This is a genomic window from Microbulbifer sp. TB1203, assembly GCF_030997045.1.
In the GTDB taxonomy this organism is placed as follows: domain Bacteria; phylum Pseudomonadota; class Gammaproteobacteria; order Pseudomonadales; family Cellvibrionaceae; genus Microbulbifer.
Genome location: NZ_CP116899.1, coordinates 2,057,501 through 2,172,843, shown reverse-complemented (window position 1 = coordinate 2,172,843; position 115,343 = coordinate 2,057,501). Strand labels below are relative to the sequence as shown.

Genomic DNA, 115,343 nt, shown 5'->3' with positions numbered 1-115,343 from the left:
CCTTCCTGCCGGGATCTGTAGTCCCAAAGCTTGACAAGTGCCTGAAAGATAATCACGATAATAAAATATTCGTTAGTTGTCATTCATGTGGTATAAAATATTCCTAAGGAAGGATACACTGTCATGTCAAAGCATTCCTCAGATAAGTCAACGTTTCTCACTTGCCGTCAGCTTTTGTTACGCGCCCTTGCTCTTATGGTTACAGGTGCCGTCACGGTGCTATCGGTATTGATACCGCCAGCAGCTTCAGCTCAAACCACCGTCAATATGGAACGACTAGTTGTAGCCGCCATGGTCGATCCGCCAAAGTCCGGCACCGGAATCACACCCGGAGCCGGAGCGCACGTTGAGAGTGTGGAACGGGCCTTGAGCGCTAAGGGGCTGCTGAGCTCGCGCTATGTTGACGGGCACTTCGGATCGTCAACGATCTCGGCCTACGCCCAATGGCAAAGAAATCTGGGTTATTCAGGCCTCGATGCAAACGGATTGCCCGGGCCAACCTCCTTGAGGCAGCTCGGCAGCGGCCGTTATACAGTAACCCACGTGATCAATACTGGATCCCGTTGGGAAACCTACGGCGGCAAGCGCGTCAATACCCGCACCAAGCGGATGCTGGCTGCGGCCGATGCCAAGATTTCCTGGAGTTTGGTTCTCACCCAAGGTTCCTATACCTCGTCAAATCCCGGTTCCGCCGGCACACACGATGGAGGCGGAGTCGTTGACATCAGTGTGAGTGGATTGTCTACCACCCAGCGCTGGCAGACAGTCAAGGCTCTGCGCGACGTCGGATTCGCAGCCTGGCTACGCACACCATCCCAGGGCTTCGCCTACCATATTCACGCGGTTGCGGTAGCAGACACAGACATGTCCAGGACTGCGCAAGCGCAGGTACATGACTACTACTTCGGCAAGAATGGACTGCGCAGTCACGCTGGTGATAACACGCCGTCGAGATATCGGAGCAGCTTCACTTGGTGGGAGCAGTCCCGACGTTAAGTCGATCGCACTAGTCGGCCATGCGGTAAATTAGGTAACAAAAAGACACAGCCACAGGCTCCAGGGCAAGACGAAAAAGCGCAGGACCAGCCGCGTTAATCCAAGTTTTTTCAACGCGGCCCTGGGCCTCTGGCGAAGTGATCGGTTACAGAATTTACTGCATAGCCCACCACGCATCTTGTGGCAAGTACGCCAACGAATACGTCAAACCCTCCCAACCTGTGTTCAAGAGGAAATGTGTATGCGATTGCGTTCATGGAAAACGACATTGACCATTGGAGCCATCCTGGCACTGGCTACCAGCGCGGCAGTGGGCTCAGGTGAGTCCGACGAGGAGGTGCTGCCCTTCGATCTGCCGTCGGCCGAGGTGCTGCAGGCATCGGACCGGAAAGTCTTCGCCCACTACTTCACGCAGTTCCGCATCTCGATCGACAATCGGCCGGCGGAATCCGACTACTACACCCGCAACTACCTGAACCCGGAAGGCGAGGGCGGCATCCACGCGGCCTACGGCGGGTTTCTCCGGGATCGACCATTGCCGCGCGAGCCGCTGTCGGGCAACTGGGAGCTGACCGATAAAGTCACCGAGGTGACGCGCGCCCATCGGGCCGGACTCGACGGCTTCACCCTGGACATGCTGAGCATCGACCGGTCCAGTTACCACTGGCGGGCGATGAACGATCTGCTCACCGCCGCGCCCATGGTGGACGACGGGTTCGGCATCATGCTCATGCCCGACATGAACGCGGGGACGATCCGGCGCACCGACGCCGCCGGACTGGCCGCTGCCGTCGCCGAGTTGGCCGAATACGACGCGGTATACCGGTTGGACGATGGCAGGTTGGTGGTGGCCCCGTTCAAGGCCTCCAACCGCAGTCCGCAGTGGTGGTCGGAGTTCATGTCCATCATGGCCGACGAGCATGGTGAGGAGGTCGCGTTCGTGCCGATGTTCCTCAATCTCCACGACGTCAAGCACAACGGCCTGACCAACTTCGACGCCTACAAGTCCATCAGTTACGGCATGTCGGAGGGCAGCCACGGCGCGCCCGCGGGCCAGGCGAGTATTCCGTCCGAGATCGCCAGGGCGCACGATGCCGGTCTGGTTTTCATGCCGACCCTGGCTCCTCAGGACACGCGGCCCAACCAAGGCAATTTCTACGAGGCCAACAACACCGAAAACTTCCGCGCAGGCTGGGAGGCGGCCATCTCCGGCGGCGCCGACTGGGTGCAGTTGATGACCTGGAACGACTATTCGGAGAATCACCAAGTCTCCCCGTCGGTGGCCAACGACGGCGTCTGGCTGGATCTGGCCTCCTATTACCTCACCTGGTTCAAGACCGGACAGCCGCCCGAAATCCAGCGCGACACTATCTACCTGACCCACCGCAAGCAGTTCGCCCACGCGCTGCCGACGTCGGGACCGCAGACGAAATTCCAGACGGTCCGCCGCAATGGCGGCACGCCGCGCGACACCGTGGAGGTGCTGACCTTCCTGACCGACGGCGCGGCCGTGGATGTGTCGATCGGCGGCAGCCCGTACGGCTACCCCGCACCGGCCGGTGTGCACGCCGAACTTTTCGAACTCGATTACGGGTTCCACAGCGCGGTGGTGACGCGCGACGGCACCGAAACCGTGGCGGTGTCCTCGCCGTGGGAAGTCACTGACGACTTCGTCTCCCAGGACCTGTTGTACTGGGCCACCAAAAATAGCGACGCAAGTGGAGGCAACCCCTATACACCCGAAGAAGCTTGTGGCAGTGGTTACTCGGTAATCAACTCGCAGGCGCTTACCGGTGGGCGCATTTATCTTCTGCACAAATCGAGCAACGGCTACAAATGTGTGGTGACGATGAAAGCGTCGAATGTGGGAACACCATCGGCTATGTCGGCTTCCCTGCAAGTGCAAGGAGAGACCAAGGCAACCGATCCCGGCAGTTTCAGTTACTACGCTGGACCGGTCGAGAAGCACGCGGACGGTACCTGCGTCAAATGGGGCGGGTCAATCGGTGGTAGTTCCTGGGAGAGCCCCTACCAGTATTGTGAATGAGTTAGCAGTGTCGCCGGGCCGGGCGCGATTTTGGTTGCGATTGGACCAGCTACTTCTGTGTAGAGGGGTTTCGTGAAACCGACAGCGGATCAGTTTTCCCGTTATTTCAACAATTGAGCAGTCTTACTAATAAGAAACAAAGTAGCCGGACATGATTACGGTTTAAACGCAGATTTGTGGCCTGAAAAATGGAATTTCGCATGTCTCGATACTTATTGTCCCATTAGTATAAACCAGATAAAAAGAGCGAAATCATGGATAGAATGATAAAGAGCATTAACCGAGTGGCGGCATTGCTGTTCTGTCTGTTGGGGCTGTATTGTCCCTTCAGCCTGGCAGCGCCCGCTGACACACCCGACTACTACCTGTGTAACAACCGGGTCGGAGGTGAGTGGAACTTTGGCCGCGTGCCCGCCGCCTGTGACGTCGATCCCTGGGGCGATCCCGCCTATGTGATCGACCAGTTCGTTCCCGTAATTTTCGACGACAATGTCACCCGCTCCACGGAAAGGCAGCGCTATATGCTGGAAGTCCACGCAATGCTGCGGGACTCGGTGGAATACTACCTGCTGGCCCGCAAGCCCTCCGCCAGCGGGGCCGAGGTTGCCGCCTGGCAGCGGGCCAATTTTGCCAAGGCCCACCAGGAGACCTTCTGGACCCACTACCGCGAGGCTACCGACGACAATATAAAAATGGTCCGGGGCGATTCCGGCCACGGCCACGGTATGGTGCAGATCGATGACCGCTGGCATTTTCCCAAGCTGGAAGAGGGCAAGGGGTGGCATATTTTCGAGAATATCATCTATGGTATGGAGCTGTTCTACGATGCCTGGGAAGACGCTGCCAACGCATCCTGCGTAAGTAGCCCCAGCAACTGGCGGAATCGCGCGCGCAGCGCCTACTCGGTGTATAACGGCGGCGCCAGCAAGATCTGCCGCTGGACCAATCCCAACGATCCCTGGGCGCGGAACGATATCGGCTATGCCGACAAATACGATAGCCGGACCTGGTTGAACTATATCGGCAACAGGGACCACGAAACGACACTGGATATTCCCTGTTTTATGGAGGGAAATGCCGACTGTGCCGCGGTGGAGCCCGTGGACGCCGACGATCCGGCCAACTGGCCCGGGCGGCAAATCAACCTGGCCTCCGGCGAGGCCTGCCGTTTTGAAAATAATGCGTTCGAGTGCGTTGCCGAAGCGGTGGATATGCTGTGCCTGGATATTCAGTACGGTGCATCCACTGGCGGTGCCCTGTCACCGTCGGCCAGTGTGACCGACGCCTACGGTAAAACGGTGCATGAAAAGCACGCCTGTTTCGCCGGTGCTGTGACCGGGCTGTCTATGGTTGGGCAATCCATAACTTCGGAAATCGAGATTAACGTGCGTGCCACCCCGGGCGGCAGTGCCCTGGGTTTTACCTCCCAACCGGGCAAGGTCTACCAGGTGCTGGATTATGTGGTCGACGATATCGACGCACAGCATCGCTATTACCTGATCAGCGAAAATGGACAGCTCGGATATATCTACGCCGGCGAGGCCGGTGACCACGCAAGCTGGACCACCAGAGCCAGTCACAGTGGACTGGGTGAGGTTTTCATTCCCCTGGCCGGCGACCAGATACAGGTCGTCCCGTCCTCCGGCATCAACCTGCGCGATGTACCGGCGGGCAACTTGATCGGCTTGGTGCCCACAGATGAAATACTGTCTGTAATTTCCGTTGTTATTCAGGGAACCGATAACGACGTCTATTACGAGGTCAGCTACGGCGGCAAAACCGGATATATCTACGGTGGCAAGGTACTGAATGGCATGACGCTGCAGGATTGGATCGTTCCGTATGACGAAGTCGAAAGCAATCCATATACACCTGAAGAAGCTTGCGGCAGTGGTTACTCTGTAATCAACTCGCACGCGCTCACCGGTGGGCGCATCTACCTGCTGTACAAATCGAGCACTGGTTACAACTGCGTGGTGACGATGAAGGCGTCGAATGTGGGAACACCATCGGCTGTGTCGGCCTCCCTGCAAGTGGAAGGAGGGACCAAGGCAACCGATTCCGGCAACTTCAGTTACTTTGCCGGACCAGTCAAAAAACGCGCTCCCGGTTCCTGTGTCAAATGGGGCGGGTCAATCGGTAGTCGCTCCTGGGTGAGCTCCTACCAGCATTGCGACTGAGTTAGAAATGCCGCTGGTCCGGACGCGATTTTGCTTGCGACTGGACCAGCTACTTCCATAAGGAATAAACAATGAAATACTTGCTCAGCGTGATTGCGGTGGCGCTGGTAAAAGCTCTGCAGAGCAGCCGGCTGAGCGCTTGCCGAATTCCCAAAGGATAAAAACCATGAAGCATAAAAAGATCAACAGGAGATCCATTCTGATGGCCTGCGCCGGCGTGCTGGCGGGTCTGGTAGGCGCGACCATGGCCCAGGCGGCGAATGCCGGCCCAGCGCACAGCGAGAAGCTGCTGTTCGACGGTGGCGGTGGCGAGCGCCTGAACGGCATCACCTACCACTCGTTCCGCATCCCATCCCTGGTGCGTACCAAGGAGAACACACTGATCGCCTTCGTCGAAGGCCGGGCGTCCAACAACCGGGACTGGGGCAATATCAACGTGCTCTTCAAACGCTCTACCGACAACGGCGCCACCTGGTCCGCGCTGGACGAGGTGGTCGGTGCCGGCCCGGGCACCTGGGGCAACCCCACGGCCGTCGCCGATCGGCAGACGGGCACCATCTGGGTTTTCATGTCCTGGAATCCGGCCGGCTACAGCCTGGGCGGCAAGGACGGCACGACCAAGATCACCGCATGGAGCCACCGCAAGGTGTACGTCTCCCGCAGCACCGACGACGGCCGGACATGGAGCAAGCCAGCGGACATGACGGCGGCCCTCAAGCCGAGGACACGCAGCAACGGTGCCACCTGGGCATGGGACGCGATGGGACCGGGCGTGGGCATCCAGATGTCCAATGGTCGGCTGGTCATCCCGGCGAGCCACCGCAACATCTACAGCGACGACAACGGCGCCACCTGGAAGGTGCAGCGCATCATCGATGCCTCGACCGGCGGTTACCAGGAGGTCACCGGTGAGGGCAGCGTGGTTGAGCTGATGGACGGCAGGCTGATGCGCAATGATCGCGCGGGCGGCTCGGTGTGGGAGAGGGGCAAGCGCCGCTGGGTTGCGCGCGGCACCATCGAAGGCGGCTTCGACACCTATGCGCCCGACTCGACGCTGCTGGATCCGCGCTCGCAAGGGTCGATCCTGCGTTACAACCGCGACTCGCCGGCCCGGATCATATTCCTGAACTCGGCCAGCACGGTGACCCGCACCAAGATGCGAGTGCGGATCAGCTACGACGGGGGAAAGACCTGGCCGATCTCACGCCCGCTGAGCGACGCGCCGCTACCCTCCTGGCGGGGCCTGGGAGACGGCAACTGGGCCGAGGGTGGCTATTCCAGTATGGCCAAGACAGCCGACTTCGCCGTCGGTGCCCTGATCGAGGTCAACGAGAACACCCACAGCAGTGCTACCTCGCACCGCTCGATCGCATTCCGCAAGTTCAACCTGCCATGGATCCTGAACGGCGGGACCGAGGGAGGCAGCCCAAACCCCTATACACCCGAAGAAGCTTGCGGTAGTGGTTACTCGGCAGTCGACTCGCACGCTCTCACTGGTGGCCGCATCTACCTTCTGTACAACTCGAGCAACGGCTACAACTGCGTTGTGACGATGAAGGCGTCAAATGTGGGAACACCATCGGCTGTGTCGGCCTCCCTGCAAGTGGAAGGAGGGACCAAGGCAACCGATTCCGGCAACTTCAGTTACTACGCTGGACCAGTCAAGAAATACGCGCCCAGTACCTGTGTCAAATGGGGCGGGTCAATCGGTAGTAGTTCCTGGGAGAGCCTCTACCAGCATTGTGACTGAGTTAGAATTGGTAAAAGGCAAAGGGAATTGCCTTTCAAAACGGGATTGAGCATGCACAAAGTTTACAGCCTGATAATTGCTCTGGTGATTAGCGTACCGGCTCTGGGAGAGACCACTGCCGAGCAGCAGTGGCACTCCATCAAAGAACAACTGGCACAGCTGGAAAACTGCGAAGAGACCCAAAGTTGTCCGCAAGATCCTACCAATCCTCGCAACAGCTTTTACCTGCTGGGAGAACAAATCAACGGAGAGCTGGACAAACTGGCGGAATGGCAGCAGCAGTTCGGCGTCAGTGACGAAAGCCGCGCGCTGTTGCATCACTACCTGCTTTACCCCAACGAGTTTGTACAGACGAAGGCGGTGCAGATACTGGCGGAAATGAGTGCCGATGACGCCACAGCCGAACAACTGTTGACTGTACTGCCCGGCGTCAAAGACAAACAACTGCTGATTCCACTGCTGGTTCAACTGCAGCGTTACCCGCACCTGCGACAGGAGATTGACGGCGCTTTTGCTGAAGTTCTGCAGCGGGGCAGTTTTAATGCCGCCAAAGTGCTGGCGCAACACATTCAACCGTTCCTGACGGCGGAAAACCTGCCCTTTTACCAACAACTGCTCGAGCAGTTACCCGCGAACAGTGCCAAGGCCCGCGCCCTGGAAAAAGCCATTGATCGCCAGATGGCAAGGAATAAACCATGAAATACCTGCTCAGTGCGGTTGTGTTGGCGCTGGTCGGTGCACTTCTTTTGACCGCGGAATTCGGACAACAGCAGGCCCCGGCTCCAGCGACGGCGAAGGAAAAACCGGGTGAAGCCGATCGGCCCGCCTCTCTGTCGGGCGAGCCAACGCCACAACAGTTGGCCCGGGATCAACCCAAAGTGCAGAGCCAAAGCCTCGATGACCAGTCCGGGCAGGAAAGAAGCCTCCTGCACAGACAGATAGTGGAACTGGCCAACTGCCACCAGACCTATAGCTGCCCGCAGGATCTCAGCGATCCGCGGGCGTCCGATATTCTGCAGGGAAAAATGCTGGCCGAGAAGTTGCGGGCCTATGCCGATTTTCACCGCGAGAATGACTACTTTGACGAAGAAAGCGCCGAAATGGCCCGTGCCTTTCTCGATCATCCGGATGGCTTCGTGCAGGAGGCAGCCATTGATCTGATGAGCATGCAAGCCCCCAATAGAGACAATGCCCTGGTGCTGATAGAAGCCCTGAAGAGCAGCTACGACGCCAGGATCGTGAACCAGGCTATGAAAGAGCTGCAGCGCTACCCGGACTTGCAGCCCCAGGTTGATCAGTTGTTGTCGCAATCCCTGCAAACCGGCAGCCTGTTCGTTGCCCAGGAAATGGCCCTGAATATCCTGCCTCACTTGAGCCCGCAGAATCTTCAAGCGTTTGAGGAGGTGGCCGAAAAGCTGCCCCAGAATTCCCTGCGAGTCAAGGCTTTGAAATCCAATCTTCGCGAGTTCCGGTTGCGCCAATCCGGCGGGTGAGCGGTTGCCTTCCTGAGTGGCACTGAATTAAGCCGAACCCTTCTTGTAGCCTGCTGTGATCGCCATGGCAGAAGGCTGCTCTTGCATTTGTAATGGGCACATCCATGTGCCCAGCCGTTGGCCAGCTTCGCAGCATCAAATTACTCCAGGCAATTCCCGTCATCTACGGCGGTCAGAATTATCAATGAAATCGAGAATATCTCTCGGGTGGTCTACGATGTTTCCAGGCCGCCGGCCAGGCTCCCGGCCTACCTGCCCGAAAAGTAGCCGGGTCTCACCGAAGACGGCAGCCTGATGCTTTGAATTACAGGGATAAGTGCTGCGTTGGCGGATGCCGGCACGCGGCATCGGCTGATGGGGCAGCGCACCAGGATAATTTGAAAAGGATATCGTTATGTACCTGCACCGCCCGGTTGCTTTTATCTGCTTCGCGCTGACACTGGCCGCTTGTAGTGAAATGGCCCGCCTGCCGGTCTCCGCAGGAACCGGTCCGAACCCCGTATTGCCACCGCCCAGGGAATCTTTGATCCCGACGGTGAATATCGCGCCGGCCAAGGGCTGGCCCGGAGGGGCCAAACCATACTCGGCCACCGGTACCGCGGTGGTGGCGTTCGCCTGGGGACTCGATCACCCTCGCTGGCTTTATGTGCTACCCAACGGCGATGTACTGGTCGCAGAAACCAACAGACCTCCCAAGAAAGGGGGAGGGCTGAGGGCGTGGATTGCCGGCCTGATGATGAAAAAGGCCGGTTCGGGCGGCAAGAGCGCCAATCGCATTACCCTGCTGCGTGATACCGACGGCGATGGCGTGGCGGATCGGCGTTCGGTGTTCCTCGGGGGATTGCATTCACCCTTCGGCATGGCGCTGGTCGGCAACGATTTCTACGTGGCCAATACCGATGCTCTGCTGCGCTTTCCTTACGAGGTGGGCCAAACCCGAATCACCGCACCGGGGGAAGTGATCGTCGGGTTGCCCGCCGGGCCCATCAATCAGCACTGGACCAAAAGCCTGATCGCCAGCCCCGACGGTAGCAGGCTCTATGTGGGAGTGGGATCGGACAGCAACGTAGGCGAGTATGGCCTGGAAAAGGAGCAGGGGCGCGCTGCCATCTGGGAGATCGACCCCCGAACCGGCGGTTATCGCATCTTTGCCTCGGGGCTGCGCAATCCGGTCGGCCTGGCCTGGCAACCCGACAGTGGTGAACTCTGGGTGGCGGTCAACGAGCGCGATGCTCTAGGTAGCGACTTGGTGCCGGATTACATGACCTCCGTGCGGGACGGCGGCTTCTACGGCTGGCCATTCAGTTACTTCGGTCAACATCTGGATAAGCGGGTCGAGCCACAACGCCCTGACTTGGTTGCCAGTGCCATTGTCCCCGATTACGCCCTGGGACCGCATACCGCTTCGCTGGGCCTGGCCGCAGCCGAAGGCAATTCACTGCCCGGACTTTTCCGCAACGGCATGTTCGTCGGCCAGCATGGCTCCTGGAATCGCAAACCCCGCAGCGGCTACAAGGTGATATTCGTGCCCTTTGAAGACGGCATGCCTGCCGGTGAGCCGGTGGATGTGCTGAGCGGGTTTATCAGCGCGGATGGCGAGGCATTCGGCAGGCCGGTGGGAGTGGCGATTGACCAGCGGGGCGGATTGCTGGTGGCGGACGATGTGGGCAATGTCATCTGGCGGGTGAGTCGCGCACGCTGATAGCGTCGGAGTATGCCCTGGAGTAGTCCGCATCGGTCGCGCTGGCATCAACGCCCCTGGTGTGCGGAGAGATCAGCCAGGTCAAGAGGGTTAACCAGTAAGGGTAAGAACATCCTTGAAGCTTTCCTGCTTCCTTACCGAACTTTGGAGATCAATGCCATGGGAAATAATCAAGGTGCACACGGGAGTTACACGAAGTTTTTTGCGATGATCGGGACTGCGATGGTCGCGATGTTTGTCTTGATGTATTTGAATTCCTACCAGATTTTCGACCATGCGTGGTTCAGTGAAACGCGGCTGTTTATGACGTTTATTATGGGTGCCGCAATGATCGCGATAATGCTGGTGTTCATGCAGGGTATGTATAAGAGCAGTAAGGTTAACATGACGATTTTTTTTGGTGCCGGCCTGCTGTTCCTGTCCGCTGTGTGGCTGGTGCGTAGCCAGACAACGGTTAGCGGAGTGGACTATATGGAAGGCATGATTCCACATCACTCGATCGCTATCCTGACCAGTGAACGCGCGCGGATTGAGGACCCTCGAGTCCGGGAACTTGCAGATAAGATCATCAAGGCACAGCGCAGGGAAATTAAGGAGATGGAGTGGCTGATCGCCGATATCAGGGCCAATGGAGTGGCTGTCAGCCAGGCAGAGGCGGACGCGAGACCGGTTCCGGAGTTCTCCGGCACGCCCGAATAGTGGGTGGAAAAATAGCATCAACATTGCAACTTGGCGCCACCTGGGATGGCCCAATCCAGATCGATGCTCGGGATATCAATCTTACAGTCTATAAGTGGGATATGAAGGAGAAAAACATGGATGAAGCCAATCGCATAAAATTCTTACGCATCGCTCTTATAGTCGTAGGGCTTGTTTTTATTTTCGGTATATGGCCTCTCACTATCCTATGGCCTTCCGGTTGGTCTTGGCATACAGGAGGCCGATCGGAGTACCTCCAAATGATTCTCGGGATCTATGCGACGCTTGGCGTATTCCTGATTATTGCTTCGCGTAATCCAATGGCACACTTAAGCCTTATTTGGTTCACTGTCTGGTCGAGTATCGTGCATGGAGGGATCATGGCCGTGCAGGCTCTCGTTGATCCACAGCATATTGGACACCTGTTGGGTGATGTTCCAGCGTTGATAGTGGTAGCTGTGGTGTTGGCAGTTCTTACTCCACGCCAAGGTTCAAAAACTACATAAAGAGGCGTTAAAGATGTCCAATTTTTAGCCTGATAATAGCTTGCCGAAGAGCCGCGACACGGGCATCACCGTCCGCCTGGCGGGTGATTTGTTGGTCGTCGTTTTTGGGCAACTTCTCCGCATCGTTGTTTTGATATCAATCTGCGCCAACGTTCATTTGCAACTGAATAGTGGACCTTTAATAGGAAAATTATCTAACTAAGTGAGAAATATTGGACGATCTTCCTAAACAGGCTGCGCCTGATCAATAAGGAGAAATATGTGACAGGTGCCCACTATATATATGATAAATATGTTGTAATAAATCCGTGGGTGTCCTTCTCCGTGCCCCGGCACTGCATGCTGTATCCGGCATCCACTTCTTAGTTCAAGCAAGTTGGGCAATTATAGAAATAACTTTAGCCCCAGCTCTGCCTTGTGTTTACAGCTCAGCGGAGATGATTAGAGATGAAGAAACTATTAGCGTTCACTTTTGTTATATGCCTATTAGGAGGCACGAGAGGATATGCTGCCTTCGAGCACCCTGGAATCCTGCACACTCAAGCTGATTTCGATCGGATGAGTCAGATGGTTAACGCGGGCACACAACCGTATCTGGACGGTTATAACCAACTGGCCAACAGCTCGCTTTCATCATCCGATTGGACCCCGCGTGCTACGGATACGATCATTCGCGGCGGCACTGGCGATAATGTAGCCTTGTTGTACATCGATGTCGCCCGCGCATACCAGAATGCCTTGCTGTGGAAAATCACAGGCAACACAGCTAACGGCGACACGGCCCGTGACATCCTTAACGCCTGGTCGTCCATGCTTACGACGGTCACCGGTAACGCCGACCGCTATTTGGCTGCCGGAATTTTCGGATACCAACTGGCTAACACAGCTGAGATTATGCGGGACTATCCCGGTTTCGATGTGGCTCAGATGCAAGATATGCTGTTGAATGTATTTTACAAGCCGCTTAACGAGCGTTTCCTTATTGCTAATGAATTCGGCGATGATCACAACGACGCACATATCCAGAATTACAGGGCGAACTGGGATCTGTGCAATATGGCGGCGACGGTCGCGATCGGAATTTTTTCGGACCGCCAGGATCTCTATGATATCGGAATCGAGTACTTTAAACACGGTGCTGGAAACGGTTCCATCTATAACGCAATTCCATTCTTGCACACGGGTGGTCTTGCACAGTGGGAGGAGTCCGGGCGCGACCAGGCGCACACAAAGATGGGCATCGGATTAATGGCCTCAATAGCGGAGATGGCCTGGAATCAAGGCGACGACTTGTACGGATGGGCAAACAATCGTTTCCTGCGCGCCGCCGAGTACGTTGCCAAATATAACAATGGTGAGGATGTACCCTATACCACCTACCAAACCGCCGTTCGGACGGAATCGGAGATTTCCAGCAAGCAGCGCAGTGAAATGCGTCCGGTTTGGGAAATGATTTACAACCATTACGCAAACCGCAGGGGACTGTCGGTTCCCAATATTGCCGCACGTGCGCAGCTGGTGAGACCGGAGGGCGGTCCGACCTCACACGGCGACCATGCTTCGACGTTCGACCAACCCGGATTTGGAACGCTTCTCTATACCCGGCCTGCGGGCAGTGGCGGAACGGCCGCTCTTCCCGGCGGAAATATTCCGGGCGGCACTTATCGTTTCATTGTGAGCCATTCCGGCAAGGCTATGAATGCAGACGGAACATCAGATGGTGCAAGTATTACGCAGTGGTCCTATGATGGGGGAGCCAATCAGCAGTGGATCCTGACTCATCTTGATGGTGGTCAATACAGCGTGAAAAATGTAAAGAGCGGACGTGCCTTGGATGTGGCAAAAATGTCCAAAGATCATGGCGCTAAATTTCAATTGTGGGGCTATCATGGCGGGGACAACCAGAAATTTGCTTTTATTCCCGTAGGCGACGGCTATCACCGTATCACTCCAGTGCATAGCAACAAGCCGGCCGACGTGGAAGCCATCTCCGCTGCAGATGGAGCCCTTATACACCAGTGGGGTTATTTGCTTGGCGGTAACCAGAAATGGAGGCTAGAGCCGATATCGGTAGACGCCCGCTTGCAATCGTATAACTTTCCGGATCGCTTTATTCGACACAGTGGTTATCGTGCGAAAATTGATCCCAATGTATCTCCAGTAGAAGACTCCGAGTTCAGGATGGTTAGCGGACTGGCTGATTCGAGGGGCGTTTCTTTCGAGTCCGAGAATTACCCCGGGCGCTTCCTGCGGGTTCGCTCCAATGGAGAAATTTGGCTGGATTCGAACGATGATACGGTAACTTTCGCAGGTGACGCCACCTTCCGCCGGGTGGCGGGGTTGGCGGATGCCCAGAAATCATCCTATCAAATGTGGACGGATGCAGAAAGATATCTACGTCACCGTAGTTATAATTTGTATGCGGAAAGCGGGTCGAGTTCGTTATTCAAAGCCGATGCGACTTTTACCGAAGTCGCACCTTAACCTTCGTGCCGCGAGGTATGTCGGGTGTTAATGAAGAGGGCGACAGCCTCCTTCTTTCCAAGGCGCTTTAGGTACCTCGCAAAAGCTACTGCACGTTCCTGGCACGTTCGACGCTGACCGGACCCTTTCGTCCGGGATCGGAAAGACGAGCAACCTCAGGTGAGGCGCACGGAAGTGCCTCACATACTCATGTACTACTTGTAAATTTCGCCGCCTTCTCTCTCCGGTTGGCGCCACCAGGCACCCGCTCGCTGTGTTTTCCATAGGTTGGATGTTTCCTGGTTTTAATTGGAATCTTGCTTGGTTGTCCCAGCTGAAGTATGAGACGGGAGATACTGGCTTTGAGGCTACAATACAAATTCCAGTTTTGAAACAACGGAAAGGAAACAAGCGTGACTGGTGGAAAACCATGGCGCGAATCAGGTTTGTGTTCCTGGCGGATAGTCGGCTGCCATGTCGCTAATAATCGAAGGAGGGACGGAAAATCATGGATAGTAATAATCTTACCCGAAAACAACAGGCGATGGTCGAGATGTGGGAGCGGCATACGGCCGCCGAGTTTGAGCAGAAAAATATCGACGCCACCATGGCGACGATGACGTCGAATCCCTTCGTCAATAATGTCCCTGTAATGACGGGCGGTGTCGGCTCAAGTGAGGTGCGCCACTTCTACAGCACTTATTTTATCCCGGATAATCCACCGGATACCGAGTCCGTGCCGGTCGCTCGCACAGTCGGAGACGACCGGATCGTGGACGAACTGATTCACAAGTTTACCCACACTATCGAGATGCCGTGGATTCTCCCCGGCGTCCAGCCCACGGGTAAACGCGTCGAAATTGCCATCATCGTCGTTGTGCAGTTCGAGGATGGAAAGATCGCGGGTGAGCGTATCTACTGGGACCAGGCTTCCGTACTTGAGCAGGTCGGTTTGATCGATGTGGAGCAACTGCCCGTGAGGGGGATCGAGACCTCCCGCAAAGTTCTCGATCCTTCATGTGAGCCATCCAACAGCCTCATCAAGCGGGCAATCGAGTAAAGAAGATACACTGGCCTTCCGATAAAAAAGCCCGGAGGAAAGTTTTCTCCGGGCTTTCGTTTTATGCCGTTGGCAAACTACTTATAAGTCACGGGGCTGTGCACCGATAATCTGTACCTGGTAGTCCAGTCCCCTGATTTCCGGATCATTACCTTCGCTTTCAAACGCATTATAGGTATACAAGGTGTCCGGTGTATTGGCAACCACCAGGGTGGCTTCCTCGTTGCCGTTGACGAACACCGAGCCGTTTCCGGACGGTAGTTCTTCGTAACGCACGTTGCCGGACGTCGAGCGAATTGCAACCGTCGCCGTGAAATTGCTCTCCGGCAGGCCATTGCCAAGATTGGTGATCTCGAAACTGACGTTGCCGTCGCCAGTGACTGTCAGTGGGATAAGATTGCTGCCGCCGTACATCGGTTGCCGCGACCCGATGACCCTGTAGAACGAGTTTCCGCTGGAAGTCAGGTTGCGGTAGGCCCGCTGCCGGAAGACGCTGTTGTTGATGACGTTCATCAGGCGCTGCTGTGCCAGCGGATGGCCGATATCCAGATAGGCCATGCGGGCCCAGTAAGAGGCCACCACCTGCTGCCAAGGTGTCGACGTCATGCGTGCGATCGTATGCAGCGGCGTTTCGTTGCCCTGGTGGGAGCGGTACATGGTGCTCACGGCGCTCTGACCGAAACCCGTGTAGCCGTCCGGATTGTTGTTGAGGTAAGTCAGGAACGGCCAGGCTTCGTAAAGATTATCCGCGTGAACGAGCGTCAGGTACGAGCGGCCGATCACGGCATCCAGATTGATGATCGTGCTCGTCGCCGGTCGGTCGTAGCGCTGGGCGACCGGGCCGTACTGCGGCGCAAATGCCACGAAGTCGTCCGTATGCCAATTGGCGGTGGTTTCCCACCAGGCGCCGGTATTGCCCTTGTCCACCCAGTTGTACTCGGACAGCGTGATGGAGTGGCCAAACTCATGGACATAAACGTTGGGGCTGCCTATCGAGTTGGTGTGTACGACAAGATAGGGTAGCCCTGCGTTGAAGTCATAACCCATGGCGCCGGCAGCGTTCAGGTCCACCGTCGAATAGACATTCATCTTGAACGGACCGCCCGGACGGCCATTTACCGGCCGGCCGGGTGAGCGGAAACCGCGTTCCACCATCCAGTAGTCGTAGGCGGCTTCCAGGAAGTCCAGTACCTGTGTCACCTGTGCCTGGCTGTTGTGTCCCACTATGCCCCCGGCGTCGCGGCCGTCGGTCCCGTAGTAGACGCGGAAATGCTCCGAGTCCTGGAACAATGCATTGTCGGTGGTGATGTCGCGATACACGTACTCCGTGGTGACCGGGGTGTAGGCACTGCCGGAGGAGCTGGAAGAGCTGCTGCTCGACGACGAGCTACTGGAAGAAGAGCTTGTTCCCGCCGGCGTACCGGACACCCGCCATTCAAGAATGCCCGTCGACTGGCTGGTGTTGAGCATCGAGACCCGCAGGCGGTTGGTGGTGACGTTGTCGATAAAAATCGTATTGAATGCATCTTCGGCCAGCGGCACGTCGCCAATGGTCACCCAGGAACTGCCGTTCCAGTATTCCATGTAGGCGGTGGTGGGCACGAGCACGCCGCCGTTATCATCGAACCAGTACACCTGCGATGAAGTCAACGTGTAGTTCTGGGACCAGTCATATTGGACCCACTGAGTGGAATTGGGATTGTCCCAATTGCCGTAGGCGCCGCTGGATTTGTCGTTGGAGTTCGTCGGGTTGCTGTTGTCGTTGACCGCGCTCAACGTCTCCCAGGAAGAGACATAAGAGGTGCTGGCCGTGGCCAGGGGCGCGATATTGGTACCGCCCGAAGTGGAACCTGAGCTGCTGTTCGAGCTTGAACTGCTCGACGAACTGCTGCTGGATGATGAACTGCTCGAACTGCTCGAACTGCTCGAACTGCTCGAACTGCTCGAACTGCTTGAACTGCCGTTGCCGGAACAGCTCGGTGTCTCAAAGCTGCCGTCGTGGGTACCCTGAACCCCGAAGGTGCTGCTCTGGCCCGGCGACAGGTTGCCGTTCCAGTCGCAGCAGTTGGTGAACGACGGCGAGGCGGTGTCGCCGCCGGTCGCCGTCACGTTCCAGCTGCTGGTCACGTTGGCCGGTTCGCTGAAACCGGCCTGAACCGTCCAGCCGCTGATGGAATCGGGGCCGTCGTTGGTTACGGTAATATCCAGTTGGTAACCGGTGTCCCAGACGTTTGTCGAAGACACCGTACAACTGTACGAACCGAATGCCTGGCTGGCCAGCAACAGGCCGGACAGCGCAATTGTCAACATCGCTCTTAACATAAAACCTCTCCCTAGTTATTTATTATTAAATTATTAACCCGACAACCAAACAGGTCGCCAGGTTAATGCGGCACAAAGTGCCGCCGCCGACCGGAGGCCGGCGCGAGCCCTCAGTATTTCAGGGGCAATAACCAAACAGGTCAAGGATGATCTTTTTGGCTGCCGGGTTCATAGCTCGTAGCTCCCGCAGAACCCAAACTCAGTCGATGCGTCAGCATCCAATGTCGCATTCCAGGAAACGCCCGATGCCGTAAGAACCGTACCCGCCTGCGACCATTCAGCACTCCAAACCGACGTTACGGTTGCACCAATATCGAGCTCCACTGTCCAGGTCAGAGCCGTGCTGTTCGGATTGGTAACCGTCACAGTGGCGCAATAGCCGGTATCCCAGGAGTTGTCGGTGCGGATAGAGGTTTGGGCATCTCCAGTGGTACCACCGCTGGAAGAGGAGCTACTGCTGGAAGAACCACCGCTGGAAGAGGAGCTACTGCTGGAAGAACTACTGCTCGAAGAACTACTGCTCGAGGAACTACTGCTCGAGGAACTACTGCTCGAGGAACTACTGCTCGAGGAACCGCTGCTGGAGGAACTGCCACTGCTTCCGCCAGACACTTCAGAAAACTGAGTGCCGGTATCAATTTCCGTGTTCAGCACCAGCGAGATACCGCCGACTTCCACTGTCTGCCCCCAAAAGTCGGTGATCCGAAAGTCGTAGGGGCCGACACCAAAGCCACTGGTGGCAACGAAGTAGTTATAGGGCTCCCGGGGGAGGAGGGTATAAGTATCGCTGGAACCGGTGATGCGATACTCCAATGCGGATATCGGGTAAAGATGATCTCTGACCTGGACTGCGGTCCACCACTGGCTGGAACCCTCTTTGAAATAGAGTTTCATATTGCCCGCTACCGGGTTGGCAATATAGTTCCAGCTGATCGGGATCCGGCCTTTTGTTATGTCATCAATTTGGGCAAACGCATCCTGATCCAGGTCGACATCGCCTTCTGCACATTCCGGGCATTGATCATCGATGCGAACTGTTACACTGAGGCCCGTATCGATACTGGTCACTACGATAACTCCGCCGCAGGCGGCTGAACCGGCGTAATCGGTCGCGTTCATGGCTGCGGTCAGGATGTTATCCGGCACTGTCTCGAAACTGCAGTTGCCACCACCACCATATCCGTAAAAAGTGCCCTCTCCAGTGTGTGTTGAGCTGTCGGCCTGAACGGAAGTACCAAGTGCCAGAAGGCACAGAGCCAGGAATGGCTTAACTTCCTTCATAATCCTCATGGGGATATCCCTTTTAAATGTAATATGTATGACGAGAGAAACTTGCGGCCAGTCTATAGTGGATGGTCGTCTTGAATAGTTTGAAATCTCATTTTTGCCAAATGCTTCACACGAAGAGGCAGGCCTTATGACATTTCAAGCGCCAGGGTTAGCGGCAGGAAAAAACTAATGGCAGTCATCACTTGGAAATTAAGCAGATTGCTGGAGTCCATGAAATTATCTGCACTGTCTGCCGGCGATTTGCGGTAGGGTTGCTTAACCGACATAGCCTGCTTTGGATTTCAGAATGCTTTCAAAAATCATAAGTGGAGGTCAAACCGGCGCCGATAGAGCGGCACTGGATGCCGGCCTTGAGGCGGGGTTCCCGATTGGTGGAGCCTGCCCGGCCGGAAGGATGGCCGAAGACGGACCGATAAGTGATTCCTATCCTCTGGTCGAGATCAGTGGCGGTTATCGGCAGCGTACCAGGAAGAATGTTGAGGACTCTGACGGTACCGCCATCTTTTATAAGTCGTATTTAAAAGGCGGCACCGAGTTGACAGCGATTTTTTGTGTCAGATTGGGTAAGCCATATAAATTGATTGATATCGAACTCGTCAATCCGGAAACTGCAGCAGCGCTTCTGGCGCGCTTTGTGAAAGAGTTCGATATAGAGGTCCTGAATACTGCCGGACCGAGACAAAGTGGCTGCCCTGAAATGTATGAGTATGTGAAGCAGGCGATTGGCCTGGTTATAAAGCAATCAACATACTAATAAAGCGGAAGGGAGAGATACCCCTCTCCCGGGGCCGTATGAGGCAGGGATGCTGACCACAAAATGTCGTTCACGAATTTCACTACGGGCAGTAGCCATTCCTTCGGTGGGGAGTATGTCGAGTTGGTGCAAAATGAAAAGTTGCGCTACACCGACAAGTTCGACGATCCGAATCTTCCCGGTGAGATGCAGGTGACGATCACCTTTAAGGAGGTGTCCTGTGGGACTGAGCTGAATATCACTCAGGAAGGGGTTCCCGATGTTATTCCGCCTGAGGCTTGCTATCTCGGCTGGCAGGAGTCGCTCACCCTGTTGGCGAAGCTGGTGGAGGCCGAAATTCCCGATGAGTTGTAAGGGGGAGACGGTCCTCCAGAAAATCTCCGTACTTGGAAATTTTGTAGGATGGGCAAAGCGCAGCGTGCCCATCAAGGCAGTGGAAGATGGGCAGGCTGTGCTTTGCCTATCCTACAACTTCTGGGTTTTCAACCTCGATCAAAAGAGAGCGGCTCGTGGTCCGCGACAGATTGGCTTCGTAGCGCATTCTGATCGCGGCCATGGGCGGATGGCCGCCCCGCCGCTCCTACAATGAGGAAATCTGTCTTCATTAGAAGCTGTAGTTCACGCCCGTATTGATCGTGGTTCCCAGGCCCATGGTGTGGTAGGCGCCACCGCTATAAGTGAATGCCTGGGCGCGGGCGGAGAAGTATTTCTCATTGAGGAGGTTTTCCACACCGGCGAAGAAGTTCCAGTTGTCCCGGCGGTAATTGGCGCTGAGATTGACCACGTCGTAGGCGCTGACCGGGGCGAAGGAGCCTCCCCAATTGCCGTCTTCATCGGGCTCGAAGCGCTTCCTTTCCCCAACGCGATAATAGGTCAGGGCCAGGTTGGCGTTGTCCACCGGGCGCCAGTCCAAATGTGCGACGAACTTGGGTGGGGAGATGATCCGCGCATCCAGGTATTCGTCGGTCTTCTCGTTCTTGCCTTCCACCCAGCTGTAGTTGGCGCCGACGTTTAGGCTCTCGGAAATGCGATACTTGAGCGCGAGTTCGTAGCCCCACATCTTATGGGGGGCGCGGACCGGTTCGTACACCCCCGTCTCCGGGTTGTAGAAGCTGGAAGTGCCCAGTTCCGAGGTGCTCTTGTAGGCGGCGATGCTGACATCGAAGTTATCGAAATGGCTGTCCAGGCCGACTTCGTAATTGTCGATGATGGAAGCTTCGGTCTGGATCAGGGCGATATCGTTGACAGTGGCGGAGCGCAGCAGGCCCCCGAGATCGGAGATGTCCGCGCCCTGGGAGTAGTTGGCGAAGGGGCTGAAGTGGTCGTTGATGTGATAGCGCAATGCCAGGTTGTAGGTGGTGGCTTCGTAGCTGAGGGTGTCTCCCCTCACATCCATGGGCACGGAGCAGGTATCCGCGTTCGCGCACAATTTCAGGGTGCGGTAATCGTCCACCACCAGGTCGATGTTTTCGCGGCGCACGCCGGCCTTGAAGATCCAGTCGTTGTCCAGAATCCACTTGGTTTGCAGGTAGCCGGCCAGACTGTCCATGTCCATTTCCGGAACCCAGATGCGGCCATCGAGCAGCGGCTGGGAGGTGACGTCGTTCAGGGCGTCCAGGCCGTAGGTCAGGGTGCCATCCACCCGTTCCCAGCCCAGCTGGGTGTTGAAATTGAAACGCAGGCCTTTTTTCTCGGATTTGATCATCGACTGGCCGCCGTCGTAACCCTCTTCCGGATTGGACAGGGCAGTGGAGAAAAAGAATACGTTCTCGATCTTCTGTCCGTAGGCGTCGATGGTCATCTGGGTGTTGTCGGTCAGGTGGTCGTCCACATATTTGATCGTCAGGTTGTGGTTGCCCCTGGGGCCCTGGGCATCGCCCTGTTTGGTGTCGCCGTCGGAGAGGGGCAGGGCGTAGGTCTTGGTGCCCTCGTTGACCGAACCCAGCACATCCACCAGGTCGGCGTTCTGCCGGCCTTCGTAATAGTTGTAGGTGAGCTGCAGGGATTTCTCATCGTCCAGCCGGTAGCCCAGCTTGGTGAAGTAGTTCTCGGTCACGCTCTCGGACAGACCGTAGATGGTCCCCATGATGTCCCCTTCCGCGTCCCGCTCCACTCCCCGTTCATCGCGAGAGGCGCTGACCACGAAGCTGAATTTGTCGCGGGTACCGCTCACCGAGCCCTGGGTGCGCAGGCCTGCGCTGTCCTCGAACTTGACCGCGCTGAAGCGGCTGGAGACCGAGGTCTGGGCGGCGAATTCGCTGTCCGCGGCGCTTTTGGTGATGTAGTTGATGATGCCGCCGGCGGCGCCGTTGCCGTAGATGGAGGTGGCCCCCTTGATCACTTCGATACGCTCGATAACGTCCGGGTCCAGGGTGCGGATTCCCAGGGCGCCGTTGCGCAGCGGAGTGGACTGGGGCACGCCGTCGATCATCACCAGCGGCATGCGGCCGCGCAGGGTGGTGCCGAAATTACTGGTGCTGCCGTTGGCGGGGCCCAGGCCCGGGACATGGATGGCCAGCAGGTTCTGCAACTCGGAGCTGACCTGGAGCTGTTGTTGGATGGTGTCCCGGTCGATGACGGTGACCGAGACCGGCACCTCGTCGATGCTTTCCACAAAGCGGCTGCCGGTGACGATGACCTGCTCGATATCCCGGTTGGTTTCGTCTGCGTAAGATGTGGTGGTGCAGGTGGCCGCCGTCAGGGCGAGGGCCAGTAAGCGCATTTCCATCGATATTTTCCGATTGATTGTGATTAGGAAGTCGTTGAGCTCTATGGAGGGGCCCTCCAATACGGGAGTTAATGATAACGATTTGCGTTAACTTTTGTAAGTGTTGTGTTTGCCGATTGCTTTGCGCCAGCGGGGGGAGTGGGGGCTGGGAGGATTTTCGTAGGATGGGTAAAGCGAAGCGTCATCTTCCGCGGCCTCGATGGGCACGCTTCGCTTTGCCCATCCTACAAAAGAAATGCTTAACAGGCCGCCGGCACGATTGTCCCGGCGGCCGGTTTCATCACATCAGTCCTGACAGCGGATTTGCGCGGATTCCGCCCCGCCCGGCACATACTTGATATTCGCCACCGCCAGGGACAGCGGCCCCTCGCTGCTGAACGCCAGGCCGTGGGAGACGCGCGAGAAGTCCGCGCCGCTCTCGGCGAAGCACTGCAGGTCGATGGTCAGGTGGGACCAGTCCCCGGCGGGCAGCGACTGCAGCGGTTTCAGCAGCGACAGTTCGCCGGCGCAGCCATCCGCGCAGGCGATCTGCGCGTACACCGGTTTTTCGGGTTGCCGGTCCACGCGGATATCAAGGGCCAGTGCGGCATTTTCGTCCAGGTAACGACTCAGGTCCTGGGGCTTCCGTGCGCTGAGCTGCACGCTGCCGCGGCGCAAGCCTTTCCAGTCGATCCGGCGCGCGTCCTCCTGGGATTCCATATCGATGGAGGCCACGGTGATGTTGCCGTCCCCGCTGCTGGCGCGGTTGCCGGCCACTGGCACCGGTTCGCCGCCGTCGGCGATAAACAGTCCCCAGGGCTCCCGCGGGCGGGATACCATCAGCCAGGCGTCTTCCAGGGCCCCCAGGGCGTAGGTGTCACCCTTCTCCGGGAGGTCGCCGGCAATCTGGACCTTGTCGTCGTAGTCGAGGCCGTAGCCGTAGGCGAACAGCGGTTCGTAGGATTTGTCGCCGCGGTTGAGGCTGGTCTGGTGCACCAGCTTTGGCCAACTGAAGGTGAGCTGGCCGGTGAAGTCGTGCTGCACCTCGCCTTCGGCGTCGGTGAGAATCACGTCGGCAACGCCGGCACCCTCGGAGCCCGGCAGCCAGGCGGCGACAAAGGCATCGGACGCGTTCATCTCCTTGTTGACCCACAGGGGCCGCCCGGAGAGGAAGATGCTCACCACGGGAATACCCTGCCGCTTGAGCTTCTTCAGCAGCTCCAGGTCCTCTTTGTTACCCAACTGGTACTCGATGCTGGCCAGGTCACCGTGCCACTCGGCGTAGGGCTCCTCGCCGTAGACCACCACCGCCACATCGGGCTTTTTGCCGTTGGCGAAGGTGTCCGCGGAGAAGTCGCCGTTTTCGCTCAGCGCCGCCTCGCCACCGGCCGTTTCCACCGCGGCGCGGATGCCCTGGTAGATGGAGGTGGCTCCGGGGAAGTCCTCGGTGGTGGTGCCGGTGCCCTGCCAGGTGATGGTCCAGCCGCCGCTCTGTTTGGCGATACTGTCCGCGCCGTCGCCGGCCACCAGGATGTTCCGGCGCGGATCCAGGGGCAGCAGTTGGTCGTTGTTCTTCAGCAGCACCAGGGATTTGCGCACGGCCTCCCGGGCCAGGGCGCGGTGCTCGGGATTGCCGAGGATATCGGCGCGGCCCGCCAGCGGACGGTCGCGCTCAAACAGTCCGGCGCGCAGCTTGACCCGCAGGATGCGCGATACCGCGTCGTCGATCCGCGCCGGGGAAATGTCCCCGCTCTTCGCCTGCTCCAGGGTGTTCACGTAGAGCGCCTTCCAGTCCGAGGGCACCATAAACATATCCAGGCCGGCGTTGATCGCCGCGGCACAGCTCTCCACGGTGCAGCCGGGCACGAAGCGGTGGCCGTTCCAGTCCCCCACTACGAAGCCGTCGAAGCCCAGGCGGTTTTTCAGCACCTCGGTGAGCAGGTACTGGTGGCCGTGGAGGCGGTCGCCGTTCCAGCTGTTGAAAGAGGCCATCACCGTCTGTACACCGGCCTGTAGCGCGCTGATATAACCGGCCGCATGGATTTCCGCCAGTTCCCGTTCGCTCACCCGGGTATCGCCCCGGTCGATGCCGCGGGTGGTGCCGCCGTCGCCGAGGAAGTGCTTGGTGGCGGAGACCAGGTGGTGGCCGTCGAGAAATTCCTTGGAGCCTTTACTGCCCTGGATGCCCTCGACCATGCTGCGGGCGTATTCGCTCACCACGTCCGGGGCTTCGGAATAGCTTTCATAGGTGCGGCCCCAGCGGTCGTCGCGCACCACCGCCACCGTGGGAGCGAAGGTCCAGTCCACACCGGTGGCCGCCACTTCCCGCGCGGTGGCGCGGCCGATGCGGTGAATCAGTTCGGGGTCGTGGGTCGCGCCCAGGCCGATGTTGTGGGGAAACAGGGTGGCCCCCACCAGGTTGTTGTGACCGTGCACCGCGTCACTGCCCCAGATGATGGGGATGGCCACGCCGCCGTCGGAGGTATCCATGGAGGCTTCGTAGTAGGCATCCGCCAGTTTCTGCCAGTCCTGGGCGGTGGCGAACTTGTCATTGTTGGGGTAGGTGCCGCCGCCGTTGAGGACGGAGCCGATATGGTATTCCTTCACTTCTTCCGGGGTGATGTACTTGATTTCCGCCTGGATCAGCTGTCCCACTTTTTCCTCCAGGGACATGCGCCGCAGCAGGCCGGCGATTTTCTCCTCCAGCTCGGGGTCCCCGGGCAGGGCCGGTTGAAGCTGGGGCCAGGCGCTCCCGGTGGTTGCGGTGACCGATTCTTTCCTGGGCTCCGCCGACTCGCCGGCATCCGCCGCTGAACGCTCGCCGCCACAGGCTGTGAGCAGGGCGCTCAGTGCCAGGGCGCAGGCGGCGCATTGTTGCTTGTAGAACATAGACACTCCGGGAAATAGGGTTCAGTGAAAGTGCGGGAGGTCCCGCAGGGAATACCGTCCGGTCGGAGGCGCGGTGATGCGCCGGCCCGGCAGTGAGCATCACTGCCGGTGCTCCCTCTGTTATCGTTAGAATCGGGTTGCGATGTCTCGACGGTATTTTCCCGTCGGGCCCGGCCACAATCGTCCTGATTTGCGCCGCTTCACAATTTTGGACGTCCAACTTTGTGCGCAGTGCAAAGTTGGACGGAATGAGAAGTCATCGCTTGCCTGGCAGCTGGTTAACAATTAACCTTTGGCGTCAGGTTTATAAGAACAAACAAGAGCGATGGTAGAGCGGATATGGATATTCTTCTGTTCAACTTCCACGATGTAGTCCTGATGATGACCAGCTATCAGTGCACCCTGTTTGCGCTGTTACTGCTGGTAATCCGCAGGGAAGGCTATATCAGCAATGTGCTGCTGGCACTGTTTCTATTCACCCAGGCGGCGATACCGCTGGACATCCTGATCAATTTCGGTGCGGGTTTCCGCGACTGGGCAATCCATACTTCTCCAAACCTTTTCTACGTGTTCGGTTTCGGCTACTGGCTGGAAGGGCCGGTACTGCTCTGGTACACCCGCTCGCTGATCTACCGGGAATACCGCCTGACCCGCCGGGACCTGATCTACCTGGTGCCCTTCGTCGCCTACGCATTGTTCGAATATTTTTCCTATTTCCGCTTCGATACCGCGACAAAAGTCTCCATGCTCGAGGGTTACACGCCCTACGATGAGACGCTGCTGAACCTGGCGATCGGTTTCGGGCGGGAGGTGCTGCGGGTGGTGTTCGGCGTGCTGTGCCTGCTGGAGATCCACAACTGCCGTCGCCGGATACAGGATTCCTATTCCAATATCGAGAAAATCGACTTCACCTGGCTGATGATGCTGGTGCTGGGCTTCCTGGTGATCCGCAGCTGGGCGGTGCTGGTGAACATAGCGCTCACCCTGGCTGCGCAACTGGATATCATGGTGGACTTCCGCATTATGGGGCTCACCAGCAACTACACGGTCTTTATCCTGATCAGCGCGATGATTTTCTTCAGTCTCAGCTACTCCTCCATGTTCGAGGGCCTGGAGCGGAAATCGGACGAAGACGAGCCGCAGCAAAAGGCGGAGGAGAAGCCCGCGGTGGACAGTGCGCTCGCGGGGAAAATCACCCGTTATATGGAAGAGGAAAAACCCTTCCTGGCGCCGACCCTGACCCTGGAGCAGCTTTCAGTTCAACTGGAGATACCCAAGCGAGCGCTGTCCAACACCGTCAACCGGCACTTCGGGCGCAATTTCTTCGAGTTCGTCAATCACTACCGCATCGAGGAGGCCAAGCGCCGCCTGGCGGACCCGGACTGCGCGGAGCAGACGGTGATGGATATCATGCTCGACTCAGGCTTCAACACCAAGGCGACTTTCAATTCCTTCTTCAAGAAGCTGGTGGGTATGACACCCACCGAGTACCGGCACCGCAACCAGCCGGAGAAGGTTGCGGCCATATGATTTGGGGGGTGGTTTCAAATCAAGTTTTCATTGACTCGTCATACCGGCGCAGGCCGGTATCCAGTCTAGTGGCACCTGGGTTCCGGTACCGGATCAAGTCCGGCATGACGTTCCTGCGCCGGAACGACGAAATTGCGCTGTAAGAGGCCGGATCAGCGCTTCGGGGAAACGCGCTCAGCCTTCCATCTGCTCCAGTTCCCGCCCCATCGTCTCCCGCACCATACTGACCACGAAGGGAATGGATAAAACCGCAAACAGCAGGTAGATACCATAGGCCCCCGCCAGGCCGATGCCGGCCAGCAGCAGCGGGAAGGTCATGGTGATGACGAAGTTGGAGCCCCACTGGGACAACCCCGCCACCGCCAGCCCGGAACCGCGGATCTGGTTGGGGAACATCTCCCCGAGCAGGGTCCACATCACTGGACCCCAGGAGCCGTTGAAGAAGAACACGTAGGCGTTGGCCGCCACCAGTGCCAGCAGGCCCATGGAATCCGACAGCACCAAGTTGCCGTCGGCGCCGATATCGGCGCTGGTGAACGCCATGACGACAAGGGCCAGGGTCATGGCCATACCGAAGGAACCCGCCAGCAGGATCGGCTTGCGACCGATCTTGTCGATCAGGCTGAGGGTGATCACACAGGCGCCGATGCTCACCGCGCCGGAGATGATATTGATCAGCAGCGCGTCCGCCTCGGAGAAACCCACCGCCTGCCAGAGTACGGCGCCGTAGTAGAACACCACATTAATGCCCACCAGCTGCTGGAAGGTAGCCAGGCCGATGCCCGCCCACACGATGGGGCGCAGCCGCCCGGCCTTGTCGAGCAGATCGCTCAGGCGCGGCCGGTGGTCTGCGGCGATGGACGCGTCGATATCCCGCAGTTTGGACTCCACGCTGCCTTCGCCGTAGAGTCTGCCCAACACCTTGCGGGCGCGCCTGGTCCGTCTGGACAGGACCAGGTATCGGGGACTTTCCGGAATCCACAGCAGGGACATAAAGAAAATGGCCGCCGGAAGCATTTCCACCCAGAACATCCAACGCCAGGCCTCGAAGCCCATCCACCAACTGGTGCCGGCGGAGCCGGCGGTTTGCGCCAGCAGGTAATTGCTGACAAACGCTGCGAACAGGCCGGAGATAATGGCGATCTGGTTGATGGTGATCAGGCGCCCGCGCCAGGCCGCCGGCGCCACTTCGCTGATATAGGCCGGCGACATCACGCTGGCGGCACCCACCGCCAGCCCCCCCAGTATCCGGTAGAAAACGAACTCGGCGGAACCGCTGGCAATGCCCGAACCCCAGGCGCTGATTACGAAGAACACCGCCGCGAGCAACAGCAGCTGCCGGCGCCCCCAGAGATCCGCCAGGCGCCCGGCGAAGAATGCCCCGGCGGCGCAACCCAGCAGCATGGAAGCCACATTGAAGCCGGTGCCGGCGCTGTCTGAATCAAAAGCCTGCTGCAGTCCGGCCACGGTGCCGTTGATAACGCCGCTGTCGAAACCGAACAGGAAACCACCGATGGTGGCGACGCTGCAGATAAGAACGATAAAGCCCAGCGAGGCTGAGGATTGTTCCTCGGCCATGCCGGCTTGAGGAAGACTCTCGGTCGCTTCCATGGTGATGCTACCTAATTTATTGTGTTTCGATATGGGAGTGGTCGTAGGGGCCAATCCTTTCGTGAATTCCGTCGCAAATCGTCCGACTTCTGGAAGAATCGCAAAGTTGAACCGGGTAAAAGTGTGAACGCCATTTTGGAAACGCTGAAAGCGGCGCTGGCCCGCCACCCCTGTGATGGCCGCTACTGGCTGGGCTACAGCGGTGGCCTGGATTCCAGCGTACTGCTGCATCTGCTCGTCGCGGAGGGCATTCCGGTGCGCGCGGTGCATGTTCACCACGGCCTTTCGCCCAATGCGGACCGGTGGCAGGCTCACTGTGAGGAGACCGCCGGGGCCCTGGGCGTTCCCATTGTTACCCGGGATGTCTCCGTGGACCCGGCGGACGGCGGCCTGGAGCAGGCCGCCCGGCGCGCCCGCTATCGGGTTTTTGCCGGATTGTTAAAAGAAGGAGACCAACTGCTGCTGGCACAGCACGGCGACGACCAGGTGGAGACATTCTTTCTGCGCCTGCTGCGCGGTGCCGGCGTCCTGGGCCTGGCCGCCATGGCGGAGAGCCGCCCCCTGGGCGCCGGCAGTCTGTTGCGCCCGCTGTTGGGCTGCGGTCGCAACCAGTTGGAATCCTATGCCCGCGAACAGGGGCTGAATTGGATCGAAGACGAGAGCAACGCGGACCAGCGTCTGGAACGCAATTACCTGCGCGCGGTAGTGCTGCCACTGCTGAGTGAACGCTGGCCGCTGCGCCGACGGGTGGCGCGGGCGACGGAAAACCTGCGCGAGGCGGCGGAGCTGTTGCGGGAAGTGGGGGTGGATGACCTAAGCGGTTGCGGGCGGCGCGATGAGCGCTTTGGTGAGAGCCTGGAGCTGGCCGCACTGCGGCAACTCTCCGCGCCGCGGCGGAGAAACCTGCTGCGCACATGGCTGGCGGAGAGTGGCGGGGCCATGCCGGAAGCCGGGCACCTGGAGGAGGCCCTGGTCCAGGTGTTGGAATCCGCCGGCGACAGCCGACCCGCCGTTGCCCTGGGTGGTCGTGTGGCGCGCCGGTTCCGCCAGCGCCTTTATATAACTCCACCGCTGCCCGCCGCGGATCTCAGCGGTGAATGGCAGTGGAATGGCGCCGGGACTCTGGCGCTGCCCGGCGGCTGGGTATTGGAGCCCGGGCCCGATTGGCCGGCTGGAAACTACTTGGTCCGGTTTCGCCGCGGCGGCGAACGGGCCAGGTCGGCGGGCAGGAAGCACTCCCAGACGCTGAAGAAACTCCTGCAGGAACAGGCCCTGGAACCCTGGCTGCGGGACCTGGTACCCCTGGTCCACCGCGGCGGTGAACTGGTTGCAGTGGGGGATATTTTCCTGTGTGGCGAGGGGGTTGCAGGAACGCTCAAATGGCGCTATGGCGGGGCCTGCGAGTGATTGGCGATTGAGCGGACAGGGCCTTTCTGGTAGTCTGGCGTCCCATCTCGAAGGCACTAGAGCGCCTCAAAATTTATTGCGCGTGCGCCGCCGGCGGCTCGCTGCGATTTTAGAGACGCTCTCTGGGATGGGTCCTCAAGCCCTCCCGAGCCAGCCCCGCACGCTCGATTCCATCGGGCATTCAACTGACCAAGGTTTTGCATGACGCGCTATATTTTTGTCACCGGTGGCGTGGTTTCCTCGTTGGGGAAAGGTATCGCTTCCGCCTCCCTGGCCGCTATTCTTGAAGCCCGCGGCCTCAAGGTCACCATCCTCAAACTGGACCCCTATATCAACGTGGACCCGGGCACCATGAGCCCCTTCCAGCACGGCGAGGTTTACGTCACCGAAGACGGTGCCGAGACCGACCTGGACCTGGGCCACTACGAGCGCTTTATCCGTACGCGCATGTCCAAGCGCAACAACTTCACCACCGGCCGGGTCTACGAAACCGTGCTGCGCAAGGAGCGCCGCGGCGACTATCTGGGCGGTACCGTGCAGGTGATCCCCCATATTACCGATGAGATCAAGCGCCGCGTCTTGGAGGGAGGCCGCGACATGGACGTGGCCATCGTCGAGATCGGCGGCACTGTGGGCGACATCGAGTCCCAGCCATTCCTCGAGTCCGTGCGCCAGCTGCGCGTGGAACTGGGCCTGTCCCACGCGCTGTTGATCCACCTGAGCTATGTGCCCTACATCACCACCGCCGGTGAGACCAAGACCAAGCCCACCCAGCACTCGGTGAAGGAACTCCGCTCCATCGGCCTGCAGCCGGATATCCTGCTGTGCCGCTCGGAGCGCGCCATCGACGATGACTCCCGCCGCAAGATTGCCCTGTTCACCAACGTGGAAGAGCGCGCGGTAGTGCCGTTGCCGGATGCCAAAACCATCTACGGCGTGCCGCGTATGCTGCACGACTACGGTCTGGACGATATCGTGGTGGAAAAGCTGCAGCTGGAATGCGCTCCCCCGGATCTGTCCGAGTGGGATTCCGTGGTGGACGGCAAGTTGAACCCGCAGCACGAAGTGAAGATCGCCATGGTCGGCAAATACATGGAGTTGCTGGACGCCTACAAGTCCCTGATCGAGTCCCTTACCCACGCAGGCATCAAGCACCGCACCAGGGTGGATATCGATTTCATCAATGCCGAAGACGTGGAGGCCGAGGGCGGCCTGGAACTGATCAAACACGCCGATGCTATCCTGGTGCCCGGTGGTTTTGGCGAACGCGGCCTGGAGGGCAAACTGGAAGCGGTGCGCTACGCCCGCGAGAACAATATCCCCTTCCTGGGCATCTGCCTCGGCCTGCAGTCGGCAGTGATCGAATACGCGCGCAATGTGCTGGGGCTGAAGGACGCCAACAGCACCGAGTTCGACGTGAACACTCCGCACCCGGTGATCGGCCTGATCACCGAGTGGATAGACAGCGAGGGCAAGGTGGAGAAGCGCGATGAATCCTCCGACCTGGGTGGCACCATGCGCCTCGGGGGCCAGGAGTGCCGGCTTACCAAGGACAGCAAGGCGCAGGAAATCTACGGCTCCGACGTGATCGTCGAGCGCCACCGCCACCGCTACGAAGTGAACAACAACTACGTGGACCGCCTGCAGAAAGCCGGCCTCAAGATAGGTGGCTGGTCCGCGGACGACACCCTGGTGGAAATGGTGGAACTGCCCGAACATCCCTGGTTCGTCGCCTGCCAATTCCACCCGGAGTTCACCTCCACCCCCCGGGACGGCCACCCGCTGTTCGAGAGTTTTATCGCCGGGGCAATGAAACAGCACGAACAGGCCGAGAGCTAGGAACCCGGGACCGCGGAGCTCCTGCTCCGCTTGCGGGCCGCAGGCGCCGTGAATGCCTGGAACGGCCGGGGCAAAAATTTGCCAGGCGAACAGTATCTCTTGGGAGAAAGGGAAATAAATTGAAAATCATCGAAGTCGGAAAAATCCAGGTCGCCAACGACAAACCATTCACCTTGTTCGGCGGCATGAACGTACTGGAATCCCGCGACCTGGCCATGCAGGTGGCGGAGCACTACGTAAAAGTCACGGAAAAACTGGGTATTCCCTATATCTTCAAAGCCTCCTTCGACAAGGCCAACCGCTCCTCCATTCACTCCTACCGCGGACCGGGAATGGAAGAGGGCCTGAGAATTTTTGAAGAGGTAAAAAAAACCTTTAACGTGCCGTTGATCACCGATATCCACGAGCCGCACCAGGCCGCGCCTGTCGCGGAAGTGGTGGACGTCATCCAACTGCCCGCTTTCCTCGCGCGGCAGACCGACCTGGTGACCGCCATGGCGAAGACCGGTGCCGTGATCAATGTGAAGAAGCCGCAGTTTATGAGCCCGCCGCAGATAAAAAACGTGGTGGAGAAATTTGCCGAGTGCGGCAACGAAAAGGTTATCCTGTGCGAGCGCGGCGCCTGCTTCGGTTACGACAACCTGGTGGTGGACATGCTCGGCTTCCGCACCATGATCGACGCCACCGCCGGCGCGCCGCTGATTTTCGACGTGACCCACGCGCTGCAGATGCGCGATCCGGGCGGCGCCGCCTCCGGCGGCCGCCGTGCCCAGGTTACCGAACTGGGCCGCGCCGGCTTGGCGATCGGTATCGCCGGCCTGTTCCTTGAGGCGCACCCGGACCCGGACAAGGCCCTGTGCGACGGCCCAAGCGCACTGCCGCTGGAAAAACTGGAGCCTTTCCTGGCGCAGATGAAAGCGGTGGACGACCTGGTCAAAAGCCTTCCACCACTGGATACCAAATAATACTCGGCACTCGGGACCGCGGAGCTCCAGCTCCGCACACTCCCCTCTCCCGCTTGCGGGAGAGACGCCGGGGGAGAGGGCCCAGGCCGAAGGCCCACCCAACAACGAAAAAACCTGTTCAGCCATTCAACAACACGGAGCCCAAATTAATGAGCAATATTGTCGCCGTAAAAGCCTACGAAGTACTGGATTCCCGCGGTAACCCCACGGTAAACGCCGATGTAATTCTGGAGTGTGGTGCCGTGGGCTCCGCCTGCGCCCCCTCCGGTGCCTCCACCGGCTCCCGCGAGGCGCTGGAATTGCGCGACGGCGACAAGAGCCGCTACCTGGGCAAGGGCGTGCTGAAAGCCGTTGAGAATATCAACACCACTATTGCCGACCTGCTGAAAGGCATGGATGCGACCGACCAGCGCGCCCTGGACAAGGCGATGATCGATGCCGACGGCACCGAGAACAAATCTGTGCTGGGTGCCAACGCCATTCTGGCAGTGTCCCTGGCCGCCGCAAAAGCTGCGGCGATTTCCAAGAATGTGCCTCTTTACCAGCATATCGCCGAGATCAACGGCACCGCCGGCCAGTACACCCTGCCGGTACCTATGATGAATATCCTCAACGGCGGCGAGCACGCCGACAACAATGTGGATATCCAGGAATTTATGATCCAGCCGGTAAAAGCCACCAGTTTTGCCGAAGCGCTGCGCCAGGGAGCGGAAATTTTCCACGCCCTGAAGAAGGTGCTGGCCAGCGAGGGGCTGAACACCGCGGTGGGCGATGAGGGCGGTTTTGCACCGAACCTGCCGTCCAATGAAGCGGCGCTGAAGATGATTGCCGAAGCGGTGGAAAAGGCCGGCTACAAGCTGGGCGACGACATCACTCTGGCCCTGGATTGTGCCTCCTCCGAATTCTACAAGGACGGCAAATACGACCTGGCCGGAGAGGGCAAGCAGTTCGACAGCGAAGGCTTTGCCGATTACCTGGCCGAGCTGTCCGCCAACTACCCGATTTTGTCCATCGAAGACGGCATGGACGAGAGCGATTGGGACGGCTGGAAAGTCCTGACCGACAAGATCGGCAGCAAGGTACAACTGGTGGGCGACGACCTGTTCGTAACCAACACCAAGATCCTCAAGGAAGGCATAGAGAAGGGCGTGGGCAACTCCATCCTTATCAAGTTCAACCAGATCGGTTCCCTGTCCGAAACCCTGGACGCGATCAAGATGGCCAAGGACGCCGGCTACACCGCGGTGATCTCCCACCGCTCCGGGGAGACCGAGGACACCACCATCGCCGACCTCGCAGTAGCCACCGCCGCCGGCCAGATCAAGACCGGTTCCCTGTGCCGTTCCGACCGCGTGGCCAAGTACAACCGCCTGCTGCGTATCGAAGCCGAGCTGAACGGCTCCGCTCCATACCGCGGCCGCGCTGAATTCAAGTAAGCTGTTCGGGTCCCGGTACCCGGGACTGCGGAGCTCCAGCTCCGCCCTGGGAACGCCGAGCTCCAGCTCGGCAACGGGCCGCAAGCCCGCCGAAATAATGTGACTTTTCCATGAAATGGCTGCTGGCAATCCTGATCGCGATATTGCTCGTCACCCAATACCGCCTCTGGGTGGGTGAGGGCAGCTTGGCGGAAGTCGCGCGGCTGAAACGCCAGCTCGCCGAGCAGCGGGATAAAAACACCGCGCTGGAGCGGGAAAACCGCCAGCTGTTGCGCGAAGTGCGCAGCCTCAAGGAGGGCACCGACGGCGTGGAAGCGAAGGCGCGTTACGACCTGGGCCTGATTGAGGAGGGCGAGACCCTGTTTATTTTTCTCGATCCGGAAGAGACGGAAGAGTGATTAGCGGTTCTCTTGTTAGCGGTTATTGGGTAGTAGTGCCCGCCGCCGGTGTCGGCAAGCGCATGGGGGCGGACAGGCCCAAGCAGTACCTGCCACTGCTGGGGCGCCCGCTGTTGTCTCTCACCCTGCGGAATATCCTGTCCTGGCCGGGGCTGGCCGGCGTGGTCGTGGCCCTGTCGGAAGACGATGCCAACTTTTCCCACCTGCCGGAAGCGAAGCATCCGCTGGTGCAGCGGGTGACCGGCGGCGCGGAGCGCGCCGATTCGGTGCTGGCCGCGCTGAACTACCTGGCGACACGGGAAGCCGGGGAGACCGCCGTGCTGGTGCACGACGCCGCGCGGCCCTGCGTGGCGCTGGCGGATATCGAAGCGCTGCTGAGGGCCGATCCGGTGGCACTGCTGGCTCTGCCCGCCAGCGATACAGTCAAGCTCGCAGCCCCTTCTGCCGCGAGCGGGGGAGGGGAGCCAGAGCCTCGTTTGTATGTGGAACAAACCCTGGACCGGGGCAGCATCTGGCTGGCCCAGACACCGCAGCGCGCCCCCCTGGGCCTGCTGCATTCCTGTTTGCGCCGGGCGTTGGAGCAGGGTGCGCCGGTGACCGATGAGGCCAGCGCATTGGAACTCTTCGGCCATGCGCCGCAGTTGGTGCGGGGCCGCGGGGACAACCTGAAGATCACCCATCCTTCCGATATCCTTCTGGCGGAGACTATTTTGCGCCTCCGCTATGCACCCACTGAGGGTAAACGCTAATGAGTTTTAGAATCGGCCAGGGCTTTGACGTACACGCCTTCTGCCCCGGTGATCACGTTATCCTGGGCGGGGTGAAAATTCCCCATGAGCGCGGCCTGAAAGCCCACTCCGATGGCGATGTACTTTTGCACGCGCTGGCCGACGCGTTGCTCGGCGCCCTGGCGCTGGGGGATATCGGTCACCACTTCCCCGATACGGATGCCAGCTACGCCGGCGCCGACAGCCGCGCGCTGTTGTGCCATGTGGTCGACCTGGTTTCGGAACGCGGCTACCACTTGGTCAACGCGGATGCCACGCTGATCGCCCAGGCGCCGAAGATGGCCCCGCATATCGAAACCATGCGCGCGAATATCGCCGCGGACTGCGGCGCGGATATCGGAGCGGTGAGCGTCAAGGCCACCACCAGCGAGCGCCTGGGTTTTACCGGCCGCGGTGAAGGCATCGCCGCCCAGGCGATCGTGTTACTCGAGCGTTTCCATGCCTGATTCCGGGACTCTGTATTGGCCGCAGGCGCTGGACTGGCCGCGGGCGCTCGGCGGCGCGGCGATAACCGGCGATTTTCGCTCCCACCCGGAGGATTTCGTGGTGGAGGAACTGGCGGCGCCGCCGGCTGCGCAAAGTGGCGAGCACGTCTATCTGCGGGTGCGCAAGATCGGCGCCAATACCGGCTGGGTGGCGGGGCAGCTGGCGCGCCTCGCCGGTGTGCAGGTGCGGGATGTGGGTTACTACGGCCTGAAGGACCGCCACGCGGTAACCACCCAGTGGTTCAGCGTATGGCTGGCGCAGAAGCCGGAGCCGGACTGGGAGCGGCTGAACAGTAGCGAAATAACCTTATTGGAACACTGTCGCGGGCCGCGAAAACTGCGCCGGGGAGAACACAGCGGCAACCGTTTTTCGATTCGCCTGCGGCACATCCGCGGCGACCGGAGCAGGGCAGAGCAGGTGCTGGCACTAGTGCCCGCCGGGGTGCCCAATTATTTCGGCGAGCAGCGCTTTGGCCGCGACGGAGGTAACCTGGATCTCGCGCGGCAGCTGGCAGAGGAGAATATCCGGGTACAGAAAAGCTCCAGGGCCTTTGCCATGTCCGCTGCGCGCAGCTGGCTGTTCAACCAGGTACTGGCTGAGCGGGTGCGCCGAGGTAACTGGAGGGAGCTACTCCCCGGCGAGCCCGCGGCCGAAGCCAGCGGTCCCCTTTGGGGGCGAGGCCGGAATCCGGCGGCCGGTGAGCAGGGGCAACTGGAGGGAGAGGTAATTGCTCCCTGGCAGAGCTGGTGCGACTGGCTGGAACACTGCGGCCTCAAGCAGGAGCGTCGGCCGCTGGCGCTGCATCCGGAAGCGTTCGCGTTCGAGTGGGACGGGGAGGACCTGGTATTGCAGTTCGCTCTGCTGCCGGGGACTTTTGCCACGGCGCTGTTGCGCGAGGTGGCGGAGCTGGTCAATGTTGCGGACGCCACATAGAATTCCAGGGACCGCGGAATTCCGGCTCCGCATGCGGGCCGCAGGCCCATCGGTGGCACTTACGAACTCAGCTTCCCCTGTAGGAGCCTGCTTGCAGGCGAAAAGAACAGAACTCTGTAGCTGTTCGCCTGCAAGGGGGGCCAGGGGAATTCCGCACGCAGCGGAAAAGTTGGAACAATAAAGAAATATGGATCGCTTGAAACGAGAAGGTTTGGGGATGACCTCGCAGCGTACCCGCAATCGCCTGATTCAGCGGCTGCGGGAGGAGGGGATTCACAGCGAAGAAGTCCTGGATGTAATGGCATCCACGCCGCGACACCTGTTCCTGGACGAGGCACTTGCGGCACGGGCTTACGAGGACACTGCGCTGCCCATCGGCTACGGCCAGACCATTTCCCAGCCCTATATCGTCGCCCGCATGACGGAGCTGCTACTGAGTCGCGCCAAATCCCTGCACCGTGTGCTGGAGGTGGGCAGCGGCTCCGGCTACCAGACCGCAATACTCGCCCGTCTGGTGGATCAGCTCTACTCGGTGGAGCGTATCGGCCCGCTGTTGGAGAAGGCGCGGCAGCGCCTGCGTGAGCTGAGTATTTACAACGTGGAACTGAAACTCAGCAACGGCGGTTTCGGCTGGCCCGAAAAGGGCCCCTTCGATGCCATTCTCGCCGCCGCCGCCCCCGCATCCGTGCCCGCGGAGCTGAAGCAGCAACTGGCGCCCAACGGTGTGCTGGTGCTGCCGGTAGGCAATGAGCGACAACATCTCACGGTGGTCACCCGCCGCGAGGACAGCGATCAATTTGATGTGGAGACTATGGAGGCGGTGCGCTTCGTGCCGCTACTCTCCGGTGTGGTGCGATGAAATCTATTTTGCAAAGTCGCTATTGGGGCGTGATGGCGCGCGGTATGGCCATGGGCGCGGCGGATGTGGTGCCGGGTGTTTCCGGTGGCACCATCGCCTTTATTACCGGTATTTACCAGGAATTGCTGGATTCCCTGAGCAGTATCGGCCCCCACAGCCTGAAGCTGCTCGCTCGTCGCGGCCCCCTGGTGGCCTGGCGAGTGATTAACGGCAATTTTCTGCTGGCGCTGTTCGGCGGAATCCTGATCAGTATTTTCAGCCTGGCCAGGCTGATCAGCTCCTTACTGCAAAGCTATCCCATTGTGGTGTGGGCTTTCTTTTTCGGCCTGGTACTGGCTTCCGCGGTGCCGATTCTGCGGCGGGTTCCCCGCTGGTCCCCACTGGCATTTGCCTGCTTTGTCGGCGGTGCCCTGGTTGCGGTAGCCGTCAGTGAGCTGCGCCCAGCACAAATTGAGGCGACGCCCATCACTCTGTTTCTCTCCGGCGCGCTGGCGATCTGCGCCATGATCCTGCCGGGAATCTCCGGGGCCTTTATTCTATTGTTGATCGGCATCTATCCCCGCGTGCTCGCCTCGGTGCACGAACTGCAGTTGCTCAACCTCACTTGTTTCGCCGCGGGCGCAGCCACCGGCCTGATGCTGTTCAGCCGCCTGTTGTCGTGGTTGATGCACCGGTACCTGGCGTCGACCCTGGCATTCCTTGCCGGGATACTGCTGGGCAGCTTGAAAATTATCTGGCCCTGGAAACTGCCCGCCCACGGCGTCGAGTCGGTGGGTGACAAACTGGTACCGCTGATGTCCAACACTTCGCCGGCGACCTTTGCCGCACGCACCGGCGAGGACGCCCATCTGGGGGCCGCGCTGGTTGCCGCATTTGCCGCGATGGCATTGGTCCTGCTGGTGGAATACCTCGGGAACAGGCACGGGGTGGAGAAGCAATAGTTGTTGAGAGGTGCGTCTCCGCCGCAATAAGATCTGTTTTAAGTCGGAGTTGCAGCTTTTTCTAAAGGTTTTTGGCGGATTTTTGGAACATTTTTTTAGACACTTTTTCCATAAATGCGACCCTCTGATGTAAAAAGAGAATAATGAAATGTCGTCAATTGCAACATTTTGAATGCCGACAAAGGCTGGGGAAAAAACATCTTTCCCGCCAGCTTAATTTGATAGTGTTCAAGATATTAAGCCTGGCACTTCTGTCCCTGTTGGTTGCTGCCTGCTCTAACCCGCGCGCTCCCACCAGTTCACTGGAGCAGCCGCCGGGCATTTTTCTCGACCATCATACAGTGAGCAGCGGCGAGACCCTGTACTCTATTGCCTGGCGCTATGGCAGGGACTACCGGGAGCTGGCGGCCATCAATCGCATTCCCTCCCCCTACCGGATCTATCCCGGCCAGCGACTCCGGGTCACCGGCGAGGCGCCCCCTGCGCCGGTTGCAATGGGAAAAACGCCCGCCAAAGTGAAGCGGAAGCCGCCACCGCCGGCAAAAGCTCCGCCAGAAAGCTCAAAATCCTTAACACGCGCCACGCCGCGCAAAACCCAGAGCCATTCCTCGAATAGTTCCATCCGCTGGCACTGGCCGGCAAAAGGGAAAGTAATCAGCGGGTTTCGGTCACAGGATCCCTTGCGCAAGGGTGTTGATATCGCCGGAGAAAAGGGAGACTCTGTACTCGCAGCAGCCAATGGCACCGTGATCTACGCGGGAAGTGCGCTGAGAGGCTACGGAAAACTGTTGATCGTCAAGCACAGCGAGGAATTCCTCAGTGCTTACGCCCACAACCACAAGTTACTTGTGCAGGAGGGAAGCGAAGTCAAAGCGGGGCAGAGGATCGCGGAACTGGGTTCAAGTGGTACCGACCGCAATAAGCTCCACTTTGAAATTCGCCGCAACGGTCAACCGGTGGACCCGCTGGCCTATTTGCCATGACCCGTGTTGGTGTCTGACTCTGCAATAAAAATGGATTTTGGTTTGTACCACTTGAGGTAGTCACCGGAGTCGCACGGCCGCGGCCGGCAGAAAATGCTCCTGCAATTTCAGCATTGCCGTTCCTTGGTCATCGATCCGGAGACTGTCGCACCCGCAGTTAACGAGCTGGTAGCAGTCGAACTGCAGTGCGGCTGACATTGGCAAAGTACAAGGAGTTGGGGAAATGGAAGCACAACGGCAAGACCGGATGTTGGGTAGCCAAGTGGATCTTCCTCCAGAGTTGGCAGTGGACCACAATGAGCAACAGTTAGATCAAACAGAGGACAGTGTTAAGAGCCGCACCCGGAGGACAGCGGCAAAGAAAACCTCCGAACCCTCCCCCATTAAATCGAGGGCGCGCAAGGTGGAAAGTGATAGCCACCTGCAGAAAAACCTCGACGCCACACAGCTATATCTCAATGAAATCGGTTTCTCCCCGCTGTTGACCGCTGAGGAAGAGGTCTACTACGCGCGCAAGGCATTGCGTGGCGATGCGGCGGCGAGAAAACGCATGATCGAAAGCAACCTGCGCCTGGTGGTCAAGATTGCCCGCCGCTATGTCAGTCGGGGTCTGGCGCTGCTGGACCTGATTGAAGAGGGCAACCTGGGCCTGATTCGCGCAGTGGAGAAGTTCGATCCGGAACGGGGTTTCCGCTTTTCCACCTACGCGACCTGGTGGATTCGGCAGACCATCGAACGGGCGATCATGAATCAGACTCGCACCATTCGCCTTCCCATTCATGTGGTGAAGGAATTGAATGTCTACCTGCGGGCGTCCCGCGAACTGGCGCAGAAGCTCGACCACGAGCCCTCGGCGGAAGAGATTGCGACCCTGCTGGAAAAGCCGGTGGAAGACGTCGAGCGCATGCTGGGGTTGAACGAGCGCGTCACCTCGGTGGACACGCCTATCGGGCCCTCCTCGGAAAAAACGCTGGTGGATACCATTCCGGACCAGCACGAATCCGACCCCGCGGAGCTGTTGCAGGACAGCGACCTGTTTGACAGCATCAACCGCTGGCTGAGTGAACTGCCGGACAAGCAGTGCGAAGTGGTGTCCCGCCGCTTCGGCCTGCGCGGCTTCGAGGCCAGCACCCTGGAGGAAGTCGGCCGGGAGATCGGCCTCACCCGCGAGCGGGTGCGCCAGATCCAGGTGGATGCGTTGAAACGGTTGCGGGAAGTGATGGAGAAGCAGGGCCTGGACGGGCAGTCTCTGTTCGGCAATCTGTAAACCCGGGGCGCCACTCTGCCCCTTGCTGTAGGAGCGGCCGCTGGCCGCGATCGATCCCGCTTCGTAGCGGCGTCGATCGCGGCCAGCGGCCGCTCCTACAGGGCGCCAAGCGATTAATTGGCCATTATTTCCTGACCCATCGCCCCCGGGTATCCTGGTAGTACTGCCCGGCAGACAGCCGCGCCTCCAGTTTTTCCGCCGCGCGTGCGGCCACCTGGGAAATATCGATATTGTTGCGCTTGGCAATCCTGGCGTATTCCGCCTTGCGCTTGGCGTTCACCTCCGCCACCAGACTTTCCAGTTCGGGCGAACTCTCGCCCACCGCGGCGATATAGCCGCTGTTGGCCTCTCCCACCAGTCCCCGGCTTCTGGCTTCGTCCAGGGTGATGGCCGCTACGGGAAGGGCGATGGCCAGGCCCAGGCAGAGCAGGGCAGTCTTTAAAAGCTTCATGGTTCGGCTCCTCAGAAGATTCCTTCTTTATCCTCAAACACGTTGTCCAGCTCTTTGTCGACTTTCACACGAATCTCGTGCTCTATCTTCACATTGAGGTTGACGGTAATCGGTTCTTTGGGCGCCTGCACCGCTACGGTTGGCGTGCAGCCCGCCACGATGACAGCGCTGAGCAACAGCGGCGGAATCAGTCGGGTGGTCGTCATCGGACGCTCCTCGGGGTTGAACAACAAGGGCATTGTAGCCGGGGTAGCTTAACCCAAACTGAACTCCGGTGGCGCGCCGTGTTTGCCGGTTACTGAAGCTCTTTCTCCAGTGCCTCGGTCAGGTCGCGGCTGGCCTGCAATGAGCGGAGCATGGCGGGAACGTTGTTTTCCAGGTTCAGGTTGATGATCAGGTCCCGATCGGCGGCCACCGACTCGCTGCGTCCCACCAGTTTCAGCTGCATTTGCATATCGCCGCTGGGAGGGTACTCAACCGTACCGGAGAGCTCCCGGTAGTTGTAGTCCTCCAGGGCTCCGGCGACCAGCTTGAGTTGGGGATTGGCGGACAGCATATCGGCGGAGAAGGCGCCGTAGTAGCGCAGCCGCCCGCCGGGGGGGCGTGCCTCGATCCGGCCCTGTTTCACTGTGATGCCCTCGTCACCGGTGTGCAGCGGTATCTGCAGGTCGACGGTGCCGGTTGCGGCGAAGTTTTCCGTTTCCAGCTCCCGGGTCAGCGTCCGGAGGGAAATGCCGGAGAAATTTACCAGGCCGCTGCGCGCTTCTCCGTCCAGGTTCCAGCGCAGCTCGCGCGCTTCCAATGCGCCGTCGAGCAATTCCGCACGGACGCCGGTCAATACCAGATCCCGTTTTTCGTCCAGCGAGACCGCAAACCGGATATTCTCTACCGGGACACCGATATCCAGGGTTTCCGCTGTGAACGGCTGAGGCCGCGACGCAATCCAGTTGTCGCCCTTGCGGCCGGAGGAGAGCTGACCGGTGATTCCCACGGCAAATACATCCCCGTAGACCGCGGCCACTTTTTCGAGCCGTGCATCGAGAAAATCCCGTTGCGCCGCGGGCCAGGACAGCCGGCCTTTGGCGGAAAGCTCTCCCGCCACCAGATCCACCGGCAGCCCCTCTATGGAGTCGCTCAGGGACTGTTGCTGGCTGAAAGTCGCGGGCTCCACAGTGAAAGTGGCGCTGCCCGCGTCGCTGTCCAGTTGGTGCCGCCATTCACTTTCAATGGCCAGCGCCCCGGAGCGCAGCCGATTGTTGCCGCTGAGCTGGTTTCCCTTGGCGGCCAAATCGCCGGCAACGCTGGCTTTCAGCTGGTACTGGTTGCGCGCCCGCAATTGCAGCTCATCGGATTGGTAGCGGGCTCTGGCGCGGAGCCGACCGGCGGCAGAAGCGAAGTGCAGATCGTTCAGCGCCAGTGCGCCCTTTAGCTGAAATTCCGGGCCGCTCAGCGCGCCCAGCTCAATACCGGCCGATGCTCCGAAGCACTTGAAGTCCTGTTTATGCCGGGTGCACTCCATCTCCGCGGACTCCAGCGTTGCGGATTTCACCTGTACCGTTTCCGTGCGGATCTCGCCGGCGGATAAGGACGGATTGATCAGTCGCAATTGCTGTTGTTCATCTCTCCGGGAAAATTCCAGTTGGCTGTCGGTCTGCAGTTCCCGGATGTCGATACCGTCGAATTCGAGCCGGGAAATAGCCGATTCCTGGAAGAGAGTGCATCGGACATCTTCTTCCAGTCTGCAGCGGATATTTTTCAGGGTGGCGTCGAGAGAGAGCGTTTCAGCCGCTTCTCGTGCGCGGATCTGTACTGTCTCCGTTTCGATCTGTACCGGGCCCGGCCATCGGGCCGCCGCAATCGTAACCGGCGCGGGCAGCCGCAGGTCCACCGTCCCGCGATTCCAGCCCAACTGCGCTAACAGGGAGTTCCCGTCGGAACTGCCCACCACTGCTTTTGCCCTGCCCTCGGGCAGAAGGGTCACGGTAAAACTGCGCAGGGGATTGCGGCGGCGCTGCGCGTCCATCTCCGCAAGGGGCAGCAATTCCGCTGTTCCCCGAAAGGAGAGATTGCCTTCCGGGGAGCTTATCGCAACAGGACTCAACACCTCTCGCCAGCGGGCGGACTGAAGCAGCGATGCCGCGGCGCGCAGGTCCAGGTTGCCGTTTGCGGTGAGCAGGGGGGTATCCCGCGGCGTGCGCGCATCGAGCTGCAGTTGCAGTAACGTGTCCTGTTCGGCACCGGGAGACAGGATACGGATATTCGCGCTCCCGGACAGTTCCCTGGGAGTCAGCGGCCACAGTGATGCCAGGTCTACCGAGAGCGGTTCCAGGGTGTCGGCGGAAAGTTGAAGCGGTGCACCGATCGGGTCTTCCGGCAGGGGGATATGCAGGGATTTTGCACTCAGCCGGGCGACGGTCCGGCGGTATCCCTCCAGGTTGAGCAACTGGTCGGGAAATTGCGATTCAATCCTGAGGGAAAACTCGCCGCCGGCCCCGGTGACGGTTCCTGCAATGGGCGGTAACGCCACCAGCTGTTCCAACTCCGCCTGCAAGCGCAATTCTCCCTGCCACGCTTTTCTCTGCTGGCGGGTGGCACTGCCGTCCAATTGCAGGACGTCCTCCCCGGTTGCGGAGGAAATCCGCGCGCGAAGCCGGACTGCGGTGTCCTGCGACACCAGTTGCCACTGGGCCTCCAGGTCGTTGCTGTAGAGGGTTCCGCGAATGGTGTCGCCGTTTTCCCGGCGAAGGCTTAAACGCCCACTGCGGGGCTCGGGCCCGGCCCATTGCAGTTTGTCGATGTCGATTTGCCGGGGCATCTTGCGGCGCAGCAGTTGGAGCAATTCGCTGAGGTAGAGTTTCGGCTCCGCCTCCGACTCTTGGCGGGGAATTTCTGTCGCGGCTTCATCGGACTCCAAAGGAGCCGGCGCCGGATGATAGGTAAGCCCGGCGATAGTCAGTTGGCTGCGGTTGTGTTCATCGCCGAACAGCGCGCCCAGCGGGTGCCGAAGCCGCAAGCCCCACAGTTGGATGCTGGCGCCGCTGGCCAGAAGGATTTCCAGGCTGTCGGCCGAGATGGCATCCGCGCCCAACTGCAGGCCCTGTGTGGAGTGAATCCGGTCGCCGCCGAGCCACGGATTGACCAGCCAGGGCACAACCCTGTCCCTGTCCCGCCATCCCCACCAGCAGACCGCCACCGCTATCAGCAACGTTACGGCGAGGGTGATCAGGCGGTATTTGCGCACAGGAACCTCTTTGAGCTGGGTTGAAGCTGGCTTGCGGGCACAGTCGTAAACAGGGAGACTGGTGACATCGCCGTTACACTGGATATCAGACAGGACACTAGTGTAATGGAACAAGAGAATAATCGGAGTACCGATCGTGAAATACACAATCCGCTTTTTTTACACCGTTATACTGGTTCCTTTCCTGCTTTCAACCGCCGCCGCGGCCGGCGCCTACGACCGGGTAAACGGCGAGGGCTTTGCCAGCCGCTCGCCGGTGCTGGCCCGCAACGGCATGGCCGCCACCAGCCAGCCGCTCGCCACGCAGATCGCACTGGATATCCTGAAGCGCGGCGGCAGCGCCGTGGATGCAGCCATCGCCGCCAATGCGGCACAGGGGTTGATGGAGCCCACCGGCAGTGGTATCGGTGGCGACCTGTTCGCCATCGTGTGGAGCGCCGGGGACGGAAAACTCTACGGCTTGAACGCCAGCGGCCGCTCTCCCAAATCGCTGACTTTCGAATACTTCGCACAGAACAACCTGGATAAAATCCCCTCCCACGGCCCGCTGCCGGTGTCGGTTCCCGGTGCGGTGGACGGCTGGTTCGAGCTGCATGAAAAATTTGGCCGCCTGCCCATGGAGGAGGTGCTGGCACCGGCAATCGACTACGCGGAAAAAGGCTTTCCGGTCACCCAACTGGTGGCCTACTACTGGAAGCGATCTGTGCCGCTATTGGAAAAATATCCGGGCTTTCGCGAGACCTACATGCCAAACGGCCGCGCGCCCATGGAGGGAGAAATCTTCCGCAATCCGCGACTGGCGAAAACCTATAGCGCCATTGCCAGGGGCGGGCGCGACGCTTTCTACAAGGGGGGAATCGCGAAAAAAATCGCCGCCTATATGCAAAACAACGGCGGCTTTCTCTCCTACGACGATCTGGCCAGCCATCAGTCCGAATGGGTGGAGCCCGTGTCCACCGACTACCGAGGCTACGATATCTGGGAGCTGCCCCCCAACGGCCAGGGTATAGCTGCCCTGCAGATTCTCAATATCCTGGAAGGGTATGACCTGGCGGCGCTGGGGCGGACAAGCCCTGAATATATCCACCTGTTCGCGGAGGCGAAAAAACTGGCATTTGAGGACCGGGCAAAATACTACGCTGATCCCGCGTTCAACGAGATTCCGGTGCGGCAACTGATCTCGAAGAAATATGCCGCGGAACGGCGCAAACTGATCGACCGCGACCGGGCGGCGAAACGCTACGACGCCGGCAGTGAGGCGCTGCGGCACGGCGACACCATCTACCTGACGGTGGCGGACAAGGACGGCAACATGGTATCCCTGATCCAGAGCAACTACCGGGGTATGGGCTCCGGTATGACGCCCGGCGACCTGGGTTTTATCCTGCAGGACCGCGGTGAACTGTTCAGCCTGGAAGACGGGCACTTCAACCAGTACCGGCCGGGCAAGCGCCCCTTCCACACCATCATTCCCGGATTTATCACCAAAGATGGCGAGCCGGTGATGAGCTTCGGTGTCATGGGCGGCGCCACCCAGCCGCAGATGCACGCGCAGATCGTGATCAATATGCTGGACTTCGGTTTGAATATCCAGGAGGCCGGCGACGCACCGCGCATCCTGCACAGCGGCTCCAGCCAGCCCACCGGGGAGATGATGCTCGACGGCGGCTACATCAGCCTGGAGGACGGTTTTCCCATGGAAACCCGCCGCAGGTTGGTGCAGATGGGTCACCAGTTGCGCTTCGAGAGCGGCCCCTACGGTGGCTACCAGGCCATAATGCGGAGTGGGAACGGCGTTTATCAGGGGGCGTCCGAGAGCCGCAAGGATGGGCAGGCGGCGGGCTTCTGAACAGCGGGATGCTGGGTGGCGCGGTTGTATGCCCCGACCTCTTGTGGATTCTCACTGGAGTGATAACGTGTGCCTCATTTTCTGAGACCGGATTGTGGAAAAAACTGGAATTGCCATGAAAGACGCCCAACCCCGCACCGTTTACCTGAAGGACTACCGCGCACCCGACTACCTGGTCGACAGTACCCGTCTGCATTTTGAACTGCAGCCGCAGGACACCCTGGTGAAGTCGCGACTGCAGATCCGCCGCAATCCGGCGGCGGAATCGGCGCCCGGGGAGGCGCTGCCGCCCTTGCTGCTGGACGGAGTGGACCTGGAGCTGCTGTCCCTGTCCATCGACGGCGCACTGGTGCCGGCCAGCCGCTACCGGGAGCTGCCGGAGGGCCTCTTGATCCATGTGGAGAATCCGGAGTTCGTGCTGGAAGTCCACAACCGCATCAATCCAAAGGACAATACCTCGCTGGAGGGACTGTACCTCTCCAACGGCATGTACTGCACCCAGTGCGAGGCGGAGGGATTCCGCAAGATCACCTACTATCCTGACCGCCCGGACGTAATGTCCCGCTTCACAACCACCATAGTGGCGCCGCGCCAGTACCCGGTATTGCTGTCCAACGGCAACCAGATAGAGCGGCGCACCACCGAAGACGGGCGCCTGCTCGTCACCTGGGAGGACCCCTTCGCCAAGCCCGCTTACCTTTTCGCCCTGGTGGCGGGAGAACTGCAGACTGTGGAGGACAGTTTTACCACTGTCAGCGGCCGCGAGGTCAAACTGCAGATTTTTACCGAGGCGAAAAATATCCGTAAGTGTGACCACGCCATGCGCTCATTGAAAAAAGCCATGCGCTGGGACGAAGAGGTCTACGGACGGGAATACGACCTGGATATTTTCATGGTCGTGGCGGTGGATCATTTCAATATGGGGGCGATGGAAAACAAGGGGCTGAATATTTTCAATTCCGCCTGCGTGCTGGCCAGCCCTGAGACTGCCACCGACGCCACCTTCCAGCGTATCGAATCCATTGTCGGTCACGAGTATTTCCACAACTGGTCCGGCAATCGGGTGACCTGCCGGGACTGGTTCCAGCTGAGCCTGAAAGAGGGCTTTACCGTATTTCGCGATGCGGAGTTTTCTGCGGATATGAATTCCCGCGCGGTAAAGCGGATTGAGGATGTCTCCCTGTTGCGCACCGCGCAGTTCGCCGAGGACGACGGCCCCATGGCCCACCCGGTGCGCCCGGACTCCTATATGGAGATCTCCAATTTCTACACCCTCACCGTGTACGAAAAAGGCGCGGAAGTGGTGCGCATGATCCACACCTTATTGGGTACAGCAGGTTTCCGCAAAGGCAGCGACCTGTATTTCCAGCGCCACGACGGATGCGCGGTAACCTGCGAGGACTTTATCGCGGCGATGGAGGACGCTAACGGCGTGGATCTCACCCAGTTTCGCCGCTGGTACAGCCAGGCGGGCACGCCGGTGCTGGAAGTGAGCGACGCCTTCGACGCCGCCCATGGCAGCTACGCATTGACCGTCAGACAGTCCTGTCCCGCCACGCCTGGACAGAATAAAAAGTTGCCCTTCCATATCCCCCTGGCGGTGGGACTGCTGGGTGCCGACGGCCGCGACCTCCCCCTCGACCCCCAGGGCACCACACAAAAAGTATTGCAGGTGACCGAAACGGAGCAGACCTTCAACTTCACAGGCCTGAAGGAAAAGCCGCTGCCCTCGCTGCTGCGCGGTTTCTCCGCCCCGGTCAGGGTGCGCTACGGCTACAGTACCGAACAGTTACTGTTCCTGATGCGCAACGACTCCGACGAGTTCAATCGCTGGGATGCCGGCCAGCGCCTGGCCTTTATGGCACTGGAGCAGTTGCAGAAGGACTATCGCGAGGGGCGCAACCTGCAGTTGCAGCCACAACTGGTGGACGCCTACCGCAGTGTGCTGCAAAACCGTGAACTGGACCCGGCGCTGGTGGCTGAGATGCTGGCGCTGCCCAGCGCGCAGACCCTGGCGGAACAGTGCGAGCAGATAGATGCGGAGGCGATTATTGTCGCGCGGGAATTTGCCCGGGGCGCGCTGGCGGAGGCCCTGAAGGGTGAACTGCTGAACTGCTACCGACGGCTGGACCGCGACAAACCCTACCGCCCGGAGGCTGCCGATATCGCCGAGCGCAGTTTGAAAAATACCTGCCTCGCTTATCTCTGTGTCACCGAGGAGGCGGAATTGCTGGCGCTGGCACAGGCGCAGTTCGAAAATGCCGCCAATATGACCGACAGCGCCGCGGCGCTGACTTCTCTGGTCAATCACGCCGCCGACGATATGGCGCAGCCGGCGCTGGAGAGTTTCTACGAACGCTGGCAACAGGATACTCAGGTGGTGGAGTTGTGGTTCGGCTTGCAGAGTACCAGTGCCCGGCGGGGTACCCTGGAGTCAGTCCGGGAATTGATGCAACACCCGGCCTTCGAATTGACCAATCCAAACAAGGTGCGCGCGGTAATCGGCGGCTTTGCCAACCGCAACTTTATCCAGTTCCACCGAGCCGATGGCCGCGGTTTCGAGTTCCTCGCGGAACAGGTGGTCGCCCTGGACAAACTCAACCCGCAAATCGCCGCGCGGCTGGTAACGCCCATTACCCGCTGGAAGAAATACACCGGTGAGCTGGGTGAAAAAATGCATCGGGCGCTGCAATCGGTTATGGAATCCGGGAAGTTGTCGCGGGATTTGTATGAGGTGGTGAGTAAGAGCCTGGTTTAATGCCCGGGACCCGGGACCCGGGATTTGCGTAGGATGGGCAAAGCGAAGCGTGCCCATCACTCCGCAGATGATGGGCACGCTTCGCTTTGCCCATCCTACGGACCGAATTGAGAGCGACGGAGCTTGTTCCTACAGGATGCGGCTGCGGCGTTCCTCGCCCAGTCGCAGAACCTCGAGCCTTCCCCCTTGCAGCCGCAACTCTGTCACCGATGCGTAGTCCGGCCGGAACTGCTGTATGCGCCGGTCGCCCCGTATATGCGCCACGATTGAATTGATCACCATAAAGTGGCAGAAGATCGCCGTGTCCCGTTCCAGTTGTAGAAGATACCGCGCGATTCCCCGGCGCCAGTCCACCTGCTGCCTGTCCCCGTCGTCCCAGTTGCTGTCGAGCAGGCGGCGGATCCAGTCTCTGCGCTCGCTGGTGGGCAGCCCCTCGGGGGAGGGAATTTCAGTCACTGCCTGCTCGATGGTCACCGAGCGCTGCCAGAGTTGGGCCAGCGGTTGGGCCGTCTGTTGGGTGCGGGCCTTGGGGCTACTGGCCAGCGCAATGGGAGTCGTCCGGGTAAAGTGTTGCGCCAGTCGACGCGCCTGTTGCCATCCCCGTTCGGTGAGATCGGGATCGACGGATTCCGGCGTTTTTGCCGCCTCGCCATGGCGTATCAGCAATATTTTTGTCATGGATGCTCAGAGGTAACTGCCCAATGTACTGTCCGGTATATCCTGCCACAGAGAGGAGAGCTGCGCTGTATCGAAGGCGCGGTCTTCCGGGTGTTCGCCAAAGCGGCGGCTGTCTCCGTTGGCGAAAGTAGGCCAGTCGCTCTCCGGGTCGCCGCACTCGGCAAAATTCAGCCATGCCTCGCGCACAGTGTGGCTGAGCTTGTGTGGCTCGGTCTCACCGCCATAGAGGGATTGCAGCGAGGTTTCGCCGTGGGTGCCGAATACATATCCCAGTTCCACGGCGTGGCAGGCGCCCAGTAGCGGTTGCGCCGCCAGCGGCTGGGCGAAGTGGTAGTGAAAGCGGTTTCCGCCGTGGGCCTGCAGCAGGCGCAGGCCGGGCAGGGTGAACACCATATCGGTGAGCAACAGGTTCCAGGTGCGGCTCCACTCAGGCCAGGGATTGCCGGCCAGGGATCTGGCCAGCTTGTGGTAGTGCCCCAGCAGCGGGTCGAGGTGGTGCCGTGGCAACAGCCATTCCAGGCGCGCGCGTATCTGTTCGCCATCCAGGGTAAAGGTTTCCGGCGCTACGGCGCTGAACAGGTTCCACTCATCCAGGTTGCTGCCCAGCAACAGCGATACCTCCGCGCCGCTGCCGCCCCGCAGCGCAGTCATGGGTTCAGTGTGCAGCAGTTCGCCGTCCAGCACCGGCTTGAACGGCAGCTGGCCCCATTTCTGCTCCAGGCGCGGATCCGACAGTATTGCCTGCTGGGCACGCAGCAGCGTGCGGGTGTCCGCGCGATGCGGCGATTCGCCGAGATGTTCGACAAATGCCTGTGCCAGGCTGTTGGCCCTGTTGCGGGAGTGCAACGCACAGGGGTTGCCACTCTGCACTATGGCCCTGCGGAACAGGCCGCGGCAGCGGGGCGAAGTCAGCAGGGTGGCGATACTCATGGCGCCGGCGGATTCACCGAACAGGGTGATATTGTCCGGGTCGCCGCCGAAGGCGGAAATATTTTTCCGAACCCACTCCAGCGCCGCCACCTGATCCAGCAGGCCTTCATTGCCGCTGGAGGGGATATCGCTGATATCCGTGAGGCGCAGAAACCCCAGTGCGCCCAGACGGTAATTGAAGGTCACCACTACAGCGCGACCACTGGCAGCAAGATAGCAGCCGTTGTACACCTCCTGGGAACCGGAGCCGATATAGAAGGAGCCGCCGTGTATCCAGAGCATCACCGGTAGTTTTTTATCGCGCCGGCCCGCCGGGGTGTAGATGTTCAGGTAGAGGCAGTCCTCGCTGTCCGTCGTCTCTCCGTTGGGGCCGCGAACCTCGATCAGCCCGGAGGGATTCTGTGCCGCCGGCATACCGAAGGCGGTAGCGCGCAGCGGGGACTGCCAGGGCGGCAGCGATTGTGGCGGCCGCCAGCGCAGCTCGCCGGTGGGTGGCGCGGCATAGGGAATGCCGAGGAAACAGTGAACACCTGTCTTTCCATCCACCGCACCGATCAGGGGGCCGGCGGGTGCGTCCAGTATCTGAGTCTCCTCTCGCAGGTTGCGATGAATTTCATGGCGAATATTGGCGTCGCTGGTCATGGGCCGGTCCCTGCTCCTGTTCCTTCCTGGACAATTTCAGTATAGCTGGCATGTTTTTTTATCTACTCTCCGCGGCCGGAGGAAAAATATTGAAAGTTCCACTTGCAAACATTCGGCGCTCAGATAGTATTAACGTCATAGTGTCAAGTAGCGACAGTTTCCGATGAACACGCAATCTCTCCATTACCTACCGCGCCTGCGCTCCGCCCTGCAGCATTTGCTGCCGGCCGCTGTGCGCCCGTGGTGTGGAGTCTGTGTTCGCAAAACCCGCTCCATGTATAAGCGCCCGGTGACCGCAGTGATCACCTAGCACACCCGACAGAGCTTCAGGCGATGGAAGGTGTAAAAGCCTTCCTCCCAAGAGAAAACCCGGAAGGCTTACCTTCCGGGTTTTTTTTTCGCCGGAGAATGGCTTTTGATTGAGCGATCAACGTGATGCGAAGCCCCCGGCAGCAGGATCGCCCAGTCGCTTGATTCACAGCCGGGGGCGGCCCTGCTACCGGGTGCTACCTTGCGAGACACGCCGTAAATACATCCCTGTAGGCTTGTCTGCGAGGTCCCTCTCGCAGACAGTCTCGCAAGGTAGCACCCGGTACCAGGGCCTTCGCATCACGATCAGTGCTTAAGTGAGCAGTATTACTCGGTAGCAGGACTGTTTAGGGCTTCAATTAGGCCGCTGAACAGGTTCTAGAAAAGAAGTCCAAGGAGTAGAAAGATGGATAGGCAGTGGTGGCAGCGCCTGCACGGTTTTCCGCCGTTGGTTTGGATTGTTTTGGTCGGCAGTTTCTTCGGCCGCGGAACCTATTTTATGGTGTGGCCGTTTCTGGCCATTCTGCTGTATGAGAAATTCCAGCTGGGAGCCGCGGAGATCGGGCTGATTCTCAGCGCCTCCGCGGTGGGTGCGGCTCTGCTGGGCTTCTATGTGGGGGCGCTGTCCGACCGCTACGGCCGGCGCAATGTATTGCTGGCGGGCACCGCGATCAATTTCCTCGCCTTTGCCCTGTTGGCGGTGGCCCAGGCACTGCCGGCTTTTATTCTGGCAATGACTTTCTGCTCCATTGGCCGCGCCGTTTGGGAGCCGCCGGCCAGTGCACTGATCGGTGACCTGGTTCGGGACAAGCAGAGCCGCGAGCTGGCGCTGCAATTCCGCTATTTCCTGATCAACGTGGGCGCGGCCCTGGGGCCGATTATCGGTGTCTGGGCCGGGCTCAGTGCCCAGCAGTCCACCTTCGGGCTCACCGCGCTCAGCTACCTGTTATTGAGCCTGGCGTTTTTGTGGGGATTTGCCCGCACGGAAACCGGACGTATGGCGCACAGACGGCGGGATATGAGCGCGAATTTCCGCGGTACGCTTGCGGTGCTGAGAAAGGATCATGTATTTCTGGTGGTGATTGTTGCCAATGTGCTGACGCTGTTTATTTATGCGCATATGGATTCCAGCCTGGTGCAGTACCTGACCCGGGCGCAGGCGCCGAACCTGGTTCAGCTGATTTCCAGCATGATCCTGGTGAATGCGCTCACCATCGTGCTGTTACAGTTTCCGCTGCTGCAGTTGATGCGCAATATAGAGATAAAAGGGCGGATTGTGATCGGGCTGGGCGTGCTGGCCGCCGGGCAAGTGTGGTTTGCACTCAATCCCGTGCACTGGTTTGCCGGGTGGATGGGAGCCACTTTTGTGGTGAGCCTGGCGGAGGCGGTGCTGTTCCCCACCATGAGTGTGCAGATAGACCGCCTTGCGCCGGACCACCTGCGCGGCAGCTACTTCGGGGCCTCGTCCTTTTACTCCCTGGGCTGGTCTGCGGCGCCGCTGGTGGGCGGTATAGTGATCGAGTGGTGGAGCGGGCCGGCGCTCTACTGGTTGATGTTCGGCCTTTGTGGCCTGGTCTTTCTGCTCTACCGCCTGACTGAGCGCCTCTCCAGGCCGCGGTGGCACGATGTGGAGGATCAAGCGGAAATTGGTGAGGGTGTGGCCCAGCCTCAGTAAAGGAACCCTTGAAAGGAAGCTTTGAAAGGAACCCCTGTTCTTGGCCCCTCGCGGGGCCTTTTTTATGAAAGCGGTTCAGAGGTTCCTTAAATTTGAGTCAGCAGTTCCCGGCTGTGGCAGACCTGTGCGTACTCACCCTGTAGATTGCTGAGAAAAATTTCCTGTAACTGCTCTGCTTCGATCAGCGTGCCGTCGCGCAACGGCGTAGCAAAGGTGGCCGTGGTGTCTTCCGGCAAATAAATACGGTAGCCCAGTGCCGCTCCCACCTTGACGGTGGCGTCCACCGAGTGGTTGATTACCACACCAGTTACTACCAGTTCGCGCACTGCCAACTGTGTGAGGGTGTCGTGCAGCTCCGTGCCGATAAAGGCACAATTCTCCCGTTTTGTCACCATCACTTCGCCGGCTTCGGGTGCCACTTCCGGCTTGAATGCAAAGTACGGACTGTCGGCGTGGTAAGGGGATTCGGGAAAACGGGAGGAATGGCGGATATGAATAACCGGCCGGCTTTGTGCCCGCCAGTATCGCAGCAGTGCGGCGATATGCTCCTCCGCTTGAGGGTTGCTGCGCAGGTGAGGGGAGAAGTGATCGATGGCCAACTGTACATCGACCACCAGCAGTGCCGGGTTATCGGTTTGCAGCATTGCGACACTCTCCCCTGGTTTCCTTAGATTTCAGCGGCCAGCCGCGAGCCCTGGTCGATGGCCCGCTTGGCATCCAGTTCGGCAGCCTCGTCGGCGCCGCCGATCAGATGAACTTTGGTCTCTGTGTCCAGCAAGGCATTGTACAGCTCCCGCGACGGTTCCTGCCCGGCGCAGATCACAATGTTGTCCACTTCCAGCAGCTGCTGCTCATCGGCCACGCGGATATGCAGGCCTCGGTCGTCGATCTTCTCGTATTCAGCGCCGGGAATCATCTGTACCGCGCGGTGTTTCAGGCTGGTACGATGAATCCAACCGGTGGTCTTACCCAGGCCTGCGCCTACTTTGGAGGTCTTGCGCTGCAACAGAATCACCTGGCGCGGGGCGGTGACCGGTGCGGGCGCCTTGAGACCGGCGCGGTTTTCCAGGCGGATATCCACGCCCCATTCATCGAAAAACTCCTCTTTGTCGACGGCGATCAGCTCTTCGTCGTTGTTCCCCTCGTGCGTCAGATATTCCGCCACATCGAAGCCGATACCGCCGGCGCCGATAATCGCCACCTTTTCACCCACCGGCTTTTTGTGTTTCAGCACGTCCAGGTAACTGAGCACTTTTTCGTGCTCGATCCCGGGGATGGGCGGGGTGCGCGGAGCGATGCCGGTGGCGATAATCACTTCGTCAAATTCCTGCAGGTCCTCCGCGGTGGCCCGGCAGTTGAGCTTGACGGTTACTCCGGTGAGTTCCAGTTTGCGGTTGAAGTAGCGCAGGGTTTCCTGGAATTCCGCCTTGCCGGGAATCTGCTTGGCGATATTGAACTGGCCGCCGATTTTGTCTTCGGCCTCGAACAATGTGACCTTGTGCCCGCGTTCGGCGGCCACGGTTGCGGCGGCGAGGCCGGCGGGACCGGCGCCCACTACGGCAATCTTCTTCGGATGGGCGGGGGGCAGGTAATTCAGTTCGGTTTCGTGGCAGGCGCGCGGGTTGACCAGGCAGGAGGTGAGTTTCAATTCGAAGGTGTGGTCCAGGCAGGCCTGGTTGCAGCCGATGCAGGTGTTGATCTCGTCAGCGCGGTTTTCCGCCGCCTTGTTGACGAATTCCGCATCCGCCAGAAAGGGCCGCGCCATGGAAATCATGTCCGCGTGGCCGGCGGCCAGTACGGCTTCGGCGACTTGGGGCATATTGATGCGGTTGCTGGTAATTACCGGAATATTCAGGTGTTGCTTTACCTTGGCGGTGATTTCGCTAAAGGCGGCGCGGGGTACGCTGGTGGCGATGGTGGGAATGCGGGCCTCGTGCCAGCCGATACCGGTGTTGATGATGGTCGCGCCCGCTTTCTCGATGGCCTTGCCGAGGGTGACCACTTCCTCGAAGTTGCTGCCGCCCTCCACCAGGTCGAGCATGGACAGGCGGTAGATAATGATGAAGTCGCGCCCCAGCGCTTCCCGGATGCGGCGTACGATTTCGATCGGCAGACGGGTACGGTTTTCGAAGCTGCCGCCCCATTCGTCGGTGCGCTTATTGGTGCGCGAGACGATAAACTGATTAATGAAATAACCTTCCGATCCCATGATCTCCACGCCGTCATAGCCTGCCTCGCGGGCCAGGGTGGCGCAGCGCACATAGTCATCGATCTGGCCTTCGATTTCCCCACTGCTCAATTCGCGGGGCGTAAAGGGATTAATTGGTGCCTGGACCGCCGAGGGCGCCACCAGGTTGGGGTTGTAGGCATAGCGGCCGGCGTGGAGTATCTGCATGCAGATGGCACCGCCTTCGGCGTGTACCGCATCGGTGATTTCCCGGTGCTGTTGTGCCTCTTCGGTAGTGGTCATCTTGGCCGCGCCCATGGCCACGCAGCCCTCCTCGTTGGGGCCGATACCACCGGTCACAATCAGGCCCACGCCACCGCGCGCGCGTTCGGCATAGAAGGCCGCCAGCCGCGAAAAGCCGCCTGGGTGCTCCTCCAGGTTGGTGTGCATCGAGCCCATCAGTACCCGGTTTTTCAATGTGGTGAAACCCAGGTCCAGCGGGGCCAGCAGGTGGGGATAGGCGAGGGACATGGCGGTTCTCTCATTCTTTAGTCACGACCGGAAAGGTATATGCAACTCTTTGCATATTGATGTGGCGGAGAATAGCAGGGGGGAATAGTGAGGGGCAGTGACCGATCCGGCCGAAATCAGTGATCAATCTCCGGCCGTAGCGGTGCTTCATCACGGGACAAACAAATCCATCAACTGCCCCCGCAGCCACTTGTTCGCCGGGTCTTCATGCTGGTTCTTGTGCCACAGCAGGTGCCAGTCCATCTGCGGAATCTGAAACGGCAGCTCGAACAGCCGCGCCGGATACTGGTCGGTCAGGCTGGCCGGCACCGTGAGCGCCAGGTCGGTGCGCAGTACCACCAGCGGCGCCACCCGGTAGTGCTGTACCCGCAGTTTGATACTGCGGCGGCGCCCCAGCTTGTTCAGGGCGATATCCACCAGCCCCGGCCCGCTGCGGCGGCTGGAGACGTGGATATGCTCCAGTTGCAGGTATTGATCCAGGGTCAGGCTGGCCTGATCCGCGAGTGGGTGGCCGGCGCGCAGCATACACAGGTAGCGATCGTTGATCAGGCGCTGCTGGTGCAGCTGGGTGGCGGAGACCAAAGGGATATCCAGGCCGAAATCCAGGGTGTTGGCGGCCAGCTCCTTGACCAGCTGGTCCCGGGGCACGTAATAGGATTCCACCGCAATTCCCGGCGCCTGCTGCTGCAGCCGTTCCAGCAGTCGGGGCAGTAGCAGGGTTTCCGCCATGTCGTTCATGGACAGGCGCAACGTCTTTTCCTCGGTGGCCGGGTCGAACAGATGCTGTTCGCTCAGGCTGCCGCCGAGCAGCGCGAGGGCCTGCCGGACCCTGGGCATGATGCGCTCCGTCAGCGGCGTCGGCTGCATACCGGCGGGGGTACGGGTGAACAAAGGGTCATCCAGGGTGCGGCGCAGGCGCGCCAGGGCATTGCTGACCGCCGGCTGGGTGATATGCAACTGCTCCGCGGCGCGGGTCAGGTTGCGCTGGCTGTAGATGGCCTCCAACACCAGGAAGAGGTTCATATCCATCTGCTTCAGCTGCACAGTGGTCACCAATCATTAACGCTGTGAATGATTGGATATTCGCATAATAAACTTTGATGATTCAATGAGCGGCGGTAGGGTACGAGGCACTGAGTTAAGGACCCTGGCGGCCCTGCTACCGGGGGCTTTTTGCGGGACACGGGCTGGGCGCCCCCCCTTAATCCGTCCCTGGAGGCTTGTCCGCGAGGTCCCTCTCGCAGACAGTCCCGCAAAAAGCCCCCGGCATCAGGCCCTTCGCATCACGGTTATCGCTTGACTTAGTGCCATTGGGGTGAGGCAACTGAAGGGGGATCACAGTGGCTGAGTTCTATACCGTGCGCCATGGCCAGGCGTCTTTTGGTGCCGCCGACTACGACAAGTTGTCCGACCTCGGCTGGCGCCAGGCCCGCTGGCTGGGGGAGCACTGGCGCGATGGGGTGCGGTTCGATCGTATTCTCTGCGGCGATCTGCGGCGCCACCGGGAGACGGCACAGGGTATTTGCGAAGGAATGGATCTGGATGTGTCGCGGGTGGAGCTGGCGCCCCAGCTGAATGAATTCGATTTTCACAGTGTGACGCGCAGTTATGGCGAGCGCGATCCGCAGTCTGTGCCGGGCGAAGGCGCCGGCCCTTCCGATTATTACCGTTTTCTCAAGAAGGCGATGCTCGCCTGGGCCGAGGGGGAGATCAGCCCGGTGGAGAGCTGGCAGGCGTTCGAACAGCGCATCGGGGAAGCCTTGAAGTTGATTGGCGACTGCCCGCGGGGTGCGAAAACCCTCGTGGTCAGCTCCGGCGGCGCCATCGCAATGATGGTGCGCCAGGTGCTCGGCGCCCACGCCGAGACGGTGACCAAACTCAATATGCAGATCAAAAACACGGCAGTGAGCCATTTCTTTTGCGGTGCCGACAGTATCAGCCTGCACAGTTTCAACCATGTACCGCACCTGGAGCGCGAGGGGCGGCGGGAGTTTATTACCTACAGCTGAATAGCGCTGAGTTAAGCGATAACCGTGATGCGAAGGTCCCGCTCTCTTGACCTGGGCCATTTACCTGTAGCCAGCTGGAGTGGATAGCAATGGATTTCGAGTATTCCGACAAGACAAAGCAATTGCTGGAGCGCCTCAAGTGCTTTATGCATGACCATGTCTATCCGGCGGAAGCCATGTTTCATCGGCAGTTGCAGGAGGACCGCTGGGGCGAGCCGGCGATACTCGCGGAGCTGAAGATCAAAGCCAGGGAGGCGGGGCTGTGGAACCTGTTTCTGCCAGATTCGGACTCCGGCGCCGGGCTGAGCAACCTGGAGTACGCGCCATTGGCGGAAGAGATGGGTAGGGTGCTGTTCTCGTCGGAAGTATTCAACTGCAGCGCGCCGGACACCGGCAATATGGAAGTGCTCGCCCGGTACGGCAGTCCGCGGCAGCAGGAACAGTGGCTGAAACCGCTGCTCGCTGGAGAGATCCGTTCCGCCTTCGCCATGACCGAGCCGAAAGTCGCCTCCTCCGATGCCACCAATATAGAAACCTCTATTGTGCGCACCGGCGACGACTACGTGATCAACGGGCACAAATTCTATATCAGCGGCGCCCTCAACCGCCGCTGCAAAATACTGATCGTGATGGGCAAGACCGCCCCGGACAATCCCGATCGCCACCGGCAGCAGTCGCAGATACTGGTGCCGGTGGACACTCCCGGCGTCAATATTGTGCGCCCAATGACCGTGTTCGGTTACGACGATGCGCCGGAGGGCCACGCGGAAATTGTTTTCGATAATGTGCGTGTGCCGGCGGACAACCTGATCCTGGGGGAGGGGCGCGGTTTCGAAATTGCCCAGGGGCGCCTGGGCCCGGGACGCATTCATCACTGTATGCGCTTGGTGGGCCAGGCACAGCGGGCGCTGGAAATGATGTGCAGGCGCGCGGAGCAGCGGGTGGTGTTCGGCCGGCCGATGAGCAGGCAGGGTTCGGTGCGTGAGGATATTGCCAGATTCGCCTGTGAAATCGAACAGGCGCGCCTGCTTACCCTGAAGGCCGCGGACCGGATGGACCGATACGGCAACAAGGCAGCCAGGGACCTGATTTCGATGATCAAAATCGTCGCGCCGCAGATGGCCTGCAATGTGATCGACCGGGCGATACAGATCCACGGGGCCGCCGGGTTGAGCCAGGACTACAACCTGGCGCAGCACTACAGCTACGCGCGCACCATTCGCCTGGCGGACGGGCCGGACCAGGTGCATATGATGCAGCTCGGACGAAATCTGGCGGCGCGTTACGGTGCGAAAAGCGATTGAGGGGGAACTCCTATGGCAGAGGAAATCCAGTCCAAAAAGCATGCGGTTGACCACTTGCCTCTGGAGCGGCTGGAAAAATACCTGGCTGCTTGTATCGACGGTTTTCGTGGCCCGCTCGAAGTCAATAAATTTTCCGGCGGTCAATCCAATCCCACTTTCAAGTTACAGGCGGTATCCGGCACTTATGTGCTGCGTCGACAGCCGCCCGGGAAGTTGCTGAAGTCCGCCCACGCGGTGGACCGCGAATTTCGCGTAATGCGGGCACTGGCCGGCACCGATGTACCGGTGCCGAGGGTGTTGCACCTGTGTGAGGATCGGGAGCTGATCGGCTCCCTGTTCTATGTGATGGAGTACTGCGAGGGACGCATCTTCTGGAACGCCGCGCTGCCGGATGTGGACGGGGCGGAGCGCAGCGCGATTTACGAGGAGATGAACCGCGTGCTGGCAGCGCTGCACAGTGTGGATGTGGAAACTGTGGGCCTTTCCGATTACGGGCGCCCGGGCAATTATTTCCAGCGCCAGTTCGAGCGCTGGAGTGGACAGTACCGCGCCTCCGAAACCGAAAAAATTGCGGCCATGGACGAACTGATCGGCTGGCTGTCGGGCGCGCTACCAGAAGACGACGGCCGCGTGGCGCTGGTGCACGGCGATTATCGCCTGGACAACATCATATTTGCCCCCGCCGAACCGCGCGCTATCGCCGTACTCGATTGGGAGCTCTCCACGCTCGGCCACCCTTTCGCCGATCTGGCCTACCAGTGTATGCAACTGCGCATGCCCGCCGATGGCGACAGGATCTCCGGACTGATGGGAGTGGACCGCCATGGGTTGGGAATTCCCACTGAAGCCGAATATGTGGCCCGCTATTGCGAGCGAATGGGCATCGGGAAAATCGACAATTGGGCCTTTTACCTGGCGTTCAGCTTCTTCCGCCTGGCGGCTATTATCCAGGGCGTGGCCAAGCGGGCCCGGGATGGTACTGCGTCGAATAAAAATGCCGCGCGGTTGGGGGCGCTGGTGGAGCCAGTGGCTCGTATGGCACTGAATATGATCGAGAAAGAGTACTGAACCTGTTTCGTAGGATGGGCAAAGCGCAGCGTGCCCATCGATATCCCGTGATGGGCACGCTGCGCTTTGCCCATCCTACAGATAAGAAAGAATTCTGAGAAAATTTATGCCGACCAATCTATTTGACCTGAAAGGAAAAGTCGCCCTGGTAACTGGTGCCAGCCGCGGTATCGGCGAGGCCATCGCCAGGCTGCTGGCGGAACAGGGCGCCCATGTTCTGGTGTCCAGCCGCAAGATCGAAGGCTGCCGCTCGGTGGCGGAATCCATAGTGGAGGCCGGCGGCAGCGCCGAGGCGCTGCCCTGCCATATCGGCGATATCGAGGAGATCGGGCGGGTGTTTGCGGATATTCGCGAAAGACACGGCCGGCTGGATATCCTGGTCAACAACGCGGCGACCAATCCCTATTTCGGCCATATTCTCGATACCGACCTGGGAGCTTTCCAGAAAACCGTGGACGTCAATATTCGCGGCTATTTCTTTATGTCGGTGGAGGCGGGCAGGATGATGCGCGAGCAGGGCGGTGGCTGCATCGTCAACACGGCCTCCATCAATGCCCTGCAGCCGGGCGCCGGCCAGGGAATCTACTCGATTACCAAGGCGGCGGTGGTCAATATGACCAAGGCCTTTGCCAAGGAATGTGCCCAGTACAATATCCGTGTGAACGCGCTGCTGCCGGGGCTGACCAAAACCCGGTTCGCCGGTGCGTTGTTCTCCCATGAGGAAATTTACAATACCGCCATCGGCCATATTCCCCTGCACCGCCATGCGGAACCGGAGGAGATGGCGGGCACTGTGCTCTACCTGGTGTCCGACGCTTCCAGCTATACCACCGGCGAGTGTGTGGTGGTGGACGGCGGACTGACAGCTTGCGGAGGAATCTGATATGTCCAGGGATCCATTGCTGGATTTTACCGGCAGAGTGGCGCTGATCACCGGAGCGGCCAGCGGCTTCGGCTCGTTGCTGGCTAGAGAGCTGGGCCGTCGCGGGGCGCGCCTGGTGCTGGGGGATATCGACGAAGCCGGCCTGGCGCAGACCGCGGATAAATTGGGTGGTGCGGGAATCGAACTGCATGCACAGCGCTGCGACGTGTCCTCAGAGGAGGACTGTGCGGCACTGGTAGGGCTGGCCGGGGAGCGCTTCGGGCGCCTGGATATCGCAGTCAACAATGCCGGTATCGCCCCGCCTCTGGCGTTTCTGGACGATGCGGATGAAGAGATGCTGGACCGCCAGCACAGTGTGAATGTAAAGGGGGTTTTCTTCGGCCTCAAGCATCAATTGAAAGCCATGAAGCCGCAGGGCTCCGGTATTATTCTGAATGTCAGTTCCCTGGCCGGCCTCGGCGGCGCGCCGAAGGCCGGTGTTTACTCCGCGGCCAAACACGCGGTGATCGGGCTGACCCGCACCGCGGCGGTGGAGAATGCCAGGTACAATATCCGCGTCAACGCCATCTGCCCGTTTTTCACCCTGACGCCGATGGTCACCGGAATAGAACCCCCTCCGGGTGTGAGCGGCGAGGAGTTGCGGGCTTCGATGGCGAGCGGCTGCCCCATGAAACGCCTGGCGGAGCCCGAGGAGGTGGTCAATGCCATGGTGATGCTCTGCTCGCCTTCGCTCAGCTACGTCACCGGTCAGGCGCTGGCGGTGGACGGAGGTGTTTCCGCTTTTTAAGGCGCGGCCTTCTGCGAAGATTCAGTAGCGCCATATGGAGAAAAAATAATGTCGACGCTGATTCCGCGAGAAAAAATCCGAGACTATATTGGGTACACCACTCAACCCACCGACTGGTTGCTGATCGACCAGCAGCGCGTCGACGCCTTTGCCGAATGCACCCTGGACCGCCAGTTTATCCACGTGGACCCGCAAGCGGCGAAAATGACACCTTTCGGCGGTACCATTGCCCATGGATTTCTCACCCTCTCGCTGCTTTCGTATTTTGCCGGACAACTGCAGGTGGAAATCGAGAATATGCAGATGGGTGTGAACTACGGTCTGGACAAGGTGCGTTTTATCACTCCGGTCAAGGTCGATAGCAGGGTACGGGTGCGCGCAAAAGTACTCGATATCCTGGAGAAAAACCCCGGCCAGTACCAGCTCAAGCTGGAGGTCACTATGGAGATCGACGGCGGAGATAAGCCGGCACTGGTGGCCGAGTGGTTGTTTATGCAATTCGTATAGGAATTACCGCCGTCAGGGAGTGGGAAGCAGGCGGCAGTGGCTGCGGGCCGCTGCTTCCAGGTCCCGGGGGAGTTTTTCCAGGGCGGAGCTGCGCTGTTGGCGTCGCCACTGGTTGCACAGGTTGACGTAGTTGCCCGCTTTCACCTCGCTGCGCAGGGCATACCAGGAATCGGTTTTCTCCAGCAAGCGGTCGCTGCTCCGTCTCCACCGGGCCATGTGATCGCTCTGGGTATCCACCGCGTGTCCATCGGGGGTGAGGGCGCCGAGGTATTGGGCCGGGTGTGCCAACAGCACGACCACAGCCAGTGCGGCGCAACCGCTGGCGGTCCTGGATAACCAGCGATGGTCTTTTTTCAGCGGTTTGTACCGGCGGGCGTGCTGCAGGATTTTTTCATCCAGGCAATCCGGGGAGATCATCTCCGCCACTGCGTCCCGGTAGTGATTTTCCCACGCGCTCATACTGCCACCTCTTTCGTCCGCCAGGGTTGTCTTCGCGATCCATTCAGGAGCGTTTGGAGTCTATCTCCGCCGTTGCGATAGTATTCCCGGCACTTTTTCAGGGAAATTCTTTCGATGTCTGCGATAGTGGCCAGTGGCAGCCGGCACTCCATATGCAGCAGTAAAATATTGCGCTCGATTCTCGGCAGGTTTTGCAGCGCGGAGAGCAGTTTGCTGCCCGGCAGGGGTGCTTCCGCAACCGTATCCTGGTTTTGCTCCGTGGCGTTATGCAACAGTTTGTTTACATGAATAAACAACCAGCTGCGCAGCAGCCGCCCGTACAGTTGCGGTGGGCGTTCCAGAATATTTCTCCAGAGCTCCTCCAGCACACTGCCGGCGGCGGCGAGATTCATCTGGCTGCAATAGCGATAGAGACTGTCTTTGTGGCGCGCGTAGAGCAGGCGGAAGGCGCGGATATTGCGCGTGGAGTGGTAGTAGTCGAGCAGTGCTTCATCGCTCAGCTGTTGGAAATGATTCCAGAACACTCAGTCGCGCCTCCTGCGCCGGTTGAGATCCGCTACCTCCTGTGCGATCCGCTCCGGGATTCCTCTGCACCGGGGGTCTTCTCCGCAGGCTCTTTTCCGGAACGGCTTTTTTTCCAGCGTCCCAGAAACAGTGCAGCCAAGCCAAGTAATATTTCGTCGACAAATGGCACCAGATCGGGAATCAATAAATCCACCAGAAAAATGACACTGATCCATTTGAACAGCTGCGGGTGCTCCAGGGTTCTGGCGTAGTTCAGAAACCAGCCGACCAGGGCGCTGGGGAGCACTCTCTTCATCGAACAGATCCTTAGCGGGTGCTTTGGTGAGTATAGTTCCGGGGATTTGGAGCCCGGGTTTGCGAAGTGTGCGGCGGCGCCAGATTTGCAGTGGAATGGGTGCCGATTCAGGCGGACAGGCGCTCCGCACCGGGCAGCGGCAGGGGTAACTGCTCCGGGCCAAACTCGGCGCGCAAATCCCTGAGTTTCACTCCGACCCCCAGCAGGCGGATGGGTTCCGCGCGCTTGTCCCAGCACTGTTGCAACAGATGTTTGAATTCAGTGATACGGCAGGACTGGCTCGCCCGCTCCTGGGTCATAAGGGAGAAGTCGCCGTATTTCACCTTTACCGCGGCGCCGCTGATCCGGTAGCGGTCGTCGAGATTTTCCAGCCGCTCCAGCAGGCGAATATACAGTTGGGTGAGTTGCTCCTGCCAGTCGGGCAGCGCCACGAGATCCTCGTTGAAAGTGTGTTCCACACTGACGCTCTTGCGTGAGCTGTCGCTGTCCACCGGGCGCTCGTCGATGCCGCGGCATAGCTCGTAGAGCCGGCGGCCGAATTTGCCGTAGGACTGAACCAGCTCGATCAGCGAGTAGTTGCGCAGATCGGCACAGGTGCGGATGCCCTGGCGGTGCATCTTCTCCGCGGTCACCCGGCCTACGCCGTGGATCTTGTGCACCGGAAGGCGCAGTACGAACTCGTCCACGGCCTCCGGCACGATAACCGTGAGGCCGTCCGGTTTGCGCCAGTCGCTGGCGATCTTGGCCAGGAATTTGTTCGGTGCCACCCCGGCGGAGATGGTGATCCCCAGCCCCTCGCGTACCCGCCGGCGTATCTCCTCGGCGATCAGGGTGGCACTGCCGCGGCAGTGCCCGCTGTCGCTGACGTCCAGGAACGCCTCATCCAGGGACAAAGGTTCTATGATATCGCTGTATTCCAGGAAAATATCCCGGATCTGGCCGCTGACCTCCCGATATTTTTTCATGTTGCCGGGTACTACAATCAGATCAGGGCAGAGCTTCTTCGCCTGGGCGCTGGGCATGGCCGAGCGCACGCCAAAGCTGCGCGCCTCGTAGTTGCAAGTGGAGATGACCCCGCGTTTGTCACTGGCGCCACCCACTGCCAGCGGCCGGCCGCGCAGATTCGGATCGTCGCGCATTTCGACCGATGCGTAGAAGCAGTCGCAGTCGCAGTGGATGATTTTTCGCATGCTGGGATTATATACAGTATTTCAGCCGGGCGGGAAGTGAGTAAGTTTGAGACCGAAGTGAATTGGATGAAGGCAGGTGAACCATGAGCCGTATCCCTCTGGTAAAGGACCCCGAAGATGAAGAGATTCAGGAAATCTTCGCGGAGATAGAGGATGAACTGGGCTCGGTGCCGGATTTGTTCCGGGCCTATGCTCACCACCCAGCCTTGCTGAAGGCGAACTGGGACAAATTCAAGGCACTGATGTTGCACGGTTGCCTGTCGGCGCAGCTGAAAGAGGGGATCGCCCTGGTGGTCTCCGCCGACAATCGCTGCGACTACTCTATCTACTTCCACAGCACCACCCTGCAGGAACTGGGTGTGGATCCGAAGGAGGTGTTGCGCATTCGCTCCTACCCCGAGCACGTGCACTATCCTCCCGGGGAACACGAACTCTTCGACCTCGCACGCCACGCCAATATCGCCCCCTACGACCACGGCGAGCGGCTGCTGGACGCGGCGCGGGACGTGGGGGTGAGCAACGAGGAAATAGTGGAGGCCCTGGGGGTGATGGAGATGACCGCGGGCTTTAACCGCTTTGCGGATATGCTGGGGCTTGAGCACGAGTAGTAGCGTTGGCCCACTGGGCAGGGCGACACCGGCAAAGCGCAGCCGTTTTTTAGTCCCCTTTGATACCAGGCGTGGCGTTAGGGATACCGCAGTACTATTGCGCCTCCGCCAGCAACTCGGACAGGGTCACGAAGCGGAATCCTCTCTGCCGCAGATTCCCGATCACTACCGGCAGGGCCTGCTGCACCGTTTCCCGGTACCCGTTCATAGGATGCAGCAGGATGATGGAACCGGGGCGCACCTGCTCGAGAATAGCGCTGCTGATTTCTTCCGGCCGCCGCATGGGGCCGTCGAAAGTTTCCGGGGCGATATCCCAGGTGACCGTAGTGATACGGTTATCGGCGAGATAGCGGGGCAGGTTGAACAATTTCTTGCCATAGGGTGGTCGGAAGAGGATCTCACCCCGATAGCCCGTCTGCCGGATCAGCGCCTCGGTTGTTTCCAGTTCCTCGGCTACCCGTCGGTAATCGAAAAAGACCATCCGGGAGTGGCTGTAGGAGTGATTGCCCAACTGATGCCCGGCTTCGGCGATCATTTTTGCCTGTTGCGGATTGCGCTCCAGGGACTTGCCCACCAAAAAGAAGCTGGCTTTTACCCCCTGCGCGTCCAGCAACCGCAGCAGCTCTTCGGTGGCGCCGGGCTTTGGGCCGTCGTCGAAGGTGAGGGCGACAACTTTTTCCCGCGTATCCACCCGGTGGACGATCTCGCCGAAGGCCTGCCAGGTGACGCTTTTGCTGATCAGATAGAGAGCGACGGCTAGCGCTGATGACAGTATCAGGGCCAGTCCCAGCCATTTGGCCGCCCTGTCGAATCCCAATGTGTTCACAGTTGCTCCTTGCTTTCTATCCCACCGCCGGCGATTGCGGTGGGAATGATTTTCATTTTGCTTTGGTTCTTGTTGGGCCAAAATGAAAAAAAGCCGTCGGTGACGGCTTTTCAGTGATCGGTTCAGCGCTCCAGCTGGTCCAGTTTGCCCTTTTTGCCATCCCACTCCGCGGCGTCCGGGAGCGGGTCTTTCTTCTCGGTGATATTGGGCCAGATCTCCGACAGCTCCGCATTCAGTTCGATAAACTCCTGCTGGTCCTCCGGCACCTCGTCCTCGGAGAAGATGGCGTTGGCGGGGCACTCGGGCTCGCAGAGGGCGCAGTCGATACACTCGTCCGGATGGATCACCAGGAAGTTGGGGCCTTCATAGAAACAGTCCACCGGGCAAACTTCCACACAGTCGGTGTATTTGCACTTGATGCAGTTTTCCCCAATTACGAATGTCATGCTTGTCCCTCGATAATGCCCTGAGTCAATGGAGCAGCGGATTTTAGCAATTACTGGCGCGAAATGTAGAGGCTTTTGAGTCCGATTGGTTGGGTGCTTATAACTGCCGGGACTCGGGACTCGGGACTCGGGACTCGGGACTCGGGACTCGCGTAGGGTGCGCCGTGCGCACCGCCCAACTGTGCCGGTGCGCACGGCGCACCCTACGGAGCCTTGTAGGAGCGGCGGGGCGGCCATGGGCGGATGGCCGCCCCGCCGCTCCTACAGGAGTTTGCGCAGCGCGTAGAGCTTCTCCAGCGCCTGGCGCGGGGTCAGGTCGTCCGGGTCCAGTTCCTCCAGGGCTTCCACCGCCGGATGGGTGGGGGCGCCGAACAGGTCCACCTGCTGGGGTGAACCGGGCCCGGGTGCCGGTTGCGGTACCTTTCCCCGGGTCCCGCTTGCTGTTTCCCGAGTCCCGTTTTCCAACGCCTCCAGCCGGTGCTTCGCCTCCACCAGCACATCCCCGGGAATCCCCGCCAGCTTCGCCACCTGCAGGCCGTAACTCTTCGACGCAGGGCCCTCCTGGATACGGTGCAGAAACACGATACCGTCGCCGTGCTCAGTGGCGTCCAGGTGGATATTGGCCGCCTCCGGGCACTGCTCCGGCAGTGCGGTGAGCTCGAAGTAGTGGGTGGCGAACAGGGTAAAGGCGCGCACCTGATCCGCCAGGTAGTGAGCGCAGGCCCAGGCCAGGGACAGGCCGTCGTAGGTGCTGGTGCCACGGCCGATTTCGTCCATCAGCACCAAACTGTTCTCGCTGGCGTTGCGCAATATGTTTGCCGTCTCGGTCATCTCCACCATAAAGGTGGAGCGGCCGCCGGCCAGGTCGTCGGCGCTGCCGATACGGGTGAAAATGCGGTCCAGCAGGCCGATGCGTGCGGAGTCCGCCGGCACATAACTGCCGATATGGGCGAGCAGGGCGATCAGCGCGGTCTGGCGCATATAGGTGGACTTACCGCCCATATTGGGGCCGGTGATCACCAGCATGCGGCGGTCGTCGCGCAGCTCGATATCGTTGGCGACGAAGGGCTCGTCCAGCACCTGCTCCACCACCGGGTGGCGGCCGGCGGCGATGGCCAGCCCGGGCTCCGCACGCAGTTCCGGGCAGCACAGGCGCAGGTTGTCGGCGCGTTCGGCGAGGCAGGCGAGCACGTCGAGTTGGGACACCGCGGCGGCGGCGCCCTGCAGTTCCGCCAGGGACTGGTTGAGTTGGGTGATCAGCTCCTCGTACAGGGCCTTCTCTCGCGCCAGGGCCCGGCTCTTGGCGGAAAGGGCCTTGTCCTCGAACTCCTTCAGCTCCGGGGTGATAAAGCGCTCGGCATTCTTCAGGGTCTGGCGGCGGATGTAGTCGGCGGGGGCCTTGTCGCTCTGGCCGCGGCTGATCTCGATAAAGTAGCCGTGCACCCGGTTGTAGCCCACCTTGAGGGTGGGGATGCCGGTGCGCTCCTTTTCCCGGACCTCCAACTGCACCAAATAGTCGCCGGCGTTTTCGCTGATGGAGCGCAGTTCGTCCAGCTCACTGTCGTAGCCATCGGCGATCACACCGCCGTCCCGGATCACCACCGGCGGGTTTTCCACCAGGGCGTGGTCAAGCAGTTCCACCGTCTCCGGCCACTCGCCGATCTCCCGCGCCAGCTCCGCGAGCAGGGGGGCATTGGTTTCCGCCAACTGGCGCTGGATCTCCGGGAACTGCGCCAGGGACAGTCCCAGCCGCGCCAGGTCCCGCGGCCGTGCGGAGCGCAGGGCCAGGCGGCCGAGGATGCGCTCCATATCGCCGACGGGCTTCAGTGCCTCCCGCAGCGGTTCGAAGCGGTAGTCGTCGATCAGTGCGGCGATGGCGCCCTGGCGGTTCTGCAGGGTCTGCAGCCGGCGCAGCGGGTTGTTCAGCCAGCGGCGCAGCAGGCGGCTGCCCATGGCGGTCTTGCAGCTGTCGAACACCGATAGCAGGGTGTTTTCATCACCGCCACCCAGGTTCAGGTCGATCTCCAGGTTGCGCCGGGAGGCACCGTCCAGGGCCACGGTATCGTCGCTGCTTTCGGTCTGCAGGCTGCGGATATGGGGCAGTTCCGTGCGCTGGGTGTCGCGGGCGTACTGCAGCAGGCAGCCCGCGGCGGCCACCGCCGCATGCATATGGCTGCAGCCGAAGGCTTCTAAATTGAGGGTGCCGAACTGCTGGTTCAGCAGGCGCAGGGCGGTTTCCAGTTCGAACTCCCACGGGGCGCGCCGGCGCAGGCCGGGACGCTTTTCTATTTCCGCAGGCAGCGCCAGGCCTTCGGCCGCCAGCAGTTCCGCCGGACCGTGGCGCTGCACCTGTTCCGCCAGCGCCTCCAGGCTGTCCACCTCCTGCACCGCGAAGCGCCCGGTGGCCAGGTCCAGCAGAGCCAGGCCGAACTTGTCGGCCAGCTGTGCCACCGCCGCCAGCAGGTTGTCCCGGCGCTCATTGAGCAGAGCCTCGTCGGTCACCGTGCCGGGGGTGACGATGCGCACCACCTTGCGTTCCACCGGGCCCTTGCTGGTGGCCGGATCGCCGATCTGCTCGCAAATGGCCACCGACACCCCGGCCTTGATCAGCCGCGCAAGGTAGCCCTCCGCCGCGTGGTAGGGCACCCCGGCCATGGGAATGGGATCGCCCCCGGACTTGCCGCGAGCGGTGAGGGTCACATCCAGCAGCTCCGCGGCTCGCTTGGCGTCGTCGTAAAAGAGTTCATAGAAGTCGCCCATGCGGTAGAACACCAGCTCCTGGGGGTGCTGGGCCTTGATCTTGAGGTACTGCTGCATCATGGGGGTGTGCTGAATGGTCGCGGTCTGCGGCATGGAAGGGCTGCTTCTTCTTGTTCAGGTTGTGGATGGAAGGGGCGCTATTGTAGCGGGTCGGGCTGTCGATTAAACCGGGTTTGAGTGGTGACGCTGGCGTCTGGTTGTTCCTGTACTTAGAGATTGAAGCTTTTCGGTTTGACCATCTTGTTGGAAACCGGCCAAAATAAGGCCATGGGTAGAGCTTGAACCTGTAAAAAATCTATTAAAATCAATTCATTATGATATTTTTGAACTGGCCATAAATCCGGCCATTTTGCCTATGGTTACCAGTATCTTAGATATAGCGCCATTTATTCCCAGCGACAGAGCTCTGGCGGATTCATCGCTGCCGGACAAAGCCATGGCTCTGGTCGCCGCCTCTGCAAAGCTAGCGGGCCATCTCGCCCCCGTCAGCAGGGTTGTGCTGCAGGCCCATATGGCTGTGATCAATTCCTACTATTCCAACCTGATCGAGGGCAACCGAACTCAGCCTGCGGAAATACGCGCGGCCCAGCGTGGTGACTTTTCGGCCGATCCCGTCAAGCGGGATCTGCAACTCGAGTCTGTGGCACATATTGCCGTTCAGGAGTGGTTGTCTGAACAGAGGCTTGACGCGAGTACACTCTATTCTTCGGATTTCATTCGCGCCCTGCACCGGCAATTCTACATTGGAGTGCCGGACAGTTTGCGCCGGATCAGCAATCGCTCGGGAGATCTGATTGGTGAAGTGGTTCCGGGTGAATGGAGGGACATGGACGTAACGGTAGGGCGACACGTCCCTCCATCCCCCGAAGATCTGGATAGCCTTGTGCGCGGGTTTTGCGAGACCTATTCGCCGCTGCGGTATCGGGGCGACAAAAAAGTGATCGCGGCTATGTGCGCCCATCACCGTTTTGCCTGGATTCATCCCTTTCTCGATGGCAACGGCCGGGTTGCACGTCTGTTTACCGACGAGGCCCTGCGGCTGGCAGGACTGGAGAGCGTGGGCGTCTGGTGCCTGAGCCGGGGGCTCGCGCGCGCGTCGGATCGTTACAAGGGATTGCTGGCCCGCGCGGATTTCCCGCGACAGGGAAACCACGACGGGCGCGGTGCCCTGAGTGAAACGGCACTGCTGGAATTCTGTGAATTTATGCTGGATACAGCGCTGGACCAGGTGAACTACATCGGAGAGCTGTTGAAACTGGAGGGTCTGCGTGAGCGGATAAAAAGCTACGTTCAGGCGCGCAATGATGGACGGGTTGTGGGATACGGTGAGCTGAAACCCGCGGCCGCCAATATTCTGTTGCAAGCATTTGTCGAGGGAGAGCTGGCTCGCGCTTTGGTCATAGAGATGGCCGGCGGTTCGGAACGCAGCGCCCGCCGTCTGATTTCCCAAATGAAAAGTGATGGCCTGCTTACTGAAACCAGTAATCGTTCGCCATTGCGGTGGGCGATACCCGAGCACGCGGAACCCTGGTATTTTCCGCAGTTGGCTCCGATTGCCCCGGCCTCGTAGGAGCCGGTCCACGCTGTGATGAACTGTGATAAGGTTCGCGCTAACAAAATGAACATGGTCCGATCGGAATTGGACTCCGCCCCCTTCTTGTCTGGAAGGGTGGGCAGGATGGTTTGAGAACGGATAACAAAAGCAAGTAATCCAGCCTTTTCAAACTGGGGCGATCCCGACGTATGCGGATTGTACTCGGGACCTGTGGCGAAGAGATGTGTTATTGACCTTCCCGCCTGGACCTCTATTTCCCCGGCTGTTGGCTCAGGAACCCAGAAAGTATGAGCAACACGATGTATGCGCCCGGCATGCGGGTGGAAGTGCGGGACGCTGAATGGCGTATCAAGCGAGTCGACCACAGCTCCGATGGCGGCTACATCCTCACCTGTGAAGGCCTGTCTGAACTGGTGCAGGGGCGCGAGGCCCTGTTTCTGTCCGAGCTGGACAAGCCGCGCATTCTGGACCCAAGGGAAACCCTGCTGGTCGACGACACCTCTGGCAACTTCGGCGGCAGCCTGCTGTACCTGGATTCCCTGCTCAGAAAGACCGCACCTTCCGATCAGCGCCTGCACCTGGGCCACCGCGCCGCCATCGACCAGCTCGACTACCAGCTGCAGCCAGCCCTGCAAGCCCTGCGGCAGCCCCGCCAGCGTATCCTGATCGCCGATGCCGTGGGTCTGGGCAAGACCCTGGAAGCGGGCATTCTCACCAGCGAACTGATCGCCCGTGGTCGCGGCAAACGCATTCTGGTGCTGGCCGTGAAATCCATGCTCACCCAGTTCCAGCAGGAATTCTGGAACCGTTTCACCATTCCCCTGGTGCGCCTGGACTCCACCGGCCTGCAGCGGGTGCGCAATCGCATCCCGGCCAACCACAACCCGTTCCACTACTTCGATCGTGCCATCATCTCCATCGATACCCTCAAGCAGGATATCGAATACCGGCACTACCTGGAGCAGGCCTACTGGGACATCATCATCATCGATGAAGCCCACAATGTGGCTGAGCGCAGCTCCAACTCCCAGCGGTCACGGCTGGCCAAGCTGCTGGCCACCCGCTCCGACACCCTTATCATGCTGTCGGCCACTCCCCATGACGGCAAGGCAGAGAGCTTTGCCAGCCTGGTCAACATGCTGGACCCAACCGCCATCGCCAACCCGGCGGACTACGCGGAGGGGGACTTCCGGGACAAAGGCCTGGTGATCCGGCGTTTCAAGAAGGACGTGCGCGACCAACTGCAGGGCAGCTTCCCGGAACGGGAAATCGAGGTGGCGAAGACTCAAGCCACCCAGTTGGAAGATGCCGCCTACGACCGGCTGATGGAGGTCAGCTTCCATACATTGGACGGCCGCGACAGTGGGGCAGGGCAACTCTTCCGCACCTCCCTGGAAAAGGCTTTGTTTTCCAGCCCGGCGGCCTGCCTGTCCTTCGTTCGCAACCGTATTGCCCGGCTGCAAAAGCAGCTGGAGAGAACCCGTGACGACGAGCGCGCAACCCTCCTGATCGAGGATATCGATGCCCTCCAGGGGCTGGAACTGGCCCTCAAGGCCATTACCCCGGACCAGTTCAGCAAGTACCAGCTGCTGAAAGATCAGATCACCAACGTCATGGGCTGGAAGCCCAGCAAGCCGGAAGACCGGCTGGTGATCTTCACCGAAAGCATTGCCACACTGGAGTTTCTGGCCGAGCAGCTGCACAAAGACTTGGAGCTAAAAAAGGGCCAGCTTGCCGTGCTGCGCGGCGACATGCGCGACCGCGACCTCATGGACACCGTGGAGCAGTTCAACCGCAGGGAAAGCCCCATCCGGATCATGGTCTGCTCCGATGTGGCCTCCGAAGGTATCAACCTGCACCATCTCAGCCACCGGATGATCCACTTCGATATTCCCTGGTCGCTGATGGTGTTCCAGCAGCGCAATGGCCGTATCGACCGTTACGGCCAGACCGAACAGCCGCAAATCCGCTACCTGCTCACCGAGAGCAGCCACCCCAAAATCCGGGGCGACCAGCGCATCCTTGAGGTGCTGATCGAAAAGGACAACCAGGCCGGCAAGAACATCGGCGACCCTTCCGAATTCCTCGGTCTATACGACCAGCAGGCCGAAGAAGAGGCCGTGGCCGGCGCCATGGAGCAGGATGACAGTGACGACGCCTGGGCCCTGTTTGAGTCCCTGATGGACGGCACCGCCAAAGACAGCGAAGCGCCCCTGGACAAGTTTATTCCGGACCCGGTACAGACCGGCGGCGAGTCCCTCGGCGCCCTGCAGCGGGTATTTCCCAACGGCCTCGAATACGCCCGTGCCGCCCTGCGCTGGTTCGCCGAGCGGGGCGAAAAGCTGGATGCGACCATCGCGGATAACGTCTTCGAGATCACCGCCCCCAGGGACCTGCAGCCGAGGCTGAACTATCTGCCCCGCGAGTGCCGGCCCGAGCACGACCGCTTTGCGCTCACCACCGACAAGTCCGCCATCGACAACGAAATCCGGCGTACCCGCCAGGAAGAGGGCGCCCTCTGGCCCCAGCTGCACTTCCTCTGGCCCGTTCACCCGGTCATGGAGTGGCTGTCAGACCGCGCTCTGAACGCCTTTGGCCGCCATACCGCGCCGGTGCTGCGGCTGCCGGGCAAACTGGCCGAAAACGAGCACATCGTGCTGATCCACGGCGGCTTTCCCAACCGCCGGGGGCATGTGCTGATTCAGGACTGGGTGGGGGTGCATATCCGCGATGGTGCCATCGCCGGTGATTTCGATTGGGCCACCCTGCAGGAACGATTCGAACTCTATCCGGGCAAGTTGCCCAACCCGGGGTATACCGGCGATACCGGCCCGCTACAGTCCCTGCTGCCCCTGGCCGTGGAGGAGGCCGGCACGCGCCTCAAGCGCCTCAAGGCGTCGTTTGAATCCGAGCGCCGAGCCAGCCTGGAGGAACAGCAGCAGCGCCTGGCTGCCCTCAAGGATAAACACCAAACCCAGCTGCACCTGGAGCTGGAGCGCTCCGGGCAACACGAAAGTCTCAAAGCCCGCACCCGCGAAGAGCGCCAGCGGCATATCGACCGCCTGTTCCAGGATTATCAGGATTGGCTGGACAATACCCAGAGCACAGAAGACCAGCCCTACATTCAGGTAGCGGCAGTGCTTACCGGACAACAGGGAAAGGAGAACGCCTGATGCCACGCTTCCTGCATACCGCTGACTGGCAGATCGGCCGGCAATACGGCCGCTTCGCCGAAGAAGACGCTGCCGTCCTGTCTGATGCCCGATTCAAAACCGTGGAGCGGCTGGCAGAGCTGGCTGTTGCCGAAAAGGTGGACGCCGTCCTTGTGGCCGGTGACGTTTTCGATACGCAAACGGTCAGCGACCGAACCCTGCACCGTACTTTCCAGTGTATGTCGGGGTTTGCCGGCCCCTGGATTCTCATTCCCGGCAATCACGATGCCGCTCTGGCGGAAAGCATCTGGACACGGGCCAGCCGAATCAATGCCATCCCGGAGAATGTGCATGTTCTGTTGGCCCCTGAGACGGCAGTTTTCGAGGCAGCCGGCTTTGCCATCCTGCCCGCTCCGCTGACCCAACGGCAGACCCATCAGGACCTCACCGATTGGTTTGATCATGCCGAAACACCGGCAGGGCTGGTGCGTATCGGTCTGGCCCACGGCAGTGTTGAAGGGCAGTTGGCCGATGTCGTGGACTCCCCCAACCCCATCGCTGAAAACCGGGCCACTAGTGCCCGGTTGGACTATTTGGCCCTGGGTGACTGGCACGGCTGCAAACAGATCAACGCCCGCACCTGGTACAGCGGCACCCCGGAGCAGGAGCGGTTCAAGGACAATGGGGCCGGTCAGGCGCTTATCGTAGACATCCCGGAGCCCGGGGCCGAGCCTCAGGTCCAGGCTCACGTCATCGGCCAATATCCCTGGCACAGCCTGCACCATACCCTTGCCGTCGAGTCAGACCTGGATGAACTGCTTGCCGCGCTGGATGCATTGCCGGCTGATTCCGTGGTGGATCTCACCATCGACGGCCAGTTGGACTTGGCAGGTCACCAGCGCCTGCGCCAGGCCCTGGCCGCCGCCGAAGGCCGCCACCGCAGCCTGCAATATCACCTGTCCGGACTGGACCTGCAGCCCACCGAAGAAGACATCGCCGCCCTGCATGCCGATGGGTATGTGGGCGACGTCATCAGCGATCTGCGAGATCTGCAGGCCGCGCCGGGCGATGACCAGCAGACCGCCCGCGATGCGCTCGCCATCCTCGCAGGGTTCCTGCAGACCCAAACCAGGCAGGAGGAAGCACAATGAAACTCACTCGTCTGCGCATCGAGCAGGTCAGGCAATTCCGGCAAGCGTTGGAAATCACCGAACTGGAGCCGGGTATCAATCTCTTTGTCGGCCCCAATGAATCCGGCAAAAGCACCATGGTGCACGCCATTCGAGCGGCCTTCTTTGAAAAGCACAAATCCAGCAGTGTCGATGATCTGCAGCCCTGGGGGGACTCTTCCGCCAGACCGGAAATTGAGCTGGCTTTCCAGTGGCAGGGCAGTGGCTGGACTCTTAATAAGCGTTTTCTCAAAAACAAACGCTGCGATCTGCACATCGACCACCAACACCTCAGTGGCGATGAAGCGGAAGAGCGCCTGGCGGAGCTGCTGGGGTACAGCTTTGCCGGGCGCGGGGCCAGCAAACCGGAACACTGGGGAATTCCGGGCCTGTTGTGGGTGCAGCAGGGTGACGTCCAGGAAATCCATAACTCGGTCAGCTACGCCGGCGACTACTTGCAAACCGCCCTTGGCCGCAGCCTGGGTGAAATCGCCAGCAGCAGCGGCGATGCTCTTATCGGCCAGGTGGAAAAGGCGCGTGGCCAACTGCTCACCAACACCGGCCGGGAAACCGGTGAATACAAAGCGCTTATCGCCCAGTGTGATAAAAAAGACGCGGAATTGGCTGAGCTGAGACAGAAAATCACCCAATACCGTGAGCAGGTAGATCACCTTGGCAACCTGCGCAAACAGCAGCAGGACATCGATGCCCCCCGTCCCTGGCAGGCCCAACGCCAGCAAGCCGAAAAGGCCGGCGAGCAACTGGCGGAAGTTAAACGCTGGCAGGCCGAACAAGAACGGGAAGAACAGGCGTTGCGGCAATGCCGGCAGGAACAGGCATTGCATCGCCAGCAGTTGCGGGATTTTCAGAACCAGGCCAACCAACTGGCCGAACGGGAAAAGGACAAACAGGCGACGGCCGAGGCCCTGGAAGACATAGGTGCCCGCGGGCCTCGCCTGCAGGCGCAATTGAAACAGGCAAAGCAGCAATACGATGCAGCGGTTGCTTTGTACCAGCAGGCCAGGCAGCAGTCCGCCCGGCAGGCCCTGCAAAAAGAATATGACCAGCGCATTGAAAACCTGAAACAGCAACAAGACACCCTGCAACAGGCTCGCGATTGCCAGGCCGAGCTGCAGAAAAGCCGCGAGAAGTACCAGGCTATCGCCCTGGACAAAGATAGCCTGGCCAGACTGCGGCAAGTGGAGCAACAGCTGAACGAGCTGCGTATCCGGCAACAGACCCTGGCAACCCGCCTGCACTATGCCCTGGAAAACGGCCAGACCATCACTGTCGGCCAGAACACCGTCAGCGGTACCGGCGAAGCCCTGCTTTTGGAAACCACCAATATTGCCATCCCCGGTATCGGTAGCCTGCGCTTGGAGCCAGGCGGTACCGATGTGGCGGAACTGCGGCGGCAACAACAGGAGTTGGAAAGTGATCGGCAAAGCCTGTTGCAGCAACTGGACATCCCCAGCCTGGAAGACGGAGAAAAACGGGCTGAAGACAGCCAGATGCTGAATCGGCAGATCGACCACCTGCAACTGCGCCTGGACAGTCTGGCCCCCAAAGGCGTGGATGCCCTGTCTGCCCAGGTGACTCTGCTGGAACAGCAACGGGATGCCCATGCGGAAAAACTCAAGGACATGCCGGAGCACAACCCGGACCTGCCGGATGAAGCCGCCGCAGAATCAGAACGTGACCGGGCCCATGAAAACCTCAAGGCCATTGAGCAAGCCCATACCGAACACAAAAGGGAGCTGGGCCTGGCGGAGCAGGCGCAGGCAACTGCCCTGCGCGAATGGCAGCTACTCAATGACCAGCTCCAGGCCCCGGATCGTAAAGCGCGCGAGCAGCGCGCCAATGACGCCCTGGCCGATTTGAACGCCGAGGCGGCTAAATTGCAGCGCAACCTGGAAGAGCGGCAGCAACAGATCGACGAGGCCAACCCCGATATTCTCCAGCAGGACGTGGAGCGCTTTACCCGCTCAGCCGACGCCATGGAGAAAGCCGCCGGTGAACGCAGCAGGTCCATAGAGCGCCTGGAAGTGGAACTCGACGCCCTGGGGGCCCAGGGCCTGGAGGAGAAATATGCCGCCCTGCGACAGGAAACCGAGCGCCTGCAGCGCCGCCGTGATGAACTGGCCCGCCATGCCCGTGCCCTGGACCTGCTGCTCAACCTGTTGCGCGACAAACGCCAGGCCCTCACCCGGCAATTGCAGGCGCCCCTGCAAAAACACCTGAATCACTACCTGAAACTGTTGTTCCCCGGTGCCAGCCTCAGCGTGGACGAAAATCTCATCCCTACCAGCCTCACCCGCACGGTAAATGGCGGTGGGGAAGAGCGAGGTGAAGTCACTGCCCTCAGCTACGGAGCGCGGGAACAAATGGGGCTGATCAGCCGCCTCGCCTATGCAGACCTGCTTCACGAAGCCGGCAAGCCCACCCTGGTTATGCTGGATGACGCCCTGGTGCACAGCGACGCCAACCGCTTGGTGCAGATGAAACGGATCTTGTTCGATGCCGCCCAGCGTCACCAGATCCTGTTGTTCTCCTGCCACCTGGAAAACTGGCAGGACCTGGGTGTCAGCCCCCGCGATATGCAAGCACTCAAGGTAAACGCTGCATGAACCATATCGGCCTGATCAACGAAAACGAATTCTACTCGGACCACTACCTGTCCGAGATCTTTGCCGGTGATGTAAAAGACGTACTGGCCGCCTGGCAGCAGCGCGAGGATGAATCCCGGGCACTGGCCAAGAGCAAAGGCGAAAAGCCGGCCCAGTACAGCGGCTACCGCACCCCCCACGCGCTGCTGTCCGGTATCGGCCGCGAATTGCTGCAGCGGCTGGAAGACAGCGAGCGGTTGCGTCAGCCCCAGGAGCGGCTCACTGCCGTGCGCAGCCTCTGCCGTCGCCTGCTGGAGGTTTTGGAACTCCCTTGCCAGCCCCGCTCCCATACCTGTGAAGACGGCACCGAGCTGCCCTTGATTGGGGCACTGAACAACGCCGATGGCACACCGCTACTGTGGATTCTGGAAGCCTTACCTGCCCAGCAGGAAGAGCAAGATATTGATCCGCTCACCTGCACCCTGCAGCCGGAACAGGTCGAGCTGGAGACCGCCCTCCGCAGAAACGGCGCCCGGCCAGACTGGCAGAAACTGCTCAGCACCCAGATATTCAGCCTGCCGCAACCCCCGCGCTGGGTCCTGCTGGTCTCCCCGCGCCAGTGGCTGCTCCTGGACCGCAGCAAATTCGCCCAGCACCGCCTGCTGCGTTTCGACTGGGTGGAACTGCTCAGCCGCCGCGAAACCGATACCCTCAAAGCCGTCAGCGTACTGCTGCACAGGGATTCCCTGCTGGACCACCAGGGCCAGGCCCTGCTCGACACCCTGGACGAAAACGCCCACAAGCACGCCTACGGCGTCTCCGAAGACCTGAAATACGCCCTGCGCGAATGTATCGAACTGCTGGGCAACGAAGCGGCCCGGCAACTGGAAGCCCGCGCCCAGCAGCAGAAGAAAAGTATCTACGCCGGCCGCGAGGCCCTGGACCCGGCGGAACTCAGCCTGGAAGCCCTGCGCTATATGTACCGGCTGCTGTTTCTCTTCTATATCGAGGCCCGGCCCGAGCTGGGCTACGCCCCGGTCAGCAGTGAAACCTACCTGCGCGGCTACTCCCTGGAACACCTGCGCGAGCTGGAGCTGATCCCACTCACCAGCGATGCCGAGCGCAACGGCCGCTATTTCAACGACAGCCTCAGGATGCTGTTCCGCCTGGTCAACGACGGCTACGAACCCAGGCAGGACATGCTGGCCGCCCACAGCCGCCAATCCGGCCGCGACGCCTTCACCATCCAGGCCCTGAAAAGCCACCTGTTCGATCCGGACCGCACCCGCCTGCTGAACAGGGTGGTCTTCCCCAACCACCTGCTGCAGCGCGTTATCCAACTGATGAGCCTCAGCCGCCCGGCCAAAGGCAAAAAGCGCAGGGGGCGCATCTCCTATGCCCAACTGGGCATCAACCAGTTGGGCGCCGTGTACGAGGCCCTGCTTAGCTACCGGGGCTTTTTTGCCAGGGAAGATCTCTACGAGGTGAAGCCGGCAAAAGACAAGTGGGACCCGCTGGGCACCGGCTATTTCGTCAATGCCGAAGCCCTGTCCGAATACGAGGGCGACGAGAAGGTCACCACCAGGGACGAGGCCTCCGGCAAAAACAAACTGCTGATGCACCCCAAGGGCAGCTTTATCTACCGGCTGGCGGGCCGCGACCGGCAGAAGTCCGCCTCCTACTACACGCCGGAAGTACTCACCCAGTCACTGGTGAAATACGCCCTCAAGGAAGTCTGGAAAGAACAGCTGGACCCACTGCCGGACGATGCCGCCCGGGCCGAGCGCCTGTTGCAGCTCAACGTCTGCGAGCCCGCCATGGGCAGCGCGGCCTTCCTGAATGAGGCCATCAACCAACTGGCGGACAAATACCTGCAACTGGTGCAGTCCGCCCGCGGTGAACGCATCTCCCAGCAGGACTACGCCCGCGAAAAGCAGAAAGTGAAAATGTACCTCGCCGACAACAATGTATTCGGCGTGGACCTGAACCCGGTGGCGGTGGAACTGGCCGAGGTATCGCTGTGGCTCAACGCCCTGAGCGCCGACCGCTTTGTGCCCTGGTTCGGCCTGCAACTGCACAACGGCAACTCCCTGATCGGCGCCCGCCGCGAGGCATTCAAAAAGGAACAGCTGGCCCACAGCAAAGACGGCAGCTGGCTCAAGAGCGCGCCCCTGCGTCTGCCTCTGAAAGTGAAGCAAGGGGAAGAAGCGGATCTGGCCGGCCATATCTGGCACTTCCTGCTGCCCGACAGCGGCATGGCCAACTACACGGATAAAGACGTCAAAGCCCTGTACAAGGAACAGATCAAACGCATTGCCGACTGGCGCAAGCAGTTCACCAAACCCTTTGCCAGGGACGATATCGCCCGCCTGGAAGTGCTGAGCCAACGCGTGGATGAACTCTGGCGCGAGCACGCCGCCAGCCAGGCCCGCCTGCGCCTGCGCACCACCGATCCCTATGCCATTCTCGGCCACGTCGCCAGCGGCGAGGCCAGCTCGCTTTCCTTCAAGGACCAGGTGCTGGACCAGGAACTGCTGGCCAGCCAGATGGAAAGCGCCGGCAGTTACCGCCGCCTGAAACTGGCCATGGACTACTGGTGTGCCCTCTGGTTTTGGCCCATCGATCAGGCCGGGCAACTGCCCAGCCGCGAACAGTGGCTGCAGGAGCTGGAAAACCTGCTGCTGGCGGATGTAGTGGATACCCGCCGCGTCAACGAACAGGTCACCCTGTTTGAGGCGGCGCCCGGCGACAACCCGGAGCAGGGCAGGCGCTTTACCAATAAGTACGGCGCCATCAACCTCAAGGCCCTGTTCAGCGCCTTCCCGCGCCTGCAGGCCGCCAATGCCATTGCCGAACAGCGCAAGTTCTTCCACTGGGAACTGACCTTCGCCGATATCTTCCAGCGCAACGGTGGCTTCGACCTGATTCTGGGGAACCCGCCCTGGCTCAAGGTGGAGTGGAGCAGCGGTGATGTGTTGGGTGATGCTGAGCCGCTGTTTGTCATTCGTAAAATGACCGCGCCGCAATTGGTCAAGTTGCGGGAGGAGACCTTTGAGCGGCTGCCGGGGCTCAAGCGGCAGTGGATCGGGGAGTACGAGGAGTCGGAAGGGGCGCAGAATTTTCTGAATGCGCAGGTGAACTATCCCTCGCTACGCGGTGTACAGACCAATCTCTATAAATGCTTCCTGCCCCGGGCCTGGGCCAATGGCAGCAACAGGGGTGTCAGCGGTTTTCTGCATCCGGAAGGGGTCTATGACGATCCCAAGGGCGGTGGATTCCGGCGTGCCCTGTATCCGCGCTTGCGGGCGCATTTTCAGTTTATCAATGAAACCAAGCTCTTTGCCGAGGTCCACAACCAAACACTGTTTAGCATTAATGTGCATGGCCCGAAAAATGAGGTTGGATTTTTTCACGTATCCAATCTGTTTATACCGCAAACGCTGGATGTCTCTTTCAATCACAACGGTGATGGTGAAGTTCCGGGCATTAAAGAAGAACTGGAACTTCCCGATGGCCGCATCAAGGTCAAATGGTGCTTCGAAGGGCACCAGGATCGTGTGCTGACGGTTTCGGAAACCGAACTAGGGCTCTTTGCGCGCTTGTACGATGAAGCGGGCACCGATGCACTGGAAGCCCGCCTGCCCGCCCTGCATGCCCGGCAGTTGATTGCGGTACTGGAAAAGTTCGCCGCCCAGCCGCGCCGGCTGGGGGACCTGAAGGGCGAATATCTGTCACTGGAAATGTGGCACGAAACCAATGCTCAGAACGATGGCACTATCAAACGGGAAACTCGCTTCCCGGAGAACCCGGAACAGTGGGTGCTGTCCGGCCCCCATTTCTTTGTCGGTAACCCCTTCTACAACACCCCGCGCGCCATCTGTAACAGCAACAAGGCCTACGATAGCCTCGACCTGACCACTCTACCGGACGACTACCTGCCGCGCACCAATTATGTGCCCGCCTGCGATGCCGATACCTACCGCGCCCGCACCCCCACCGTCCCCTGGACCGAAGCAGGCGAAAGCGGGCCCAAACGGGTGACGGAGTATTATCGGTTTATTAGTCGCGAAATGCTTAGTCAATCAGGAGAGCGGACGCTAGCCGGAACACTGATTCCAAAAGGCCCTGGGAATATTCATACATGTATCCAGCAGGTTTTCGCTCGGAACGAAGATCTGATTGAATTTTTCATTACAGCCATCTCGCTGCCAGTTGACTTCCAAGTTAAAAGCACAGGGGCAGGTCACGCTAATAAAAGCGTTATTGCAAAATTTCCGATTATCGAGTTTGCTGATGAAATTAAGGTTAGAGCTGTAGTCCGTGCTCTCTCTTTAGTATCTGTAATAAACCACTACGCCGACCTCTGGCAATCCAACTACCAACCCAAATTCCGCCAACAACGCTGGTCCATCCCCACCGACAGCGACCACCCCGGCGCCCAAGCCTTGCCACAACGCTTCTTCAGCGAACTCACCCAAGACTGGCAGCGCGACTGCGCCCTGCGCTCCGACTACGCCCGCCGCCAGGCCCTGCTGGAAATCGACGTGCTGGTGGCCCAGGCCCTGGATCTGACCCTGGATGAGCTGCTTACCATCTACCGGGTACAGTTCCCGGTAATGCGCCAGTACGAAGCCGACACCTGGTACGACCAGAATGGCCGCATCGTCTTTACCCCCAGCAAGGGCCTGGTGGGCGTCGGCCTGCCGCGCAAGGCCAGAAAATCCGACCTGAGAGACGGCATCCACTACGCCATCCACGCCGGCGGCCGTAGCGAACAGGGCATCGCCCTGGGCTGGGAGGAGATCAAAGACCTGCCATCCGGCACCGTCAGCAAAACCTTTATGGACGACACCCTGCCCGGTGGCCCCACCGAGCGCACCATCGTCTTTGAGGCGCCGTTCTTCAAACCGGACAGAGACCAGGACTATCGCCTCGCCTGGATATTTTTTGAGGAACAGGAAGGGCGCGCGGGCAGCGTCGAGGCCCGCCTGGCAGAGGCACTGGGTACCGAATAAGAACGAATATTGGGGGATATTGTGACCGAAATTAACTTTTTTGAGTTGTTAATACCGGATTTTTTCGCCGCACTCACTTTGAACAGTGCCGGCATTGCGGCCTGGTTCTGTATGGCTATAGTGCTGGTGCTGGTGATATCCGTACTGGCGGTAATCAGGCATTTTTGGCGCTACCGGCGCCGCATGCGCACGCTGCACCGGCTCCTGGATGGGCAAAGCAGGGAGCAGTTGGCCTTCAAGCGCCGCGAAACCCGAGAGAGTGCAAAGGAGTGGGACCCGAAAGAGGTCGGCCCCTTATGGCAGGAATTTGATGAAACCCTGGTTTTGTCCCCTGACAGTGAACAGCTGTTCAATACTTACGACGCCAGCCACTTTTTCAATAACCAGACACTGGCCTCCGGTTTAACGGGAAGTCGCCTTCTGGCCGCCGCCCCCAGCTTTCTGGTGGCCATTGGCGTACTGGGGACTTTCGTTGGTCTGACGGTGGGGCTTAACAGCCTTAATCTCGATAGCCGCTCCGACATCGACACCTTGCGTAATGGTATCGATGGCCTGATTGCCGGGGCTGCGATGGCCTTTATGACGTCGGTGTGGGGTGTTGCCGCCAGCTTGATACTGAACCTCTTTGAGAAGTTCACCGAGCGCCAAGCGATCAAGGGCATCGTCGCAATCCAGCATAGGGTGGATTTTCTCTACCCCCGTATTCCTGCAGAACAATCCCTGGTAGCGATTGCCGAGCACAGCCAGCACAGCCGTGAAGCCCTGCAGGAATTGCATGAACGCATCGGTGACCGCCTGCAGGAGGCCGTTCAGGGCATGAGCGATTCCATGCAGGAGGCGCTGACCAATACCTTGAACAGCATCATGGGGCCAGCCATAGATTCCCTGGTTAACCATAGCCAGGATCAGTCCACAACGGCACTGGAGTCACTGGTAACCCGCTTTATGAAAGGTATGGGCGAAGCGGGTCGCAGCCAGAGCGCGATGATGGACCAGGCCGCTGCGCGCATGGAGCAATCCGTGGGAGAGATGAGCGGCAAACTGGCGAACCTCACCGAGCACCTGGAGGAACAGCAACAGCGGCAGCGTGAAGCCACCGACGAACAGCTGCAAGTACTCGACCAGCAGGTTCAGCGTATGGCAATGGTCAGCAATGAGAATCAGCAAGCCATGGTGGAACAGTTCCAGGGCATGCTTGCAAAGCTCACTGAGGAAAGCGGTGCCATCCAGCGCTTGGCCCAGGAAAGAGAGAATGCGCGTAACGAGCAGCTCAGCGGCCACGTACAGGCAATCTCGGAATCACAGTCGGCGTTACTGGAGGGGTTGAGCCGTTCGGTGACGGAAACCCAGCAGCAATCCAGCCAGATGGCGGAACAGCACGAGGTGCTCATGAGCAAGCTGGAAGTCATCAGTGCAGCTATGGACAGCAGCAGCCAGCATATGGACAGCACTGCCAACCAGCTCGGCCTGCTGGGCACCAAGGTGGAGTCCGCCAATCGCGTGCTGGGTGATCGAATTGATGGTCTCGCCCAGCGTCTGGCGGAAACTTCTGAGCATAACCAGCGGATCGCACAGCAGTTCCAGGAACAGTTGGGCGCACTGACGCAGCTTCAACAGCAGATGTCCGATGCGGTGGCGGCATATCGCGACGCCGCCCATATGACTACCCAAGGGTTCAGCGAGCTGGAGCGACATCAAAAAAGCTGGCTCGAATCGGTGCGCGACGAGTTCACCCGTCTAGGGCATGGGTTGGCGCAGCAGGTCACCGGCGTGGAGGAGCAGGCATCCAAGTGGCTGGATGCTTATGCCGCGCAGGTAAATCAGCAGGTTACAGAGCGCATGCAGGAATGGAACAACCAGTCTGTTAAATACGCCACGGAGATGAGCCGCCTCTGCGACTCGCTCTCCAGTGTGCTGGATGAGTTGGAGGCACGCGTCGCATGAGGCTGGGGCAGAAGTCACTCAAAGCGGCAGTGGATGAAGAGAATCCCTATTGGATGTCCTTTTCGGACATTATGTCGGGCTTGTTGGTGATCTTTATTCTGGCCTCAGTGATTTTGATTCTTCAGTTGATGCTAAAACAGCAGGAATTCGACGAGGAAGTCGAGCTGTTGAAGAGGGCTGAGAAAGTCCGGGAGACTATCCTTGTTCAGGCCGCCGATGAATTGCAACGCAGGGGGATCAGAGTCCAACTGAATGAAAACAAAACCCTGCTGCGCATTCCAAACTACCTGCTGGGGTTTGATTCCGGGTCCGACGAGATCAAGCCGGAGTACCGGGATACTGCCTACCAGATTGGCGATGTGCTGCAATCGCTGATTGCCGTCGACGATCGCGCCGATTACCTGGATACCGTGTTTGTGGAAGGCCATACAGACTCACGGCCCTTCCAGCGTCGCTCATGCGGGGAAAAGGGCAACTGGTGCCTGTCGTCCTTTCGGGCAATCTCGCTATGGCTGTTCTGGGATTCCGCACTGCCTGAGGGGCAGCGCCTGAGCGATATGTCCAATAAAACTGGCGACCCGCTCTTCTCGGTGAGTGGCTACGCTGCTTCGCGGCCGGTAGTGGAAGACGAGGTTAGCGAAGAGGATCTCAGTCGCAATCGACGCATCGATATCCGCTTTACTATTCGTAGGCCCGGCAGCGAGGAGTACGAAGCGGTGCGTGACAGTGTGAGGGAGGTGCGCTGATGCGTCTTCCGGCCACACCACCACTGGATTTCAGTTGGCCCGCCGAGTTCGGCAGCCGATGGCAGCGCCTGGCTTCCCAAGCGGCGGAAAAGGCCGGTAGTGCCGGAGAGGGTGATTTTTTTCAAAGGGTTAAGCAAGAGTTACTGCAGAAGTTGGCGCAACGGGATTTCCAGGGCCTTGCGGAGACCCTGAATTCGCGCTCCGGCGCGCGTGCCTGCACGCGCCTGTGGCTGGAGAATGAATCTTTTCGAAAGGCGCTGTGCAGGCCGAAAGCGCTGGAACTTCTGGCCAAGGCACACCAGCCTCGACTGTCCCGGCTCACCTTGTCCAATTTGTGCGAGCTTTATCTGGTTGAGTATGATCACCTGCCCGGGGATGTTCGTGACGTGTTGTCTCAGATCATTACCCGGCAGTGTGAACTTATCCCTGCACGAGAGGATCAGGACTCCGGCAATATCTGGCAGGTGGCTAGGCGCTATCCATGGCTTTTCAGTGATAGCGGACCCCGCAAGCTCGTAGAATCCGTTATCGACACAGGTAGGGAGTTGGAGGAGACGCTCAGGCGCTTGGGGTTGGCTGCCTATGTCGGCGGTCGCTATGGCGAAGTGTGTCGCGCACTGTATTACCTCAATGTACTCCGAGAGCTGCCCTATGGGGCAACTGATCCGGTTATGGATGAGCTGCTCAAGGCTTCAGTGCACGATGCCCCTTATCAGGGGGATGAGCTCATCGGCCACGCGGTCCTGCAGATCATTATCGATCGTGTCGACAGCGAGGTGCCCGAGCCTTGGCGGAACTTTGTCCTGAATATCGCCGGTGATCCCAGGGTTGCCAGTGCCTCTGCAAGCTACCGCAAGTGGTGGCAAGCCCTGGGGGCTACGCGCACCGAGAAAGTGCGCGGGTGGTTGTCCAAGCTCGATCTGCGGCTGTTTCTACAGGCGGTGGAGCAGTTTGGTATCCAAATGGGCAAAGACGACCTGCAACGCATGTACCCCGCCCGCAAACGGTTTCTGGAAGGCCTGCTGAATGAGAAGTTGATCCGCAACACCCGTCTGATGCTTGGCTGGCAGGCGGAGCGAGTCATCAAGAGCATTCTGGGCGAGGACAGTGGCGTCAGCTATGCGCTTCTAGAAGGCGGCGGCCTCAATGATAAGGCAATTATTTATATCGACTGCGGTCACTTTTTCCTGCTGGAAGGCTCGCATAACTTCAAGTTGTGGATTTATCTAGCAAAGCCAGACGAGCTGCTGACAAATTACAACAAGACAAGTTTTAACCATTCGGATCTGACGCGTGTTGTTCCTGGAAAATACCAACGGGAATACCCCGGATTGCCGCATGTCGGTATTCAGCACAGTGGAACTTGGCAGCGCCGGGTGTTTGAGTTTCTGGGTGACAATGGTATTGGCCTGGATATCGAGAAATTCATGTTGCCAGGCGAGTACAGTGATTATATTCAGAGTTACGGAATCCCCTTCGTTGATTCCGGTGGTGGTAGAAACAGGAGGCGCTCTTGAGTTTACGTAGCTTGTTGGAAAGTATTCTCGGTAGAGCCTCCCGCCCTGAAGACCAAAGGGCTGCCTTCTCCTCCTATGCCGACCAGAGCGGGCTCTATTTTAGGCTCGACCCTGCTCTGGGTAGTGCTCTGGCGACGGGTGATGGGCCCGCTCTGGCCAGAATCCAATACATCACGCTGATGATGTTGCAGGAGCAGGGTATTGCGGAGAAACTTCCCGACACCTTTTTTCTCCTGTCAGAGGCAGTAGCCGGCCTCGACGACGATGCGGCGGAGATACTGCAACTTCCTCCGCTGTTCAATGGACGCTTTAACGCCGATATCAGTGGGCGTACCGGCCACAGCAGTTTTCGTGTGCGGCTTGCCGCCCAACTCGATAATACTTCCGTTCCCTACTGTATCCGCGGGCCATTCATTGAGTTGAGCGATAGCGAATCGTATCGCCTTACACCGGCGATGCTCTATGCGTTCAAGGCGCACCAGGCCCATGAAGCCTTACAGCCTGAAGAACGCAGCGAGGAAGAAAACCTGAAGCTGGCCGCAGCCTTGCAGACTGCTCAACGCAGTGGCATGCCGGTAGGTCTGGCCCACTTTGATAAGCTCGAAGTCCACAACACGGAATCAGTCAGTGTGACCGCACGGCAGAACCCGGACGGCAGTTTGACACTTTTCCCCAGCTTTGGTGATGGCTCTACCCAGAAAGAGCTGGAAAGTCGCTGGAACCAGCTTGACCTCACTGAAGACAAAACCGGCGTGATGCGGATAGGCAACCGCATAGTGGTACTGGAACCAGAGCGTATCCAGGCGGTGCGGGAAGTGCTGCACAATCGCAGCATTCCCCGTGATCAGGTGCAGGAGTTTGTCCGCTCACCCTCCGCCTTCCTTGATGCAGCGCTGGTTGATCTGGATCTCGGCTTTTCTGTTCGCGTAGAAGGGGTGGGCCGGTTTGTTCACATGGAATTTGAAAGCGGTGGCGACTACAGGGCCGACTGGTTCCAGTGGGATGCCGTCGAGCAAATCGTCGAAGTAGTCAGCGATCTCGTGCAGTCACAGGAAGACGGGGAGGAACTCAAGCGAAGAGTGGAAGAGGCCCACGGGCAGGGGGCTGACAGTGTTCATTTCCGTGGCGTAACTATCGACGTGACTGACCGTGACGCGGTCATCCATGCTATAGATAATCATCTGAAATCTCTTGCCAACCCTGAAGATGCCGCTTCAGCAGAAACCATTGAAACCCCACGGGATGGGGAGGAGCCCAGCCGGGAGCGCCTGGTGGTGCTGCTCAAGGAAGCTGATGAAATCAACGCTCGCTTGCTCGCCCAGGCTGAGCAGGCCTGTAACGCGCAGGCCCACGATTGCGAGTGGAAGGCCCTGCACCGCGAGCCCTACCCCCACCAGCGGGAGGGCACCGCATGGATAACCGCCCTGCTGAAAGAGGCGCTCGGCGGCCAAGCGGATGACCTGTATCGCTTGCAAGGTGCCCTGCTGGCGGATGACATGGGGCTGGGCAAGACTTTTATGACGCTTGTTGCCTCGAACGAATATTACCGGATGCAGCGTGAGCGCAAGGGCAAGGAGCGGCCAACACTGGTGGTCGCGCCCTTGTCGTTGCTGGAAAATTGGCGCGACGAAGTGGAGCTCACCTTCAAGCAATCGCCCTTCAAGGACGTTGTGATACTGCAGTCCGGCGCCGACCTGAACAAGTTCCGTATCAAGGGGGTTGCACGGGAATCACAAGAGGTAGCGGAAGATGGAATGGAAGCCGGCCAGGTCGACCCAAGTGCCATACGTTACGCGCTGCATATTGGGCCGGAGGCCGGAGCCAAACGCCTGGACCAGGAGCGCCGCCTGATTCTCACCACCTACCAGGTGTTGCGGGACTATCAGTTCTCACTGTGTAGTATCGAGTGGGGAATGGTGGTATTCGATGAAGCACAGAACATCAAGAATCCCAATACCCTGCAGACCCGTTCCGCTAAGGGGCTGCGAGCGGATTTCAAGCTTCTGGCAACCGGAACCCCCGTGGAAAATTCCCTTGGCGACTTCTGGTGCCTGATGGACACCGCTCAGCCAGGGTTGCTCGGTAACTGGCCTTATTTTCGGGAACGCTGGGTTAAGCCGATCCAGCAGGCTTCTCCGGAGGAGCGTACCCAGGCTCGTATAGAGTATGGGCGCTCGTTGCGCGACGCAGTGGGGCCTTTCATGCTGCGGCGCGTCAAGGAAGACCAACTCCGGGGGCTGCCTGACAAGACGATTCTTTCAGGTGTGTCAGGCAGTGAACCCGATTCTCTACGTTTCGATCCGTCACTAGCCGCCGAGATGCGTGGCCGGCAACTTCAGGCCTATAACGCTGCAATTGATAAGCATCGAAAAGAGATGCTTGAGGGCGACGGCAGAGCGATCGCCCTCGCTACGCTGGCCACCATGCGTAGAGTTTCACAACATCCGCGTCTTCACAATGAATCTGCGCTGTACGCTGAGGATCTGGCAGCAGTAAGAGGCGTAATGGGAGAAAGTGGAAAGCTCGAAACTTTGCTACGCACCCTGGACGCAATCCAGGCCAGGGGCGAGAAGGTGATCCTGTTCATGATCACCAAAAAATTACAGTGCCTGCTTAAATACTGGCTGGATACGCTCTACGGCCTGGATATTTCCATTATCAATGGCGATACTGCTGCGGTTCCCAAAAAATCCGATGTATTGTCGCGTAAACAGCTGATTTCCCGTTTCGAGGAACAGCCAGGTTTCAATATACTTATCATGTCTCCTGTCGCCGCCGGAGTCGGCCTCACAGTGGTGGGTGCCAATCACGTTGTTCACCTGGAGCGACATTGGAACCCCGCCAAAGAAGCGCAGGCCAGCGATCGTGTATACCGAATCGGTCAGGAACGCGATGTATTTGTGTACCTGCCCGCGCTCCTGCATCCGAAATTTGACTCCTTTGATGTGCACCTCGATCGATTATTGCGAGGCAAAATTGATCTCAAGGATGCGGTGGTTACCACGGATGTGGTCAGTGAGCAGCAGATGGCCAGTTCCCTCGGGTTGGTGGATTAACGTGAAATGCATGATTGAGAAGGGGAAGTAAACCATGCTGCCAAGTCTTGTCAGTGCAGAACTACAGGACGAGATTCACCGCTTTCTGCACAGCGCTTTGCCCGTCGCCACTCCCTGGTTTCTGCGAACCGCCAGCGGTGAGGATCCCCCAAGGAAAAGGGGACCAAGGAAAAGCGCAAGGAAAAGGGGACGGATCTATTTATGATACGAAGTTCGTCCTTTGAGGGCGCCGCCATGGGTTCTCTCTCGGTAGCGAAAGTTGAACACAGAAGCGAAGAAAGTATTTGGCTTTTGGTGTGAATATTGTTGTTGGCCCTTGCCATAGGTAAGATCCAGATCACTCAAAAAAACAACCCCTACAAAGGAGAAGTCGCAGCCATGCACGAGCAGTCACCGACACCGGGCACCCCTTTGCTAAAAAGCGCGGAGAAAATGGCAGAAGAAGCCATTGACGATGTCTTGAGGTCTACAGCACCGGTACGGATCGTCGAAGATCCCTATTCGGAGACTGATATGGGTTACCTTGTCGTTACTCTCAACCCATGCAGGCCTCTTATCCGCGAGGTCCCGAAAGGCAGCCAGGTTCCCACAAAACTTTGGTCGATGCCAAAGAGGCGGCCAGGCAGGCCGTTCAGGGCGCAATCGCGGAAGCGAATACTTCCTTGCAAGAAATCCGTCAACTTGGAATAGATGATATAGGTTTTATTTCCCTATGAAAGAGCAAATCGAAAACCTTGAGAAGTCATACGAGCCTGTAGGCCAAGTTTGATTTCGGCAGTTATCCTGGGGCAGGTAGCTCTTGCCCCAGGAAAACTGCTGTAATGCATCGACTAGAATTCCAGCCTTGCAATATGCATGTTTGTTTTTATCCGTGCGCTTTTATTCCCGAGGTTGTTTCCGGATTTAAACGTAAAGCCCCTCGGGTCCGTCTGAACTGATGTGGCTCCGCCAGATTTCAGTGCTTCGTGGAGGTCTTTCTGGGGGATTTTGTGATTGATGTTGGCGCTGTAAACGTGAATATTTATGTCGTGATTGATGCCAAAGTGCCGACATGCCTCTCTGATTGCCTCTGTTGTAGATCTGTATAAGTCTTTATTTAAGCGGACTATAAAGTCAAAGTCGTCATATTTTGGCTCGTCTTCTGTATTCAGGTTTTTAATATAGATGTTGCTTAGAATTTCCCGAGCCGTCACTTGATAGAATGTAGTCGCGATGTTTACGGCTTCAATGATGTGTTGAGGGTTTGTTCCATCTACGCCAAATACCCAAATATCACTGTCAATCAGGGCGGCTTCTTTGATGGTCGTTTTTAGGCGGGGGTAAAATGGCGATATGCCAACGGCATATTTGGCCTTCCATACCGATAGGGAGTCGAAGGCGGTTCTTAAAGTATACTGGCGTTCTTCTGTGCCGTTTAAAATCAGGGTTGCATCTGTTTTGTATTTCTCAGCCTGGCTTCCTTCGGCTAATGTCATTGCTCCCTTTGACACGGTTAGTCCTCCAGTGAAAGTTCAGATATAAAGCAGCCCAGCTCAATGTTTCCAGTTAACTTCGATTTTTCTAGAGATTCATTGGTTTCGAAGTCCTCATCTTCTTCGCTGTCCCAGATTTTACTTTCGTGGTCGACAGCGCTGGTTACTTCCACTACGGTCATGAAGTCTTCTTCAAGTGCGGCAGTTAGTTTGGCGATCGCCTCTTCTTTGGAATCTTCGGGAACTACGGAGCGCCCAAAGTAATAATTGCTTCCATCCTGTGGTAGGGAGCTTTTGGGCAGTACTTGAACTTTGGTATCAATTATCCAGAAAGTCGGCATTTGGATATCCTCTGATCGCTTTTGACGCGATCTTAGCAGGAAGGGACAGATCGCTACAATTGTTAAAAATCGGGTCGGAGTGGATTGAAGAGTGCAGCTGTAAGTCGAAATTTCTAGATTATCTGGCGAGGCTTAGCATCATTGGTCAGGTTATTTTATATTCGCTTTACTTCCCAAGCTTTGGGGCTGGGGGTGGGCGCTTTTTTCGAGAGAGCCAGACGGGGTCACGCAACTAGACGGGGTCAAATCTAGCAACCAGACGGGGTCAACCAGACGGGGTCAAATCTCACAGACGGGGTCACACAGACGGGGTCAAATCTTGACATTTACACTTTGCGGGGTTGAGCAGCGAACCTATCGGGCTGGAGTCGATTGATTACAGAGGCATTTTAAGCAAATGAGATCCAGTTGTTACAACCCGCCGCTCACCCTCACCCCGGCCATCGTCACCCGGCTGGCGGAAATTGCCGAGGCCGTGGGTCGCGTGGCGGCGCGGCTGGAGTAGGCCGGTAGCTTGCGGTTGCGGCGAGTCAATCGCATTCGCACCATTCACGGTTCCTTGGTGATCGAGGGCGACCCTCAGCGAGGAGCAGATCACCGCCATTCTGGATGGCAGGCGGGTGCTGGCGCCACTGCGGGAGGTGCAGGAAGTACGCAATGCGCTGGCCGCTTATGATCAACTGCCCGGCTGGCAGCTGGTCGTAAGTAATGGTCTGCTGGCGGCGAACCGCCCCGCTGCTTCACCGGGAGGGGGCGGTTGCCTCGGCAGGGGAAAGCGATCTTGTTTTAAGTTAAGGCCCAATGTTAAAATAACGAGCTTGGCAATTTTAACTTCAGCACGGTATGGATCGGGATCTTCAGGGCAGGTATGTGACCATTTCGACGGTCGGGGAAAAGGCGCAGGCCTTTGTTCCCGCCCCTTTGCCACCGGCGCCGCCCATTGAGTGGAGCCCCGAACTGCGCGGCAAATTCGACCAGGCGCTTTTGGCGCTTGGGCGCCTGGACAGCATTTCGAGCCTGCTGCCGGACACATCACTTTTCCTGTATATGTACGTGCGCAAGGAGGCGGTTCTTTCTTCCATGATCGAGGGCACCCAGTCCTCGCTATCGGACCTTCTTCTCTTTGAGTTGAACGAGGAGCCCGGCGTCCCCCTGAACGATGTGCGGGAAGTCAGTCACTATGTGGCGGCACTGCATCACGGCCTGGCACTGCTGGAGGCGGGTCTCCCTATTTCGCTGAGGCTATTCCGGGAAGTGCATGGGGTACTGCTGAAGCAGGGCCGGGGAAGCCACCAAACCCCGGGAGAGTTCCGCCGAACGCAAAACTGGATTGGCGGTACCCGCCCCGGCAACGCCGCCTTCGTGCCGCCGCCACCCGGGGAGCTGCTGGATTGTATGAGCCAGTTGGAGGCTTTCCTTCACGACCAGCCCGTAGCCACGCCGGTGCTTTTGAAGGCCGCGTTGGCCCATGTGCAGTTCGAGACAATTCACCCGTTTCTCGATGGTAATGGCCGCCTGGGGCGTCTCCTGATAACCCTGCTGCTCTATGAGCAAAAAGTGATGCGAGAGCCGATGCTCTATCTGAGCCTCTATTTCAAAACGCATCGCCAGCAATACTATCACCTGCTCAACCAGGTCAGGTTGAGCGGAGATTGGGAAGCCTGGCTCGACTTTTTCGCGGAGGCTGTGACTGTCACGGCCAATCAGGCAGTAGATACGGCACGGCAGCTTATGGACCTGTCGCATCGGGATCGGGCGAGGATCGAAGGTCTGGGGCGCGCCGCTCCGGCTGCATCCAGGGTCCACAGGGCCCTTATGGAGCATCCGCTGGCTACTTCGGGGCGGCTTGTTGAGCAGACCGGTATGGTTCCGGCAACCGTCAACAAGGCGCTGGAACGCCTGCAGCACCTCGGAATCGTTGAGGAACTGACGGCGAAGAAGCGCAACCGGCTTTTCAGCTATGCCGCGTACATTGAGATCATGAGCCGGGGCACGGAACTGCCTGTGCGGTAGATAAGCACCGCCGGTGCGCGGAAACCCAGAAACAATAAGTCGGGGTAACTACTCTCCCCTCTCCCGCTTGCGGGGGAGGGGCCGGGGGAGGGGGCGCTAACCGGTTCCCCCTCTCCCTAACCCTCTCCCCCAAAGGGGGAGAGGGGACTATTGGGGCGAGTAGTTAACCGCGAACAGGACTATCACCGCGCCGGAGCGTTTCCCGAGGGCCGTGATGTGTAGTTCTGGCAACCCGTTGTTTGTAGTTATGGCTCAAGGTAGAATGTAGATATTGTTCTCTATCAGTTTAAAATAATTCCATATATATCAATAGGTTGATGGATATGTTTGTAGATATGGTGGTGAGGTTGTGGGATTTGATCTGAGGCTAGTCAGCCCTGATTTTGATTCTCCGCTGACCGATACGCTGATCGAGCTGAATCATCTGCGGCGGTTGCGCCTGGACGGCACCACGGCCCCCTGGATTTTTTTTCAGCTCAAGAACATCTTCCATATCCTGGAAAGCGTGGGCTCGGCCAGGATCGAGGGCAACCGCACGACGATTTCCGAATACATCGAGAAGAAGATAGAGAACAAGGAGCGTTCCAGTGAGCGCTTCTCGGAGATTTCCAATGTCGAAGCCGCCATGGACTTTATTGAGCAGAACATCCATGAAGGGGCGGATATTACCCATCATTTTGTCCGTGAGTTGCATCAACTGGTGGTCGATGACCTGGAGCGCGAGGGCGACAGAACGCCGGGCGCCTACCGGACCTGGAACGTGGAAATCAGCCAGGCCAAGCACGTTCCACCGGACCATCTTGCCGTGCAGCCTTTTATGGATGAACTGCTGGCGTTCATCAACACCAGGGGCGCCGATAAATACGATCTGCTGAAAACCGCTGTCGCCCATCACCGTTTTGCCTGGATTCACCCCTTCGGCAATGGCAATGGGCGGGTGGTGCGCCTGCTGACCTATGCCTTGCTGATCAAGTACGGCTTCAACGTCACGGAGGGCAAGATACTGAACCCGACGGCGGTGTTCTGTAATGACCGGGATATTTATTACCAACGGCTGGCCGAGGCGGATACCGGCACCGATGAAGCGATTCTCAACTGGTGCGACTATGTGCTCGGCGGCATCCTTGAAGAAGTGACCAAGGTCAACAAACTGCTGGATTTTGACTTTCTCTACAAAAAGATTCTGGTGCCCACCCTGAAGCTGGCCATCGAGCGGGGGTATATCAACAACGAGGAAGCCAGGGTGCTGAGTGTTGGTATCAAAAAGCAGCACTTCAAGGCGGGGGAGCTGGATGACGCGCTGAAAGGGCAGACACCCCGGCAGCGCACCCACCTGATCGTAAAAATGAAGGATGCCGGTTTTATCCGCCCGTTCAAGGAACATGGCCGGATTTATTGTGTGAGCTTTATGAATAACTTCCTGATGAGAAGCCTGATTCAGGTTCTGGAGAAAGAAGAGTTTATTCCGGCGATTAACCAATAACGTAACTACTCATCTCAACAGTCCCCTCTCCCCCATTGGGGGAGAGGGTTAGGGAGAGGGGGAAGATTGATATGCTGCCAAGCCTTGTCAGCGCAGAACTACAGGACGAGATTCACCGCTTTCTGCACAGCGCTTTCCCCGTCGCCACCCCCTGGTTCCAACGGGCCCGGGACGGGGGCAGCTCGCCCCATGCGGTGATCGACAGCCTGGTTGCCGAGCCGGGGGCCCTGTTCAAGGGGCCGTGGCTGGATATCCGCTTGCCTTTCCGCCTGGCGGAAGCCGGCAGTATTCCCCTGCGTCATGTACAGATTCCCTATACCCCCTACCAGCACCAGTTGAAGGCGTTTGAGCGCCTGTGCGGCGACGCGCCGCAGTCCACCCTGGTGGCCACCGGCACCGGCTCCGGCAAGACCGAGTGTTTCATGCTGCCGCTGCTGGATGATGCCCTGCACCGCCGCGAGCAGGGTATCAAGGCCATTGTCATTTACCCGATGAATGCTCTTGCCACGGACCAGGCGCGGCGTTTTGCCGGGGAGGTGGCCAAACTGGATACCAGGATCACCGTTGGCCTGTTCGTTGGCAGTGAGAGCGAGTCCCAGACAACCATGGGGCCGGAGAATGTGATTACTTGCCGCAGGACACTGCACCAGAATCCCCCGGATATCCTGCTCACCAACTTCAAGATGCTGGATTTCCTGCTGATCCGGCCCAAGGACCGGGCGCTGTGGCGCTTTAACTCGCCGGGGATGCTGCGCTATCTGGTAGTGGATGAACTGCATACCTTTGACGGTGCCCAGGGCACGGACCTGGCCTGCCTGGTGCGCCGTCTCAGGGATCGCCTGGAGGTGGGGCCGGAGCTGGTGTGTGTCGGCACTTCCGCCACCATCGGCGCCGGAGCCTCGGATGCACTGCTGGATTATGCCCGTACCGTCTTTGCTACTGAATTGGGCAGGGACGGCATCATTCTGGAAGACCGCTTGTCGCCGGAGGAATACCTATCCCGCGGCGGCGAGGGTGAGGTGAAAATATTTCACTGGCCGGACGCCTCGGATCCGCGCCTGGATGCCGCCGGCTATGAGCGGGCGGAGGATTACCTGTTCGAACAGGTCCGTCTCTGGTTCCCGGACGAGCCGTTGCACCAGATCAGTCAATTGCAGTCCGGCAGTGAGCGAAGCCGGGCGGAGATCTCGGTCCGGCTGGGCGAGTGGCTACACCAGCATGAGGCATTCCACTCACTGATTCGTGCCTGTCATACCCTGTCCAATATGGATGAGATGGCCCAGCAGTGGGCCGAGCGCTATGGACTGGGTAGCCGGGAGCAGGTGAAGCGGCTGCTGGCCAGCCTGGTTTCCCTGGTGGCGGCGGCGCGCTTGTGGCGCCAGCCGGACCATGAAGAGCCGGCCAAATGGACACAGCCATTCCTCTACGTGCGCCAGCAGCTGTGGTTGCGGGAGTTGCGGCGTCTGGTGTGCTCTGTACCGAAGGGGGACGACCCCGCCAGGCTGGTATTTGCCGATGATCTGCAAAATACCGAGAAGCCGCTGCACCTTCCCCTGTTGCACTGCAGGGAATGTAACCTGGCGGCTTGGGGCGCGGTAAAGCGCAAGTCCGACAGCCATATCAATGCGGATTTGCAGGGCTTCTATCAGGCCTGGTTTGACGCGTCACCCAGTGCCATGCTGATGATCCCCCTGACGGGGGAACAGCAGGTGGAAGGGGCGGTGATGATGCTGTGCCCCTCCTGTCTGCGACTGCAATCGGAGTCACCCTCCGGTGAGTGTTGCGAGTGCCAGCACCAGGGATTGCGCAGGGTCGGGGTGCCGAATATCACCCGGTCAGCGCAGCGCGGCGGTGAAAATTGCGTTGTCAGCCACCACGACTGCCCGGAATGTGGTGCCAGGGATTCCCTGGCGATTATGGGTTATCGGGCGGCGACCCTCGCCAGTGTGATGACCGGCAGGCTTTTCCATACCCCGTTCAATGATGACCACAAGCTGATCGCTTTCTCGGATTCGGTGCAGGATGCGGCCCACCGGGCTGGCTATATCGAATCCAATACCTGGAGGGAAGTGATGCGCCGGGCCATGGCCTGGTGGTTGAAGGACAAGCGGGTGGATTTGCCGCTCAAGGAAATGGCCGCGCAGTTCCCGGCCTATTGGCGGGGCATCAGTGGTTCAGACAAGAAATTCTGCGGTCTTTTCCTGCCCCCGAATCTGGCCTGGCATCAGGATTACCGCGAGTTGACCAAGACAGGGCTCCTGCCCGACAAGAGCGAACTGCCCAGCTATATCGAGCGGCGTTTGCACTGGGAAGTGATTGCGGAATTCGGGCGCCGCAGCCGCATCGGACGTTCGCTGGAGCGCACTGGTGTGGCTGCGGTGGCTTGGAATCCGTTTGCCCTCAATAAAACCATTGATGGTATTTCCGCGGTCCTCAGAGAAGAGATTGCACCCTTGCGGGATCAGGACGACGCTGTGTTCCGGCACTTTGTGCTGGGCCTGATGCAACACCTGCGCAGTGTCGGTGCCATTTATGATTCCGTTCTGGATGGCTATCTCGAAGGCAAGGGCAATGAGTTCATCATCAATAAATTCCTGAAATGGATGCCGGGCTTCGGCAGATCCCAGCGCCCGCCGGCCGCCGCTACCTTGACCCAGGTGGCCAGGAACCTGGAAGCCCTGACACATAAGTCCAGGGATACCTGGGCCATGTCCTGGTTGAAGAAGGTGCTGGGTGAAGATCACGTTTTTATTGCCGCAGAGGCGAGGGAGTTTTTCAGCCGTTTGATGGATGGCCTGAGCCGCGCCGGCTGGCTTACAGAGAAGAATGCGGGAGAGGAAACCCTGTGGCTGCTGGACCCGGCCAAGCTCAGGATTACCACCCGCACCAGCACCGTGGAGTGCGGCAGTTGTCGCCATCGCCTGTCCGTGGCGGCCGACGAAGTAGCAGCTTATGAGGGTATGTATTGCATGCGCTCAGCTTGTCACGGGCGTTATGCGCTGGCTCCGGAGCTGTCTGCGCCCCCCTATCAGCGTCAATCGGAACCTCGCCGGCTGGTGGCCGCCGAGCATACCGGCCTGCTGGAGCGCGAGCAGAGAGAAGCCACGGAGCGCTCCTTTATGCGGGGGCGGGAACCCTGGGATGCCAATGTATTGTCGGCGACGCCCACATTGGAAATGGGGATCGATATCGGGGAGCTGTCCTCCGTGCTGCTGTGTTCCGTGCCCCCGGCCCAAGCCAATTACCTGCAGCGTATCGGGCGGGCGGGGCGCCGCGACGGCAATGCGCTGGCGATTACCATCGCCAATGGCCAGAACCACGACCTGTATTTCTATGAAGACCCCATGGAGATGATGGCCGGAGATGTGGCTACGCCCGGGGTCTTCCTCAAGGCAACGGCGGTGCTGGAGCGGCAGCTGCTGGCTTACTGTTTCGATACCTGGAATGCCTCGGGGGTCGACGAATCGGCCATTCCGGACAAGCTCGGCAAGATGTTGGATGCGGTGCAGGAGAGCTATCTGGACCAGTTCCCGTATAGCTTGCTCGACTATATCAAGGGTAATAAATCCCTGTTGCTGGACGGTTTCTTTGCGTTGTTCCCGGATCTGGATCTGGAGGCGCGGGAATATCTGGAACGTTTCCTGGTGCAATCCGGCGATAAGTGTCTGGAGGGCCGCCTGGTTAACCGCCTGCAGGATCTGGTCAAGGAGCGCCAGTCGCTGACCAAGCGGGTGGATCAGCTCAAGCGGGAACTGGAGCAGCTTAAGAAACAGCCTGCGGATGAGCTGATCGAGGAGCAGATAGGCCAGGTTACCCGCGAGCGCAACGCGCTGCTGTCGATACTGGCCCATATCCGGGGGCAGCGTGTGTTGAATTTCTTCACCGACGAGGGGCTGCTGCCCAACTATGCGTTTCCTGAAGAGGGCGTGTCTCTGCGCTCCGTGGTGTTGCGGCGCAGATCCGCACAGGAACGGCAAGAGGGGGAGGGGCTGGCCAAGGATGCCTATGTGTTCCAGCGCCCGGCACAGGCGGCGCTCAGTGAGCTGGCCCCGGAGAACAAGTTCTACGCCATCAGCCATAAGATGGAAATCGAGCAGGTGGATCTGCAGCTGTCTCAGGTGGAAGAGTGGCGTTTTTGCGACCGCTGCTCCCACAGTGAAAATGTGGATACCGGGGACAGGCACAGCGCCTGCCCCAAGTGCGGCAGTGCCCAGTGGGCCGACGCCGGCCAGAAACACACGGTACTGAAACTTCGCCAGGTATACGCCACCGTGGACGACCGCCGCGACCGGATTGGCGATGATTCCGAACAGCGTGAACCTGTGTTTTATAACCGGGAAATGCTGGTTGAGATCCCGGATGAAGGGCACGAGAAGGCCTACAAAATCGACAGCCCGGATTTGCCCTTTGGTTTTGAGTACCTGCAAAAAGCCGACTTTCGCGAGATCAACTTCGGGCCCAAGGGAGGCGAAAGTCACAACTTCTCGGTGGCTGGCCGCGAGATGCCGCGCCAGGGTTTCAAACTCTGCCGGGAGTGCGGCAAGGTCCAGAAGGCCAGATACCGCAAGCATGAACGCCCCCATGCCTGGACCTGCCGCTTCAATAAAGACGAGACCCAGGCCACCGAGGCGGATTTCCTCGACAGCCTGTATCTGTACCGGGAGCTGACATCCGAGGCGGTTCGTATCCTGCTGCCCCTGAGTGAGGTGGCTTACTCCGACCAGAAACTCCACTCCTTTATCGCGGCCCTGAATCTGGGTCTGAGAGCCTATTTTCGGGGGGACGTCCACCACCTGGAAGTCACCGATATGCGCACGCCGGGCACCATGGAAAGTGGCGAGCGGGTGTATCTGGTGATCTATGACCGTATTCCCGGCGGCACCGGCTACCTGAAAGAGCTGATGAGTGATCCGGACAAACTCCGGCAAGTTCTGGTCGCGGCGAAATCCGCGCTGGATGGCTGCGGTTGCGTGGACCATGAAGACAAGGACGGCTGTTACCGCTGTATCTATGCCTATCGGCACAGCCGCAATATGACCACGATTTCCCGCAGCGTGGCCTCTGAACTGCTCGGTTCCATTCTGAACCAGTGGGACAAGCTGAAGGAAGTGGAGAGTATCGCCGACATCAGTACCAATGTGCTGATCGAAAGCAAGCTGGAGCAGCGTTTCGTTGATGCCTTGGGTGCTCTCCCGGGGGGGCGCATGGCCCCGACTCTCGTAAATGGGAAGACCGGGAGCCTATTGACGATTACCGGTGCAGACGGGCAGGTATCCAGCTGGTCCCTGGAGCACCAGGTGAAGGTGGGCCCCCAGGACGGGGCGCCGGTGATGACCGAAATCGATGTGCTGCTGCGCCCGGCGCGGGAAGAGGATGCCCGCAAGTATCGACCCATCGCGGTGTACCTGGATGGGCTGCAGTACCACCACGATATTGTTGGCGATGATGTGCGCAAGCGCTCGGGGCTGTTGCTGTCTGAGCGGTTCTGGGTATTTTCGCTCAACTGGGATGATTTGCCGGAGCCCGGAAAGCCGGAGAAACCCTTGGATATTGATATTCTGCGCGCCGATGGTGTTGAGCCCGGCATGACGGCAGTCTGGGACAAGCTGGCCGCCTCGCTGGGTTGGGCGGGGGCGGCAAAGCAGAAGGCGAATGCCAGCCTGGGCAGTTTCCGGAGGCTGGAGCGCATTCTGCGCGACCCTCAACGGGTGTTGGCGGAAGATCCGCAATGGTCACTCTTCCGCGGGGTAACCCTGCTGCACCCCAGGTCTGTTACCGACACCGCCTTGCGCCACAAGGTGGATTATGAATTGCAGGAGAATGCTCCCCAGTGGGTGAGGGAGCGCCTTGCAGTGTCTGAGCAGGGCAGAGTGCTGGGTGGCATGATGGACGCCTTCGGCAATTCTCCGGGCGGCATGGAGGTTACTGCCACCTTGCCGGGCGCGGCCATGAAGACGGTTGGCGAAGAAACCCTGCTGTCGGGCATGATGCTCCACCTGTGTTTCGATGACCGCAACACGCAGCTGACGGATGATTTTAAGAGCAACTGGCGGGCCTTCTGGCATGCGGCCAACCAATTGCAGTTCCTACGGGGCTTTTCCATGTCCACCCGGAGCACAGTTGCCGATGGCAGTCTGGATAGTGTCTGGCGCAGTTGGGAGGCGCTGCGCCAAACTGGCGGTGAGCGGGATCAGGTGGTGGGCCAGTGGAGCGATGTCTTCGAGCTGAGCCTGATTCCCGAAGATCAGTTGCATGCCCTGATTGCCCTGGGACTGCCCGAGCCGCAAGTGGGGCTGGACTTGACCGCGGATAACGGTGAGGTGCTTGTGAGTGGAGAGGTTGTAGAACTGTGTTGGGTCGATCAGAAAGTTGTGATCGTTGAAGAATTGATCTCAGTGCCCGCGGGCTGGATCGCTGTCGAGGCCGGGGGGGATTTGATATCCCGGATAGAACAACTGAAACAGGATGGAGTCTGGTAATGCCAGCCATACAAGTCGCCATTTCCCAGGACTTTTTCCAGGCTTTTGCGCGAGTGCCGAGGGCGCAGCAGAAGAAGGTGAATGAGTTTGTCAGCAAGTTTCGCAATAACCCCGAAGCTTCCGGCATCAACTACGAGAAGATCAACGATGCGGCCAGCCCCGGATACCGCTCGGTGCGCATTGACCAGGATTACCGGGGGATCGTTTACAAGCCGAAGGTGGGCAATGTCTACCTGATGATGTGGGTGGACAAGCACGACGCCGCCTACGACTGGGCACGGCGGCACAAGTGTGAGGTGCACCCTGAGACGGGTTCGCTGCAAATCTACGAGACGGTTCACAGTGAGCTTGCCGTTGCGGTGGTTGCGCAAGCAGTGCCGGCCGCTGAGCCTCTATTCAGTTTGCGGGATCGTGAGCTCTTGAGGCTGGGTATTCCGCAAGAGCGGCTGGAGGGTGTAAAGGCGTTGGTCAGTCAGGACCAGCTGGATGCCATGCAAAACACGCTTCCGGTGGAGGCCTTCGAGGCGCTGTGTTTCCTGGCAGAGGGGCTGCCGCTCGAGGAGGTGATGGAGGAGTATGCCGCTGCGGACGGTCCGTCGAAGATCGATATCGAGGACTACGAGCGGGCCCTGCTGACATCCCAGAGCCAGCGCCGTTTCCATGTGGTGGAAGATGAGATGGAGCTCAAGCAGATGCTTGAGGCCCCTCTGGAGCAGTGGCGGGTGTTCCTGCACCCGACCCAGCGTGAACTCGTCGACCGTACCTGGAACGGCCCTGTACGGGTGCTTGGCGGGGCTGGTACCGGCAAGACGGTGGTGGCCATGCACCGCGCCCGCTGGCTGGTCAAGAATGTGCTCGAGCCCGATGAGAGGCTGCTGTTCACCACCTTTACCCGCAACCTGGCCATGGATATCGAGGCCAATTTGCGCAAGATCTGCACGCCCGAGCAGATGAAGCAAATCGAGGTGATGAATATTGATCGCTGGGTGCATCGTTTTCTCAAGCGCGAGAAAGAGTCGCTCAAGATCGTGTATCCGGGTAACGAGTCCTATGACAAGTGTTGGGAAAGGGCCGTGCAAATGGCTCCCAGCGAAATTGATTTACCAGACTCCTTTTATGAGGAAGAGTGGGAGCGGGTCATTCTTCCACAGCGGGTGCTGAGTCAGAAGGAGTATTTCAAGGCCAGCCGTATTGGTCGCGGGGTGGCGCTGAACAGAAAACAACGGATGCAGATCTGGCCGGTATTCGAAGAGATGCGCCTGCAGCTTCATCAACATGGCCTGGTAACGATGGAGGACGGTGTCTTTATTGCCATCGACAAGATCAGGGAGGGGGCGGTGGTGCGGCCCTACCGTGCGGTTGTGGTCGATGAGGGCCAGGATCTCGGCGCTGAGGCATTCAAGTTGCTGGGTGAGCTGGTGCCCATTGACAACCGGGATTGCATGATGATTGTTGGTGACGCTCACCAGCGCATCTACAAGAAAAGGGCTTCTTTATCCTCCTGCGGTATCAATATTCGGGGCAGGGGGCGCAAACTTCGTATCAACTACCGTACCAGTGAGCAGATCCGCCGTTATGCCACCGCGGTGCTGGAGGGCGTGGAGGTCGATGACCTGGACGGCGGGACAGACAGGCCAAATGGCTATCGGTCACTTTTTGATGGCCAGCCGCCGTCTGTGCATGGATTCGAAAATGCGCAGGATGAAGCGGAATTTATTGTTCAGAAGATCCGGCGTTTGCAGGAAGAGGCGGTTCCGCTGAGTGATATCTGCCTTGTAGGGCGAACGGAAATTCCTTTGAAAATGGTCACCGGGAAACTGCGGGAAGCCGGGATAGAAGTGTACAAAGTCAGCCGGGATACTACCGATAATACCGCGGTGCTAGGGGTCCGTTATGCCAACATGCATCGGATCAAAGGCCTGGAATTCAAGGACGTGTTTCTGGTCGGCATCTCAGAGGGCGTGGTGCCCATGCCGCCGAGAGGAAATAGTACGGAGGATATCACCGAAATACGGGCTCGGGAGCTGAATGAACGGGCCCTGCTGCATGTGGCGGCTACGCGTGCGGTTCGCTCATTGTTTGTGACTTGGTGTGGTAGCCCTAGCAGGTTTATTGCAAATGAGTGATTGAGAGGGGCTTGCGGATGACCGGAAAAATAGAGATTTTGGAATTGGCGCAGACCCTCGGCGAGGAACTGCACAAGCACGGCTGGCGCGCCACGGCGGCGGAGTCCTGCACGGGCGGCGGCATCGCCGCGGCCATCACCTCGGTGCCCGGGGCCTCCAACTGGTTCGAGGGCTCGGTGGTGAGCTACGCCAACCGGATCAAGCGCGATTGGCTGGACGTGGCGGAGGAGGATCTGGAAAGTTTCGGCGCGGTGAGCGAGCAGGTGGCGCGGCAGATGGCCAGCGGTGCGCTGGCGGCCATGGATGCCAATATCGCCGTGGCGGTGAGCGGCATTGCCGGCCCGGACGGTGGCACCGAGGAGAAGCCGGTGGGCACGGTGTGGATCGCCTGGGCCATATCCGCCGGGCAGGAGCCGGTAACCATCCGGGCGCAGTGTTTCCATTTCGAGGGAGACCGCGCGGCGGTTCAGGCGCAGACGGTGGCCGAGGCGCTGCGGGGGATGCTGGTGCTGGTGCGGGAACATCCGGAGTAGCGGCGGGTGGCGATTCTGCTCCAGTTTTGAGCCGGTGACGGTCCTGCGGACCGCGAGCGGAGCTGGAGCTCCGCGCTCCCGGGATTACTGGTTGCTTATACAGTAATCCTTCGCTAAGCTTGCCCCCAACAAACAACGCTCAAACACACGGGAAGGGTCATGGATTCCAACAAAGACAAGGCACTGCAGGCGGCGCTGTCTCAGATCGAGCGCCAGTTCGGCAAGGGTACGGTGATGCGCATGGGGGACAAGGAGCGCGTCCAGATTCCGGCAATATCCACCGGCTCCCTGGGCCTGGATGTGGCCCTGGGCATCGGCGGTCTGCCCCGCGGCCGAATCGTGGAGATCTACGGCCCGGAATCCTCCGGTAAAACCACCCTGACCCTGCAGGTCATTGCCGAAGCCCAGCGCAAGGGCGGCACCTGTGCCTTCGTCGATGCCGAGCACGCGCTGGACCCCATCTATGCGGAAAAGCTCGGCGTGAATGTGGACGAGTTGATCGTGTCCCAGCCGGATACCGGCGAACAGGCGCTGGAAGTTGCCGATATGCTGGTGCGCTCCGGCGCGGTGGATGTACTGGTGGTGGACTCGGTGGCGGCGCTGACCCCGCGTGCGGAAATCGAGGGCGAGATGGGCGATTCCCACGTGGGCCTGCAGGCGCGACTGATGTCCCAGGCGCTGCGCAAGCTCACCGGCAATATCAAGAACACCAATACCCTGTGCGTTTTCATCAACCAGATCCGCATGAAGATCGGCGTGATGTTCGGCTCGCCGGAGACCACCACCGGCGGCAACGCGCTCAAGTTCTACTCCTCCGTGCGCCTGGATATCCGCCGCATCGGCTCGGTGAAAGAGGGCGACGAAGTGGTGGGCAACGAGACCCGGGTGAAGGTGGTCAAGAACAAGGTGGCGCCGCCGTTCAAGCAGACCGAGTTCCAGATCATGTACGGTCAGGGCATCAACCTGCTGGGCGAGATCATCGACTACGGTGTCAAGCTGGGCCTGATCGACAAGGCCGGCGCCTGGTACAGCTATAAGGGCGACAAGATCGGCCAGGGCAAGGCCAACGCGGTCAAGTTTCTGAAGGAGAACCAGGAAATCCGCGATGAGATCGAAGGCCAGCTGCGCGCGCAGTTGCTGGGTGCTCCGGTGCCGGCGAAGCCGGAGGAAACCGCAGCGGAAATCACGGAAGACTAGTGTTTCCCTCCGAGGACAAGACTCAAGCGCTCTACGGTGCGGCGCTTGAGTTGCTCTCCCGACGCGAGCACTCCCGCCTCGAATTGCGGGAGAAGCTCGCAGATAAATTCCCCTGCGCCGATTTCGATGCGCTGTTCCAGCGCCTGCAGGATCTCAACTACCAGTCCGATCACCGCTTCGCCGAGGTCTTTGCCCGCTCCCGCGTACAGCGTGGCCAGGGACCGCTGCGCATCCGCCGCGAATTGCACCAGCGCGGTATCGAAGGCGACCTGATCAACAGTGCGCTGGAGCAGTTGGAAGCGGACTGGTTTGCGCTCGCCGCGGAGCAGCTGCAGCGCAAATTCCGCAGTCCGGTCAGCTCCGCCCTGCCGCGTGACCAGCAGCTCAAGGAACGAGCGCGGCGCCAACGCTATCTCGCCTACCGCGGATTTCCCGCCGACGCCATCAACTGGGCGCTGGACGCGGAGGAATCCGACTTATACTCTGCTCATTAGAGTTTACTGACCCCTGTAGGAGCGGCTCCCTGGGAACGCCGAGCTCCAGCTCGGCACGCGGGCCGCGGGCCCGCTATCGCGGCCAACGGCCGCTCCTACAGATTGTCAGGGAAACAACAATAAGCGCGAGAATTCCCCATGATCCTGTCCATCGACCAGGGCACCACCGGAACCACCGCCTTCGTCTTCGACACCAGCGGCACCCTGCTGGGCCGCAGCTATTCCGAACTCCCCAATTACTATCCCCACCCCGGCTGGGTGGAACAGAAAGCCGAGGAGATCTGGCAGGTCACCCTGCGGGTCTGCGCCGCGGCGTTGGAGCGGGCGGGGATTGCCGCCGCCGATCTCACCGCCCTGGGGATCACCAACCAGCGGGAAACCACCATCCTGTGGGACCGGAAAACCGGCGAGCCGGTATGTCCGGCAATCGTCTGGCAGTGCCGCCGCTCCGCGGAACTGTGCGCCGAGCTGGAGCGCGCGGGTAAAGCCGAGTGGTTGCTCGAGAAGACCGGCCTGGTACTGGACGCTTACTTTTCCGCCAGCAAACTGCAGTGGCTATTCCGGCAGCAGCCGGAACTGCTGGCCCGCGCTCGCGCCGGCGAACTCTGCTTCGGCACCGTGGACAGCTGGCTGATCTGGAAGATGAGCGGCGGCCGTGCCCATCTCACCGACCACACCAACGCCAGCCGCACTCTGCTGTACAACCTGGAAGAGAGAAACTGGGACGGCGAGCTGTTGGAGTTGTTCGAGTGCCCCCAGTCGCTGCTGCCGAAGATACTGCCCTCAGCCGGACATTTCGCCACCACAGACCCTCAGGTGTTTCTCGGCGCTGAAGTACCCATCTGCGGGGTGGCGGGTGACCAGCAGGCATCCCTGTTCGGCCAGGGCTGCACCGAGCCCGGCAGCATCAAGAATACCTACGGCACCGGCTGCTTTATGCTCGCATACGCAGGCGCCGAGCGGCCGCAGGTGCCCCGGGGCCTGCTCACAACTATTGCCTGCGATCCCGCGGGAGCGCCGGTCTATGCCCTGGAAGGCGCGGTATTCAATGCCGGCTCCGCGGTGCAGTGGCTGCGGGACCAACTGGGCCTGATCCAGCATGCTGCGGAGACAGAAACCATCGCCAACCGGGTCCCGGATACCCGCGGCGTCTATCTGGTGCCGGCGTTCAGCGGACTGGGTGCGCCCCATTGGGATTCCGCCGCCCGCGGAACCATCTGCGGCCTCACCCGCGGCGCCGGCAAGGCGGAGCTGGTTCGCGCCACCCTGGAATCCATCGCCTACCAGAGCGACGAACTGGCGCAGCTGATGGCGGAGGGGCTCGGGATGGAAATCAGCCATATCCGTGCCGACGGCGGTGCCAGTGCGAACAATTTCCTGATGCAATTCCAGTCCGATATCTCCCGGGTGCGCGTGGAGCGGCCGCGGCAGATAGAGTCCACCGCCGTGGGTGCGGCGCTGCTGGCAGGGATCGGCGCCGGTATCTGGCCCGCCGGGGATATGCCCCGGAGTCTGCTGGAGATCGAGCGGGACTTCGTGCCGCAAATGGAACCGGCGCGTCGCGATGAACTGGTCGGTGGTTGGTGCAAAGCGGTGACGGCCTGCCGGACGTTCAGATGACAGAGGTTGAGATGACAGAGGGCAGAGGTCCTATTCTGAAACGAGGCTGAAACCAGGAGGGGAACAGTTATGTCTGTCAATGAAGAAATGCAAAGCACCATCGACGATATGGTGGACGGTCGTCGCGGCATTCTCGCCGCCGACGAGAGCAACGGTACCATCGCCAAACGGTTCGACTCCGTGGGGGTCGAATCCACCGAAGAGCACCGTCGCTTTTACCGCTCGCTACTGCTGTCCACCGAGGGGCTGGGTGAATACATTAGTGGGGTGATCCTGTTCGAGGAGACCCTGAGGCAGGCGGACGACAGCGGCACGTCGCTGCCACAGCTGGCGGCGAAGCAAGGGATCGTTCCCGGTATCAAGGTGGACAAGGGCAAGGGCCCGCTGCCCGGTGCGCCGGGGGATATGATTACCTACGGTCTGGACGGCCTGGCCGAGCGGCTGGACGGCTACAAGGAGCAGGGGGCGCGCTTCGCCAAGTGGCGCGAGGTCTACCCGATCACCCCGGAAAACCCCACCCGGTTGGGATTGACCGCGAACGCGGAAATGCTCGCCCGCTACGCGGCGGCGTGCCAGTCCAGGGGAGTGGTGCCGATTGTGGAGCCGGAAGTGCTGATCGATGGCAATCACAGCATTCAGCGCAGCGCCGAAGTGAACGAGCAGGTGTGGCACGCGGTGTTTCACGCCCTGCACCAGCACGGCGTGGTGCTGGAGCTGATGATCCTGAAGCCCAGCATGGTCACCCCGGGCAAGGAGTGCGCCAAGGCACCCGCCGAACAGGTTGCGGAGTACACCATGCGCAGTCTGCGCCGCGCCGTACCCGTCGCGGTGCCCAGTATCAATTTCCTATCCGGCGGCCAGGGGCCCGAAGAGGCCACGATCAACCTCAATGCGCTCAACCAGTTGTGGCATGCTCCCTGGCAGCTCAGTTTTTCCTACGGCCGGGCGTTACAGGAGCCGGCGCTCAAAGCCTGGCAGGGCGTTGCCGAAAACGGCCCGGCGGCGCAACAGGCCCTTCTGAAGCGCGCGGAGCTCAACCACCTGGCGATGTTGGGGGAGTACCAGGAGGGATTGGAGCGCGAATAGGCCGGCGGGCGGAAAATAACAATAAATAGATGATGAGGAGAGAAAAAATGGAGTTCGTTTCCCGAGGCAATCGCCTCCACTATCGGCGCTGGTGGGTCGAAGGGGCGCTGGGCGCCGTCGTGATCGCTCACGGGTTGGGCGAGCACAGCGGACGCTATCGGCAACTGGCGCGGCAGCTCAACTGCTCCGGCTTCAGCGTCTACGCACTGGATCACTACGGCCACGGCCTGTCCGAGGGGCCGCGCGGCCATATCGACGACTTCGCCCACTACAGCGAGGACCTGCACCACTTTATCCGCCTGGTTAAACGGGACAACGCCGGCTGCGGCCTGCACCTGCTGGGTCACAGCATGGGGGGCGTTATCGCCTGTGGCTGCGCGGTGCGTTACGGGGGCATCGACAGCCTGATTCTCTCCGCGCCGGGATTTCGCGGCTGCCGGGAGCCGGGCTCCCTGGAGCGTTGGCTGGCACAGCGGCTGGCGGTGCTGGCGCCGCGCCTGACCCTGCCCAATCGCATTGACCCGCGCTGGCTCAGCCGCGACAGCGCCGTGGTCGAGGACTACCGGGCGGACGATCTGGTGCATGGGCGTGTATCGCTGCAGTGGTTTGTGTCCTTCCTGCGCGAGCGCGACTATCTCTATCCCCGCCTCCCGCAGATCACCGAGCCGTGCCTGCTGTTGCTGCCGGAAGCGGACAAGGTGGTGGATGCCGCCACCAGCCGCGCCTGGTTCGAGCGCCTGGGCAGCGGGAACAAACAGCTGCATGTTTTTCCCGATGCCTATCACGAGGTATTCAACGAGGCGGAGGAAGGGCCGCGAGCGCGGGAGCTGCTGCTGCAACATCTCGAATTGCTGCTGCCCATGCCGGCAGCCGCGGTTTCCCGCTGATCCCAAGCGTTGTACTATACGCGGTCATTTTTGGGCCCGGACGGGGCCCGGTGAGTGGGAATAGGGACAGGGGTATGGATAAGAAGCTGCTGAGTCTGTTGGTGTGTCCGGTGAGCAAGGCGCCGCTCGAATATCACGAGGACCGCCAGGAACTGTGGTGCAAGGCCAGCGGCCTGGCCTATCCGGTGCGCGACGGCATACCGGTGATGCTGGAGTCCGAGGCGCGCCAGCTGACTGCCGATGAAAAGCTGGACAAGAACAACTGACGCCCATGGCCGAACCCAGTGTATTCAGCCGGATCATCTCCGGCGAAATCCCCGCCGAACGCGTCTACGAGGATGATCAGTGCATCGTCATCAAGGACCACGCTCCGCAGGCGCCCACCCACCTGCTGATTATCCCGCGCAAGCCGCTGGTGAATCTGTCCGTGGCGGAGCCCGGTGACAAGCCGCTGCTCGGCCACCTGCTGTGGGTGGCCGGGGAACTGGGCCGCAAGCTGGGACTCGAGGGGTTCCGCCTGGTGGTGAACAACGGCCGCAGCGCGGGGCAGACGGTTTTCCATCTGCATATCCATCTGCTGGCTCAGAGCAAGATGCGCGAGCGGGATCTGGGCGCACTGAAATAAGGTTTTGGCGGCCCTGCTGCCGGTGGCTGTTTGCGGGGCGAGGCCGCGCGCATAGCGAGCACTGCTCGCTGCGTGGCATCGCGCCCGGCCAAGGAAGGCCGGGCCGGGAGATATTCCAGGGACGGCTGCTTGCGATATGCCCTTCCGTGCGCGAGAAACACCGGCATCATGGCCTTCGCATCGCGTTAATTGCTTCGTTAGAAGCTGGGCCGCCCAAATTGATTTTTGACTAACGATGTGGAATTACGCTGGATGAAAAGCGCACAGATACGCGAAGCCTTCCTGAATTACTTCGCCGAGCAGGGCCACACCATTGTGCCCTCAAGCTCCCTGGTACCGGGCAACGATCCCACGCTGCTGTTTACCAACGCCGGCATGGTGCAGTTCAAGGACACTTTCCTCGGCCTGGAGACCCGCCCCTACAATCGCGCGGTCAGCTCCCAGCGCTGCGTGCGCGCCGGCGGCAAGCACAACGACCTGGAAAACGTCGGTTACACCGCCCGCCACCACACTTTTTTCGAAATGCTGGGCAATTTCAGCTTCGGCGACTACTTCAAGCGCGAGGCAATCCACTTTGCCTGGGAGTTTCTCACTCAGGTGCTGAAACTGCCGGAGGATCGCCTCTGGGTCACCGTGCATATCAGCGACGACGAGGCCGCGGATATCTGGCAGAAGGAGGTGGGTGTAAGCCCGGATCGTTTCTCGCGCCTGGATGAGGACAACTTCTGGCAGATGGGCGACACCGGCCCCTGCGGTCCCAGTTCCGAGATCTTCTACGACCACGGCGCGGATGTGCCCGGCGGACCGCCCGGTTCCGACAACGACGACCTGGACCGCTATATCGAGATCTGGAACCTGGTATTCATGCAGTTCGAGCGCTCCGCCGACGGCGAACTCCATCCGCTGCCCAAGCCCTCGGTGGACACTGGCATGGGCCTGGAGCGCATCGCCGCGGTTCTGCAGGGGGTGCACTCCAACTATGAGATCGACCTGTTCCAGGCGCTGCTCAAGGCCGCCGGGAAAATCGTCGGCTGTGACGACCTGGAAGAAAAATCCCTGCGTGTGATCGCCGATCATATCCGCTCCTGCTCCTTCCTGATCGCCGACGGCGTCATGCCCTCCAACGAGGGCCGCGGCTTTGTGCTGCGGCGTATCATCCGCCGCGCCGTGCGCCACGGCCACAAGCTGGGGCACAAGCAAATCTTCTTCTACCAACTGGTGGAGGCCCTGGCCGAGCAGATGGGCGACGCCTATCCGGAGCTGCGCGAGAAGCAACAGATTATCGAAAACGCCCTGCGCAAAGAGGAAGAGCAGTTCGCCAAAACCCTGGACAAGGGCATGGCGCTGTTGGACGACGCCCTGTCGACCCTCGAGGGCGATGAGATCCCCGGTGAGCTGGTCTTCACTCTGCACGACACCTACGGATTCCCCACCGACCTCACCCAGGACATCGCCCGCGAGCGCGGCCTGACCCTGGATATGCCCGGCTACGAGGAGGCTATGGAGGCCCAGCGCCAGCGCGCCCGCGCCGCCGGCAAGTTCAAACAGGAGTACGCCGGGGCCCTGGACCTGGAGGGGGCCACCGAATTTCTCGGTTATGAAACCACCGGAGCTGAAGGCACGGTGCTCGCCATCATCAAGGACGGCGAGCAGGTACAGCGCCTGGAAGAGGGGGAAAAGGGCGCCGTAGTGCTGGACCGCACCCCCTTCTACGCCGAGTCCGGCGGCCAGGTTGGGGACAGCGGCTATCTGGAAAATGCGGATGACCGCTTCGAGGTGCGCGACTGTACCAAACAGGGGGCGCACCACCTGCACAGCGGCAAAGTGCTGAGCGGCGGGATTGCCGTGGGCGACAAACTGCACGCGCGGGTATCCGCGGACGTGCGCCAGTCCACTGCGCTGAATCACTCCGCCACCCACCTGCTGCACGCGGCCTTGCGCAAGGTGCTCGGCGAGCATGTGACCCAGAAAGGTTCGTTGGTGGACTCGGAGCGGCTGCGTTTCGATTTCTCTCATCCGGAGGCGGTTACCGCCAAGCAGCTGCACGCTATCGAATCCTTGGTGAACGCGCAGATCCGCGCCAACACTCCGGTGGAAACCGAAGAGACGGATATCGAAACTGCCAAGCAGAAGGGGGCCATGGCCCTGTTCGGCGAGAAGTACGGCGACCATGTGCGCGTGCTGTCCATGGGTGAGATCGATAACGGGAGTCCCTTCTCCGTGGAATTGTGTGGCGGCACCCACGTACAGCGTACCGGTGATATCGGCCTGCTGCGGATAGTGACCGAGAGTGGTATCGCCTCCGGCCAGCGGCGTATTGAAGCGGTGACCGGTGCCCATGCCCTGGCCCTGTTCGACAGCGCCCAGCAGCGGCTGGAGCACGCCGCCGCCCTGCTCAAAGCGCGCCCGGATACCCTGGCGGAGAAGGTCGAGCAGTTGCTGGCCAACAACCGCAAGCTGGAGAAAGAGCTGGCCCAACTGAAAACCAAACTGGCCAGTGGCAGTGGCGGTGATCTCGCCAGCCAGGCGGTGGAACTAAATGGCTTCAAACTGCTGGCGGCGTCTGTCGATGGCGCCGACGCCAAATCCCTGCGCGACCTGGCGGACCAGATGAAGAACAAGCTGGGCAGCGGCGTGGTGTTACTGGCCGCCCCCGGGGAAGACAAAGTCGCTCTGGTGGCCGCGGTCACCAAGGACCTGACCGGCCGTATCGCCGCCGGTGAATTGATGCGCTTTGCCGCCGGTAAACTGGGTGGTAAGGGTGGCGGTCGCCCGGATATGGCCCAGGGTGGCGGCGCTGATGTGGCCGCGTTGCCGGCCATGCTGGCAGAGGTGCCGGCCTGGGTCGAAGGGCATCTGGGTGGTTAGTGATCAATGGGCGTGACCAACAGCGGTACTCAAGTACCGATCCCTGACTACCAAGTACTCACCACTGGTCTTTTTAGGCCAAGTTAACAGTTGTTAACGGCTGATCTGTTGATTTCAGCGGAGTTTGGTGATTAAGTGCGCGGCTTGCGCGAATAGCTGCCGCGAGCGCATTAACCTTGTAGCAGTAAGGAAACACTTAACCCCATGAGTTTGTTCGTGCAGAAATACGGCGGTACCTCGGTTGGCTCTATCGAGCGCATCGAGGCGGTGGCCGATAAAGTGGCGGCGTTTCGTGCGCAGGGCCATGAGATGGTAGTTGTGCTCTCCGCCATGAGCGGTGAGACCAACCGCCTGATCGATCTGGCGTATCAGGTCCAGGAGAAGCCCGACCCCCGCGAGTTGGACGTCCTGGTATCCACCGGAGAGCAGGTCACCATTGCCCTGCTCACCATGGCATTGAAAAAGCGTGGCTATGACGCCTGTTCCTATACCGGGGGCCAGGTAAAGATCCTCACCGACAATGCGCATACCAAGGCGCGCATCCAGCGTATCGATGTGGAGCGGATGCGCCGGGACCTGGATGCGGGCAAGGTCATCGTAGTGGCCGGCTTCCAGGGGGTCGATGAGGAAGGCAATATCACCACCCTCGGCCGCGGCGGTTCCGACACCACCGGCGTGGCCCTGGCTGCGGCACTGAATGCCACCGAGTGTCAGATTTACACCGATGTGGACGGCGTTTACACCACCGATCCCCGTGTGGTGGACAGCGCCCGCCGGCTGGACAGGATCACCTTCGAGGAGATGCTGGAAATGGCCAGCCTCGGGTCCAAGGTGCTGCAGATTCGCGCGGTGGAATTTGCCGGCAAGTACAAGGTGCCATTGCGCGTACTCTCCACCTTTGAAGAGGGTGGCGGTACTCTGATCAGTCTGGATGAGGAATACAACGAGATGGAACAGCCAGTCGTTTCCGGCATAGCCTTTAACCGCGACGAGGCCAAATTGACCATTCGCGGTGTGCCGGATAACCCCGGGGTGGCTTGCCGTATCCTGGCGCCGGTTGGCGCTGAGAACATCGAAGTGGACGTGATCGTACAGAACATCAGTTCTGTCGATGGCACTACCGACTTCACCTTCACCGTGCACCGCAATGACCTGGTCAAGGCCCGGGAGGTGCTGGAGCGGGTGGCGGAGGAGCTGGGCGCCAGGGAAGTGGTAGCCGACGACAAGATCGCCAAGGTCTCGATAGTCGGTGTGGGCATGCGCTCCCACGCGAATGTGGCGAGCAGGATGTTCGAGGCTCTGGGGGAAGACAACATCAATATTCAGATGATCACCACCTCAGAGATTAAGATCTCGGTGATCATCGACGAACGCTACCTGGAACTGGCGGTGCGCGCACTGCACAGTGCGTTCGAGCTGTCGGAACCCAGGAGTGAGTAACTATAACCAGAATGAAGGCGGCGACGCGCTTTCCATAGCGATTTAGTCATTTGGCGTAGAGTCCGACCTGTTGAGATTTTGATCGGCTGGTCAATACTGAATACAGAGATGGACAATATTCGACTTCTAGCGCCGCCATCCGGTTATGATGACCATAAGCACATTGTGAGGGGAACTCCGGTTGTGCTTTATCACAGGATGATCAAGGAGAAGTAGGTAATGCTGATTTTAACCCGCCGGATTGGCGAAACGCTGATGGTTGGCGACAATGTGACCGTGACTGTGCTGGGCGTGAAAGGCAACCAGGTTCGAATCGGCGTCAATGCGCCGAAAGAGGTGGCTGTGCATCGCGAAGAGATTTACCAACGCATTCAGCGCGAAAAGCAATCCTCAGAGGAGGAGGGCACCGGCGAATAGCAGTTCCGGTGTCCGTCACAAGAAAGGCCGGGTTTTCCGGCCTTTTTTAATGGAGTGCGCAACCGCATTTCACTCTTTCCGGTGGCTGTACAATAAGTGCCCCGCTCGGTGGCGATCGACAAAAAGTTATTGATTCCCCATTGATTTTTGTCTGGCCGTTGGTATGATGCCGTCCACTTTCAGCGGTCCACGGGTATTGACTGCTGCATCGCTGGAAGAGGAGTTTTTACGGTGAGATGGCCGAGTGGCTGAAGGCGCGCCCCTGCTAAGGGCGTATGGGTTAACGCCCATCGAGGGTTCGAA

The 115,343-nt window shown here is 59.7% G+C and carries 82 protein-coding genes and 1 tRNA gene (1 of these 83 cut by a window edge); 61 read left to right on the top strand and 22 right to left on the bottom strand.

The genetic code is table 11. The features are described 5' to 3' along the window. Positions 1-123: 123 nt before the first annotated feature. From PP263_RS09170 to PP263_RS09120, 11 genes are all read left to right on the top strand, one after another. Positions 124-996 (top strand): hypothetical protein, encoded by an 873-nt coding sequence (locus tag PP263_RS09170; protein ID WP_308368110.1) that lies wholly within the window; start codon positions 124-126, stop codon positions 994-996. A gap of 241 nt (positions 997-1,237) precedes the next feature. After that, a complete protein-coding gene (locus PP263_RS09165; protein WP_308368109.1) occupies positions 1,238-3,043 on the top strand; it encodes an endo-1,3-alpha-glucanase family glycosylhydrolase in 1,806 nt (601 codons plus the stop codon). A gap of 254 nt (positions 3,044-3,297) precedes the next feature. Further along, positions 3,298-5,223: a hypothetical protein gene (locus PP263_RS09160; protein WP_308368108.1), complete on the top strand. Its 1,926-nt coding sequence runs from the start codon at positions 3,298-3,300 to the stop codon at positions 5,221-5,223. A 166-nt stretch (positions 5,224-5,389) separates the two neighbouring features. Continuing rightward, positions 5,390-6,973: a sialidase family protein gene (locus PP263_RS09155; RefSeq protein WP_308368107.1), complete on the top strand. Its 1,584-nt coding sequence runs from the start codon at positions 5,390-5,392 to the stop codon at positions 6,971-6,973. A 51-nt stretch (positions 6,974-7,024) separates the two neighbouring features. Further along, the gene (locus tag PP263_RS09150) at positions 7,025-7,672 is read left to right on the top strand and encodes a hypothetical protein (protein ID WP_308368106.1); all 648 of its coding nucleotides are present in this window, start codon (positions 7,025-7,027) and stop codon (positions 7,670-7,672) included. Then, a complete protein-coding gene (locus PP263_RS09145) occupies positions 7,669-8,466 on the top strand; it encodes a hypothetical protein (RefSeq protein WP_308368105.1) in 798 nt (265 codons plus the stop codon). The genes PP263_RS09150 and PP263_RS09145 overlap by 4 nt, the downstream gene beginning before the upstream one ends. Before the next feature lie 394 nt (positions 8,467-8,860). Then, on the top strand, positions 8,861-10,168 hold the full coding sequence (locus PP263_RS09140) for a sorbosone dehydrogenase family protein (protein WP_308368104.1): 1,308 nt from the start codon (positions 8,861-8,863) through the stop codon (positions 10,166-10,168). A gap of 159 nt (positions 10,169-10,327) precedes the next feature. Further along, positions 10,328-10,867 carry a DUF305 domain-containing protein gene (locus PP263_RS09135; RefSeq protein WP_308368103.1) on the top strand — a complete coding sequence of 180 codons (540 nt, stop codon included), beginning with the start codon at positions 10,328-10,330 and terminating at the stop codon, positions 10,865-10,867. After that, positions 10,867-11,373, top strand: coding sequence for a DUF6632 domain-containing protein (locus PP263_RS09130; RefSeq protein ID WP_308368102.1), 507 nt, complete (start codon positions 10,867-10,869; stop codon positions 11,371-11,373). The genes PP263_RS09135 and PP263_RS09130 overlap by 1 nt, the downstream gene beginning before the upstream one ends. Positions 11,374-11,820: 447 nt before the next feature. Next, entirely contained in the window at positions 11,821-13,857 is a 2,037-nt protein-coding gene (locus PP263_RS09125) for an RICIN domain-containing protein (protein WP_308368101.1), read from the top strand. A 487-nt stretch (positions 13,858-14,344) separates the two neighbouring features. Then, positions 14,345-14,896, top strand: coding sequence for an ester cyclase (locus PP263_RS09120; RefSeq protein ID WP_308368100.1), 552 nt, complete (start codon positions 14,345-14,347; stop codon positions 14,894-14,896). 81 nt (positions 14,897-14,977) lie between these two features. On the opposite strand, the gene PP263_RS09115 is transcribed toward PP263_RS09120, so the two are convergent. Both PP263_RS09115 and PP263_RS09110 read right to left on the bottom strand, forming a co-directional pair. Next, positions 14,978-17,218, bottom strand: a complete 2,241-nt coding sequence (locus PP263_RS09115) for a DUF6055 domain-containing protein (RefSeq protein WP_308368099.1) — start codon at positions 17,216-17,218, stop codon at positions 14,978-14,980. A 168-nt stretch (positions 17,219-17,386) separates the two neighbouring features. Continuing rightward, complete coding sequence (locus PP263_RS09110; RefSeq protein WP_308368098.1) at positions 17,387-18,499, bottom strand: expansin EXLX1 family cellulose-binding protein; 1,113 nt, start codon at positions 18,497-18,499, stop codon at positions 17,387-17,389. 295 nt (positions 18,500-18,794) lie between these two features. Here PP263_RS09110 and PP263_RS09105 point away from each other — a divergent pair, with 295 nt between their 5' ends. Beyond that, positions 18,795-19,262, top strand: a complete 468-nt coding sequence (locus PP263_RS09105) for a putative molybdenum carrier protein (protein WP_308368097.1) — start codon at positions 18,795-18,797, stop codon at positions 19,260-19,262. Positions 19,263-19,325: 63 nt separating this feature from the next. Beyond that, positions 19,326-19,616, top strand: a complete 291-nt coding sequence (locus tag PP263_RS09100) for an SRPBCC domain-containing protein (RefSeq protein WP_308368096.1) — start codon at positions 19,326-19,328, stop codon at positions 19,614-19,616. 250 nt (positions 19,617-19,866) lie between these two features. Here PP263_RS09100 and PP263_RS09095 read toward each other — a convergent pair whose 3' ends face one another. Next, positions 19,867-21,990 (bottom strand): TonB-dependent receptor, encoded by a 2,124-nt coding sequence (locus tag PP263_RS09095; RefSeq protein WP_308368095.1) that lies wholly within the window; start codon positions 21,988-21,990, stop codon positions 19,867-19,869. A gap of 285 nt (positions 21,991-22,275) precedes the next feature. Next, positions 22,276-24,858 carry an exo 1,3/1,4-beta-D-glucan glucohydrolase gene (locus PP263_RS09090; protein WP_308368094.1) on the bottom strand — a complete coding sequence of 861 codons (2,583 nt, stop codon included), beginning with the start codon at positions 24,856-24,858 and terminating at the stop codon, positions 22,276-22,278. 339 nt (positions 24,859-25,197) lie between these two features. Here PP263_RS09090 and PP263_RS09085 point away from each other — a divergent pair, with 339 nt between their 5' ends. Next, entirely contained in the window at positions 25,198-26,388 is a 1,191-nt protein-coding gene (locus PP263_RS09085) for an AraC family transcriptional regulator (RefSeq protein WP_308368093.1), read from the top strand. Between the two features lie 174 nt (positions 26,389-26,562). Here PP263_RS09085 and PP263_RS09080 read toward each other — a convergent pair whose 3' ends face one another. Next, positions 26,563-28,230: a sugar porter family MFS transporter gene (locus tag PP263_RS09080; protein ID WP_308368092.1), complete on the bottom strand. Its 1,668-nt coding sequence runs from the start codon at positions 28,228-28,230 to the stop codon at positions 26,563-26,565. On the opposite strand from PP263_RS09080, the gene tilS reads away from it, so the two are divergent. The 12 genes from tilS to rpoS all read left to right on the top strand — a co-directional run bounded on the left by tilS (position 28,123) and on the right by rpoS (position 40,301). Then, positions 28,123-29,406, top strand: a complete 1,284-nt coding sequence (tilS, locus tag PP263_RS09075; RefSeq protein WP_308368091.1) for a tRNA lysidine(34) synthetase TilS — start codon at positions 28,123-28,125, stop codon at positions 29,404-29,406. The two genes, PP263_RS09080 and tilS, sit on opposite strands and share 108 nt — an antisense overlap. 201 nt (positions 29,407-29,607) lie before the next feature. Then, positions 29,608-31,245, top strand: coding sequence for a CTP synthase (locus PP263_RS09070; RefSeq protein ID WP_308368090.1), 1,638 nt, complete (start codon positions 29,608-29,610; stop codon positions 31,243-31,245). Positions 31,246-31,364: 119 nt separating this feature from the next. Further along, positions 31,365-32,210 (top strand): 3-deoxy-8-phosphooctulonate synthase, encoded by an 846-nt coding sequence (kdsA, locus tag PP263_RS09065; RefSeq protein ID WP_308368088.1) that lies wholly within the window; start codon positions 31,365-31,367, stop codon positions 32,208-32,210. 149 nt (positions 32,211-32,359) lie between these two features. Beyond that, positions 32,360-33,646 carry a phosphopyruvate hydratase gene (eno, locus tag PP263_RS09060; RefSeq protein ID WP_308368087.1) on the top strand — a complete coding sequence of 429 codons (1,287 nt, stop codon included), beginning with the start codon at positions 32,360-32,362 and terminating at the stop codon, positions 33,644-33,646. Positions 33,647-33,756: 110 nt separating this feature from the next. Continuing rightward, on the top strand, positions 33,757-34,044 hold the full coding sequence (locus PP263_RS09055) for a septum formation initiator family protein (protein ID WP_308368085.1): 288 nt from the start codon (positions 33,757-33,759) through the stop codon (positions 34,042-34,044). Further along, a complete protein-coding gene (gene ispD, locus PP263_RS09050; RefSeq protein ID WP_308368084.1) occupies positions 34,041-34,793 on the top strand; it encodes a 2-C-methyl-D-erythritol 4-phosphate cytidylyltransferase in 753 nt (250 codons plus the stop codon). The genes PP263_RS09055 and ispD overlap by 4 nt, the downstream gene beginning before the upstream one ends. Beyond that, on the top strand, positions 34,793-35,278 hold the full coding sequence (gene ispF, locus PP263_RS09045) for a 2-C-methyl-D-erythritol 2,4-cyclodiphosphate synthase (RefSeq protein ID WP_308368083.1): 486 nt from the start codon (positions 34,793-34,795) through the stop codon (positions 35,276-35,278). Before ispD ends, ispF begins: the two co-directional genes overlap by 1 nt. Beyond that, positions 35,271-36,251, top strand: coding sequence for a tRNA pseudouridine(13) synthase TruD (gene truD, locus PP263_RS09040; RefSeq protein ID WP_308368082.1), 981 nt, complete (start codon positions 35,271-35,273; stop codon positions 36,249-36,251). Before ispF ends, truD begins: the two co-directional genes overlap by 8 nt. Before the next feature lie 187 nt (positions 36,252-36,438). Continuing rightward, on the top strand, positions 36,439-37,110 hold the full coding sequence (locus tag PP263_RS09035; RefSeq protein ID WP_374693707.1) for a protein-L-isoaspartate(D-aspartate) O-methyltransferase: 672 nt from the start codon (positions 36,439-36,441) through the stop codon (positions 37,108-37,110). Beyond that, a complete protein-coding gene (locus tag PP263_RS09030) occupies positions 37,107-38,051 on the top strand; it encodes a DUF368 domain-containing protein (protein ID WP_308368079.1) in 945 nt (314 codons plus the stop codon). Before PP263_RS09035 ends, PP263_RS09030 begins: the two co-directional genes overlap by 4 nt. Before the next feature lie 224 nt (positions 38,052-38,275). Then, the gene (locus PP263_RS09025) at positions 38,276-39,034 is read left to right on the top strand and encodes a peptidoglycan DD-metalloendopeptidase family protein (RefSeq protein ID WP_308368076.1); all 759 of its coding nucleotides are present in this window, start codon (positions 38,276-38,278) and stop codon (positions 39,032-39,034) included. A 223-nt stretch (positions 39,035-39,257) separates the two neighbouring features. Next, positions 39,258-40,301 (top strand): RNA polymerase sigma factor RpoS, encoded by a 1,044-nt coding sequence (rpoS, locus tag PP263_RS09020; RefSeq protein WP_308368074.1) that lies wholly within the window; start codon positions 39,258-39,260, stop codon positions 40,299-40,301. A 124-nt stretch (positions 40,302-40,425) separates the two neighbouring features. Here rpoS and PP263_RS09015 read toward each other — a convergent pair whose 3' ends face one another. From PP263_RS09015 to PP263_RS09005, 3 genes are all read right to left on the bottom strand, one after another. Next, positions 40,426-40,752, bottom strand: coding sequence for a YdbL family protein (locus tag PP263_RS09015; protein WP_308368073.1), 327 nt, complete (start codon positions 40,750-40,752; stop codon positions 40,426-40,428). 11 nt (positions 40,753-40,763) lie between these two features. After that, positions 40,764-40,958 carry a YnbE family lipoprotein gene (locus PP263_RS09010; RefSeq protein ID WP_183460395.1) on the bottom strand — a complete coding sequence of 65 codons (195 nt, stop codon included), beginning with the start codon at positions 40,956-40,958 and terminating at the stop codon, positions 40,764-40,766. Between the two features lie 89 nt (positions 40,959-41,047). Then, positions 41,048-43,993: a YdbH domain-containing protein gene (locus tag PP263_RS09005; RefSeq protein WP_308368071.1), complete on the bottom strand. Its 2,946-nt coding sequence runs from the start codon at positions 43,991-43,993 to the stop codon at positions 41,048-41,050. A gap of 136 nt (positions 43,994-44,129) precedes the next feature. Between PP263_RS09005 and ggt the strand changes: the two genes are divergently transcribed. Together ggt and pepN are read left to right on the top strand one after the other, a co-directional pair. Further along, the gene (gene ggt / locus PP263_RS09000; protein WP_308368070.1) at positions 44,130-45,842 is read left to right on the top strand and encodes a gamma-glutamyltransferase; all 1,713 of its coding nucleotides are present in this window, start codon (positions 44,130-44,132) and stop codon (positions 45,840-45,842) included. A 115-nt stretch (positions 45,843-45,957) separates the two neighbouring features. Next, complete coding sequence (gene pepN / locus PP263_RS08995) at positions 45,958-48,600, top strand: aminopeptidase N (protein WP_308368068.1); 2,643 nt, start codon at positions 45,958-45,960, stop codon at positions 48,598-48,600. A 129-nt stretch (positions 48,601-48,729) separates the two neighbouring features. Here pepN and PP263_RS08990 read toward each other — a convergent pair whose 3' ends face one another. Continuing rightward, positions 48,730-49,278, bottom strand: a complete 549-nt coding sequence (locus PP263_RS08990) for a histidine phosphatase family protein (RefSeq protein ID WP_308368066.1) — start codon at positions 49,276-49,278, stop codon at positions 48,730-48,732. 6 nt (positions 49,279-49,284) lie between these two features. Next, positions 49,285-50,850, bottom strand: a complete 1,566-nt coding sequence (locus PP263_RS08985; protein ID WP_308368065.1) for a carboxylesterase family protein — start codon at positions 50,848-50,850, stop codon at positions 49,285-49,287. A gap of 715 nt (positions 50,851-51,565) precedes the next feature. On the opposite strand from PP263_RS08985, the gene PP263_RS08980 reads away from it, so the two are divergent. Continuing rightward, positions 51,566-52,834, top strand: a complete 1,269-nt coding sequence (locus tag PP263_RS08980) for an MFS transporter (protein WP_308368064.1) — start codon at positions 51,566-51,568, stop codon at positions 52,832-52,834. Between the two features lie 86 nt (positions 52,835-52,920). Here PP263_RS08980 and PP263_RS08975 read toward each other — a convergent pair whose 3' ends face one another. The 3 genes from PP263_RS08975 to PP263_RS08965 form a co-directional block, all read right to left on the bottom strand. Next, entirely contained in the window at positions 52,921-53,478 is a 558-nt protein-coding gene (locus PP263_RS08975) for an isochorismatase family protein (RefSeq protein WP_308368063.1), read from the bottom strand. Between the two features lie 23 nt (positions 53,479-53,501). After that, positions 53,502-55,532 carry an NADPH-dependent 2,4-dienoyl-CoA reductase gene (locus PP263_RS08970; RefSeq protein ID WP_308368062.1) on the bottom strand — a complete coding sequence of 677 codons (2,031 nt, stop codon included), beginning with the start codon at positions 55,530-55,532 and terminating at the stop codon, positions 53,502-53,504. A 150-nt stretch (positions 55,533-55,682) separates the two neighbouring features. Continuing rightward, positions 55,683-56,576 (bottom strand): LysR family transcriptional regulator, encoded by an 894-nt coding sequence (locus PP263_RS08965; RefSeq protein ID WP_308368061.1) that lies wholly within the window; start codon positions 56,574-56,576, stop codon positions 55,683-55,685. 296 nt (positions 56,577-56,872) lie between these two features. Between PP263_RS08965 and PP263_RS08960 the strand changes: the two genes are divergently transcribed. The 6 genes from PP263_RS08960 (at position 56,873) to PP263_RS08935 (ending at position 62,090) form a co-directional block, all read left to right on the top strand. After that, on the top strand, positions 56,873-57,541 hold the full coding sequence (locus PP263_RS08960) for a histidine phosphatase family protein (RefSeq protein ID WP_308368060.1): 669 nt from the start codon (positions 56,873-56,875) through the stop codon (positions 57,539-57,541). A gap of 89 nt (positions 57,542-57,630) precedes the next feature. After that, complete coding sequence (locus PP263_RS08955; RefSeq protein WP_308368059.1) at positions 57,631-58,845, top strand: acyl-CoA dehydrogenase family protein; 1,215 nt, start codon at positions 57,631-57,633, stop codon at positions 58,843-58,845. Positions 58,846-58,857: 12 nt separating this feature from the next. Then, complete coding sequence (locus tag PP263_RS08950; RefSeq protein WP_308368058.1) at positions 58,858-59,913, top strand: phosphotransferase; 1,056 nt, start codon at positions 58,858-58,860, stop codon at positions 59,911-59,913. Between the two features lie 106 nt (positions 59,914-60,019). Next, positions 60,020-60,796 carry an SDR family oxidoreductase gene (locus PP263_RS08945; RefSeq protein ID WP_308368057.1) on the top strand — a complete coding sequence of 259 codons (777 nt, stop codon included), beginning with the start codon at positions 60,020-60,022 and terminating at the stop codon, positions 60,794-60,796. Between the two features lies 1 nt (position 60,797). Next, complete coding sequence (locus PP263_RS08940) at positions 60,798-61,583, top strand: SDR family oxidoreductase (protein ID WP_308368055.1); 786 nt, start codon at positions 60,798-60,800, stop codon at positions 61,581-61,583. 48 nt (positions 61,584-61,631) lie between these two features. Then, positions 61,632-62,090: a MaoC family dehydratase gene (locus PP263_RS08935; protein WP_308368053.1), complete on the top strand. Its 459-nt coding sequence runs from the start codon at positions 61,632-61,634 to the stop codon at positions 62,088-62,090. Between the two features lie 12 nt (positions 62,091-62,102). On the opposite strand, the gene PP263_RS08930 is transcribed toward PP263_RS08935, so the two are convergent. The 4 genes from PP263_RS08930 to dinB all read right to left on the bottom strand — a co-directional run bounded on the left by PP263_RS08930 (position 62,103) and on the right by dinB (position 64,559). Further along, positions 62,103-62,549, bottom strand: a complete 447-nt coding sequence (locus PP263_RS08930) for a hypothetical protein (protein WP_308368052.1) — start codon at positions 62,547-62,549, stop codon at positions 62,103-62,105. Then, the gene (locus tag PP263_RS08925) at positions 62,546-63,073 is read right to left on the bottom strand and encodes a hypothetical protein (RefSeq protein ID WP_308368051.1); all 528 of its coding nucleotides are present in this window, start codon (positions 63,071-63,073) and stop codon (positions 62,546-62,548) included. Before PP263_RS08925 ends, PP263_RS08930 begins: the two co-directional genes overlap by 4 nt. Before the next feature lie 32 nt (positions 63,074-63,105). Continuing rightward, positions 63,106-63,369, bottom strand: coding sequence for a DUF6116 family protein (locus PP263_RS08920; protein WP_308368050.1), 264 nt, complete (start codon positions 63,367-63,369; stop codon positions 63,106-63,108). Positions 63,370-63,476: 107 nt separating this feature from the next. Continuing rightward, positions 63,477-64,559, bottom strand: a complete 1,083-nt coding sequence (gene dinB / locus PP263_RS08915) for a DNA polymerase IV (RefSeq protein ID WP_308368049.1) — start codon at positions 64,557-64,559, stop codon at positions 63,477-63,479. Between the two features lie 83 nt (positions 64,560-64,642). Between dinB and PP263_RS08910 the strand changes: the two genes are divergently transcribed. After that, entirely contained in the window at positions 64,643-65,167 is a 525-nt protein-coding gene (locus tag PP263_RS08910) for a peroxidase-related enzyme (protein ID WP_308368048.1), read from the top strand. A gap of 94 nt (positions 65,168-65,261) precedes the next feature. Here PP263_RS08910 and PP263_RS08905 read toward each other — a convergent pair whose 3' ends face one another. From PP263_RS08905 to mutS, 3 genes are all read right to left on the bottom strand, one after another. Next, complete coding sequence (locus PP263_RS08905) at positions 65,262-65,993, bottom strand: polysaccharide deacetylase family protein (RefSeq protein ID WP_308368047.1); 732 nt, start codon at positions 65,991-65,993, stop codon at positions 65,262-65,264. A gap of 122 nt (positions 65,994-66,115) precedes the next feature. Beyond that, positions 66,116-66,439, bottom strand: coding sequence for a ferredoxin FdxA (gene fdxA / locus PP263_RS08900; RefSeq protein ID WP_308368046.1), 324 nt, complete (start codon positions 66,437-66,439; stop codon positions 66,116-66,118). Positions 66,440-66,700: 261 nt separating this feature from the next. Beyond that, complete coding sequence (mutS, locus tag PP263_RS08895; protein WP_308368045.1) at positions 66,701-69,292, bottom strand: DNA mismatch repair protein MutS; 2,592 nt, start codon at positions 69,290-69,292, stop codon at positions 66,701-66,703. 343 nt (positions 69,293-69,635) lie between these two features. On the opposite strand from mutS, the gene PP263_RS08890 reads away from it, so the two are divergent. The 9 genes from PP263_RS08890 (at position 69,636) to PP263_RS08850 (ending at position 89,959) form a co-directional block, all read left to right on the top strand. Next, complete coding sequence (locus tag PP263_RS08890; RefSeq protein ID WP_308368043.1) at positions 69,636-70,769, top strand: Fic family protein; 1,134 nt, start codon at positions 69,636-69,638, stop codon at positions 70,767-70,769. A gap of 272 nt (positions 70,770-71,041) precedes the next feature. Then, on the top strand, positions 71,042-73,927 hold the full coding sequence (locus PP263_RS08885; protein ID WP_308368042.1) for a DEAD/DEAH box helicase: 2,886 nt from the start codon (positions 71,042-71,044) through the stop codon (positions 73,925-73,927). After that, the gene (locus PP263_RS08880) at positions 73,927-75,057 is read left to right on the top strand and encodes a DNA repair exonuclease (protein ID WP_308368040.1); all 1,131 of its coding nucleotides are present in this window, start codon (positions 73,927-73,929) and stop codon (positions 75,055-75,057) included. The genes PP263_RS08885 and PP263_RS08880 overlap by 1 nt, the downstream gene beginning before the upstream one ends. Beyond that, complete coding sequence (locus PP263_RS08875) at positions 75,054-77,702, top strand: AAA family ATPase (protein WP_308368039.1); 2,649 nt, start codon at positions 75,054-75,056, stop codon at positions 77,700-77,702. Before PP263_RS08880 ends, PP263_RS08875 begins: the two co-directional genes overlap by 4 nt. Then, positions 77,699-82,696 (top strand): Eco57I restriction-modification methylase domain-containing protein, encoded by a 4,998-nt coding sequence (locus tag PP263_RS08870; protein WP_308368038.1) that lies wholly within the window; start codon positions 77,699-77,701, stop codon positions 82,694-82,696. The genes PP263_RS08875 and PP263_RS08870 overlap by 4 nt, the downstream gene beginning before the upstream one ends. 21 nt (positions 82,697-82,717) lie before the next feature. Further along, positions 82,718-84,640 (top strand): anti-phage ZorAB system protein ZorA, encoded by a 1,923-nt coding sequence (zorA, locus tag PP263_RS08865; RefSeq protein ID WP_308368037.1) that lies wholly within the window; start codon positions 82,718-82,720, stop codon positions 84,638-84,640. After that, positions 84,637-85,386: an OmpA family protein gene (locus PP263_RS08860; protein WP_308368036.1), complete on the top strand. Its 750-nt coding sequence runs from the start codon at positions 84,637-84,639 to the stop codon at positions 85,384-85,386. The genes zorA and PP263_RS08860 overlap by 4 nt, the downstream gene beginning before the upstream one ends. Further along, complete coding sequence (locus PP263_RS08855) at positions 85,386-86,903, top strand: EH signature domain-containing protein (RefSeq protein WP_308368034.1); 1,518 nt, start codon at positions 85,386-85,388, stop codon at positions 86,901-86,903. The genes PP263_RS08860 and PP263_RS08855 overlap by 1 nt, the downstream gene beginning before the upstream one ends. Further along, entirely contained in the window at positions 86,900-89,959 is a 3,060-nt protein-coding gene (locus PP263_RS08850) for a DEAD/DEAH box helicase (RefSeq protein ID WP_308368033.1), read from the top strand. The genes PP263_RS08855 and PP263_RS08850 overlap by 4 nt, the downstream gene beginning before the upstream one ends. An 830-nt stretch (positions 89,960-90,789) precedes the next feature. On the opposite strand, the gene PP263_RS08845 is transcribed toward PP263_RS08850, so the two are convergent. Together PP263_RS08845 and PP263_RS08840 are read right to left on the bottom strand one after the other, a co-directional pair. Continuing rightward, the gene (locus PP263_RS08845; protein WP_308368032.1) at positions 90,790-91,449 is read right to left on the bottom strand and encodes a hypothetical protein; all 660 of its coding nucleotides are present in this window, start codon (positions 91,447-91,449) and stop codon (positions 90,790-90,792) included. Positions 91,450-91,451: 2 nt separating this feature from the next. Beyond that, positions 91,452-91,772, bottom strand: a complete 321-nt coding sequence (locus PP263_RS08840) for a hypothetical protein (protein WP_308368031.1) — start codon at positions 91,770-91,772, stop codon at positions 91,452-91,454. An 843-nt stretch (positions 91,773-92,615) separates the two neighbouring features. Between PP263_RS08840 and PP263_RS08835 the strand changes: the two genes are divergently transcribed. The 16 genes from PP263_RS08835 to PP263_RS08760 form a co-directional block, all read left to right on the top strand. Beyond that, complete coding sequence (locus PP263_RS08835) at positions 92,616-93,785, top strand: Fic family protein (protein ID WP_308368030.1); 1,170 nt, start codon at positions 92,616-92,618, stop codon at positions 93,783-93,785. A gap of 349 nt (positions 93,786-94,134) precedes the next feature. Next, positions 94,135-95,268, top strand: a complete 1,134-nt coding sequence (locus PP263_RS08830) for a Fic family protein (protein WP_308368029.1) — start codon at positions 94,135-94,137, stop codon at positions 95,266-95,268. 71 nt (positions 95,269-95,339) lie between these two features. After that, positions 95,340-101,747, top strand: a complete 6,408-nt coding sequence (locus tag PP263_RS08825; protein ID WP_308368028.1) for a DEAD/DEAH box helicase — start codon at positions 95,340-95,342, stop codon at positions 101,745-101,747. Next, complete coding sequence (locus tag PP263_RS08820; RefSeq protein WP_308368027.1) at positions 101,747-103,873, top strand: UvrD-helicase domain-containing protein; 2,127 nt, start codon at positions 101,747-101,749, stop codon at positions 103,871-103,873. The genes PP263_RS08825 and PP263_RS08820 overlap by 1 nt, the downstream gene beginning before the upstream one ends. A 17-nt stretch (positions 103,874-103,890) precedes the next feature. Then, entirely contained in the window at positions 103,891-104,406 is a 516-nt protein-coding gene (locus PP263_RS08815; protein WP_308368026.1) for a CinA family protein, read from the top strand. Positions 104,407-104,565: 159 nt separating this feature from the next. Further along, positions 104,566-105,603 carry a recombinase RecA gene (gene recA / locus PP263_RS08810; RefSeq protein WP_183460349.1) on the top strand — a complete coding sequence of 346 codons (1,038 nt, stop codon included), beginning with the start codon at positions 104,566-104,568 and terminating at the stop codon, positions 105,601-105,603. Further along, positions 105,603-106,097, top strand: coding sequence for a regulatory protein RecX (locus PP263_RS08805; protein WP_308368025.1), 495 nt, complete (start codon positions 105,603-105,605; stop codon positions 106,095-106,097). The genes recA and PP263_RS08805 overlap by 1 nt, the downstream gene beginning before the upstream one ends. Before the next feature lie 138 nt (positions 106,098-106,235). Next, a complete protein-coding gene (glpK, locus tag PP263_RS08800; protein WP_308368024.1) occupies positions 106,236-107,717 on the top strand; it encodes a glycerol kinase GlpK in 1,482 nt (493 codons plus the stop codon). Positions 107,718-107,786: 69 nt separating this feature from the next. Continuing rightward, entirely contained in the window at positions 107,787-108,803 is a 1,017-nt protein-coding gene (locus PP263_RS08795; RefSeq protein WP_308368023.1) for a class I fructose-bisphosphate aldolase, read from the top strand. 47 nt (positions 108,804-108,850) lie between these two features. Then, complete coding sequence (locus PP263_RS08790) at positions 108,851-109,690, top strand: alpha/beta hydrolase (protein ID WP_308368022.1); 840 nt, start codon at positions 108,851-108,853, stop codon at positions 109,688-109,690. A 74-nt stretch (positions 109,691-109,764) separates the two neighbouring features. Next, positions 109,765-109,956: a Trm112 family protein gene (locus tag PP263_RS08785; RefSeq protein ID WP_183460339.1), complete on the top strand. Its 192-nt coding sequence runs from the start codon at positions 109,765-109,767 to the stop codon at positions 109,954-109,956. Positions 109,957-109,961: 5 nt separating this feature from the next. Continuing rightward, on the top strand, positions 109,962-110,315 hold the full coding sequence (locus PP263_RS08780) for a histidine triad nucleotide-binding protein (protein ID WP_308368021.1): 354 nt from the start codon (positions 109,962-109,964) through the stop codon (positions 110,313-110,315). Between the two features lie 252 nt (positions 110,316-110,567). Next, on the top strand, positions 110,568-113,183 hold the full coding sequence (gene alaS, locus PP263_RS08775; protein ID WP_308368020.1) for an alanine--tRNA ligase: 2,616 nt from the start codon (positions 110,568-110,570) through the stop codon (positions 113,181-113,183). A 204-nt stretch (positions 113,184-113,387) separates the two neighbouring features. Next, positions 113,388-114,623: an aspartate kinase gene (locus tag PP263_RS08770; RefSeq protein ID WP_308368019.1), complete on the top strand. Its 1,236-nt coding sequence runs from the start codon at positions 113,388-113,390 to the stop codon at positions 114,621-114,623. A gap of 219 nt (positions 114,624-114,842) precedes the next feature. Beyond that, positions 114,843-115,040, top strand: a complete 198-nt coding sequence (gene csrA, locus PP263_RS08765) for a carbon storage regulator CsrA (protein WP_183460331.1) — start codon at positions 114,843-114,845, stop codon at positions 115,038-115,040. 230 nt (positions 115,041-115,270) lie between these two features. Then, a tRNA-Ser gene (locus tag PP263_RS08760) sits at positions 115,271-115,343 on the top strand (it continues 17 nt past the right edge of the window).

Excerpts from the sequence above, each read along its gene's own strand:
- PP263_RS08870 (WP_308368038.1), top strand. The coding sequence starts at position 77,699 with ATGAACCATATCGGCCTGATCAACGAAAACGAATTCTACTCGGACCAC.
- PP263_RS09165 (WP_308368109.1), top strand. The coding sequence starts at position 1,238 with ATGCGATTGCGTTCATGGAAAACGACATTGACCATTGGAGCCATCCTG.
- PP263_RS08880 (WP_308368040.1), top strand. The coding sequence starts at position 73,927 with ATGCCACGCTTCCTGCATACCGCTGACTGGCAGATCGGCCGGCAATAC.
- PP263_RS09080 (WP_308368092.1), bottom strand. The coding sequence starts at position 28,230 with ATGCAGCAGTACGCTGGAATCCAGGCCACCGCTGTAGCCCAGCCAGTA.
- mutS (WP_308368045.1), bottom strand. The coding sequence starts at position 69,292 with ATGCCGCAGACCGCGACCATTCAGCACACCCCCATGATGCAGCAGTAC.
- PP263_RS08815 (WP_308368026.1), top strand. The coding sequence starts at position 103,891 with ATGACCGGAAAAATAGAGATTTTGGAATTGGCGCAGACCCTCGGCGAG.
- rpoS (WP_308368074.1), top strand. The coding sequence starts at position 39,258 with ATGGAAGCACAACGGCAAGACCGGATGTTGGGTAGCCAAGTGGATCTT.
- glpK (WP_308368024.1), top strand. The coding sequence starts at position 106,236 with ATGATCCTGTCCATCGACCAGGGCACCACCGGAACCACCGCCTTCGTC.
- PP263_RS08890 (WP_308368043.1), top strand. The coding sequence starts at position 69,636 with ATGGCTCTGGTCGCCGCCTCTGCAAAGCTAGCGGGCCATCTCGCCCCC.
- PP263_RS08980 (WP_308368064.1), top strand. The coding sequence starts at position 51,566 with ATGGATAGGCAGTGGTGGCAGCGCCTGCACGGTTTTCCGCCGTTGGTT.
- PP263_RS08855 (WP_308368034.1), top strand. The coding sequence starts at position 85,386 with ATGCGTCTTCCGGCCACACCACCACTGGATTTCAGTTGGCCCGCCGAG.
- PP263_RS09105 (WP_308368097.1), top strand. The coding sequence starts at position 18,795 with ATGCTTTCAAAAATCATAAGTGGAGGTCAAACCGGCGCCGATAGAGCG.
- PP263_RS08785 (WP_183460339.1), top strand. The coding sequence starts at position 109,765 with ATGGATAAGAAGCTGCTGAGTCTGTTGGTGTGTCCGGTGAGCAAGGCG.
- PP263_RS08970 (WP_308368062.1), bottom strand. The coding sequence starts at position 55,532 with ATGTCCCTCGCCTATCCCCACCTGCTGGCCCCGCTGGACCTGGGTTTC.
- PP263_RS08945 (WP_308368057.1), top strand. The coding sequence starts at position 60,020 with ATGCCGACCAATCTATTTGACCTGAAAGGAAAAGTCGCCCTGGTAACT.
- dinB (WP_308368049.1), bottom strand. The coding sequence starts at position 64,559 with ATGCGAAAAATCATCCACTGCGACTGCGACTGCTTCTACGCATCGGTC.
- PP263_RS09070 (WP_308368090.1), top strand. The coding sequence starts at position 29,608 with ATGACGCGCTATATTTTTGTCACCGGTGGCGTGGTTTCCTCGTTGGGG.
- PP263_RS08860 (WP_308368036.1), top strand. The coding sequence starts at position 84,637 with ATGAGGCTGGGGCAGAAGTCACTCAAAGCGGCAGTGGATGAAGAGAAT.
- PP263_RS09110 (WP_308368098.1), bottom strand. The coding sequence starts at position 18,499 with ATGAAGGAAGTTAAGCCATTCCTGGCTCTGTGCCTTCTGGCACTTGGT.
- PP263_RS08795 (WP_308368023.1), top strand. The coding sequence starts at position 107,787 with ATGTCTGTCAATGAAGAAATGCAAAGCACCATCGACGATATGGTGGAC.
- PP263_RS09015 (WP_308368073.1), bottom strand. The coding sequence starts at position 40,752 with ATGAAGCTTTTAAAGACTGCCCTGCTCTGCCTGGGCCTGGCCATCGCC.
- PP263_RS08930 (WP_308368052.1), bottom strand. The coding sequence starts at position 62,549 with ATGAGCGCGTGGGAAAATCACTACCGGGACGCAGTGGCGGAGATGATC.
- eno (WP_308368087.1), top strand. The coding sequence starts at position 32,360 with ATGAGCAATATTGTCGCCGTAAAAGCCTACGAAGTACTGGATTCCCGC.
- PP263_RS09145 (WP_308368105.1), top strand. The coding sequence starts at position 7,669 with ATGAAATACCTGCTCAGTGCGGTTGTGTTGGCGCTGGTCGGTGCACTT.
- PP263_RS08920 (WP_308368050.1), bottom strand. The coding sequence starts at position 63,369 with ATGAAGAGAGTGCTCCCCAGCGCCCTGGTCGGCTGGTTTCTGAACTAC.
- PP263_RS09055 (WP_308368085.1), top strand. The coding sequence starts at position 33,757 with ATGAAATGGCTGCTGGCAATCCTGATCGCGATATTGCTCGTCACCCAA.
- PP263_RS09140 (WP_308368104.1), top strand. The coding sequence starts at position 8,861 with ATGTACCTGCACCGCCCGGTTGCTTTTATCTGCTTCGCGCTGACACTG.
- PP263_RS09170 (WP_308368110.1), top strand. The coding sequence starts at position 124 with ATGTCAAAGCATTCCTCAGATAAGTCAACGTTTCTCACTTGCCGTCAG.
- PP263_RS08975 (WP_308368063.1), bottom strand. The coding sequence starts at position 53,478 with ATGCTGCAAACCGATAACCCGGCACTGCTGGTGGTCGATGTACAGTTG.
- PP263_RS08825 (WP_308368028.1), top strand. The coding sequence starts at position 95,340 with ATGCTGCCAAGCCTTGTCAGCGCAGAACTACAGGACGAGATTCACCGC.
- PP263_RS09100 (WP_308368096.1), top strand. The coding sequence starts at position 19,326 with ATGTCGTTCACGAATTTCACTACGGGCAGTAGCCATTCCTTCGGTGGG.
- PP263_RS09035 (WP_374693707.1), top strand. The coding sequence starts at position 36,439 with ATGGATCGCTTGAAACGAGAAGGTTTGGGGATGACCTCGCAGCGTACC.
- PP263_RS08770 (WP_308368019.1), top strand. The coding sequence starts at position 113,388 with ATGAGTTTGTTCGTGCAGAAATACGGCGGTACCTCGGTTGGCTCTATC.
- PP263_RS09155 (WP_308368107.1), top strand. The coding sequence starts at position 5,390 with ATGAAGCATAAAAAGATCAACAGGAGATCCATTCTGATGGCCTGCGCC.
- fdxA (WP_308368046.1), bottom strand. The coding sequence starts at position 66,439 with ATGACATTCGTAATTGGGGAAAACTGCATCAAGTGCAAATACACCGAC.
- PP263_RS09010 (WP_183460395.1), bottom strand. The coding sequence starts at position 40,958 with ATGACGACCACCCGACTGATTCCGCCGCTGTTGCTCAGCGCTGTCATC.
- PP263_RS08820 (WP_308368027.1), top strand. The coding sequence starts at position 101,747 with ATGCCAGCCATACAAGTCGCCATTTCCCAGGACTTTTTCCAGGCTTTT.
- PP263_RS09085 (WP_308368093.1), top strand. The coding sequence starts at position 25,198 with ATGGATATTCTTCTGTTCAACTTCCACGATGTAGTCCTGATGATGACC.
- PP263_RS08990 (WP_308368066.1), bottom strand. The coding sequence starts at position 49,278 with ATGACAAAAATATTGCTGATACGCCATGGCGAGGCGGCAAAAACGCCG.
- PP263_RS09115 (WP_308368099.1), bottom strand. The coding sequence starts at position 17,218 with ATGTTAAGAGCGATGTTGACAATTGCGCTGTCCGGCCTGTTGCTGGCC.
- alaS (WP_308368020.1), top strand. The coding sequence starts at position 110,568 with ATGAAAAGCGCACAGATACGCGAAGCCTTCCTGAATTACTTCGCCGAG.
- PP263_RS08840 (WP_308368031.1), bottom strand. The coding sequence starts at position 91,772 with ATGCCGACTTTCTGGATAATTGATACCAAAGTTCAAGTACTGCCCAAA.
- PP263_RS08940 (WP_308368055.1), top strand. The coding sequence starts at position 60,798 with ATGTCCAGGGATCCATTGCTGGATTTTACCGGCAGAGTGGCGCTGATC.
- truD (WP_308368082.1), top strand. The coding sequence starts at position 35,271 with ATGCCTGATTCCGGGACTCTGTATTGGCCGCAGGCGCTGGACTGGCCG.
- csrA (WP_183460331.1), top strand. The coding sequence starts at position 114,843 with ATGCTGATTTTAACCCGCCGGATTGGCGAAACGCTGATGGTTGGCGAC.
- ispF (WP_308368083.1), top strand. The coding sequence starts at position 34,793 with ATGAGTTTTAGAATCGGCCAGGGCTTTGACGTACACGCCTTCTGCCCC.
- PP263_RS08955 (WP_308368059.1), top strand. The coding sequence starts at position 57,631 with ATGGATTTCGAGTATTCCGACAAGACAAAGCAATTGCTGGAGCGCCTC.
- PP263_RS08950 (WP_308368058.1), top strand. The coding sequence starts at position 58,858 with ATGGCAGAGGAAATCCAGTCCAAAAAGCATGCGGTTGACCACTTGCCT.
- pepN (WP_308368068.1), top strand. The coding sequence starts at position 45,958 with ATGAAAGACGCCCAACCCCGCACCGTTTACCTGAAGGACTACCGCGCA.
- PP263_RS09125 (WP_308368101.1), top strand. The coding sequence starts at position 11,821 with ATGAAGAAACTATTAGCGTTCACTTTTGTTATATGCCTATTAGGAGGC.
- PP263_RS09090 (WP_308368094.1), bottom strand. The coding sequence starts at position 24,858 with ATGTTCTACAAGCAACAATGCGCCGCCTGCGCCCTGGCACTGAGCGCC.
- PP263_RS09150 (WP_308368106.1), top strand. The coding sequence starts at position 7,025 with ATGCACAAAGTTTACAGCCTGATAATTGCTCTGGTGATTAGCGTACCG.
- PP263_RS08790 (WP_308368022.1), top strand. The coding sequence starts at position 108,851 with ATGGAGTTCGTTTCCCGAGGCAATCGCCTCCACTATCGGCGCTGGTGG.
- PP263_RS09160 (WP_308368108.1), top strand. The coding sequence starts at position 3,298 with ATGGATAGAATGATAAAGAGCATTAACCGAGTGGCGGCATTGCTGTTC.
- PP263_RS08875 (WP_308368039.1), top strand. The coding sequence starts at position 75,054 with ATGAAACTCACTCGTCTGCGCATCGAGCAGGTCAGGCAATTCCGGCAA.
- PP263_RS08835 (WP_308368030.1), top strand. The coding sequence starts at position 92,616 with ATGGATCGGGATCTTCAGGGCAGGTATGTGACCATTTCGACGGTCGGG.
- PP263_RS09120 (WP_308368100.1), top strand. The coding sequence starts at position 14,345 with ATGGATAGTAATAATCTTACCCGAAAACAACAGGCGATGGTCGAGATG.
- PP263_RS08780 (WP_308368021.1), top strand. The coding sequence starts at position 109,962 with ATGGCCGAACCCAGTGTATTCAGCCGGATCATCTCCGGCGAAATCCCC.
- PP263_RS09095 (WP_308368095.1), bottom strand. The coding sequence starts at position 21,990 with ATGGAAATGCGCTTACTGGCCCTCGCCCTGACGGCGGCCACCTGCACC.
- recA (WP_183460349.1), top strand. The coding sequence starts at position 104,566 with ATGGATTCCAACAAAGACAAGGCACTGCAGGCGGCGCTGTCTCAGATC.
- PP263_RS09135 (WP_308368103.1), top strand. The coding sequence starts at position 10,328 with ATGGGAAATAATCAAGGTGCACACGGGAGTTACACGAAGTTTTTTGCG.
- PP263_RS08885 (WP_308368042.1), top strand. The coding sequence starts at position 71,042 with ATGAGCAACACGATGTATGCGCCCGGCATGCGGGTGGAAGTGCGGGAC.
- PP263_RS09030 (WP_308368079.1), top strand. The coding sequence starts at position 37,107 with ATGAAATCTATTTTGCAAAGTCGCTATTGGGGCGTGATGGCGCGCGGT.
- PP263_RS08910 (WP_308368048.1), top strand. The coding sequence starts at position 64,643 with ATGAGCCGTATCCCTCTGGTAAAGGACCCCGAAGATGAAGAGATTCAG.
- PP263_RS08985 (WP_308368065.1), bottom strand. The coding sequence starts at position 50,850 with ATGACCAGCGACGCCAATATTCGCCATGAAATTCATCGCAACCTGCGA.
- PP263_RS08935 (WP_308368053.1), top strand. The coding sequence starts at position 61,632 with ATGTCGACGCTGATTCCGCGAGAAAAAATCCGAGACTATATTGGGTAC.